The 99,150-nt window shown below is 57.2% G+C and carries 96 protein-coding genes; 53 read left to right on the top strand and 43 right to left on the bottom strand.

Features of this window, described 5'->3' with window-relative positions; translation table 11 throughout:
* Window positions 1-56: 56 nt before the first annotated feature.
* Together ADJ24_RS08105 and rsmD are read right to left on the bottom strand one after the other, a co-directional pair.
* Complete coding sequence (locus ADJ24_RS08105; protein WP_023310013.1) at window positions 57-338, bottom strand: DUF1145 family protein; 282 nt, start codon at window positions 336-338, stop codon at window positions 57-59.
* Window positions 322-924: a 16S rRNA (guanine(966)-N(2))-methyltransferase gene (gene rsmD, locus ADJ24_RS08100; RefSeq protein WP_023310014.1), complete on the bottom strand. Its 603-nt coding sequence runs from the start codon at window positions 922-924 to the stop codon at window positions 322-324. Before rsmD ends, ADJ24_RS08105 begins: the two co-directional genes overlap by 17 nt.
* A gap of 127 nt (window positions 925-1,051) precedes the next feature.
* On the opposite strand from rsmD, the gene ftsY reads away from it, so the two are divergent.
* The 6 genes from ftsY (at window position 1,052) to livJ (ending at window position 8,037) form a co-directional block, all read left to right on the top strand.
* The gene (gene ftsY / locus ADJ24_RS08095; protein ID WP_023310015.1) at window positions 1,052-2,512 is read left to right on the top strand and encodes a signal recognition particle-docking protein FtsY; all 1,461 of its coding nucleotides are present in this window, start codon (window positions 1,052-1,054) and stop codon (window positions 2,510-2,512) included.
* A gap of 2 nt (window positions 2,513-2,514) precedes the next feature.
* A complete protein-coding gene (gene ftsE / locus ADJ24_RS08090) occupies window positions 2,515-3,186 on the top strand; it encodes a cell division ATP-binding protein FtsE (protein ID WP_023310016.1) in 672 nt (223 codons plus the stop codon).
* Window positions 3,173-4,228 carry a permease-like cell division protein FtsX gene (gene ftsX, locus ADJ24_RS08085; RefSeq protein ID WP_023310017.1) on the top strand — a complete coding sequence of 352 codons (1,056 nt, stop codon included), beginning with the start codon at window positions 3,173-3,175 and terminating at the stop codon, window positions 4,226-4,228. Before ftsE ends, ftsX begins: the two co-directional genes overlap by 14 nt.
* A 251-nt stretch (window positions 4,229-4,479) precedes the next feature.
* Complete coding sequence (gene rpoH, locus ADJ24_RS08080) at window positions 4,480-5,337, top strand: RNA polymerase sigma factor RpoH (protein ID WP_023310018.1); 858 nt, start codon at window positions 4,480-4,482, stop codon at window positions 5,335-5,337.
* Window positions 5,338-5,473: 136 nt separating this feature from the next.
* Window positions 5,474-6,739, top strand: coding sequence for a 4-aminobutyrate--2-oxoglutarate transaminase (locus ADJ24_RS08075; protein WP_023310019.1), 1,266 nt, complete (start codon window positions 5,474-5,476; stop codon window positions 6,737-6,739).
* Between the two features lie 197 nt (window positions 6,740-6,936).
* Complete coding sequence (gene livJ / locus ADJ24_RS08070; protein ID WP_072163886.1) at window positions 6,937-8,037, top strand: branched chain amino acid ABC transporter substrate-binding protein LivJ; 1,101 nt, start codon at window positions 6,937-6,939, stop codon at window positions 8,035-8,037.
* A 90-nt stretch (window positions 8,038-8,127) separates the two neighbouring features.
* Here livJ and panM read toward each other — a convergent pair whose 3' ends face one another.
* A complete protein-coding gene (panM, locus tag ADJ24_RS08065; protein WP_023310021.1) occupies window positions 8,128-8,517 on the bottom strand; it encodes an aspartate 1-decarboxylase autocleavage activator PanM in 390 nt (129 codons plus the stop codon).
* Between the two features lie 424 nt (window positions 8,518-8,941).
* Here panM and livK point away from each other — a divergent pair, with 424 nt between their 5' ends.
* The 10 genes from livK (at window position 8,942) to ugpQ (ending at window position 19,011) form a co-directional block, all read left to right on the top strand.
* On the top strand, window positions 8,942-10,051 hold the full coding sequence (gene livK / locus ADJ24_RS08060; RefSeq protein WP_023310022.1) for a high-affinity branched-chain amino acid ABC transporter substrate-binding protein LivK: 1,110 nt from the start codon (window positions 8,942-8,944) through the stop codon (window positions 10,049-10,051).
* A 46-nt stretch (window positions 10,052-10,097) separates the two neighbouring features.
* Complete coding sequence (livH, locus tag ADJ24_RS08055) at window positions 10,098-11,024, top strand: high-affinity branched-chain amino acid ABC transporter permease LivH (protein WP_008500099.1); 927 nt, start codon at window positions 10,098-10,100, stop codon at window positions 11,022-11,024.
* On the top strand, window positions 11,021-12,298 hold the full coding sequence (gene livM / locus ADJ24_RS08050) for a branched chain amino acid ABC transporter permease LivM (RefSeq protein ID WP_023310023.1): 1,278 nt from the start codon (window positions 11,021-11,023) through the stop codon (window positions 12,296-12,298). The genes livH and livM overlap by 4 nt, the downstream gene beginning before the upstream one ends.
* Entirely contained in the window at window positions 12,295-13,062 is a 768-nt protein-coding gene (livG, locus tag ADJ24_RS08045; RefSeq protein ID WP_023310024.1) for a high-affinity branched-chain amino acid ABC transporter ATP-binding protein LivG, read from the top strand. The genes livM and livG overlap by 4 nt, the downstream gene beginning before the upstream one ends.
* A gap of 1 nt (window position 13,063) precedes the next feature.
* The gene (livF, locus tag ADJ24_RS08040; RefSeq protein WP_008500102.1) at window positions 13,064-13,777 is read left to right on the top strand and encodes a high-affinity branched-chain amino acid ABC transporter ATP-binding protein LivF; all 714 of its coding nucleotides are present in this window, start codon (window positions 13,064-13,066) and stop codon (window positions 13,775-13,777) included.
* Window positions 13,778-14,030: 253 nt separating this feature from the next.
* Window positions 14,031-15,347: a sn-glycerol-3-phosphate ABC transporter substrate-binding protein UgpB gene (gene ugpB / locus ADJ24_RS08035; protein ID WP_023310025.1), complete on the top strand. Its 1,317-nt coding sequence runs from the start codon at window positions 14,031-14,033 to the stop codon at window positions 15,345-15,347.
* Between the two features lie 119 nt (window positions 15,348-15,466).
* Complete coding sequence (gene ugpA, locus ADJ24_RS08030) at window positions 15,467-16,354, top strand: sn-glycerol-3-phosphate ABC transporter permease UgpA (protein WP_023310026.1); 888 nt, start codon at window positions 15,467-15,469, stop codon at window positions 16,352-16,354.
* A complete protein-coding gene (ugpE, locus tag ADJ24_RS08025) occupies window positions 16,351-17,196 on the top strand; it encodes a sn-glycerol-3-phosphate ABC transporter permease UgpE (RefSeq protein ID WP_023310027.1) in 846 nt (281 codons plus the stop codon). The genes ugpA and ugpE overlap by 4 nt, the downstream gene beginning before the upstream one ends.
* Before the next feature lies 1 nt (window position 17,197).
* Window positions 17,198-18,268 (top strand): sn-glycerol-3-phosphate import ATP-binding protein UgpC, encoded by a 1,071-nt coding sequence (locus tag ADJ24_RS08020; RefSeq protein ID WP_023310028.1) that lies wholly within the window; start codon window positions 17,198-17,200, stop codon window positions 18,266-18,268.
* Window positions 18,265-19,011: a glycerophosphodiester phosphodiesterase gene (gene ugpQ / locus ADJ24_RS08015; RefSeq protein WP_023310029.1), complete on the top strand. Its 747-nt coding sequence runs from the start codon at window positions 18,265-18,267 to the stop codon at window positions 19,009-19,011. The genes ADJ24_RS08020 and ugpQ overlap by 4 nt, the downstream gene beginning before the upstream one ends.
* Here ugpQ and ADJ24_RS08010 read toward each other — a convergent pair.
* Entirely contained in the window at window positions 18,995-19,372 is a 378-nt protein-coding gene (locus tag ADJ24_RS08010) for a DUF2756 family protein (protein WP_023310030.1), read from the bottom strand. The genes ugpQ and ADJ24_RS08010 overlap by 17 nt on opposite strands.
* Window positions 19,373-19,495: 123 nt before the next feature.
* Between ADJ24_RS08010 and ggt the strand changes: the two genes are divergently transcribed.
* Entirely contained in the window at window positions 19,496-21,241 is a 1,746-nt protein-coding gene (gene ggt / locus ADJ24_RS08005; RefSeq protein WP_023310031.1) for a gamma-glutamyltransferase, read from the top strand.
* A 106-nt stretch (window positions 21,242-21,347) separates the two neighbouring features.
* Here the strand turns inward: ggt and yhhY are convergent, their stop codons facing one another.
* Window positions 21,348-21,836, bottom strand: a complete 489-nt coding sequence (gene yhhY, locus ADJ24_RS08000; protein WP_023310032.1) for an N-acetyltransferase — start codon at window positions 21,834-21,836, stop codon at window positions 21,348-21,350.
* A 256-nt stretch (window positions 21,837-22,092) separates the two neighbouring features.
* On the opposite strand from yhhY, the gene ADJ24_RS07995 reads away from it, so the two are divergent.
* The 5 genes from ADJ24_RS07995 (at window position 22,093) to gntU (ending at window position 27,044) form a co-directional block, all read left to right on the top strand.
* Complete coding sequence (locus ADJ24_RS07995) at window positions 22,093-23,130, top strand: oxidoreductase (RefSeq protein ID WP_023310033.1); 1,038 nt, start codon at window positions 22,093-22,095, stop codon at window positions 23,128-23,130.
* A 123-nt stretch (window positions 23,131-23,253) separates the two neighbouring features.
* Window positions 23,254-23,949: a pirin family protein gene (locus tag ADJ24_RS07990; RefSeq protein WP_048702301.1), complete on the top strand. Its 696-nt coding sequence runs from the start codon at window positions 23,254-23,256 to the stop codon at window positions 23,947-23,949.
* Window positions 23,950-24,050: 101 nt separating this feature from the next.
* On the top strand, window positions 24,051-25,046 hold the full coding sequence (gene gntR / locus ADJ24_RS07985; RefSeq protein ID WP_021242747.1) for a gluconate operon transcriptional repressor GntR: 996 nt from the start codon (window positions 24,051-24,053) through the stop codon (window positions 25,044-25,046).
* Between the two features lie 126 nt (window positions 25,047-25,172).
* Window positions 25,173-25,700: a gluconokinase gene (gntK, locus tag ADJ24_RS07980; RefSeq protein WP_023310035.1), complete on the top strand. Its 528-nt coding sequence runs from the start codon at window positions 25,173-25,175 to the stop codon at window positions 25,698-25,700.
* A gap of 3 nt (window positions 25,701-25,703) precedes the next feature.
* Entirely contained in the window at window positions 25,704-27,044 is a 1,341-nt protein-coding gene (gntU, locus tag ADJ24_RS07975; RefSeq protein ID WP_023310036.1) for a gluconate transporter, read from the top strand.
* 118 nt (window positions 27,045-27,162) lie between these two features.
* On the opposite strand, the gene plsB is transcribed toward gntU, so the two are convergent.
* Complete coding sequence (gene plsB, locus ADJ24_RS07970) at window positions 27,163-29,583, bottom strand: glycerol-3-phosphate 1-O-acyltransferase PlsB (protein ID WP_023310037.1); 2,421 nt, start codon at window positions 29,581-29,583, stop codon at window positions 27,163-27,165.
* Between the two features lie 154 nt (window positions 29,584-29,737).
* Here plsB and ADJ24_RS07965 point away from each other — a divergent pair, with 154 nt between their 5' ends.
* From ADJ24_RS07965 to ADJ24_RS07950, 4 genes are all read left to right on the top strand, one after another.
* The gene (locus tag ADJ24_RS07965) at window positions 29,738-30,106 is read left to right on the top strand and encodes a diacylglycerol kinase (protein ID WP_023310038.1); all 369 of its coding nucleotides are present in this window, start codon (window positions 29,738-29,740) and stop codon (window positions 30,104-30,106) included.
* A gap of 108 nt (window positions 30,107-30,214) precedes the next feature.
* Window positions 30,215-30,823, top strand: coding sequence for a transcriptional repressor LexA (lexA, locus tag ADJ24_RS07960; RefSeq protein ID WP_023310039.1), 609 nt, complete (start codon window positions 30,215-30,217; stop codon window positions 30,821-30,823).
* Window positions 30,824-30,886: 63 nt separating this feature from the next.
* On the top strand, window positions 30,887-32,224 hold the full coding sequence (dinF, locus tag ADJ24_RS07955; RefSeq protein ID WP_023310040.1) for an MATE family efflux transporter DinF: 1,338 nt from the start codon (window positions 30,887-30,889) through the stop codon (window positions 32,222-32,224).
* A 120-nt stretch (window positions 32,225-32,344) separates the two neighbouring features.
* On the top strand, window positions 32,345-32,554 hold the full coding sequence (locus ADJ24_RS07950; protein ID WP_014830284.1) for a CsbD family protein: 210 nt from the start codon (window positions 32,345-32,347) through the stop codon (window positions 32,552-32,554).
* 69 nt (window positions 32,555-32,623) lie between these two features.
* Here ADJ24_RS07950 and zur read toward each other — a convergent pair whose 3' ends face one another.
* Entirely contained in the window at window positions 32,624-33,136 is a 513-nt protein-coding gene (gene zur / locus ADJ24_RS07945; protein ID WP_008503369.1) for a zinc uptake transcriptional repressor Zur, read from the bottom strand.
* 114 nt (window positions 33,137-33,250) lie between these two features.
* Between zur and ADJ24_RS07940 the strand changes: the two genes are divergently transcribed.
* From ADJ24_RS07940 to pspG, 4 genes are all read left to right on the top strand, one after another.
* Window positions 33,251-33,739 (top strand): cupin domain-containing protein, encoded by a 489-nt coding sequence (locus ADJ24_RS07940; RefSeq protein ID WP_023310041.1) that lies wholly within the window; start codon window positions 33,251-33,253, stop codon window positions 33,737-33,739.
* A gap of 172 nt (window positions 33,740-33,911) precedes the next feature.
* Window positions 33,912-35,222: a conjugal transfer protein TraF gene (locus tag ADJ24_RS07935; RefSeq protein ID WP_032668016.1), complete on the top strand. Its 1,311-nt coding sequence runs from the start codon at window positions 33,912-33,914 to the stop codon at window positions 35,220-35,222.
* An 82-nt stretch (window positions 35,223-35,304) separates the two neighbouring features.
* A complete protein-coding gene (gene dusA, locus ADJ24_RS07930; protein WP_023310043.1) occupies window positions 35,305-36,300 on the top strand; it encodes a tRNA dihydrouridine(20/20a) synthase DusA in 996 nt (331 codons plus the stop codon).
* Between the two features lie 136 nt (window positions 36,301-36,436).
* A complete protein-coding gene (gene pspG / locus ADJ24_RS07925; RefSeq protein ID WP_023310044.1) occupies window positions 36,437-36,679 on the top strand; it encodes an envelope stress response protein PspG in 243 nt (80 codons plus the stop codon).
* A gap of 183 nt (window positions 36,680-36,862) precedes the next feature.
* On the opposite strand, the gene ADJ24_RS07920 is transcribed toward pspG, so the two are convergent.
* Window positions 36,863-37,846, bottom strand: a complete 984-nt coding sequence (locus ADJ24_RS07920) for a quinone oxidoreductase (RefSeq protein WP_023310045.1) — start codon at window positions 37,844-37,846, stop codon at window positions 36,863-36,865.
* Window positions 37,847-37,912: 66 nt separating this feature from the next.
* Here ADJ24_RS07920 and dnaB point away from each other — a divergent pair, with 66 nt between their 5' ends.
* From dnaB to ADJ24_RS07880, 8 genes are all read left to right on the top strand, one after another.
* Window positions 37,913-39,325 (top strand): replicative DNA helicase, encoded by a 1,413-nt coding sequence (gene dnaB, locus ADJ24_RS07915; RefSeq protein WP_023310046.1) that lies wholly within the window; start codon window positions 37,913-37,915, stop codon window positions 39,323-39,325.
* A 16-nt stretch (window positions 39,326-39,341) separates the two neighbouring features.
* Complete coding sequence (gene alr, locus ADJ24_RS07910) at window positions 39,342-40,421, top strand: alanine racemase (protein WP_023310047.1); 1,080 nt, start codon at window positions 39,342-39,344, stop codon at window positions 40,419-40,421.
* Window positions 40,422-40,443: 22 nt separating this feature from the next.
* A complete protein-coding gene (pnuC, locus tag ADJ24_RS07905; RefSeq protein WP_023310048.1) occupies window positions 40,444-41,001 on the top strand; it encodes a nicotinamide riboside transporter PnuC in 558 nt (185 codons plus the stop codon).
* Complete coding sequence (locus ADJ24_RS07900; RefSeq protein ID WP_047173675.1) at window positions 40,998-42,008, top strand: AAA family ATPase; 1,011 nt, start codon at window positions 40,998-41,000, stop codon at window positions 42,006-42,008. Before pnuC ends, ADJ24_RS07900 begins: the two co-directional genes overlap by 4 nt.
* A 75-nt stretch (window positions 42,009-42,083) precedes the next feature.
* Window positions 42,084-43,277, top strand: a complete 1,194-nt coding sequence (gene tyrB, locus ADJ24_RS07895) for an aromatic amino acid transaminase (RefSeq protein ID WP_023310050.1) — start codon at window positions 42,084-42,086, stop codon at window positions 43,275-43,277.
* 319 nt (window positions 43,278-43,596) lie between these two features.
* The gene (aphA, locus tag ADJ24_RS07890; RefSeq protein WP_023310051.1) at window positions 43,597-44,310 is read left to right on the top strand and encodes an acid phosphatase AphA; all 714 of its coding nucleotides are present in this window, start codon (window positions 43,597-43,599) and stop codon (window positions 44,308-44,310) included.
* A 113-nt stretch (window positions 44,311-44,423) separates the two neighbouring features.
* On the top strand, window positions 44,424-44,840 hold the full coding sequence (locus ADJ24_RS07885) for a secondary thiamine-phosphate synthase enzyme YjbQ (RefSeq protein ID WP_023310052.1): 417 nt from the start codon (window positions 44,424-44,426) through the stop codon (window positions 44,838-44,840).
* Window positions 44,841-44,842: 2 nt separating this feature from the next.
* A complete protein-coding gene (locus ADJ24_RS07880) occupies window positions 44,843-45,196 on the top strand; it encodes an MmcQ/YjbR family DNA-binding protein (protein WP_023310053.1) in 354 nt (117 codons plus the stop codon).
* A 3-nt stretch (window positions 45,197-45,199) separates the two neighbouring features.
* Here ADJ24_RS07880 and uvrA read toward each other — a convergent pair whose 3' ends face one another.
* Complete coding sequence (gene uvrA / locus ADJ24_RS07875; protein WP_048702300.1) at window positions 45,200-48,022, bottom strand: excinuclease ABC subunit UvrA; 2,823 nt, start codon at window positions 48,020-48,022, stop codon at window positions 45,200-45,202.
* Window positions 48,023-48,272: 250 nt separating this feature from the next.
* On the opposite strand from uvrA, the gene ssb1 reads away from it, so the two are divergent.
* Complete coding sequence (ssb1, locus tag ADJ24_RS07870; RefSeq protein WP_023310055.1) at window positions 48,273-48,803, top strand: single-stranded DNA-binding protein SSB1; 531 nt, start codon at window positions 48,273-48,275, stop codon at window positions 48,801-48,803.
* Window positions 48,804-48,865: 62 nt separating this feature from the next.
* On the opposite strand, the gene ADJ24_RS07865 is transcribed toward ssb1, so the two are convergent.
* On the bottom strand, window positions 48,866-49,147 hold the full coding sequence (locus ADJ24_RS07865) for a YjcB family protein (protein WP_008503385.1): 282 nt from the start codon (window positions 49,145-49,147) through the stop codon (window positions 48,866-48,868).
* A 646-nt stretch (window positions 49,148-49,793) separates the two neighbouring features.
* Between ADJ24_RS07865 and ADJ24_RS07860 the strand changes: the two genes are divergently transcribed.
* Complete coding sequence (locus tag ADJ24_RS07860; RefSeq protein WP_023310056.1) at window positions 49,794-51,359, top strand: EAL domain-containing protein; 1,566 nt, start codon at window positions 49,794-49,796, stop codon at window positions 51,357-51,359.
* A 6-nt stretch (window positions 51,360-51,365) separates the two neighbouring features.
* On the opposite strand, the gene soxS is transcribed toward ADJ24_RS07860, so the two are convergent.
* Complete coding sequence (gene soxS / locus ADJ24_RS07855) at window positions 51,366-51,692, bottom strand: superoxide response transcriptional regulator SoxS (RefSeq protein ID WP_008503387.1); 327 nt, start codon at window positions 51,690-51,692, stop codon at window positions 51,366-51,368.
* A gap of 98 nt (window positions 51,693-51,790) precedes the next feature.
* Here soxS and soxR point away from each other — a divergent pair, with 98 nt between their 5' ends.
* The 4 genes from soxR to ADJ24_RS07835 all read left to right on the top strand — a co-directional run bounded on the left by soxR (window position 51,791) and on the right by ADJ24_RS07835 (window position 56,655).
* Window positions 51,791-52,249, top strand: a complete 459-nt coding sequence (gene soxR / locus ADJ24_RS07850; protein ID WP_023310057.1) for a redox-sensitive transcriptional activator SoxR — start codon at window positions 51,791-51,793, stop codon at window positions 52,247-52,249.
* A 293-nt stretch (window positions 52,250-52,542) separates the two neighbouring features.
* The gene (locus tag ADJ24_RS07845; RefSeq protein ID WP_023310058.1) at window positions 52,543-53,214 is read left to right on the top strand and encodes a glutathione S-transferase family protein; all 672 of its coding nucleotides are present in this window, start codon (window positions 52,543-52,545) and stop codon (window positions 53,212-53,214) included.
* Window positions 53,215-53,508: 294 nt separating this feature from the next.
* Entirely contained in the window at window positions 53,509-54,858 is a 1,350-nt protein-coding gene (ghxP, locus tag ADJ24_RS07840) for a guanine/hypoxanthine transporter GhxP (protein ID WP_023310059.1), read from the top strand.
* A gap of 150 nt (window positions 54,859-55,008) precedes the next feature.
* Window positions 55,009-56,655 (top strand): Na+/H+ antiporter, encoded by a 1,647-nt coding sequence (locus ADJ24_RS07835; protein WP_023310060.1) that lies wholly within the window; start codon window positions 55,009-55,011, stop codon window positions 56,653-56,655.
* Between the two features lie 66 nt (window positions 56,656-56,721).
* On the opposite strand, the gene ADJ24_RS07830 is transcribed toward ADJ24_RS07835, so the two are convergent.
* Window positions 56,722-57,609 carry a LysR family transcriptional regulator gene (locus tag ADJ24_RS07830; protein ID WP_023310061.1) on the bottom strand — a complete coding sequence of 296 codons (888 nt, stop codon included), beginning with the start codon at window positions 57,607-57,609 and terminating at the stop codon, window positions 56,722-56,724.
* A gap of 102 nt (window positions 57,610-57,711) precedes the next feature.
* Here ADJ24_RS07830 and ADJ24_RS07825 point away from each other — a divergent pair, with 102 nt between their 5' ends.
* Both ADJ24_RS07825 and ADJ24_RS07820 read left to right on the top strand, forming a co-directional pair.
* On the top strand, window positions 57,712-58,122 hold the full coding sequence (locus tag ADJ24_RS07825) for a CidA/LrgA family protein (protein ID WP_023310062.1): 411 nt from the start codon (window positions 57,712-57,714) through the stop codon (window positions 58,120-58,122).
* Window positions 58,115-58,804, top strand: coding sequence for an LrgB family protein (locus ADJ24_RS07820; protein ID WP_023310063.1), 690 nt, complete (start codon window positions 58,115-58,117; stop codon window positions 58,802-58,804). The genes ADJ24_RS07825 and ADJ24_RS07820 overlap by 8 nt, the downstream gene beginning before the upstream one ends.
* 33 nt (window positions 58,805-58,837) lie before the next feature.
* Here ADJ24_RS07820 and actP read toward each other — a convergent pair whose 3' ends face one another.
* The 3 genes from actP to acs form a co-directional block, all read right to left on the bottom strand.
* Window positions 58,838-60,487 (bottom strand): cation/acetate symporter ActP, encoded by a 1,650-nt coding sequence (actP, locus tag ADJ24_RS07815; protein WP_023310064.1) that lies wholly within the window; start codon window positions 60,485-60,487, stop codon window positions 58,838-58,840.
* Entirely contained in the window at window positions 60,484-60,798 is a 315-nt protein-coding gene (locus tag ADJ24_RS07810; RefSeq protein ID WP_023310065.1) for a DUF485 domain-containing protein, read from the bottom strand. Before ADJ24_RS07810 ends, actP begins: the two co-directional genes overlap by 4 nt.
* A gap of 135 nt (window positions 60,799-60,933) precedes the next feature.
* On the bottom strand, window positions 60,934-62,892 hold the full coding sequence (gene acs / locus ADJ24_RS07805) for an acetate--CoA ligase (RefSeq protein ID WP_023310066.1): 1,959 nt from the start codon (window positions 62,890-62,892) through the stop codon (window positions 60,934-60,936).
* A gap of 423 nt (window positions 62,893-63,315) precedes the next feature.
* Here acs and gltP point away from each other — a divergent pair, with 423 nt between their 5' ends.
* Window positions 63,316-64,629, top strand: coding sequence for a glutamate/aspartate:proton symporter GltP (gene gltP, locus ADJ24_RS07800; protein ID WP_023310067.1), 1,314 nt, complete (start codon window positions 63,316-63,318; stop codon window positions 64,627-64,629).
* Window positions 64,630-64,709: 80 nt separating this feature from the next.
* On the opposite strand, the gene ADJ24_RS07795 is transcribed toward gltP, so the two are convergent.
* From ADJ24_RS07795 to fdhF, 3 genes are all read right to left on the bottom strand, one after another.
* Entirely contained in the window at window positions 64,710-65,384 is a 675-nt protein-coding gene (locus tag ADJ24_RS07795) for a tetratricopeptide repeat protein (protein ID WP_023310068.1), read from the bottom strand.
* Between the two features lie 121 nt (window positions 65,385-65,505).
* Window positions 65,506-65,658, bottom strand: coding sequence for a Hok/Gef family protein (locus ADJ24_RS07790; protein WP_023310069.1), 153 nt, complete (start codon window positions 65,656-65,658; stop codon window positions 65,506-65,508).
* A 322-nt stretch (window positions 65,659-65,980) separates the two neighbouring features.
* Window positions 65,981-68,128 carry a formate dehydrogenase subunit alpha gene (gene fdhF, locus ADJ24_RS07785; RefSeq protein WP_080262536.1) on the bottom strand — a complete coding sequence of 716 codons (2,148 nt, stop codon included), beginning with the start codon at window positions 68,126-68,128 and terminating at the stop codon, window positions 65,981-65,983.
* 256 nt (window positions 68,129-68,384) lie between these two features.
* Here fdhF and ADJ24_RS07775 point away from each other — a divergent pair, with 256 nt between their 5' ends.
* Window positions 68,385-69,116, top strand: a complete 732-nt coding sequence (locus ADJ24_RS07775) for a response regulator (protein ID WP_023310072.1) — start codon at window positions 68,385-68,387, stop codon at window positions 69,114-69,116.
* Window positions 69,117-69,119: 3 nt separating this feature from the next.
* Here the strand turns inward: ADJ24_RS07775 and lpxO are convergent, their stop codons facing one another.
* The 7 genes from lpxO to ADJ24_RS07740 form a co-directional block, all read right to left on the bottom strand.
* Window positions 69,120-70,028, bottom strand: a complete 909-nt coding sequence (lpxO, locus tag ADJ24_RS07770; RefSeq protein WP_023310073.1) for a lipid A hydroxylase LpxO — start codon at window positions 70,026-70,028, stop codon at window positions 69,120-69,122.
* Window positions 70,029-70,171: 143 nt separating this feature from the next.
* On the bottom strand, window positions 70,172-71,176 hold the full coding sequence (locus ADJ24_RS07765; RefSeq protein ID WP_023310074.1) for a carbohydrate kinase family protein: 1,005 nt from the start codon (window positions 71,174-71,176) through the stop codon (window positions 70,172-70,174).
* Window positions 71,176-72,036 carry a ketose 1,6-bisphosphate aldolase gene (locus tag ADJ24_RS07760; RefSeq protein ID WP_023310075.1) on the bottom strand — a complete coding sequence of 287 codons (861 nt, stop codon included), beginning with the start codon at window positions 72,034-72,036 and terminating at the stop codon, window positions 71,176-71,178. Before ADJ24_RS07760 ends, ADJ24_RS07765 begins: the two co-directional genes overlap by 1 nt.
* A gap of 10 nt (window positions 72,037-72,046) precedes the next feature.
* Window positions 72,047-72,733, bottom strand: coding sequence for a D-lyxose/D-mannose family sugar isomerase (locus ADJ24_RS07755; RefSeq protein ID WP_023310076.1), 687 nt, complete (start codon window positions 72,731-72,733; stop codon window positions 72,047-72,049).
* Window positions 72,734-72,859: 126 nt separating this feature from the next.
* Window positions 72,860-73,801 carry an ABC transporter substrate-binding protein gene (locus tag ADJ24_RS07750; protein WP_021242935.1) on the bottom strand — a complete coding sequence of 314 codons (942 nt, stop codon included), beginning with the start codon at window positions 73,799-73,801 and terminating at the stop codon, window positions 72,860-72,862.
* A 32-nt stretch (window positions 73,802-73,833) separates the two neighbouring features.
* Window positions 73,834-74,829 carry an ABC transporter permease subunit gene (locus tag ADJ24_RS07745; RefSeq protein WP_023310077.1) on the bottom strand — a complete coding sequence of 332 codons (996 nt, stop codon included), beginning with the start codon at window positions 74,827-74,829 and terminating at the stop codon, window positions 73,834-73,836.
* Complete coding sequence (locus tag ADJ24_RS07740) at window positions 74,826-76,346, bottom strand: sugar ABC transporter ATP-binding protein (protein WP_023310078.1); 1,521 nt, start codon at window positions 76,344-76,346, stop codon at window positions 74,826-74,828. Before ADJ24_RS07740 ends, ADJ24_RS07745 begins: the two co-directional genes overlap by 4 nt.
* 181 nt (window positions 76,347-76,527) lie before the next feature.
* Here ADJ24_RS07740 and ADJ24_RS07735 point away from each other — a divergent pair, with 181 nt between their 5' ends.
* Together ADJ24_RS07735 and yjdP are read left to right on the top strand one after the other, a co-directional pair.
* Window positions 76,528-78,810: an ATP-binding protein gene (locus tag ADJ24_RS07735; protein WP_023310079.1), complete on the top strand. Its 2,283-nt coding sequence runs from the start codon at window positions 76,528-76,530 to the stop codon at window positions 78,808-78,810.
* 69 nt (window positions 78,811-78,879) lie between these two features.
* The gene (gene yjdP / locus ADJ24_RS07730) at window positions 78,880-79,203 is read left to right on the top strand and encodes a DDRRRQL repeat protein YjdP (protein ID WP_023310080.1); all 324 of its coding nucleotides are present in this window, start codon (window positions 78,880-78,882) and stop codon (window positions 79,201-79,203) included.
* A gap of 52 nt (window positions 79,204-79,255) precedes the next feature.
* Here the strand turns inward: yjdP and phnP are convergent, their stop codons facing one another.
* The 16 genes from phnP to ADJ24_RS07650 form a co-directional block, all read right to left on the bottom strand.
* Window positions 79,256-80,014: a phosphonate metabolism protein PhnP gene (gene phnP / locus ADJ24_RS07725; RefSeq protein ID WP_023310081.1), complete on the bottom strand. Its 759-nt coding sequence runs from the start codon at window positions 80,012-80,014 to the stop codon at window positions 79,256-79,258.
* Between the two features lie 9 nt (window positions 80,015-80,023).
* Window positions 80,024-80,458 (bottom strand): aminoalkylphosphonate N-acetyltransferase, encoded by a 435-nt coding sequence (gene phnO, locus ADJ24_RS07720; RefSeq protein ID WP_023310082.1) that lies wholly within the window; start codon window positions 80,456-80,458, stop codon window positions 80,024-80,026.
* Window positions 80,451-81,002 carry a ribose 1,5-bisphosphokinase gene (gene phnN / locus ADJ24_RS07715; RefSeq protein ID WP_115504024.1) on the bottom strand — a complete coding sequence of 184 codons (552 nt, stop codon included), beginning with the start codon at window positions 81,000-81,002 and terminating at the stop codon, window positions 80,451-80,453. The genes phnO and phnN overlap by 8 nt, the downstream gene beginning before the upstream one ends.
* On the bottom strand, window positions 80,999-82,135 hold the full coding sequence (gene phnM / locus ADJ24_RS07710; protein WP_023310084.1) for an alpha-D-ribose 1-methylphosphonate 5-triphosphate diphosphatase: 1,137 nt from the start codon (window positions 82,133-82,135) through the stop codon (window positions 80,999-81,001). Before phnM ends, phnN begins: the two co-directional genes overlap by 4 nt.
* Window positions 82,132-82,812, bottom strand: coding sequence for a phosphonate C-P lyase system protein PhnL (gene phnL, locus ADJ24_RS07705; protein WP_023310085.1), 681 nt, complete (start codon window positions 82,810-82,812; stop codon window positions 82,132-82,134). Before phnL ends, phnM begins: the two co-directional genes overlap by 4 nt.
* A 9-nt stretch (window positions 82,813-82,821) precedes the next feature.
* Window positions 82,822-83,577 carry a phosphonate C-P lyase system protein PhnK gene (gene phnK, locus ADJ24_RS07700; RefSeq protein ID WP_023310086.1) on the bottom strand — a complete coding sequence of 252 codons (756 nt, stop codon included), beginning with the start codon at window positions 83,575-83,577 and terminating at the stop codon, window positions 82,822-82,824.
* Window positions 83,574-84,419 carry an alpha-D-ribose 1-methylphosphonate 5-phosphate C-P-lyase PhnJ gene (phnJ, locus tag ADJ24_RS07695; protein ID WP_023310087.1) on the bottom strand — a complete coding sequence of 282 codons (846 nt, stop codon included), beginning with the start codon at window positions 84,417-84,419 and terminating at the stop codon, window positions 83,574-83,576. Before phnJ ends, phnK begins: the two co-directional genes overlap by 4 nt.
* Window positions 84,412-85,476 carry a carbon-phosphorus lyase complex subunit PhnI gene (locus ADJ24_RS07690; RefSeq protein WP_023310088.1) on the bottom strand — a complete coding sequence of 355 codons (1,065 nt, stop codon included), beginning with the start codon at window positions 85,474-85,476 and terminating at the stop codon, window positions 84,412-84,414. Before ADJ24_RS07690 ends, phnJ begins: the two co-directional genes overlap by 8 nt.
* A complete protein-coding gene (gene phnH / locus ADJ24_RS07685) occupies window positions 85,476-86,060 on the bottom strand; it encodes a phosphonate C-P lyase system protein PhnH (protein WP_023310089.1) in 585 nt (194 codons plus the stop codon). The genes ADJ24_RS07690 and phnH overlap by 1 nt, the downstream gene beginning before the upstream one ends.
* A complete protein-coding gene (gene phnG, locus ADJ24_RS07680) occupies window positions 86,057-86,509 on the bottom strand; it encodes a phosphonate C-P lyase system protein PhnG (protein WP_023310090.1) in 453 nt (150 codons plus the stop codon). Before phnG ends, phnH begins: the two co-directional genes overlap by 4 nt.
* Window positions 86,510-87,235, bottom strand: a complete 726-nt coding sequence (phnF, locus tag ADJ24_RS07675; protein ID WP_023310091.1) for a phosphonate metabolism transcriptional regulator PhnF — start codon at window positions 87,233-87,235, stop codon at window positions 86,510-86,512.
* A gap of 20 nt (window positions 87,236-87,255) precedes the next feature.
* A complete protein-coding gene (phnE, locus tag ADJ24_RS07670) occupies window positions 87,256-88,035 on the bottom strand; it encodes a phosphonate ABC transporter, permease protein PhnE (protein WP_023310092.1) in 780 nt (259 codons plus the stop codon).
* Window positions 88,036-88,152: 117 nt separating this feature from the next.
* A complete protein-coding gene (phnD, locus tag ADJ24_RS07665; RefSeq protein WP_023310093.1) occupies window positions 88,153-89,169 on the bottom strand; it encodes a phosphonate ABC transporter substrate-binding protein in 1,017 nt (338 codons plus the stop codon).
* Window positions 89,170-89,193: 24 nt separating this feature from the next.
* Window positions 89,194-89,982 carry a phosphonate ABC transporter ATP-binding protein gene (gene phnC, locus ADJ24_RS07660; protein ID WP_023310094.1) on the bottom strand — a complete coding sequence of 263 codons (789 nt, stop codon included), beginning with the start codon at window positions 89,980-89,982 and terminating at the stop codon, window positions 89,194-89,196.
* Window positions 89,983-90,136: 154 nt separating this feature from the next.
* Window positions 90,137-90,580, bottom strand: coding sequence for a VOC family metalloprotein YjdN (gene yjdN / locus ADJ24_RS07655; RefSeq protein ID WP_023310095.1), 444 nt, complete (start codon window positions 90,578-90,580; stop codon window positions 90,137-90,139).
* A gap of 80 nt (window positions 90,581-90,660) precedes the next feature.
* Entirely contained in the window at window positions 90,661-90,996 is a 336-nt protein-coding gene (locus ADJ24_RS07650) for a zinc ribbon domain-containing protein YjdM (protein WP_023310096.1), read from the bottom strand.
* Between the two features lie 595 nt (window positions 90,997-91,591).
* On the opposite strand from ADJ24_RS07650, the gene crfC reads away from it, so the two are divergent.
* Together crfC and ADJ24_RS07640 are read left to right on the top strand one after the other, a co-directional pair.
* Window positions 91,592-93,937, top strand: coding sequence for a clamp-binding protein CrfC (gene crfC / locus ADJ24_RS07645; RefSeq protein WP_023310097.1), 2,346 nt, complete (start codon window positions 91,592-91,594; stop codon window positions 93,935-93,937).
* Window positions 93,934-94,809 carry a diguanylate cyclase regulator RdcB family protein gene (locus tag ADJ24_RS07640; protein ID WP_023310098.1) on the top strand — a complete coding sequence of 292 codons (876 nt, stop codon included), beginning with the start codon at window positions 93,934-93,936 and terminating at the stop codon, window positions 94,807-94,809. The genes crfC and ADJ24_RS07640 overlap by 4 nt, the downstream gene beginning before the upstream one ends.
* Before the next feature lie 44 nt (window positions 94,810-94,853).
* On the opposite strand, the gene kdgT is transcribed toward ADJ24_RS07640, so the two are convergent.
* Window positions 94,854-95,846 carry a 2-keto-3-deoxygluconate transporter gene (gene kdgT / locus ADJ24_RS07635; protein WP_023310099.1) on the bottom strand — a complete coding sequence of 331 codons (993 nt, stop codon included), beginning with the start codon at window positions 95,844-95,846 and terminating at the stop codon, window positions 94,854-94,856.
* 648 nt (window positions 95,847-96,494) lie between these two features.
* Between kdgT and proP the strand changes: the two genes are divergently transcribed.
* Window positions 96,495-97,997, top strand: a complete 1,503-nt coding sequence (proP, locus tag ADJ24_RS07630) for a glycine betaine/L-proline transporter ProP (RefSeq protein WP_023310100.1) — start codon at window positions 96,495-96,497, stop codon at window positions 97,995-97,997.
* A 33-nt stretch (window positions 97,998-98,030) separates the two neighbouring features.
* On the opposite strand, the gene ADJ24_RS07625 is transcribed toward proP, so the two are convergent.
* Entirely contained in the window at window positions 98,031-98,984 is a 954-nt protein-coding gene (locus ADJ24_RS07625) for a nickel/cobalt transporter (protein ID WP_032668021.1), read from the bottom strand.
* Window positions 98,985-99,150: the final 166 nt, after the last annotated feature.

Genomic DNA, 99,150 nt, shown 5'->3' with positions numbered 1-99,150 from the left:
GTAATCGTTCCCTCTCCCTGTGGGAGAGGGTTAGGGTGAGGGCATCAGGCCGCGCCTTACTTCTTCACCTGCGCCTTAAACTTATTCATCCACACCAGCAGTTCAAACACGCCGAAAATAAACACGCGCAGCTGCTGCCAGCCCGTCATCTGCGGGCCGTCTTTCGGCAGACCGTTTTTCAGCATCACCATCTGCAGGGCGTGCATGAACGACGTGAAAATCAGCGCGACGTTAACGAAAATATTCATCGGGCGCGGGAACGGGTGCACCAGATTTAAAATCAAAAATGCCCAGACGCCCAGCATCAGCAAACGTCCCAGGTTAATCAGTACCGGCATCGGAGCCTCCTTGTGCCTGACGGTGATAAAGACGATAGGCCACCTGACCAGCGACCTTTTCGCGGTGCAGATCCCAGTGGGCGGGAACCGGCGGCAAACCGTTTTCCACTTCGCTTTCAACGTAAATTAGCGCGTCATCCGCCAGCCAGCCGTTTTGCTCCAGCAGGGATAACGTCTCTTCCAGCAGCCCCTTGCGGAACGGCGGATCGACAAACACCACGTTATGCGGCGTGCCTTTCTGCGCAAGAAAACTCAGCGTGTTGGTGTTCACGACTTTGGCGTTGCTCGCCTTTAGCGTCGCCAGATTTTGCTGCAGCGTCTGCGCAACGCCGCGCTCCATCTCCAGCAGCGTGGCGCTGGCGGCATAGCGCGACAGCGCTTCCAGCCCCAGCGCGCCGCTTCCGGCGAAGCAGTCCAGGCAGTGGGCGTCTACCATTGACGGGGCCAGCCAGTTAAACAGCGTCTCGCGCACGCGGTCGGTAGTAGGGCGTAAACCGGGGCTGTCCGGCACCGGTAATTTCCGGCCTCGCCACTGACCGCCGATAATACGAATTTGACCGGCCGGGGCGCGGTTGGGTTTCTTCATCTCAGGAAAGCTCTGTTAACAATTGGCCTGCGATTGCGGGCGGTGATGTCAATTAAGTAAAGTGTTAGACTATTTCATCATTTTTTTAGCTTCCATGTATATAGCGCCGCGAGGAGTGTAGTCGCAGATGGCAAAACAAAAAAAACGTGGCTTCTTTTCCTGGCTGGGCTTCGGTGAAAAAGAGCAAGAAACAGAACAGAAAACCGAAGAGCAACAAGCCGTTGAAGAGCAGTCGCAGCCTGAAACGCCTGTAGAAACCGCCGCGGTAGTCGAAGCGGAAGAAACGGCGCACAGCAAAGAAGAGATTGAATCCTTTGCACAAGAGGTGGTTGAGGTCACTGAACAGGTTCAGGAGAGCGAGAAGCCAGAACCGATTATCGTTGAGGACATTACCGAAGCGCCACAGGCCGTTATCGAACATGAAGAGCTGCCGCTGCCGGAAGAGGCGAAAGCCGAAGAGGTTTCTGCCGAAGAGTGGCAGGCGGAAGCGGAAACCGTTGAAATTGTTGAGGCGGTGGAAGAAGAAGCCGCACTCGAGCCAGAGCTTACCGACGAAGAGCTGGAAGCCCAGGCGCTGGCGGCAGAAGCCGCGGAAGAAGCGGTCATCGTCGTGCCGGTAGAAGAGCAGGCCGAAGAAGAGAGCGTCCAGGAGCAGGAAAAACCGACCAAAGAAGGTTTCTTCGCGCGCCTGAAGCGCAGCCTGCTCAAAACCAAAGAAAACTTAGGTTCCGGATTTATCAGTCTGTTCCGCGGCAAGAAGATCGACGACGATCTCTTTGAAGAGCTGGAAGAACAGCTGCTGATTGCGGACGTCGGCGTGGAAACCACCCGTAAGATCATCGCCAATCTGACCGAAGGGGCGAGCCGCAAACAGCTGCGCGACGCCGAAGCGCTGTACGGCCTGCTGAAAGACGAGATGGGTGAAATTCTCGCAAAAGTTGACGAACCGCTTAATATTGAAGGCAAAACGCCATTTGTTATTCTGATGGTTGGCGTGAACGGCGTGGGCAAAACCACCACCATCGGCAAGCTGGCGCGTCAGTTCGAGCAGCAGGGCAAATCGGTGATGCTGGCGGCGGGCGATACCTTCCGCGCGGCAGCGGTTGAGCAGCTCCAGGTCTGGGGCCAGCGCAACAACATTCCGGTGATTGCCCAGCATACCGGCGCGGATTCCGCGTCCGTGATCTTCGATGCCATCCAGGCGGCGAAGGCGCGCAACGTGGACGTGCTGATTGCCGATACCGCAGGGCGTTTGCAGAACAAATCGCACCTGATGGAAGAGTTGAAGAAAATCGTCCGCGTCATGAAGAAGCTGGACGAAGACGCGCCGCATGAAATTATGCTGACCATTGATGCCAGCACCGGACAGAACGCCATCAGCCAGGCGAAGCTGTTCACTGAAGCGGTAGGACTGACCGGGATCGCGCTGACCAAGCTGGATGGCACCGCGAAAGGCGGGGTGATCTTCTCCGTGGCCGATCAGTTCGGCATTCCTATCCGCTACATCGGTGTGGGCGAGCGTATTGAGGATTTACGTCCGTTTAAAGCGGACGACTTTATTGAGGCATTATTTGCCCGAGAGGACTAACAATGATTCGCTTTGAACACGTCAGCAAGGCCTATCTCGGTGGGAGACAAGCGCTGCAGGGGGTGACATTCCACCTGCAGCCGGGCGAGATGGCATTCCTGACCGGCCATTCCGGCGCGGGGAAAAGTACCCTGCTCAAGCTTATCTGTGGGATCGAGCGGCCAAGCGCCGGGAAAATCTTTTTCGGCGGCCATGAGATCAGCCGCCTGAAAAACCGCGAAGTGCCGTTCCTGCGTCGTCAGATCGGCATGATTTTCCAGGATCACCACCTGCTGATGGATCGCACCGTTTTCGATAACGTGGCCATTCCGCTGATTATTGCCGGCGCCAGCTATGACGATATCCGCCGTCGCGTCTCTGCGGCGCTGGATAAGGTCGGGCTGCTGGACAAAGCGAAGAACTTCCCGATCCAGCTCTCCGGCGGTGAACAGCAGCGCGTGGGCATCGCCCGCGCGGTGGTGAACAAGCCTGCCGTACTGCTGGCGGATGAACCGACCGGTAACCTGGACGATGCTCTGTCAGAAGGGATTTTGCGTCTGTTTGAGGAATTTAACCGCGTAGGAGTCACCGTATTGATGGCGACGCACGACATCGGGCTCATTTCCCGTCGTTCGTACCGCATGCTGACCCTGAGCGACGGGCATTTGCACGGAGGCCACGGTGAACAAGCGTGATGCAATAAACCAGATTCGGCAGTTCGGGAACCGGTTTGACCGTTTCCGTAAGCCGCAGGGCGGTGGTGACGGCAATCGTAATGCGCCGAAGCGCCAGAAGGCCGCGCCAAAACCGGCCTCCCGTAAAACCAACGTGTTCAACGAGCAGGTGCGCTACGCTTTCCACGGCGCGCTGCAGGATCTGAAAAGCAAACCGCTGGCGACGTTCCTGACGGTGATGGTGATCGCCATCTCCCTGACGCTGCCAAGCGTCTGCTATATGGTCTATAAAAACGTCAACCAGGCGGCCTCACAGTATTATCCGTCTCCGCAGATCACGGTCTATATGGATAAAGCGCTCGATGATAACGCCGCCGCGCAGGTGGTTGGGCAAATCCAGGCCGAGCAGGGCGTGGAGAAGGTCAACTATCTCTCACGTGAAGACGCGCTGGGCGAGTTCCGTAACTGGTCTGGCTTTGGCGGCGCGCTGGATATGCTCGAAGAGAACCCGCTGCCCGCCGTTGCGGTGGTGATCCCGAAGCTGGATTTCCAGGGGACCGATTCGCTTAACACCCTGCGCGATCGCATCACGCGCATTAAGGGCATTGATGAAGTGCGCATGGACGACAGCTGGTTTGCGCGTCTCTCTGCCCTGACCGGGCTGGTAGGACGCGTCGCGGCGATGATTGGCGTGCTGATGGTGGCGGCGGTCTTCCTCGTCATCGGTAACAGCGTGCGCCTGAGCATTTTCGCCCGTCGCGATACCATCAACGTGCAGAAACTGATTGGTGCAACGGATGGTTTCATCCTCCGACCGTTCCTTTACGGCGGTGCACTGCTCGGTTTTTCCGGTGCATTTCTTTCACTGATATTGTCAGAAATTTTGGTGATGCGGCTTTCGTCTGCCGTCACTGAAGTGGCGCAGGTTTTCGGAACAAAGTTTGATATCAGTGGCTTAGGCTTCGATGAGTGCCTGTTGCTGCTGCTGGTTTGTTCGATGATTGGGTGGGTGGCAGCCTGGCTGGCAACCGTTCAACATTTACGTCACTTTACTCCCGACTAATAAAAGCGTGATATAATCTTTCCCTGCACCGAGATGCTCGCTCTGCAGGGAAAGCGTCCCTGTTGTCGCTTCCCCTGTTATCATCTCCATGTCACAATTTGTGCGTAATTTATTCACCGTTGCACCTGGAACTTGTGGATAAAATCACTGTCTGATAAAAGAGTGAATGCTAATCTCGTTGCTCAAACGCTTTGGCATGGTTGTTGCCTGACGGGGACGACCAGGACCAGAAGAAACATTGAGAGGAATGAATGACCAAAGAAATGCAAACTTTAGCTTTAGCCCCTGTTGGTAACCTGGAATCTTATATCCGGGCTGCGAACACCTGGCCGATGTTAACGGCCGAGGAAGAAAAGGAGCTTGCTGAAAAGCTGCATTACCAGGGCGATCTGGAAGCAGCGAAAAAGCTGATCCTGTCTCACCTGCGCTTTGTTGTTCACATTGCTCGTAACTATGCGGGCTATGGCCTGCCGCAGGCGGACTTGATTCAGGAAGGTAATATCGGCCTGATGAAGGCTGTGCGTCGCTTTAACCCGGAAGTGGGTGTGCGACTCGTCTCCTTCGCTGTGCACTGGATCAAAGCAGAAATTCATGAATACGTGCTGCGCAACTGGCGTATCGTGAAAGTCGCCACGACAAAAGCGCAACGCAAACTGTTCTTCAACCTGCGTAAAGCCAAGCAGCGTCTGGGCTGGTTCAACCAGGATGAAGTGGAAATGGTGGCGCGCGAGCTGGGCGTAACCAGCAAAGACGTGCGTGAGATGGAATCCCGTATGGCCGCGCAGGACATGACCTTTGATATGTCCTCCGACGACGACGCATCTGACAGCCAGCCGATGGCACCGGTTCTGTATCTGCAGGATAAAACCTCGAACTTTGCTGACGGCATCGAAGAGGATAACTGGGAAGATCAGGCCGCGAACAAGCTGACCCATGCGATGGAAGGCCTCGACGAGCGTAGTCAGGATATTATCCGCGCCCGCTGGCTGGACGAAGACAACAAGTCCACGCTGCAGGAGCTGGCCGACCGCTACGGCGTTTCTGCGGAACGTGTCCGTCAGCTTGAAAAGAACGCCATGAAAAAACTTCGCGCCGCTATCGAAGCGTAATTTCCGCGAAGTACACCGAGAACCCCTGGATGAAAGTCTGGGGGTTTTGTTTTTTTGGCGCCCGCTCTGGCGAATTCCCTCCCCCTGGCAAACACTTACTGATGCGCTAAGCAGGCGACTTTCTCAGGGGGACAGGGTGAAAAATAACGAACTGAACGACCGGCGTTTACAGGCGACGCCGCGCGGCATCGGCGTGATGTGTAACTTCTACGCCGATAAAGCTGAAAACGCCACGGTGTGGGACGTGGAAGGTAACGAGTACATCGACTTCGCCGCCGGGATCGCGGTGCTGAATACCGGCCATCGCCATCCAAAAGTCATTTCCGCTATTGAAAAACAGCTCCACGCGTTTACCCATACGGCGTACCAGATTGTGCCGTACGAAGGCTATGTGGCGCTTGCCGAGCGTATCAACCAGCGCGTGCCCGTTGACGGTCCGGCCAAAACCGCATTCTTCTCCACGGGGGCTGAGGCGGTCGAAAACGCGGTCAAAATTGCCCGGGCGTACACCAAACGTCCCGGCCTTATCACCTTCGGCGGCGCGTTCCACGGCCGCACCTTTATGACCATGGCGCTGACCGGCAAAGTTGCGCCGTACAAGATCGGCTTTGGCCCGTTCCCCGGTTCGGTGTATCACGCGCAATATCCGAATGAACTGCACGGCGTCAACACGGCGGAAGCGTTGAAAAGCCTGGAACGCATCTTTAAAGCGGATATCGCACCCGACCAGGTCGCGGCCATTATTCTCGAACCGGTTCAGGGAGAGGGCGGTTTCAACATTGCGCCAGCTGATTTTATGCAGGCGCTGCGCGCCCTGTGCGACACCCACGGTATTTTGCTGATTGCCGACGAGGTGCAAAGCGGCTTCGCCCGTACCGGCAAGCTGTTCTCGATGGAACACCACTGCGTGAAGCCCGATCTAATCACCATGGCGAAAAGCCTGGCGGGCGGGATGCCGCTTTCGGCGGTTTCTGGCCGTGCGGAGGTGATGGACGCACCCGCGCCTGGCGGGCTGGGCGGTACCTACGCCGGAAACCCGCTGGCGATTGCGGCGGCACATGCCGTGCTCGACGTGATTGATGAAGAGGATCTCTGCACGCGCTCGGCGCATCTTGGCCACCACCTGGTGGAAGTGCTGAATAAGGCGAAGGAACGCTGCCCGTATATCGCTGACATTCGCGCGCAGGGCTCGATGGTGGCGGTGGAGTTTAACGACCCGCAAACGGGGCAGCCTTCGCCGGAATTTACCCGCCAGGTGCAGGATCGCGCGTTGCAGGAAGGGCTGCTGCTGCTGAGCTGCGGCGTCTACGGCAACGTCATTCGTTTCCTGTATCCGCTGACTATTCCTGAAGCGCAATTCCGTAAAGCGCTGGACATTATCTCCGCGTCGCTGACACGTTAAAGCCATATGCCCGGCGAAAATCCCCGCCGGGCTTATCATATATTCATTTCAAATTAGCTATTCCAAAATCATAAAAATCGGGTATGTTTTAGCAGAGTATGCTGAAAAAGCGCGGACAGCACACCTATAACTGACATAAAGCGCTGCACAACAACATCACAACAATCGTAATAACCATAATAATGGGGAATCTCAGGATGAACATGAAGGGTAAAGCGTTACTGGCAGGATGTATCGCGTTGGCATTCAGCACCATGGCACAGGCAGACATCAAGGTGGCTGTGGTTGGCGCAATGTCCGGTCCGGTAGCACAGTACGGCGACCAGGAATTTACCGGCGCTGAACAGGCGGTTGCAGACATTAATGCTAAGGGCGGTATCAAAGGCGAAAAACTGCAGATCGTAAAATATGATGATGCCTGTGACCCGAAACAAGCGGTCGCGGTTGCGAACAAAGTGGTGAACGACGGGATCAAATACGTTATCGGCCACCTGTGTTCTTCCTCTACTCAGCCAGCGTCTGACATCTACGAAGACGAAGGTATTCTGATGATCACCCCAGCGGCGACCGCACCGGAGCTTACCGCGCGCGGCTACAAGCTGACCCTGCGCACCACCGGCCTGGACTCTGACCAGGGCCCAACCGCGGCGAAATACATCGTTGAAAAAGTGAAGCCGAAGCGCATTGCCATCGTTCATGACAAGCAGCAGTACGGTGAAGGTCTGGCGCGTTCAGTGCAGGATAACCTCAAGAAAGCGAATGCCGACGTGGTGTTCTTCGACGGGATCACCGCCGGTGAGAAAGACTTCTCCACCCTGGTGGCGCGTCTGAAGAAAGAGAATATCGACTTCGTTTACTACGGTGGCTACCACCCGGAAATGGGTCAGATCCTGCGCCAGGCGCGCGCTGCGGGCCTGAAAACCCAGTTTATGGGGCCGGAAGGCGTAGCGAACGTTTCCCTGTCTAACATTGCGGGTGAATCAGCCGAAGGCCTGCTGGTAACCAAACCGAAGAACTACGATCAGGTCCCTGCGAACAAACCTATCGTAGATGCCATCAAGGCGAAGAAACAGGATCCAAGCGGCGCGTTCGTCTGGACCACCTACGCGGCGCTGCAGTCGCTGCAGGCGGGCCTGAACCAGTCGGCCGATCCGGCTGAGATTGCCACCTGGCTGAAAGCGAATACCGTCGAGACCGTCATGGGACCACTCTCCTGGGACGCGAAGGGCGACCTGAAGGGCTTCGAGTTCGGCGTGTTTGACTGGCATGCTAACGGCACGGCGACAGACGCAAAATAAAAGCAAAAAGGCAACGTAAGTTGCCTTTTTTAATGTTTTCTCCCTCTCCCCGTGGGAGAGGGCCGGGGTGAGGGCATCAGGCAGCACAAATCAGCCCTGGCGCTTCTCCCAACCGCTCTCCTGCGCCGTAAACCCTAACGCCTGCATAAACGCCGCCATCACGCCGCGGTCTTCCACGCCCACGTCAGCCATCCACCATGAGGTCACGCTCGGGTTTTCGCGGATCACTTCTTCAATTAAATACTGTCCCACACCGCGACGACGGGTGACGTCACGCACGCGCAGCGAGTCCAGCGCCCCTTCTGTACCGCTCAGGGTTACGCGAACCGCAGCCAGCAGGCGTTCGTTAAAACGCGCGGCATAAATGCGGTGGGTCTCATCAACGCGCAGCGACGAAGGGGAATATTCCGGCCAGATCTTGCCCAGGTCGATATGATCCTGGTCGCTAAAGGTCACCAGACGCACGATAGTCAGTTTCATTAGCCACTTGTCCAAATCAGATTGAGTAGGGGCAGTGTACTCAATTTATTCACTCAGCGGCTTCCTCTTTTTATTCTCATTAACCAGGTGATTAGTTTTTTGGCAACGCGATGGGCAGTTTGAAAACACATGGATCGAAAAATAAGCAGAATTTTAACCTGAACGGTAGTGATTTATTCGGCGCTTTGTACCGTTATTTTATGCTGCAAACTGCACTTTTATTTGTTTATCTCTGCCTGATTTCAGAATATTATCTTTGCTTAATCGCCTGAAAAATAGAGATTTTAGTCTGGTTTTTGACAAAAAACTGCGCTAAACCATTAAAGGCACTGGTAAAAATAGCGTTGTTCATTAAAAGTACAGAATGCTTTTTAACCATAATAAAACAAAATATAAACACGACATCACGAATGGGGATTCAGAGATGAAAAGGAACGCGAAGACGTTAATCGCGGGGATGGTCGCACTGTCGATCTCGCATGCCGCTATGGCAGACGACATTAAGGTTGCGGTAGTGGGGGCGATGTCCGGCCCTGTTGCCCAGTGGGGTGACATGGAGTTCAACGGCGCGCGCCAGGCCATCAAAGACATCAACGCCAAGGGCGGCATCAAAGGCGACAAGCTGGTGGGCGTGGAATATGACGATGCCTGCGATCCTAAACAGGCCGTCGCGGTCGCCAACAAAATCGTCAACGACGGTATCCAGTATGTGATCGGCCACCTGTGCTCATCCTCCACGCAGCCTGCGTCTGATATCTACGAAGACGAAGGCATACTGATGATCACCCCAGGCGCAACGAACCCGGAGCTGACCCAGCGCGGCTATCAGCACATCATGCGTACCGCCGGTCTGGACTCCTCGCAGGGCCCCACCGCTGCCAAATACATCCTCGAGACCGTTAAGCCACAGCGCATTGCCATTATTCATGACAAACAGCAGTACGGCGAAGGCCTGGCGCGCTCCGTGCAGGACGGCCTGAAAAAAGGCGGCGCGAACATCGTCTTCTTCGACGGCATTACCGCCGGTGAGAAAGACTTCTCCGCGCTGATTGCCCGCCTGCAAAAAGAGAATATCGACTTCGTTTACTACGGCGGCTATTACCCGGAGATGGGACAGATGCTGCGTCAGGCGCGCGCCACCGGTCTGAAAACCCAGTTTATGGGGCCAGAGGGCGTGGGCAATGCCTCCCTGTCAAATATCGCGGGGGATTCTGCCGAAGGCATGCTGGTGACGATGCCAAAACGCTATGACCAGGATCCGGCCAACAAGGCTATCGTGGATGCGCTCAAGGCGCAGAAGAAAGATCCGAGTGGTCCGTACGTCTGGATCACCTACGCGGCCGTACAGTCTCTGGCCGCCGCGCTGGATCGCTCCGGCAGCAAAGAACCGCTGGATCTGGTTAAAGATTTAAAAGCACACGGGGCGAACACCGTGATTGGGCCGCTGAACTGGGATGAGAAAGGCGATCTGAAGGGATTTGAGTTTGGTGTCTTTAAGTGGCACGCCGACGGTTCATCCTCGGCCGCCAAATAATCATCCCACCGCCCGGCATGACGGGCGGGTATAAAAAGGTTTGCATATGTCCGAGCAGTTTCTCTATTTCCTGCAGCAGATGTTTAACGGCGTTACGCTGGGAAGCACCTACGCGCTGATCGCCATCGGCTATACGATGGTTTACGGCATTATCGGCATGATCAACTTCGCCCACGGCGAGGTGTACATGATCGGTAGCTACGTCTCCTTTATGATTATCGCCGCCCTGATGATGATGGGCATCGACAGCAGCTGGCTGCTGGTCGCCGCCGGGTTTGTCGGCGCGATTGTGATTGCCAGCGCCTACGGCTGGAGCATTGAGCGCGTGGCCTACCGGCCGGTGCGCAGCTCCAAGCGCCTGATTGCGCTGATTTCCGCGATCGGGATGTCGATCTTCCTGCAAAACTACGTCAGCCTGACCGAAGGTTCGCGCGACGTGGCGCTGCCAAGCCTGTTTAACGGCCAGTGGATTGTGGGGGCCAGCGAAAACTTCGCGGCCTCTATCACCACCATGCAGCTGGTTATCTGGGTCGTGACCTTTATTGCGATGCTCGCCCTGACGCTGTTCATCCGCTACTCGCGTATGGGACGCGCCTGCCGCGCCTGCGCGGAAGACCTGAAGATGGCGAGTCTCCTCGGCATCAACACCGACCGCGTGATTGCCCTGACCTTCGTGATTGGCGCCGCGATGGCGGCGGTGGCGGGTGTCCTGCTCGGCCAGTTCTACGGCGTGATCAACCCGTACATCGGCTTCATGGCCGGGATGAAAGCCTTCACCGCGGCGGTTCTGGGCGGTATCGGCAGTATTCCGGGCGCGATGATCGGCGGCCTGATCCTGGGCGTGGCGGAAGCGCTCTCCTCGGCGTACCTGAGCACGGAATATAAAGACGTGGTGTCGTTTGCCCTGCTGATTCTGGTTCTGCTGGTGATGCCTACCGGTATTCTGGGCCGTCCGGAGGTAGAGAAAGTATGAAACCGATGCATTTTGCAATGGCGCTGCTCTCTGCCGCCATGTTCTTCGTGCTGGCCAGCGTCTTTATGGGCGTCCAGCTTGAGCTGAATGGCACCAAACTGGTTGTCGATACCGCAGCTGACATTCGCTGGCAGTGGGTATTTATCGGTACGGCCGTGGTGTTCCTGTTCCAGCTGCTGCGTCCGCTGTTCCAGAAGACGCTGAAAAACGTCTCCGGTCCGAAATTCGTGCTGCCGGCAATCGACGGTTCTACGGTTAAGCAGAAGCTGTTCCTCGTGGCGCTGCTGGTAGCCGCCGTGGCGTGGCCGTTTGTGGTGTCTCGCGGCACCGTGGATATCGCCACTCTGACCATGATCTACGTGATTCTCGGCCTCGGTCTGAACGTGGTCGTGGGGCTCTCGGGCCTGCTGGTGCTGGGCTACGGCGGCTTCTACGCCATCGGCGCCTATACCTTCGCGCTGCTGAACCACTATTACGGCCTCGGCTTCTGGACCTGCCTGCCGCTGGCGGGGCTGGTCTCTGCCGCTGCTGGCTTCCTGCTTGGCTTCCCGGTGCTGCGTCTGCGCGGTGACTACCTGGCGATTGTGACCTTAGGCTTCGGCGAAATCGTCCGTATCCTGCTGCTCAACAACACCGAAGTGACCGGCGGCCCGAACGGCATCAGCCAGATCCCGAAACCGACCTTCTTCGGCCTGGAGTTCAGCCGTACCGCCCGCGAAGGCGGCTGGGACACCTTCAGCAACTTCTTCGGCGTGAAGTATGACCCGTCCGACCGCGTGATTTGGCTCTATCTGGTGGCGCTGCTGCTGGTGGTGATTACCCTGTTCGTGATCAACCGTCTGCTGCGCATGCCGCTGGGCCGCGCGTGGGAAGCGCTGCGTGAAGATGAGATCGCCTGCCGCTCCCTGGGCCTGAACCCGACCCGCATCAAGCTGACCGCGTTCACCATCAGCGCCGCGTTTGCTGGTTTCGCCGGAACGCTGTTTGCCGCGCGTCAGGGCTTCGTCAGCCCGGAATCGTTCACCTTTGCCGAATCCGCCTTTGTGCTGGCAATTGTGGTGCTCGGCGGGATGGGCTCGCAGTTTGCCGTTATCCTCGCGGCCATCCTGCTGGTGGTCTCACGCGAGCTGATGCGCGACTTTAACGAATACAGCATGCTGATGCTGGGTGGTTTGATGGTGCTGATGATGATCTGGCGTCCGCAGGGTCTACTGCCGATGACCCGTCCACAGCTGAAGCTGAAGAACGGGCAAGCGAAAGGAGAGCAGGCATGAGTCAGCCATTATTATCCGTTAACGGCCTGATGATGCGTTTTGGCGGCCTGCTGGCGGTCAACAACGTGAATCTGGATCTGCACAAGAAAGAGATTGTCTCCCTGATTGGTCCGAACGGCGCGGGAAAAACCACGGTATTTAACTGCCTGACCGGCTTCTACAAGCCAACGGGCGGCACTATCATGCTGCGCGATCAGCACCTGGAAGGGCTGCCTGGCCAGCAGATCGCCCGCATGGGCGTGGTGCGTACCTTCCAGCACGTGCGTCTGTTCCGCGAGATGACGGTGATTGAGAACCTGCTGGTGGCACAGCATCAGCAGCTGAAAACCGGGCTGTTCTCCGGCCTGCTGAAAACCCCGGCCTTCCGCCGCGCGCAGGATGAAGCGCTTGACCGCGCCGCCACCTGGCTCGACCGCATTGGCCTGCTGCAGCACGCCAACCGTCAGGCGAGCAACCTGGCCTACGGCGACCAGCGCCGCCTGGAAATCGTGCGCTGCATGGTGACGCAGCCGGAAATCCTGATGCTCGACGAACCGGCGGCAGGGCTCAACCCGAAAGAGACCAAAGAGCTGGACGAGCTGATTGCCGAGCTGCGCGACAGTCACGACACCACCATCCTGCTGATTGAGCACGACATGAAGCTGGTAATGGGCATTTCGGACCGTATCTACGTGGTAAACCAGGGCACGCCGCTGGCAAACGGCACGCCGGAAGAGATCCGCAACAACCCGGACGTGATCCGCGCATACCTTGGTGAGGCATAAGATGGAAAAAGCGATGTTAACGTTCGACAAGGTCAACGCGCACTACGGCAAGATCCAGGCGCTGCACGACGTCAGCCTGCATATCAATCAGGGTGAAATCGTGACCCTGATTGGCGCCAACGGCGCGGGCAAAACCACGCTGCTCGGCACCCTGTGCGGCGACCCGCGCGCCACCAGCGGGCGGATTGTGTTCGATGGTAAAGACATTACCGACTGGCAGACTGCCAGAATCATGCGCGAGGCGGTGGCGATTGTTCCGGAAGGGCGCCGCGTATTCTCGCGTATGACGGTGGAAGAGAACCTGGCGATGGGCGGTTTCTTCGCTCACCGCGATGAATACCAGACCCGCATCAAGTGGGTATACGAACTCTTCCCGCGCCTGTGGGAGCGCCGCATCCAGCGTGCGGGCACCATGTCCGGCGGTGAGCAGCAGATGCTGGCGATTGGCCGCGCGCTGATGAGCCAACCGCGCCTGCTGCTGCTGGACGAACCGTCGCTCGGTCTGGCGCCGATCATCATCCAGCAGATTTTTGACACCATTGAGCAGCTGCGCAAAGAGGGGATGACTATCTTCCTCGTCGAGCAGAACGCCAACCAGGCGCTGAAGCTCGCCGACCGTGGCTACGTGCTGGAGAACGGCCGCGTGGTGCTGGAGGATACCGGCGACGCGCTGCTGGCGAACGAGGCGGTGCGGAGCGCGTATCTGGGCGGATAGGTAAAAGCAAAAAGGCAACGCAAGTTGCCTTTTTTAGTGTTTGCTCCCTCTCCCCGTGGGAGAGGGTCGGGGTGAGGGCACCAGACCGCACCTAACCCCCCCATCCCCCTTCATACAACCATCATCCCCCTGACGCCTGGCTGTCACTTATCTGTAAACAAACAGTTATTTTTCTGTAATTCGAGCATGTCATGTTACCTCGCGAGCATAAAACGCGTGATATCGCGCATCCGGCACAATAAGAGAGATGACAATGACATCGTTACGACACACAGCTTTGGGTCTGGCACTGGGTCTGGCTTTTGCGACGAACGCAATGGCTGTGACCACCATTCCGTTCTGGCATTCCATGGAAGGGGAGTTGGGTAAAGAAGTTGACTCCCTGGCGCAGCGCTTCAACGACACCCATCCGGATTACAAAATTGTGCCGGTGTACAAAGGCAACTACGAGCAGAGCCTGAGCGCGGGCATCGCCGCCTTCCGTACCGGCAACGCGCCGGCCTTGTTACAGGTTTATGAAGTGGGTACCGCCACCATGATGGCCTCCAAAGCCATCAAGCCGGTCTATGAAGTGTTCAAAGAAGCGGGCATCAACTTCGATGAATCCCAGTTCGTGCCGACCGTAGCGGGTTACTACACCGATTCCAAAACCGGCCATCTGCTGTCTCAGCCGTTTAACAGCTCCACGCCGGTGCTGTACTACAACAAAGACGCCTTCAAAAAAGCCGGTTTAGACCCGGAGCAGCCGCCAAAAACCTGGCAGGACCTGGCGGAGTACACCGCGAAGCTGAAAGCGGCGGGGATGAAGTGCGGCTACGCCAGCGGCTGGCAGGGCTGGATCCAGATTGAAAACTTCAGCGCCTGGCACGGCCTGCCGGTGGCGACCAAAAACAACGGCTTCGACGGCACCGATGCGGTACTAGAGTTCAACAAGCCGGAGCAGGTGAAGCACATCGCGCTGCTTGCCGATCTGAACAAGAAGGGCGACTTCAGCTACTTCGGGCGTAAAGACGAATCCACCGAGAAGTTCTACAACGGCGACTGCGCCATTACCACCGCCTCTTCCGGCTCGCTGGCGGATATCCGCCACTACGCCAAATTCAACTACGGCGTGGGCATGATGCCGTACGACGCTGACGTGAAGGGCGCGCCGCAGAACGCCATCATCGGCGGAGCGAGCCTGTGGGTGATGCAGGGTAAAGACAAGGGCACCTACAAAGGGGTGGCCGAGTTCCTCGACTTCCTGGCCAAGCCTGAAAACGCCGCCGAATGGCATCAGAAGACCGGCTACCTGCCGATCACCAAAGCCGCGTACGACCTGACCCGCGAGCAGGGCTTCTACAGCAAGAACCCGGGCGCGGACATCGCGACGCGTCAGATGCTGAACAAGCCGCCGTTGCCGTTCACCAAAGGCCTGCGTCTGGGCAACATGCCGCAGATCCGCACCATCGTGGATGAAGAGCTGGAAAGCGTGTGGACCGGGAAGAAAACGCCACAGCAGGCGCTGGATTCTGCGGTAGAGCGCGGGAATCAGCTGCTGCGCCGCTTTGAGCAGTCGACGAAATCGTAAAAAAATGCCCGGTGACGCGCAGCGTTCCGGGCCTACGGATTAATGCGGCCTGATGCCTCACCCCAACCCTCTCCCCCAGGGAGAGGGAGAAAACAGAAATCGCCAGGAACCAAATCTCAATGTCATCATCCCGTCCGGTGTTCCGTTCCCGCTGGCTTCCGTACCTGTTGGTCGCGCCGCAGCTGGTCATCACCGTTATCTTCTTTATCTGGCCTGCGGGCGAAGCGCTGTGGTACTCGGTACAAAGCGTCGATCCGTTCGGGCTCTCCAGCCAGTTTGTTGGCCTGGACAACTTTACCGCGCTGTTCCATGACAGCTACTACCTGGACTCCTTCTGGACGACGATGAAGTTCAGCGCGCTGGTGACCGTCAGCGGTCTGGTTGCCTCGCTGTTTTTCGCCGCGCTGGTGGACTATGTAGTGCGCGGCAGCCGTATTTATCAAACCCTGATGCTGCTGCCTTACGCCGTGGCTCCCGCCGTCGCCGCCGTGCTGTGGATCTTCCTGTTTAACCCCGGGCGCGGGTTGATTACCCACTTCCTGGCCGAACTGGGCTACGACTGGAACCACGCCCAGAACAGCGGCCAGGCGATGTTTCTGGTGGTGTTCGCCTCGGTGTGGAAGCAGATCAGCTACAACTTCCTGTTCTTCTTTGCCGCGCTGCAGTCCATTCCGCGTTCGCTGGTGGAAGCCGCGGCGATTGACGGCGCAGGACCCATTCGTCGCTTCTTCAGGCTGTCGCTGCCGCTGATCGCCCCGGTGAGTTTCTTCCTGCTGGTGGTTAACCTCGTGTACGCCTTCTTCGACACCTTCCCGGTGATCGACGCGGCGACCGCAGGCGGTCCGGTGCAGGCGACCACGACGCTTATCTATAAGATCTATCGCGAAGGCTTCGCCGGTCTGGATCTCTCCGCCTCCGCCGCGCAGTCGGTTGTGCTGATGTTCCTCGTCATCATCCTCACGGTGGTGCAGTTCCGCTATGTCGAAAGTAAGGTGCGCTACCAATGATTGAGAACCGTCGCGGGCTGACGATTTTCAGCCATACCATGCTGATTTTAGGGATCATCGTTATCCTCTTCCCGCTGTACGTGGCGTTTGTCGCCGCCACGCTGGACACCAAAGCGGTGTTCGACACGCCGATGACGCTGCTCCCCGGCGGGCATCTGTTCGAGAACATGAAGACCATCTGGACCCGGGGCGTGGGCGCCAACAGTGCGCCGTTCTGGCTGATGATGCTCAACAGCTTCATCATGGCGTTTGGCATTACGGTCGGCAAAATTACGGTGTCGATGCTTTCGGCCTTCGCCATCGTCTGGTTCCGCTTTCCGCTGCGTAACCTCTTCTTCTGGATGATCTTCATTACGCTGATGCTGCCGGTAGAAGTGCGTATCTTCCCGACGGTGGAGGTGATCGCCAACCTGAAGATGCTCGACAGCTACGCGGGCTTAACCCTGCCGCTGATGGCCTCGGCGACCGCCACCTTCCTGTTCCGCCAGTTCTTTATGACTCTGCCGGACGAGCTGATTGAAGCGGCGCGCATCGACGGCGCGTCGCCGATGCGCTTCTTCCGCGACATCGTGCTGCCGCTGTCGAAAACCAACCTTGCGGCGCTGTTTGTGATCACCTTTATCTACGGCTGGAACCAGTACCTGTGGCCGCTGCTGATTATTCAGGACGTCAACCTCGGCACCGCCGTGGCGGGCATCAAAGGCATGATCGCCACCGGCGAAGGCACCACCCTCTGGAACCAGGTGATGGCGGCGATGCTGCTCACCCTTATCCCACCCGTAGTCATTGTTTTAGCCATGCAGCGCGCGTTTGTCCGCGGCTTGGTCGATAGCGAGAAATAAGATGGCAGGTTTAAAACTTCAGGCAGTAACCAAAAGCTGGGATGGTAAAACCCAGGTGATTCAGCCGCTGACGCTCGACGTGGCGGACGGGGAATTCATCGTGATGGTCGGCCCGTCCGGCTGCGGCAAATCCACCCTGCTGCGCATGGTGGCGGGGCTGGAGCGCGTAACCTCCGGGGATATCTGGATTGATCGTCAGCGCGTCACCGAAATGGAGCCAAAAGACAGGGGCATCGCGATGGTGTTCCAGAACTACGCCCTCTATCCGCACATGAGCGTGGAAGAGAACATGGCCTGGGGGCTGAAAATCCGCGGCATGGGCAAAGGCCATATCGACGAGCGGGTGAAAGAGGCGGCGCGCATTCTCGAGCTGGACGGCCTGCTGAAGCGCCGCCCGCGCGAGCTCTCCGGCGGCCAGCGCCAGCGCGTGGCAATGGGGCGCGCCATCGTGCGCGATCCGGCGGTATTCCTCTTCGACGAGCCGCTGTCTAACCTCGACGCCAGGCTGCGCGTGCAGATGCGTCTTGAGCTGCAGCAGCTGCACCGTCGTCTGAAAACCACCTCTCTGTACGTCACCCACGATCAGGTTGAAGCCATGACCCTCGCCCAGCGCGTGATGGTGATGAACAAAGGCGTTGCCGAGCAGATTGGTACCCCGGTGGAGGTCTACGAGAAACCGGCCACCCGTTTCGTGGCGAGCTTTATCGGCAGCCCGGCGATGAATCTGCTGGAAGGGCGTATCAGCAATGCGGGCACGCACTTTGAGCTGGAAAGCGGGATGGCATTGCCGATCAACTGGTACTATCGTGGCCACGCCGGGCGTAAGATGACGCTTGGTATCCGCCCGGAACATATTGGTTTAACCTCTCAGGCGGAAGGCGGCGTGCCGCTGGTGATGGACACGCTGGAGATGTTGGGTGCAGATAACCTAGCGCACGGGCGCTGGGGCGAGCAAAAAATGGTGGTGCGGCTGGCACATCAGGAGCGCCCTAAAGCAGGCAGCACGCTGTGGCTACACCTGCCGGAAAATCATCTGCACCTGTTTGACGGTGAAACAGGACAACGAGTATGAGCAACTGGCCTTATCCCCACGTCGTCGCCCACCGTGGCGGCGGTAAGCTGGCGCCGGAAAATACGCTGGCGGCGATTGACGTTGGCGCACGCTACGGTCACACGATGATCGAGTTCGACGCCAAGCTGTCGAAAGACGGCGAGATTTTCCTGCTGCATGACGATAACCTCGAACGCACCAGCAACGGATGGGGCGTGGCTGGCGAGCTGCCGTGGCGCGATCTGCTGAAGGTCGACGCCGGAAGCTGGTACAGCGGCGAATTCAAAGGCGAACCGCTGCCGCTGCTGGCGGAAGTGGCCGATCGCTGTCGCCTGCACGGGATGATGGCCAACATCGAAATCAAACCGACCACCGGCACCGGGCCGCTGACGGGCAAAGTCATTGCCCTGGCCGCGCGCGAGCTGTGGGAAGGGATGACCGCGCCGCTGCTGTCATCATTTGAAATCGATGCGCTGGAGGCCGCACAGGCGGCCGTGCCGGAGCTGCCGCGCGGGCTGCTGCTTGACGAGTGGCGCGAGGACTGGCGCGAGCTGACGACACGCTTAGCGTGCGTTTCTATCCATCTCAACCACAAGCTGCTGGATGAGGCGCGGGTGAAGATGCTGAAGGACGCGGGTCTGCATATTCTGGTCTACACGGTTAACAAACCCCAGCGCGCAGCCGAACTGCTGCGCTGGGGCGTGGACAGCATCTGTACCGATGCAATCGACCTGATCGGCCCGGACTTTAGTTCTGCGGATTAAGCATACTGCCATTCGACTGCGGCGGCAGCATGTGCTGCTGTCCGCTGCCTGACGACGTCATCCCCCCTAACATTCCGCCGTTTTTGTTCGGCAGCGGCTGCTCGCGCACCTGACCCTGCTGTACGCGCTGGGTATTGGCATTCATCTGATTTTGCAGGCTTTGCTGCTGCATCTGGGTCTGCGTTCTCAGTTGCTGATTGAGCATTCCTTTTTGCTGCTGCTGTTGGCTCATCATCTCCGTCTGCATACGCTGCTGGCTCGGGATAACGTAACCCTGCTGGTTCGGGTTATTCATGGTGTTGAGTGGCTGTGCGAGCGCGGCAAACGGGATCAGCGCCGCAAGAATCATCAAGCGTTTCATTGTCATTTCCTCCTTTTGAGGTCTCTCTTAAGTTTACCCCGATTTCACCATGACGATGATTTTTTAGGAGTTGTGAACCAGGCTTAAGCGGGGAATATGGATCCCTTCACCTGGAGAACAATAATGATGAAACCAACGTTTTTGCGCTGGGTCGCCATTGCCGCGCTGATGGCAGGCGGTACATTTAGCGTGGCGGCCAACCCGCCCGCGGCGCCTCCGGTCTCTTACGGCGTGGAGGAAGATGTCTTTCATCCCGTGAGGGCAACCCACGGGATGGTGGCGTCAGTGGATGCACTGGCGACCCGCGTGGGCGTCGACATTCTCAGGCAGGGCGGTAACGCGGTGGATGCAGCGGTCGCCGTCGGCTATGCGCTGGCGGTGACGCATCCGCAGGCGGGGAACCTGGGCGGCGGCGGCTTTATGATGCTGCGCACCAAAGACGGCAAAACCACCGCCATCGACTTCCGCGAAATGGCCCCTTCTCAGGCGTCCCGCGATATGTTCCTCGACGATCAGGGTAACCCTGACAGCAAAAAATCCCTGACTTCGCACCTCGCCACCGGCACGCCGGGTACCGTCGCGGGCTTCTCGCTGGCGCTGGAAAAATACGGCACGATGCCGCTGAACAAGGTGGTGCAGCCTGCCATCAAGCTGGCGCGCGACGGCTTTGTGGTAAACGATGCGCTGGCGGACGATCTCAAGACCTACGGCAGCGAAGTCATTCCGAATCACGAAAATAGCAAGGCCATCTTCTGGAAAGACGGTGAGCCGCTGAAGAAGGGCGACAGGCTGGTGCAGAAGAACCTCGCCAAAAGCCTGGAGCTGATTGCGGAGCACGGCCCGGACGCCTTCTACAAAGGGGCGATTGCCGACCAGATTGCCGAAGAGATGCAGAAGAACGGCGGGCTCATCACCAAAGCGGATCTGGCGGAATACAAGGCGGTGGAGCGCGAGCCGATTAGCGGCACCTATCGCGGATACGAGGTCTTCTCCATGCCGCCGCCGTCCTCCGGTGGGATCCACATCGTGCAGATCCTCAATATTCTCGAAAACTTCGATATGCACAAGTTCGGCTTCGGCAGCGCGGACGCCATGCAGGTGATGGCGGAAGCGGAAAAACGCGCCTACGCCGACCGGTCGGAATATCTCGGCGATCCGGATTTCGTGAAGGTGCCTTGGCAGGCGCTGACCAACAAGGCGTATGCCAAATCCATTGCCGATCAGATCGACATCAACAAGGCCAAGCCGTCGAGCGAGATCCGCCCCGGCAAGCTGGCACCGTATGAAAGCAACCAGACCACCCACTTCTCGGTGGTGGATAAAGACGGTAACGCGGTGGCGGTGACCTATACGCTCAATACCACCTTCGGCACCGGGATTGTGGCGGGCAACAGCGGCATTCTGCTGAACAACGAGATGGATGACTTCTCTGCCAAACCGGGCGTGCCGAACGTCTACGGGCTGGTGGGCGGCGATGCGAATGCGGTAGGGCCGAAGAAACGTCCGCTATCGTCCATGTCGCCCACCATTGTCGTGAAAGACGGGAAAACCTGGCTGGTAACCGGCAGCCCTGGCGGCAGCCGTATTATCACCACCGTGCTGCAGATGGTGGTGAACAGCATCGACTTTGGGATGAACGTCGCCGAAGCGACCAACGCACCGCGTTTCCATCACCAGTGGCTGCCGGACGAGCTGCGCGTGGAGAAGGGCTTTAGCCCGGACACCATCAAGCTGCTTGAACAGCGCGGGCAGAAGGTGGCGGTGAAGGAGGCGATGGGCAGCACCCAGAGCATTATGGTCGGGCCGGACGGGGCGCTGTTTGGCGCGTCGGATCCGCGGTCGGTGGATGATTTGTCGGCGGGGTATTAACGATTCCCTTCACCCTAACCCTCTCCCCGCAGGGGAGAGGGGATTGCACGGTGCGGTCTTTTCTCCCTCGCCCCTGTGGGGAGAGGGCCGGGGTGAGGGGAGTGTGTCACTTCATTCTCGCCATATAATACGCATCCACATACTCACCGTTGCGCAGGGCAAATTTCCTGCCGGTCCCTTCGATTTCAAAACCAAAATTTTTATAGAGCGCAACAGCCGCTGGGTTATCGGCAAAGACCGTTAACTCGATACGTTCGATGCGCAGCCAGTTGTCGCACAGATTAACCATTTCGCTCATGAGCCTGCGGCCAACGCCGCGACCCTGCATATCCGCAGCCACGCTGATGCCGAATGTGGCAACGTGGCCGCGACGCGGGTTTTCCATTACGTCCAGCGCCATATGTCCAATAACGCGCTGGTCCAGACAGGCAACAAGATGGCGCCGGCTTGGTTTTGTCGCAACGCGTTCGTGCCACATTTCCATTGAGGGATGAGGGAGCTGTAGCGTGTCGTGATACACATCAGGATGCGACATGATGTCGCGCAAAGCTTCTGCATCGCTGGGTTCGATGTGGCGTATCACTATCTCACTCATTCCTTATTCCTCAGTCATTTAAACGTCCCTTCCAACATCAATGACTTTAAAACTTGAGTCAACCGCTATTTTTTGCAAAAAGTATTGGACAAGTGCGAATGAGAATGATTATTATTGCTCTGCATTCAGGAAGACCGCTACGGGAACCTGAAAGCACGACATTGCTCACATTGCTTCCAGTATTACTTTAGCCAGCTTTTAGCTGGCTTTTTTTTTGTTATGGTTAGACTCAGTAACCTTCCAAAAGGACTGAGCCATGACACTACATTGCGCATTTATTGGATTTGGTAAAAGTACGACCCGCTACCACCTGCCGTATGTTCTCAACCGTAAAGACTGCTGGCACGTGACCCATATCTACCGCCGCCGCGCGAAGCCGGAAGAGCAATCCCCGCAGTATTCTCATGTCCATTTCACCAGCGATCTTGATGAAGTTCTTAACGACCCGCAGGTCAAACTGGTTGTCGTCTGCACCCACGCCGACAGCCATTTTGACTACGCGAAACGCGCGCTGGAAGCGGGCAAAAACGTGCTGGTAGAAAAACCGTTCACCCCGACCATCGCCGAAGCAAAACAGCTGTTCGCGCTGGCGAAAAGTAAAGGCCTGACCGTTACGCCGTATCAGAACCGTCGCTTTGACAGCTGCTTCCTGACGGCAAAAAAGGCGATTGAAAGCGGCAAGCTGGGCGGCATTGTGGAAATCGAAAGCCACTTCGATTACTACCGTCCGGTGGCGGAGACCCAACCCGGCCTGCCGCAGGACGGCTCGTTCTATGGTCTGGGCGTGCATACGATGGACCAGATCATCTCCCTGTTTGGCCGACCGGACCACGTGGCGTATGACATCCGCAGCCTGCGTAATAAAGCCAACCCGGACGACACCTTTGAAGCGCAGCTGTTCTACGGCGACCTGAAAGCCATCGTCAAAACCAGTCATCTGGTGAAAATCGACTATCCGAAATTTATCGTTCACGGAACCCGAGGCTCGTTCATCAAGTACGGCATCGACCAGCAGGAGACCAGCCTGAAGGCCAACATCATGCCGGGTGAGCCGGGCTTTGCGGCGGATGATTCCGTGGGCATTCTGGAATACGTAAACGATGAGGGCGTGACGGTCAGGGAAGAGATGAAACCGGAAATTGGCGACTATGGCCGCGTCTACGATGCGCTGTATGAAACTCTCACAACCGGCGCGCCGAATTACGTCAAGGAATCTGACGTTCTGACCAACCTGGAAATCCTCGAGCGGGCCTTCGAGCAGGCTTCTCCTGCCACGGTAACCCTCGCGAAATAAGCAAAAACGGCTCCTCTGCGCTTATTCATAATTTTTGAACAGAGGAGTCAATTTTCACCCTCTATGATCCCAGGCGGTTTGCGTCCACACTTACTCCATCGAAACGAACTGAGGGTGAAAACAATGATCTACTTACGCAAAGCAAACGAACGTGGTCACGCGAATCATGGCTGGCTGGACTCATGGCATTCATTCTCGTTTGCCGACTACTACGACCCGAACTTCATGGGCTTCTCCGCACTGCGCGTGATTAACGACGACGTGATTGATGCAGGCCAGGGCTTCGGTACCCACCCGCACAAAGACATGGAAATCCTGACCTATGTGCTGGAAGGGGCGGTTGAGCACCAGGACAGCATGGGCAACGAAGAGCAGGTTCCGGCGGGCGAGTTCCAGATTATGAGCGCGGGCACCGGGGTGCGTCACTCCGAGTACAACCCGAGCAAAACGGAAAAACTGCACCTGTATCAAATCTGGATCATTCCAGAAGAGACCGGCATCACGCCGCGCTACGAGCAGCGCCGCTTCGACGCGAAACAGGGCAAACAGCTGGTGCTGTCCCCGGATGCGCGTGAAGGTTCTCTGAAGGTTCATCAGGATATGGAGCTGTACCGCTGGGCGCTGGCGAAAGACGAACAGTCTGTGCACCAGATTGCCGCCAACCGCCGCGTCTGGATCCAGGTGGTGAAAGGTGAAGTGTCCATCAACGGCACCAAAGCGACAACCGCCGATGGCCTGGCCGTCTGGGATGAGCAGGCGCTCTCCGTGCATGCCGACAGCGAAAGTGAAATTCTGCTGTTTGACCTGCCGCCGGTGTAATAAATCATAAATAAATGCCCATCCTTCCCTTTGACAGGGGAAGGATGGGCTTTGTCCGTGATAAACTGAGCAAATCTTTCACTTCAAGATTTCTCAGGACGATGAAAAAGAAACGCCCCGTACTTCAGGATGTCGCCGATCGCGTCGGTGTGACCAAAATGACGGTCAGCCGTTTTTTACGTAACCCGGAGCAGGTTTCCGTGGCGTTACGTGGCAAGATTGCCGCTGCCCTTGATGAACTGGGTTATATCCCCAACCGCGCGCCCGATATTCTCTCCAATGCGACCAGCCGTGCGGTGGGCGTTCTGCTTCCTTCCCTGACCAACCAGGTTTTCGCCGAAGTTTTGCGCGGCATTGAAAGCGTCACCGATGCTTTTGGCTATCAGACCATGCTCGCCCACTACGGGTACAAGCCGGAGCTGGAAGAAGAACGTCTTGAATCGATGCTTTCCTGGAACATCGACGGCCTGATTTTAACGGAACGTACCCACACTGCCCGCACGCTCAAAATGATCGAAGTGGCCGGTATCCCGGTGGTGGAGCTGATGGACAGCCAGTCGCCGTGCCTCGATATCGCCGTGGGGTTCGATAACTTCGAAGCGGCGCGCCAGATGACGGCGGCCATCATCGCCCGTGGGCATCGTCATATCGCCTATCTGGGTGCGCGTCTTGATGAACGTACTATCATCAAACAGAAGGGATACGAGCAGGCGATGCTCGACGCGAACTTAACCCCCTACAGCGTGATGGTGGAGCAGTCCTCTTCCTATACGTCGGGTATTGAACTGATGCGTCAGGCACGACGCGAGTATCCGCAACTGGACGGTATTTTCTGCACCAACGATGACCTTGCGGTCGGCGCGGCGTTTGAGTGTCAGCGTCTGGGGCTCAAGATCCCTGATGATATGGCAATTGCCGGTTTCCACGGCCACGACATCGGCCAGGTGATGGAGCCGCGTCTGGCGAGCGTCCTGACCCCGCGTGAACGTATGGGCCGCATTGGCGCAGAACGCCTGCTGGCGCGCATTCGTGGCGAGACGGTTACCCCAAAAATGTTAGATTTAGGTTTCACCTTGTCACCGGGTGGATCTATTTGAACTGACAAATTTGAAGTAGCTCACACTTATTCACTTCGCGCACGTTTGGATATTGCTTCTCTTTTGCCCCGGCAGGACAATGTTACCGATAACTGTTACCCGTAACAATTGACTGAGGGACACCCTTTGAGCACGACTAATCACGATCACCACGTCTACGTCCTGATGGGCGTTTCCGGTAGCGGGAAATCAGCCGTAGCCAGCGAAGTGGCGCATCAACTCCAGGCTGCGTTTCTTGATGGCGACTTCCTCCATCCGCGCAGCAACATCATAAAAATGGCCTCCGGCGAGCCGCTGAACGACGACGACCGCAAACCGTGGTTGCAGGCGCTGAATGACGCCGCGTTCGCTATGCAGCGTACCAACAAAGTCTCCCTGATTGTTTGCTCCGCGCTGAAAAAAACCTACCGCGACCTGCTGCGCGACGGCAACCCGAACCTCTCTTTCATCTACCTGAAAGGGGATTTCGAGGTGATTGAAAACCGCCTGAAGGCGCGTAAAGGTCACTTCTTCAAAACCCAGATGCTGGTGACGCAGTTCGAAGCGCTGCAGGAGCCGGGTGAAGACGAGAAAGACGTCTTAGTGGTTGATATCGATCAGTCACTGGAGGGTGTTGTTGCTAGCACCATCGAGGTCATTAATAAAAGGCAGTAAGTTTTGAGTACATTAACGCTAGTTTTGACAGCAGTGGGTTCCGTGTTGCTGCTGCTGTTTTTAGTGATGAAGGCGCGTATGCACGCTTTTGTCGCTTTGATGGTGGTTTCTATAGGTGCAGGTCTCTTTTCCGGTATGCCGCTCGACAAGATCGCCGCGACGATGGAAAAAGGGATGGGAGGCACGCTGGGCTTCCTGGCGATTGTGGTCGCCCTTGGCGCGATGTTTGGCAAGATTTTGCACGAGACGGGCGCGGTCGACCAGATTGCCGTCAAGATGCTGAAATCCTTCGGCCACAGCCGCGCGCACTACGCGATTGGTCTGGCGGGCCTGATTTGCGCGCTGCCGCTGTTCTTCGAAGTGGCCGTTGTGCTGCTGATAAGCGTCGCGTTCTCCATGGCGCGCCATACCGGCACTAACCTCGTGAAGCTGGTTATTCCGCTGTTTGCGGGCGTGGCGGCGGCCGCAGCGTTTCTGCTGCCTGGGCCTGCGCCGATGCTGCTGGCGTCCCAGATGCACGCCGACTTTGGCTGGATGATCCTGATCGGCCTGTGCGCGGCAATCCCGGGGATGATTATCGCCGGCCCGCTGTGGGGCAACTTCATCAGCCGTTACGTTGAACTGCACATTCCGGATGACGTCACCGAGCCGCACCTGGGCGAGGGCAAAATGCCGTCCTTCGGCTTCAGCCTGTCGCTGATCCTGCTCCCGCTGGTTCTCGTGGGTCTGAAAACCATCGCCGCGCGCTTTGTGCCGGTGGGTTCCAGCGCCTATGAATGGTTCGAGTTCATCGGTCACCCGTTCACGGCGATCCTGGTGGCCTGTCTGGTGGCGATTTACGGCCTGGCGATGCGTCAGGGAATGCCGAAAGACCGGGTGATGGAGATCTGCGGTGCCGCGCTGCAGCCGGCGGGTATTATCCTGCTGGTGATCGGCGCCGGCGGCGTGTTCAAGCAGGTGTTGGTGGATTCTGGCGTGGGTCCGGCTCTGGGCGAAGCGCTGACCGGGATGGGCCTGCCGATTGCGGTAACCTGCTTTGTGCTGGCCGCGGCGGTGCGTATCATTCAGGGTTCCGCAACCGTGGCGTGCTTAACCGCCGTGGGTCTGGTTATGCCGGTGATTGAACAGCTGAACTACTCGGGTGCGCAGATGGCGGCGCTGTCTATCTGTATCGCGGGCGGTTCGATTGTGGTCTCTCACGTTAACGACGCGGGCTTCTGGCTGTTCGGGAAATTTACCGGCGCTACCGAAGCGCAAACCCTGAAAACCTGGACGCTGATGGAAACCATCCTCGGCACGACGGGTGCGATTGTCGGGATGATTGCTTTCACATTGCTGAGCTGAACGCGGTGATTTAACAAGGCTCAAAAATAAGGCCCGGTAGCGTTAACGCCTACCGGGCCTTTATATTATGCAGGATGCCAGGCCGGGTCAGGTGAAACCACCACCCGGCTTTTTCACATCACTCGCCCTGCGTCGCGCTCTCAATCGTCAAACGCACATCCGAGGTGATCAGTTCTGCCAGCATCTGATACACCTTCAGCGTCTCTTCCGGCTCGGCATCGCCCGTATCGCTGATGTAGCCTTCGTCGCGCAGCGTCAGAACCAGGGTGCTGAAGACTGCTTTATCGAAGAATTCAGGGGCGTTAATGCCGTGCAGCACGGACAGGCGCTGGGCCAGCGTCCGGCTCTCTTTCTCCAGCGTACCGCGGTTGATAGACGGGTTCGCACTCAGCAGCCAGAACGTAATGGCGTAGCGCTGCAGCGTTTCGCGCGCGCCGGCCGCCAGCAGTTGCAGGGTACGGGAACGCGACGGATTGATGTGGAGTTCGTCGTTTGAAACGGCGATCAGCCCCTGACGACGCAGCTCTTCCGTCAGTTTGTCCAGTTCGCCCGCCAGCTCATCCTTACTCCAGCGCAGGAACAGTTCCGCTTTCAGCATCGGATAGAGCGTCTCAACGTGACGCAATAGCTCCTGACGCGAAATACTGCGGTGCTGGGTGATGATAGCCGCCATGAGCGACGGCAGCATCAGCATATGGGTGATGTTGTTGCGGTAGTAGGTCATCAGCACTGCCTGCTCGCGCGGCAGAATGATGATGTCACCGATCGTGTCCTTTTCGACTTCAAACTTGTTCATCTGCAACGCGTGATCGATAAGCTCACTGGCGGTAGCAGAAGGCACGGTTGAATCAACGGAATACGGCACGTTGCGCATCATGTCCAGATAGCAATCCAGCTGCTCTGTGAGCTGTTCGCGGGTCAGCGAGCGCTGACGCGAGGCCAGAAGCGCCGTACAGCACAGGTTCATGGCGTTAGCCGCACCGGCGTTGTTAATGCGCACCATCAGCTCGGACGCGATGCCGTTAACCGTTGGCGTCAGCCAGGCTGGACGAATCGCTTCGATTGGATCGATGGATTCACGCCACTCGGGAACGTGATGGTTCAGATACGTCATCAGCGGCATCGGCTCGCCGAAGTTCACGTAGCCCTGACCGAGATTACGTAGCTTGCTCAAGCCGCGCAGCATCTGCGGCAGGCTCTCTTTCTCTTTGGTCGCACCGCGCAGCTCTTTCGCGTACGTGCCCACTTCCATTACGTGCTCATAGCCAATGTAGATTGGCACCAGCGTGATTGGACGGGTTCCTCCGCGCAGCATCGCCTGAATAGTCATCGACAGCGTGCCGGTCTTCGGATCGAGCAGACGTCCGGTACGGGAACGACCGCCCTCCACGAAGTACTCAACGGAATAGCCGCGGCTGAACAGCTCGCCCAGATATTCGCGGAACACGGTGGAGTAGAGCTTGTTGCCCTTGAAGGTGCGACGGATAAAGAACGCGCCCAGGCGGCGGAAAATCGGACCTGCTGGCCAGAAATTCAGGTTGATACCGGCAGCAATATGCGGCGGTACCAGCCCCTGGTGATAGAGCACGTAGGAAAGGAGCAGGTAGTCCATGTGGCTGCGGTGGCAGGGAACATAGACAATCTCATGGCCATCATGCGCCAGCTGGCGTACGCGCTCGGCGTTATGAACGTTGATGCCCTGATACAGGCGGTTCCAGGTAAAGCCGAGAATACGATCGGACAGGCGAATCATCTCGTAAGAGAAGTTCGCTGCAATCTCTTCCATCAGCGCAATGGCGTTCTGCTGGGCTTTCTCATGCGATATTTTCTTGCTGCGCGCTTCGTCTTCAACGGCGCGAGCAATCGCTTTGGAGGCCAGCAGCTTGTTGAACAGATCCTGACGCGCCGGGAGACGCGGCCCTACGGCAGCCAGGCGCTGACGAGCGAAGTGCATACGCGCCACGCGCGCCAGTTTTTGCGCGATGATCTTGTCGGTACCGTGCTCGTCCGCCATTCGACGCAGCGAAACGGAAGGGGAGAAACGCACAAAGCTGTCGCGTCCCAGCCAGGAGACCGCGAAGAACTTCTGGATGCCGTTAAGCATGCGCAGCGGCGGATTCTCTTCACCTTTTTCACGGCCTGGACGACGACCAAACATCACCGATACTGGCACCATCTGCACATCCAGATCGGGGTTGCTGCGGTGCAGGTCGAGATAGTCGTGGAACAGCTTGATGGACTCTTCTTTTGGCGTGTAGTAGGTAAACACGCGCGGTCCACCGTGAATGAACACGTAGCGCGGCAGCAGCGTACCGTCAACTTCAAGCGGTTCAAGCGGGTCCGGTAAGTCATGCGCCAGACACTGGGCGCGAAGCGTCAGTAAGTCTGCCTTCGAGTTATAAGGCAAAACGTACATAATAGGACGCGACGTATCGAGCCCCAATTCCAGCGCGGGTTCTGCTGGGATAGACTTGCTTTTTACCAGGATGCTTAATGGTAAATTAAGTAATTTGTAGTAAATTCGTGGCCAGCCGGACATAAACGATGTAAAGCCTCTGGTTAATAATGCAATTGCGGCGCAAGGATAACAGAAAGCGCGCAAAATTTCTGTTGTTACCCGTCATACTTCAGGCTGTAGCGAAACGCGCTACAGTTCCTGTTACTGACGCTTTTTTTCATAAAAGGTTCTTTTAATGGCCAATAATACCACTGGGTTAACGCGTATCATCAAAGCCGCCGGCTATTCATGGAAAGGTTTCCGTGCCGCGTGGATCAACGAAGCTGCCTTTCGCCAGGAGGGCGTCGCCGCTATCATCGCGGTGATCGTCGCCTGTTTCCTTGATATTGATGCTATTACCCGCGTACTTCTAATCGGTTCCGTGCTTCTGGTGATGATAGTGGAAATTCTTAATAGCGCTATTGAGGCCGTTGTTGATCGCATTGGTTCAGATTTCCACGAGCTTTCTGGCCGCGCAAAAGACATGGGCTCTGCTGCCGTGCTGCTGGCGATTATCACTGCCGTTATCACCTGGGTCACGCTGCTTTGGTCACATTTCCGATGAGCCTCGAGGAATAATTAAGTCCCTGGTTTTTTGTGCAGTTTTTGGTTCCAAAATCGCCTTTGACTGTATATACTCACAGCATAACTGTATATACACCCAGGGGGCGGAATGAAAGCGTTAACGACCAGGCAGCAAGAGGTGTTTGATCTCATCCGGGATCATATCGGCCAGACGGGTATGCCACCCACGCGTGCGGAAATCGCGCAGCGTCTGGGCTTCCGTTCTCCGAATGCTGCTGAAGAACACCTGAAAGCGCTGGCGCGTAAAGGCGTGATTGAGATTGTTTCAGGCGCGTCACGCGGTATCCGCCTGCTGGTGGAAGAAGAGACGGGCATTCCGCTGATAGGCCGTGTTGCTGCCGGTGAGCCTTTACTGGCACAGCAGCATATTGAAGGCCACTACCAGGTCGATCCTGGCATGTTCAAACCGAGCGCTGATTTCCTGCTGCGCGTCAGCGGTATGTCGATGAAAGACATCGGTATTCTTGACGGCGATCTGCTTGCAGTGCACAAAACGCAGGATGTGCGTAACGGCCAGGTGGTTGTCGCGCGCATAGATGATGAAGTCACCGTCAAGCGTTTGAAAAAACAGGGGAACACCGTTCAGCTACTGCCTGAAAACAACGAGTTCTCCCCGATTGTGGTCGATCTCCGCGAACACAACTTCTCTATCGAAGGACTGGCGGTTGGGGTCATTCGCAACGGCGAATGGCTGTAACCTCTTCCTGACAGGCTATGGCGCCGCTGTAGCCTGCTTCATTCTCGACTCCCGGTATTTTTCATGTCACTGCTGACGGCATCCGATAAGGCATTGTGGCGTCTTGCTCTGCCGATGATTTTCTCCAATATTACCGTTCCCTTGCTGGGTCTGGTCGATACTGCCGTTATTGGCCACCTTGATTCGCCTGTTTATCTTGGCGGCGTGGCGATTGGCGCGACGGCAACCAGCTTCCTGTTTATGCTGCTGCTCTTTTTGCGCATGAGCACCACCGGGCTCACGGCCCAGGCTTATGGTGCAAAAGATCCGCTGCGTCTGGCGCGCGCGCTGGTCCAGCCGCTGATCCTTGCGCTCGGTGCAGGGGCGTTAATCGTTTTATTTCGTACGCCCCTGATCGACCTTGCGCTCCATGTTGTCGGCGGCAGCGAGGCGGTACTGGCGCAGGCGCGACGTTTCCTTGAAATCCGCTGGCTCAGCGCGCCCGCCTCGCTGGCAAACCTGGTTCTGCTGGGGTGGCTCCTGGGCGTTCAGTACGCCCGTGCACCAGTGATTTTGCTGGTGGTAGGCAACCTTCTCAACATTGTGCTGGATGTCTGGCTGGTAATGGGCCTGCATATGAACGTGCGGGGCGCGGCGCTGGCGACGGCGATTGCCGAGTACGGAACCTTTATTATGGGTCTGTGGATGGTCTGGCGCGTGCTGGCGATGCGCGGCATCTCCCTGGCGCTGCTCAAAACCGCATGGCGCGGCAATATCCGTAGGCTGCTGGCGCTTAATCGTGACATCATGCTGCGCTCGCTGCTGCTTCAGCTCTGCTTCGGCGCGCTGACGGTTTTCGGGGCGCGACTGGGGCCAGAAATCGTTGCGGTCAACGCGGTATTGATGACGCTACTGACCTTTACCGCCTACGCGCTGGACGGTTTTGCCTATGCGGTAGAAGCGTATTCCGGGCAGGCTTACGGCGCGCGCGAAAGCGGGCAGCTGCGGGACGTCTGGCGGGCAGCCTGCCGCCAGTCTGGGCTGGTGGCGCTGGCGTTCGGCCTGGTTTATGCCTGCCTTGGTGAGCAAATCGTCGCGTTGCTTACGTCTATCCCTGCGCTGCGCGAGCTGGCGAGTCACTATCTCATCTGGCAAGTTATCTTACCGGTGGTCGGCGTCTGGTGTTATCTGCTGGACGGCATGTTTATTGGTGCGACGCGCGGAGCGGAAATGCGTAACAGCATGGCGGTCGCGGCGGCCGGGTTTGGCCTGACGCTGCTGACGCTTCCCTGGCTGGGTAATCACGGTTTGTGGCTGGCCCTGGCCGTTTTCCTCTCGCTGCGAGGGATATCGCTGGCTTTTATCTGGCACCGCCACTGGCAAAACGATACCTGGTTCCCTTCACGTCACAATATATCGTGACGGTTAAAGATTCCGAATATGAAATCAACTGCCGAATCCTTAACTACAATAATTATCACGTCCAGCAGAAAAGAACGTAACGGACGTTACGACCCGACGCTTAACTAAGAGGACACGATGATGAATAAAGACGAAATCGGCGGCAACTGGAAGCAGTTCAAAGGTAAAGCGAAAGAACAGTGGGGTAAGCTGACTGATGACGATATGACCGTCATTGAAGGTAAACGCGATCAGCTTGTCGGTAAAATTCAGGAACGTTACGGCTACGCGAAAGACCAGGCGGAAAAAGAAGTGGGCGACTGGGAAAAACGCAACGACTACCGCTGGTGACCGGGCTTTACCCGCAAGTACAAGGAAGTACACCCTGAGGGCGGCCATGAGCCGCCTTTTCTTTTGCCGTTAACGCGGTTTTTTCTTCACAAGAATAGAGTGGTCGTGCTGACACGCGTCCTGATGACGACAGGCTTCCACTTCCACGCAGGCAGAGCACAGTCCGTGCGCTTCAATCACGTTATGACGCAGGGCAAAACCCATTTTCGCTGCCAGCGTATGCATAATATCTTCCACGCCTTCCGCAGCCTCTTCTTTCACCACGCCGCATCGGTCACAGATAAACATCGCCGATGTGTGGGTAGGCTGATCGAACAGATGGCACAACACATAGCTGTTTGTGGACTCAACTTTATGCACGAATCCTTGTTCCAGCAGGAAATCCAGCGCGCGATACACCGTCGGTGGCTTCGCCTGCGGTTCGCTTTCGCGGAGCAGGTCGAGCAGATCGTAGGCGCTGATAGCACCCTGCTGCAGGCTCATCAGACGTAAGACTTCAAGGCGCTGCGGAGTCAGGCGCACATTGCGTTGCGCACACAGCTTTTCGGCCTGCGCTAACAGCTCTTTTGTGGACTTATCCATTTAGCACCCCGGATGTTATAGGACGGAAACCCCCACTTTATCATGTTCTGGTAAAAACGCCGAGATCCGCCAGTCTGTGCTATACCTGACCCATTACAAACCGGGAAATAAACAATGAAAAAACCTGACTGTATTCGGCACTGGCGCGACGTTGAAGGCGCGGATGATTCGACCTACCCAGATAGCGATGAGCGTTTTTCTATCGGCGCCCCGTTGGCTCGCAAGCTTGGGCTCGGGCGCATTGGTATCCATCATGAGCGTTTACCGCCCGGGCGCAGGACGTCCTATCCGCATGCGGAAAGCGATGAAGAAGAGTTCGTTTATGTGCTCGAAGGTCATCCAGAAGCATGGATTAATGGCTATTTATGGAAACTTGAACCGGGCGACAGCGTGGGGTTTCCTGCCGGAACGGGTATTTGCCATACCTTTATCAACAACACGGACGAAGAGGTGCGGTTACTGGTCGTTGGCGAGGCGAATAAGAAGCACAACCGCATCTACTATCCGCTCAACCCCGTTTATGCCGCTACCCGTGAGGATCGCTGGGTAGACCACCCGCCCCAGTTTTTTGGACCGCATGATGGAAAACCTGGGAAAAAATAATTTCCTCTTCTATAAATATTGAGGGCCGTCACAAAATACAACAGGCCGTAAGGAAGTTTTACTTAGGGATAGAAATAGCGGGTCTTTTACTACTTATTCACAGCAATAGTTCGTTCCTGTTTGGGTGATAACAGACAGGGGTTATTTCATAACAGACTATAACGGGCATACTGTGAAAAAAAATTTTAAATTTTCGGTGGTTAGTATCGCTGTTTCCTTGTTTATGGCAAATCAGGCGGGAGCAGCCAATACCTGGACAGAATCACGGAGTGACGCAATGGGTGGCACTGGCGTTGCATCCGGGAGCTATGGTAGCGGGGCGTTAATCAACCCCGCGTTGCTGGCAAAGGCAAAACCGGACGATGATGTGACGGTCATTTTGCCGTCCGTTGGCGTACAGGTGACGGATGAGGACAATCTGCAGGACGAGATTGATACCATCAACGACAAAATTAATCACTATAAGGATGTGGTTGATAACCTTACGCCAATTCAGGTCATCACCAATCCGTTAGGTTCCATCAACCAGTTCCAGGGCGCGGCCAAAGATCTGGCCGATGAGCTGGACTATCTCAAGGGCAAAACCGCACGCGCGACGGCAGGCGCAGGGCTTGCCGTGAGTATTCCTAACGATGTGCTTTCCGTGGCCTTTATGGCGAAAGGGTACGCCCATGGCCGGGTGAGTTCGTCTATCGATCAGCAGGATATTGATTATCTGCGCGGTATTCAACGAAGCAATCTGGTGGCTGCCGGTGTTGCCCTGGACGCTGCGCTGAACGGCACGGATCAGATCACTAAAAACCTCAACTCAACGGCGTCCGGCCGGGCGGCGATTGTGTCCGACTATGGTGTTGCCGTAGCCCGTCAGTTTGACCTTGGCGGCGTCCCGGTTTCCGTAGGGGTTACGCCAAAACTGCAAAAAACCTGGGTCTATAACTACACCACGTCAATCTACGATTATGACAGTAACAAGTGGAACGACAGCCGCTACCGCACGGACGATACGGGCTTCAACGTCGATGCCGGTATTGCGGCTGATTTCGGCGAACACTGGACCGTTGGCGTGAGCGGCCAAAACCTGATGTCGCGCGATATCGACACCAAAGATATACGTATCCGCAACGGCCGGACGGGAGAAGTGGTGAGCTATAAAGACACCTACCAGATCCGTCCGCTAGTGACCGCCGGTGCCGCCTGGCACAACGACCTGGTGACGCTGACCGCCGATGGCGATCTGACGGAAACCAAAGGCTTCAAGAGCGAAGATACGTCGCAGTACGTGGGGGTCGGTGCCGAGGTTACGCCGCTCAGCTGGCTGGCGGTGCGTGCGGGTTATCGCGCGGACGTGAAGGGTAACGACAGCAATGTCTTTACCGGCGGTGTCGGTTTCGCGCCGTTCAGTACCGTTCATGTTGACCTGATGGGTCTGTACGGCGAGGACGAAACCTGGGGCGCCGGGGCTCAGCTGAGCATGACGTTCTAAAGTCCACCGGAGGCGCTGCGCCTCCGGCTTTTCTTTGTGCTATAGTAGCGCCCCTTTTCCACCAGATGCTTAAAACTTCGCCATGTCGTCAGAATTACAGACCGCTTTCCTTGCACACCGTTTCTCCATTGCGCCGATGCTCGACTGGACGGACAGACACTGCCGCTATTTCCTGCGCCAGCTCTCCCGCCATACGCTGCTGTACACCGAAATGGTGACCACGGGCGCAATCATTCACGGGAAGGGCGACTATCTGGCCTATAGCGAAGAAGAGCATCCGGTTGCCCTGCAGCTGGGCGGCAGCGATCCGGCCGCGCTGGCGCAGTGCGCGAAGCTGGCGGAAGAACGCGGCTACGACGAGATCAACCTGAACGTTGGCTGCCCGTCCGACCGCGTGCAGAACGGCATGTTTGGCGCCTGTCTGATGGGGAATGCACAGCTGGTAGCGGACTGTATCAAGGCGATGCGCGATGTGGTCTCCATTCCGGTCACGGTCAAAACCCGTATCGGCATTGACGATCAGGACAGCTACGAATTCCTGTGCGACTTCATCAACACGGTATCCGGGAAAGGCGAGTGCGAGATGTTCATCATTCACGCGCGAAAAGCCTGGCTCTCCGGCCTCAGCCCGAAAGAGAACCGTGAGATCCCGCCGCTGGACTATCCGCGCGTGTATCAACTGAAGCGTGACTTCCCGCACCTGACGATGTCCATCAACGGTGGCATCAAGTCGCTGGAAGAGGCCAAAGCGCATCTGGGGCATATGGATGGCGTGATGGTCGGCCGCGAGGCGTATCAGAACCCGGGCATTCTGGCGACGGTCGATCGCGAAATCTTTGGTATCGAAGGCGCGGACACCGATCCGGTTGCGGTCGTGCGTGCGATGTACCCTTACATTGAGCGCGAGTTGAGCAATGGTACCTATCTCGGCCATATCACCCGCCATATGCTTGGTCTGTTCCAGGGGATTCCGGGCGCGCGTCAGTGGCGCCGCTACCTGAGCGAGAATGCGCATAAAGCCGGTGCCGATATTGAGGTGCTGGAACATGCGCTGCGACTGGTGGCGGACAAGCGATAACTTTCGCTAAAAGTTCGTCAAATTCACCACGCCCTGCGAACGTTCGCGGGGCGTTTTGCTTTAATAACAACAGCTTAATACTGGCATGATTCTTGTAGTGCTGACTGCATTACTCGGGAACTCGTGGGAGAGCACCATGCTGGAACTACTTTTTGTGATTGGCTTTTTTGTCATGCTGTTAGCGACAGGCGTTTCGCTGCTCGGCATTCTGGCGGCTATCGTGGTGGCGACGGTGGTCATGTTTATTGGCGGCCTGTTTGCGCTGACGATCAAACTGTTGCCGTGGCTACTGCTGGCCATTGCGGTCGTGTGGGTGATTCGGGCGATTAAAGCGCCAAAAGTGCCCAGTTATCAGCGCAATAACCGCTTCCGTTACTAAGGTATTGAGGGGTTCGTCACATACTTGTAACTTTTCCGGCGGCATGGCTTAGAACAGAATAGGATTTAGTTATCGAATCTGTCACTATGACTGCCGTTAAAGAATTCATCGAGCTGTACCCTACATACAGCCGAACTAAAAAAAGAAAGGGCTTCCCACGGGAAGCCCAATTTCTTTTGGGACTCAGGGAATCAACAAGCTCGACCCCTGCGTCGCCCGGCTCTCCAGCACCTCATGCGCGCGCCGCGCATCGGTTAGCGCGTATTTCTGCGCATCAGCCACATCCACTTTAATGACCCCGCTGGCGATCAGCGAGAACAGCTCGTTGCTGGCTTCCTCTAGTTCTTCCCGGTTGGTGATGTATCCTTGCAGGGAAGGGCGAGTCACATACAGCGAACCTTTCTGATTCAGAATACCGAGGTTAACGCCGGTTACCGCGCCTGACGCATTGCCGAAGCTGACCATCAGACCACGGCGCTGCAGACAGTCCAGCGACGCTTCCCACGTGTCTTTCCCCACCGAGTCATACACCACGCGCACTTTTTTGCCGCTGGTGATCTCCTTCAGCCGCTCAACAATGCTCTCTTCACGGTAGTTAATCACCTGCCAGGCGCCCGCCTGCAGCGCGCGCTGCGCTTTTTGTGCATTTCCGACGGTGCCGATCAGCTTCGCGCCCAGTGCCTTTGCCCACTGACAGGCGATGAGCCCGACGCCACCCGCTGCGGCATGGAACAGGAACTGCTCGTCGGGTTTAATTTCATAGGTTTTGCGCAGCAGGTAGTAAACCGTCAGGCCTTTCAGGAACGAGGCCGCCGCCTGCTCAAAGGAGATGGCGTTAGGCAGCAGGGCGGCTTTATCCGCCGGAACGTTGTGGACGGAGCTGTAAGCGCCCAGCGCAGACTGCGCGTATACCACGCGATCGCCCTCTTTAATATGCTTAACCGCGCTGCCCACTTTAACGACGACACCGGCCGCCTCGGTGCCCAGGCCGCTCGGCATTGACGGCGGCGGGTAGAGACCGCCGCGAATATAGGTGTCGATGTAGTTAATGCCGATGGCTTTGTTTTCAACCTGCACTTCGTTTTCGCCAGGCGCGGCAGGTGTGAACTCCACCACTTTCAGTACGTCTGGCCCACCGTGTTTCTGGAATTCAATGCGCGTTGCCATGCTCCCTCCGTAAGAAAAATATGGTAATCTTTCGACCCACTCTTTATCTCGGTAACTCCATTCACTATGGCAGGAAACAAACCCTTCAACAAACAGACTGAACCTCGCGAGCGTGATTTCCAGGTCGCAGGGTTAAAGGTCCCGCCGCACTCGATTGAAGCGGAACAGTCGGTGTTGGGCGGTTTAATGCTGGATAACGAGCGCTGGGACGACGTCGCCGAGCGCGTCGTGGCGGAAGATTTCTACACCCGCCCGCACCGCCACATCTTTACTGAAATGGCGCGCCTGCAGGAATCGGGCAGCCCGATCGACCTGATCACGCTCGCGGAATCGCTGGAGCGTCTTGGTCAGCTCGACAGCTGCGGCGGGTTTGCCTATCTGGCGGAACTGTCAAAAAACACGCCTAGTGCGGCGAACATCAGCGCTTACGCCGATATCGTGCGCGAACGTGCCGTCGTCCGCGAGATGATCTCGGTGGCGAATGAGATCGCCGAGGCCGGTTTTGATCCGCAGGGGCGCACCAGCGAAGACCTGCTCGACCTGGCTGAATCCCGCGTCTTTAAAATCGCCGAAAGCCGCGCCAATAAAGACGAAGGCCCAAAAAACATCGCCGATGTCCTCGACGCCACCGTTGCCCGTATCGAACAACTGTTCCAGCAGCCGCACGACGGTGTGACCGGGGTAAACACCGGCTATGACGATTTGAACAAGAAAACCGCCGGCCTGCAGCCGTCGGATTTGATTATCGTCGCCGCGCGTCCGTCGATGGGTAAAACTACCTTTGCGATGAACCTCGTCGAAAACGCGGCGATGTTGCAGGATAAGCCGGTGCTGATCTTCAGCCTTGAGATGCCCTCCGAGCAGATTATGATGCGTTCTCTGGCGTCGCTGTCGCGCGTAGATCAGACCCGCATTCGTACCGGCCAGCTCGATGATGAAGACTGGGCGCGCATCTCCGGCACCATGGGCATTCTGCTGGAAAAACGTAACATCTATATCGATGACTCGTCCGGCCTGACGCCGACGGAAGTGCGCTCCCGCGCGCGCCGTATCGCCCGTGAACACGGTGGCATCGGCCTCATCATGATCGACTACCTTCAGCTGATGCGCGTCCCGTCGCTTTCCGACAACCGTACGCTTGAAATTGCGGAGATTTCCCGCTCGCTCAAGGCGTTAGCCAAAGAGCTGCACGTACCGGTAGTCGCGCTGTCGCAGCTGAACCGCTCTCTGGAACAACGTGCCGACAAGCGCCCGGTCAACTCTGACCTGCGTGAGTCCGGCTCCATCGAGCAGGATGCCGACTTAATTATGTTTATCTACCGTGATGAGGTTTATCACGAGAACAGTGACCTGAAAGGGATCGCCGAAATTATTATTGGTAAACAACGTAACGGCCCAATCGGGACGGTGCGTCTGACCTTTAACGGACAGTGGTCGCGTTTCGACAACTATGCCGGTCCTCAATATGATGATGAGTAATTTCTAAGGAATTCAAATGCAAGCGGCAACTGTTGTTATTAACCGCCGCGCTCTGCGACACAACCTGCAACGTCTGCGTGAACTGGCGCCTGCCAGCAAGCTCGTTGCAGTCGTGAAAGCGAACGCTTACGGACACGGTCTTCTTGAGACCGCGCGAACGCTCCCCGATGCCGACGCCTTTGGCGTCGCCCGTCTTGAAGAAGCCCTCCGCCTGCGCGCGGGCGGCATTACTCAACCCATACTGCTCCTCGAAGGCTTTTTCGAAGCCAGCGATCTGCCGACCATTGCTGACCAGCATCTGCACACGGCGGTACATAACGAAGAACAGCTAACCGCACTCGAAACCGCCGAACTGAGCGAGCCGGTGAACGTCTGGATGAAGCTCGACACGGGCATGCACCGTCTTGGCGTGCGTCCGGAAAGCGCGGAAGCGTTTTATCAGCGTTTATGCCGGTGCAAAAACGTGCGTCAGCCGGTGAATATCGTCAGCCACTTCGCCCGTGCCGATGAGCCCGAGTGCGGTGCGACCGAGCGGCAGCTGGATATCTTTAATACCTTCTGCGAAGGCAAGCCGGGGATGCGCTCGATTGCGGCATCCGGCGGGATTCTGCTGTGGCCGCAGTCGCATTTCGACTGGGCGCGACCGGGCATTATTCTCTACGGCGTGTCGCCGCTGGAGAACAAACCCTGGGGGCCGGACTTTGGCTTCCAGCCGGTCATGTCGCTGGTCTCTAACCTGATTGCCGTGCGTGACCATAAAGCGGGCGAGCCGGTCGGCTACGGCGGTACCTGGACCAGCGAGCGTGATACCCGTCTCGGCGTGGTGGCGATGGGTTATGGTGACGGCTATCCGCGCGCCGCGCCTTCGGGCACGCCGGTTCTGGTCAACGGTCGCGAGGTGAAGATTGTTGGCCGCGTGGCGATGGACATGATTTGTGTCGATCTGGGGCCTGAAGCCCAGGATAAGCCCGGCGACGATGTCGTGATGTGGGGCGAGGGGCTGCCCGTCGAACGCATTGCTGAAATTACGAAAGTGAGTGCTTACGAACTTATCACACGCCTGACGTCAAGGGTGGCGATGAAGTACATCGACTAACATTTCATTCCAGGGAAGGATAATGTCCCCTTTAGAAATCGCGGCTTGTCTGGCCTATGCGCTCTCCGTCTGGCTGGCTGCCAGAAATAACATCCATACGTGGTGGATTGGCATCATAGGCTGCGGACTTTACGCGTGGGTCTTTTATTCAGTACAGCTTTATGCTGACGTTACGCTTCAATTCTTCTTCATTGTTACGAGCATAACCGGCTGGTTGCACTGGCTTAAAGGCAACCATGGAGAGGTATTGCCTGTTCGTCGTACCAAACCGGGGCATTTCTTGATGCTCCTGGCCTGTGCCGTGAGCGTGGCGGCGGTGTATGGACTGATATTGCATCTCTATACGAATGCCTGGGCTCCCTGGCTGGATTCCATCATTTTGACATTCAGCGTTCTTGCTCAGTTTATGCTGATGGGACGACGTCTGGAAAACTGGTACGTCTGGATTGCCGTTAACACGCTGGCGGTACCGCTGTATGCGATGAGGGACCTGCATCTGACCGCCGGGTTATATTTGCTATTTTGGTTTAATGCATGGCATGGACTGTATCAGTGGCGTAAGGAGATCCGCGCGCAATGAAGCGTTATGCCAGCGGCCTGGTTGTGGGCAAATTTGCACCTTTGCATTCAGGGCATGAAGCGCTTATCAATGCGGCTCTTGAGCAGTGCGAGACGGTCTTTATCATTAGCTATTCGGTGCCGGAAATACGCGGTTACGAACCTGAAAAGCGGCTTAACTGGTTAACAACGCGCTTCCCGCAATGTCGCCACCTCGTGCTTTCGCCGCAAGTGTTGGCTTCATATGGCCTTGCGCCACCTCCACCGAATGACGCTGATGACGATCTTCACCGGCATTATGTTGCAACGCTATGTGAGGACATTTTGCATAGTCAGCCAGAGGCGGTATTTACTGCCGAAGACTATGGAGACGGGTTTGCTAGTGTGTTGAGCCAACGTTTCGGACGACCGGTTGCGCACGTTCGTCTCCAGCGTCCACTGGGACCTGATGCCCCTTCGGGAACGCGCATACGTTCTGATGTTCATCGTTATCGTAAGATGATGTCCCCAGAGGTGTACCGAAGCTTTGTTTTTCGTATCTGCTTATTAGGTGGAGAATCGACGGGAAAAAGCACGCTAGCAAAGGCACTGGCGCAGACGCTAAACGTTCCGTACGTTGCAGAGTATGGTCGTGAACACTGGGAAGCAATGAATGGTGTACTTGAACTGGAGGATTTGCTGCATATTGCCCGCGAGCAAGTGCGCCGGGAAGCATTAGCCTGCACGGCGCCTTATCTGGTCTGTGATACGTCACCTTTAACGACCCTGTTTTACACACTCGATCAGTTTGGCAGCGCGCCGCAGGCGTTAAAGGAGTTAGCTGAACGAGACTATGCACTGGTCGTACTTTGCGGAGATGAATTTCCGTTTGTACAGGATGGCACCCGGCAGGGCGAGGCGTTTCGCCACAGACAGCAGGTATGGTATGAAGCAGAGCTATCGGCACGAAATATTCCTTTTCTGCGCGTGCAGGGCTCACTGCCTGAGCGAATCGATCAAATTTGCCGATATATCCAGGGGCTGGCCTGATATCGCTCTCGACCTTCTCCTACTTCCGGTTTATTGTTGAAATCCCTGCCTCATCGAATTCCGGAGAACCATCGCGTGTTTCAGAAAGTTGACGCCTATGCCGGCGACCCTATCCTCTCCTTAATGGAGCGTTTCAAAGAAGATCCTCGCAGCGACAAAGTAAACCTCAGCATCGGTCTGTATTACAACGAGGATGGCATCATTCCTCAATTAAAAGCCGTTGCCGAAGCCGAAGCGCGTCTGAATGCTGTTCCACACGGTGCTTCTCTTTATCTGCCGATGGAAGGGTTAAACGCCTACCGCAACACCATCGCTCCGCTGTTATTCGGTGCCGATCACGCGGTGCTCGCGCAAAAACGCGTGGCGACCATCCAGACGCTGGGCGGCTCGGGTGCGCTGAAAGTGGGTGCAGACTTCCTGAAAAAATACTTCCCGGATTCAGGCGTGTGGGTCAGTGACCCGACGTGGGAAAACCACGTTGCGATCTTCGAGGGCGCAGGTTTCAGCGTGGCGACCTATCCGTGGTTCGACAGCGAAACGAACGGCGTGCGCGTCGAAGCACTGCTGGAAAAACTGAACACCCTGCCGGCGCGCAGCATTGTGCTGCTGCATCCATGCTGCCATAACCCGACCGGGGCGGATCTCACCAACGCCCAGTGGGATGCGGTGATTGAGGTACTGAAGGCCCGCGACCTGATTCCGTTCCTCGACATTGCCTACCAGGGCTTTGGCGCGGGCATGGAAGAAGATGCTTACGCCATCCGCGCCGTGGCCAGCGCAGGTCTGCCAGCGCTGGTAAGTAACTCCTTCTCTAAAATCTTCTCCCTGTACGGTGAACGCGTTGGCGGTCTGTCCGTGGTCTGTGAAGACGCCGAAGCGGCGGGTCGCGTGCTCGGCCAGCTGAAGGCGACGGTGCGCCGTATTTACTCCAGCCCGCCAAACTTTGGTGCGCAGGTGGTGGCGACGGTTCTCGGCGACGAACAGCTGAAAGCGTCCTGGCTTGCCGAAGTGGAAGCGATGCGTAAGCGCATCCTGTCCATGCGTCAGGAGCTGGTTAACGTGCTGAAAGAGGCCGTGCCGGGAAATAACTTCGACTATCTGCTCAAGCAGCGCGGGATGTTCAGCTATACCGGACTGAGCGCGGCGCAGGTCGATCGCCTGCGCGAAGAGTTCGGCGTTTACCTGATCGCCAGCGGCCGTATGTGCGTGGCGGGACTGAATGCCAGCAACGTTCATCGCGTGGCGCAGGCGTTTGCTGCTGTGATGTAAGTACTTACTATTCGCTTCCCCCTCTTCCTGTAGGAGAGGGGCGGGGTGAGGGCATCTGGCCGCACAAAACCTTGCCCGGTGGCGCTTCGCTTACCGGGCCTGCGGGCTGGGTGTTCTCCCTCTCCCTATGGGAGAGGGCTGGGGTGAGGGCATCTGGCCGCACAAAAACCTTGCCCGGCGCTTTGTGATCGTCTTCTTTTTATTCATCTTCATAAGCAAAAACTCCTTCCCTTCACCTCCCGCTGGGGTTATGGTCGGATAGTTTTTTGACCATCTACTCAAATTAAAACGATAACAAACTGAATATTCAGGGGAAAATATGCGCAAGATCACACTGGCGCTCAGCGCCGCCTGCTTATTGTTCTCGCTTAATAGCGCTGTCGTCGCGCGAGCTTCTGCCCCGACGCCGCTTTACACCGGCACCACCGCCGCCATTCTCGCCGAGCAGGCACCCATTCACTGGGTTTCCGTGGCCCAAATCGAAAACAGCCTGATCGGCCGCCCGCCAATGGCCGTGGGTTTTGACATTGACGATACAGTGCTGTTCTCAAGCCCCGGCTTCTCGCGCGGGAAGAAAACGTATTCACCCGACAGCGAAGCGTATCTGAAGAACCCGGAATTCTGGGAAAAAATGAATAACGGCTGGGACGAATTCAGCATCCCGAAAGAGGTTGCCCGTGCGCTTATTGCTATGCACGTGAAGCGCGGTGACAGCATCTACTTTGTCACCGGCCGCAGTCAGACCAAAACCGAAACCGTCTCTAAAACGCTGCAGGATGATTTCCAGATCCCGGCAACCAGCATGAATCCGGTCATTTTTGCCGGTGACAAAGAAGGGCAAAACACCAAAACCCAGTGGATGGAAAAGAAAAATATCAAAGTATTCTACGGCGATTCGGATAACGACATCACCGCCGCGCATGACGTGGGAGCCAGAGGGATCAGGGTGTTGCGCGCCTCTAACTCGACCTATCGACCGCTTCCGATGGCCGGAAAGTTTGGCGAAGAGGTGATCGTCAATTCGGAGTATTAAGTACATGGCAGCGGGTTTGACTCTTTTTTAATCAAATCTCGCTGCTGCGGGTTTTACCTTTCGTCTTCTTGCTGCACACTTAGAAAGATTCATCTTTCATCACGGAGCAGCACATGTGGTATCAACAGACCCTGACCTTAAGCGCTAAACCACGCGGATTTCACCTGGTGACGGATGAAGTCATCGGGCAACTCCGCGACCTGTCGCGGGTGAAAACGGGTTTGCTGCATCTGCTGCTTCAGCACACGTCCGCCTCTCTCACGCTTAATGAAAATTGCGATCCCACCGTCCGGTCCGACATGGAGCACCATTTTCTGAAGAGCGTCCCGGACAACGCGCCTTACGAGCATGACTATGAGGGGGCGGACGATATGCCTTCGCATATTAAATCCTCCCTGCTGGGCGTATCGTTGATGCTGCCGGTTCACAACGGGCGGTTGCTGTTGGGAACGTGGCAGGGGATCTGGCTGGGAGAGCATCGCATTCACGGTGGTTCGCGTAAAATTATCGCCACGCTACAAGGGGAATAAAGATGACAATTTCGGAGATACTTCAGTACTGCATGAGCAAGCCCGGCGCGGAGCAGAGCGTTCATAGCGACTGGAAAGCCACGCAGATTAAAGTGGGAGATGTCCTGTTTGCGATGGTGAAAGAGGTGGAAGGCCGTCCGGCGGCGTCGCTGAAAACCAGCCCTGAACTGGCGGATTTGCTACGTCAACAGCATGATGACGTGAGGCCGAGCAAGCACCTCAATAAGGCGCACTGGAGCACCGTCTATCTGGATGGATCGATTCCAGGCTCACAGATCTACTACCTGGTGGATGCGTCCTATCAGCAGGCGGTTGAGCTGCTGCCGGAAACCACCCGACAGCAACTCTCCGTGTGACAATTACAGCAACGGTTTAAGGAAGCGCGCGGTGTGCGAGGCTTCGCACTCTGCAACGGTCTCTGGCGTACCGGAGACGAGAATTTCACCGCCGCCGCTGCCGCCTTCCGGGCCGAGATCGACAATCCAGTCCGCGGTTTTAATCACGTCCAGGTTATGTTCGATGACCACGATAGTGTTGCCCTGATCGCGCAGCTGATGCAGAACCTCGAGCAGCTGCTGGATGTCGGCAAAGTGCAGGCCGCTGGTCGGCTCGTCCAGAATATAGAGCGTCTGACCGGTGCCGCGTTTTGACAGCTCACGCGCCAGCTTCACGCGCTGCGCTTCACCGCCGGACAGCGTGGTTGCCGACTGCCCCAGACGAATGTAGGTCAGGCCTACGTCCATCAGCGTCTGCAGCTTACGCGCCAGCGCAGGGACGGCGTCAAAGAACTCGCGCGCCTCTTCGATGGTCATGTCCAGCACTTCGTGGATGGTCTTGCCTTTGTACTTAATCTCCAGCGTTTCGCGGTTATAGCGTTTGCCTTTGCACTGATCGCACGGCACGTAGATATCCGGCAGGAAGTGCATCTCAACCTTGATCACGCCGTCGCCCTGGCACGCTTCGCAGCGGCCACCGCGCACGTTAAAGCTGAAGCGTCCTGGCGTATAGCCGCGTGAACGCGCTTCCGGCACACCGGCAAACAGTTCACGTACGGGCGTGAAGACGCCGGTATAGGTTGCCGGGTTAGAGCGCGGGGTACGGCCAATCGGGCTCTGGTCAATGTCGATAACTTTATCGAAATGCTCCAGACCCTGGATATCGCGGTACGGTGCAGGCTCGGCCAGCGTCGCGCCGTTCAGCGCCGTCTGCGCAATCGGGAACAGCGTATCGTTGATCAGCGTCGATTTACCGGAACCGGACACGCCGGTGATACAGGTAAACAGGCCAACCGGCAGCGTCAGGGTGACGTCTTTCAGGTTGTTGCCGCGCGCGCCGGTCAGCTTAAGCACTTTTTCCGGATCTGCCGCTACGCGCTGTTTCGGCACTTCAATCTTGCGCTTGCCGCTCATGAACTGGCCGGTCAGCGATTCGGGTACCGCCATAATGTCCTTCAGCGTCCCTTCCGCGACTACCTGACCGCCGTGCACGCCAGCGCCTGGGCCAATGTCGATGACGTGGTCAGCCGCGCGGATCGCATCTTCATCGTGCTCGACCACAATTACCGTGTTGCCGAGGTTGCGCAGGTGAACCAGCGTCCCGAGCAGGCGCTCGTTGTCGCGCTGGTGCAGGCCGATGGACGGCTCATCCAGCACGTACATCACGCCGACTAAGCCCGCGCCAATCTGGCTGGCCAGACGGATACGCTGGGCTTCACCGCCGGAGAGCGTTTCTGCCGAGCGGGAAAGCGTCAGGTAGTTCAGGCCGACGTTCACCAGGAACTTCAGGCGATCGCCGATCTCTTTCAGCACTTTTTCGGCAATTTTCGCGCGCTGGCCGGAGAGCTTCAGGTTGTTGAAGAAGTCCATCGCATGGCCGATGCTCATGTCTGAGATGGTCGGCAGCGCGGTGTTTTCCACAAACACGTGGCGCGCTTCGCGACGCAGACGCGTGCCCTCACAGGTGGCGCAGGAGCGGTTGCTGATGAACTTTGCCAGATCCTCGCGCACCGCGCTGGATTCGGTCTCTTTGTAGCGGCGCTCCATGTTGTGCAGCACCCCTTCGAACGGGTGGCGACGCACGGAGGTATCGCCGCGATCGTTCATATACTTGAACTCGATGTTCTCTTTGCCGGAACCGAACAGGATCACTTTGTGCACGTTCGGGGTCAGGCTCGCCCACGGGGCTTCGACGTCGAACTTATAGTGCTCTGCCAGCGATTTCAGCATCTGGAAGTAGTAGAAGTTCCGCTTGTCCCAGCCGCGAATGGCGCCGCCCGCCAGCGACAGTTCCGGGTTCTGAATCACGCGGTCCGGGTCGAAATACTGCTGGACGCCCAGGCCGTCACAGGTCGGGCATGCGCCCGCCGGGTTGTTGAATGAGAACAGACGCGGTTCCAGCTCGCGCATGCTGTAGCCGCAAATCGGGCAGGCGAAGTTGGCGGAGAAGAGCAGCTCTTCCACTTTTGGGTCGTCCATGTCGGAGACCACGGCCGTGCCGCCAGAGAGTTCCAGCGCCGTTTCAAAGGATTCCGCCAGGCGCGTGGCGAGATCGTCGCGCACCTTAAAGCGGTCAATCACCACCTCGATGGTGTGCTTCTTCTGCAGCTCCAGCTTTGGCGGATCGGACAGGTCGCACACCTCGCCGTCGATACGGGCGCGGATATAGCCCTGGCTTGCCAGGTTTTCCAGCGTTTTGGTGTGTTCGCCTTTTCGCTCTTTAATGATCGGCGCCAGCAGCATCAGGCGTTTGCCTTCCGGCTGCGACAGCACGTTATCCACCATCTGGCTGACGGTCTGGGCCGCCAGCGGGACGTCGTGGTCCGGGCAGCGCGGCTCGCCCACGCGGGCATACAGCAGACGCAGGTAGTCATGAATTTCGGTAATGGTACCGACCGTTGAACGCGGGTTATGCGAGGTGGACTTCTGCTCAATAGAGATAGCAGGGGACAACCCTTCAATGTGGTCGACATCCGGTTTTTCCATCAGCGACAGGAACTGACGCGCGTACGCAGAGAGCGATTCAACGTAACGACGCTGTCCTTCGGCATACAAAGTGTCGAAAGCCAGTGAGGATTTGCCAGACCCCGAAAGTCCGGTCACGACAATGAGTTTGTCGCGAGGGATTATGAGGTTGATATTCTTGAGATTGTGGGTGCGGGCGCCCCGAACTTCGATCTTATCCATTCACCTTTCCCGGTTGGAACACGGATTGCCTGATTTGTTTGAAGGACAAACGGCTGTCAGAAACGGCTAATTATGACACAATTTGACCTGTTTGAATATACAGTATTGGAATGCATTTTCTGATTGGCTGTGTAACAATGTGGAGTTGCGAGAGAACTCTGGAACGTGCTACGCAACTATCAAAGTGCAGCATGGAAATGGTACACTCGCGCGTTTACACTATTAAGAAACGTATTCAGGAGACACGAACATGGCCAGCAGAGGCGTAAACAAGGTGATTCTCGTCGGTAATCTGGGCCAGGACCCGGAAGTACGCTACATGCCGAGTGGTGGCGCAGTTGCCAACATTACGCTGGCTACTTCCGAATCCTGGCGTGATAAAGCGACCGGTGAGATGAAAGAGCAGACCGAATGGCACCGTGTAGTGCTGTTTGGCAAACTGGCAGAAGTGGCCGGTGAGTATCTGCGTAAAGGTTCTCAGGTCTATATCGAAGGCCAGCTGCGTACCCGCAAATGGACCGATCAGTCCGGCGCTGAGAAGTACACCACGGAAGTCGTGGTCAACGTGGGCGGCACCATGCAGATGCTGGGTGGCCGTCAGGGCGGTGGCGCACCGGCAGGTGGTGGTCAGAGCCAGCAGCAGGGCGGTTGGGGTCAGCCTCAGCAGCCGCAGGGCGGCAACCAGTTCAGCGGCGGCGCGCAGTCTCGTCCGCAGCAGCAGTCTGCTCCGGCGCCGTCTAACGAACCGCCAATGGATTTCGACGACGACATTCCGTTCTGATTTCCGCGTGCTGAAAACAAAAAACCCAGACTATCGTCTGGGTTTTTTTATTCCGTCAGGGATCAGGTAATCACCATCGGCCAGTCTGGCGGCGTGTGGCTCATCGCCTCAACCATCACCACTTTAATATTTTCCCAGACGGCGGCGATATCCAGCAGGGTGATGCCAAGCAGACCCGTTGCAAACCAGCAGGCTGCACCCAGCCCCAGCAGGGTGCTGATGACAGCAAGACCCGCATAGTCAGATTTACGAAACTGAATATTCAGCGTGCTGGCTAAAAACATCAGTACCGCACTCAACAAAGGCCAGCGCAGGAGAACCATGCTGGTAGTAATGGTTGCCATAAAACCCATCCTCTACAAAACAGACGAACTGAATGAAACGGTGTTTCTCGTTACAAAATATGTGTGAACTATATCACATTTGTTGATTTATTCGCCAGTATCTGAGCGATCAAAAAAGAGGATTTTATTCTTCAGAAAAGGCGATTGCGCGGGTTGGTTCGGCCTTCGGCGCACGAGGAGGTGGGCACACAGCGTGCCGGAAACGCACATCGGGCAGGTGGTGATACCGCAAATTCGGTTTTTATAAGAGGGACGTTATTCTCACCCAATCCTGAAAATATTGTGGTGAAGGCTGACTATTTATAAATCAACGAACACAATGCCTCCGAGCAAATAGTATAAAACGTCCCGATGAAGTTGTACTTTTTTCATGCTGTCAGACGTTTGGCTTAATCAACGATCGTCTGTTGTGTTATCTTCCCGTCAGCCCTAACGGGCTGGATAATTATTTTCCTTAATTGAAACGGAACGAATACTTACAGTTTAACTTACGGGAAAATATTATCGGCATAACGAAATTTAAGATTTTTAATACTAAAAGTCAGTTGCTAACTTCGCATGATTCATGCAACGTAATCACCTGTTTAACAAAGCATCCGGCCTTCATTACTACAGGCGTACAACATGCAGGGATATAGGGCGGGAAATGAATCGTAGCGCGCGGCGCAAAATGCTCAGGGTGGTAGGGATCATCATGGTAGTTATGCTGCCGGTGATGCTTGCGCTATGGTTTGCCCAGCTACGAGCCGTTTCTGAAACAAGCGCCCAGCTACGCACATTTGCTGAACTGGCTTTAGACAAAACAGAGCTGGTTATTCAACAGGTTGAGCTGGCCAGGGACGAGGCGGTAAAATATCAGGGCGAGCTTTGCACGCCGGGACACCGTCAATATATGCTGAACGTTGTTCGTGGCCGCCTGTTTGTCGCCGATTTAATTTACGCTGAAGGTCAGAATTTTCTTTGTTCGACCGTTTTTACACCGGATCACCCCTACGCCATTCCTGACGCTAATTACACGCGTAAACCTGACGTCGCTATCTATTATTATCGCGACACCCCATTTTATACTGGCTATAAAATGACATATATGCAGCGCGGAAATTATGTGGTTGTCGTCAACCCGCTTTCATACAGCGAAGTCATGTCCGCGGATCATTCTCTCTCCTGGGGTGTGTACGACACGGTAACCAATGCTTTCTTTTCCGTCAGCCAGAAAGCCAATGTTTCTTTATTAAATTCGATGATTCGGGATAAGGAATCGGTATTTCAAAAAGATAACCGCTTTTATACGATCGTAACATCTCCCAAAAGACCGATTGCGGCCATTGTCTCGACATCAAATAAACGCTTTTATGAAACGCTTTATCACCAGGCGACGTTGACGCTGCCGCTGGGCATGATCTGCAGCATTATTATTTTGCTGGTATGGTCCCGTACCCATCGTGAGCTTAATTCGCCGGGGCGCTTACTGCACCGCGCGCTGAACAAACGACAGCTTTGCGTCCACTATCAGCCGATTATTGATATTAAGAATAACCAGTGTGTGGGCGCGGAGGCGCTGTTACGCTGGCCTGGCTTTAACGGGCAGGTGATGAGCCCGGCTGAGTTTATCCCGCTGGCGGAAAGTGAGGGAATGAGCGAGCGGATTACGGACTATGTCGTTGAGGAGGTGTTCAACGATCTGGGTCATTTCCTGGCCGAGCATCCGCATCTCTATATTTCGATTAACCTGTCGGCCACGGACTTCCACTCCTCGCGGCTGATCGCCATGATTTCCGACAAGGCCCGCCACTACGCCGTCCGTGCGCAGCAAATCAAAATAGAAGTGACGGAGCGCGGTTTTATCGATGTGCCAAAAACCACGCCGGTGATTCAGGCTTTCCGTCAGGCGGGTTACGAAGTCGCGATCGATGATTTCGGTACCGGCTACTCGAACCTGCACAACCTCTACTCGCTGAACGTGGATATTCTGAAAATCGATAAATCGTTTATCGATACCCTAACGACCAACAGTACCAGCCACCTGATCGCCGAGCATATTATCGAGATGGCGCAAAGCCTGCGGCTGAAAACCATTGCGGAAGGGGTAGAGACGGCAGAGCAGGTGAGCTGGCTGTTGAAGCGCGGCGTCCAGTTTTGTCAGGGATGGCACTTCGCAAAAGCGATGCCGCCCCAGGAATTTATGACCTGGCAGCAGCAGCCTTTGCACTGAGGGTGATTAATTTAACTGGTGGCGATAGTCGCTCGGCGTGCGGTCAAACTCGCGGCGAAACACGCGGGAAAAGGTTTGTTGCGACACATAGCCAAGGTCCATCGCGATATCAAAAATGGGCCGCTGCGTGGAGCGTAGCGCCTGCGCCGCCAGCAGCAGTCTGCGCTGGCGAATGTACTCACCCAGCGTCTGATGCATGACCGTGCGGAACATTCTCTGTAAATACCATTTCGAATAGCCCGACTTTTTAGCGACCACATCAATGTTCAACGGTTGGTCGATATGGTCATCAATCCATTCAATAAGCGTCTGAATAATCTGCTGATGCGACATAAGGTTGCCCCTCTGTAGATACAACTATCTCGGTTAATTCGTCGTTTTCTCTGCGGGCGAGTATAATTCCTCAAGTTAACTTGAGGTAAAGAGGTTTTATGGAAAAGAGATTGCCGCGAATTAAAGCGCTTTTAACCCCCGGTGAAGTGGCGAAGCGAAGCGGCGTTGCGGTATCGGCGCTCCACTTCTATGAAAGCAAAGGGTTAATTAAAAGCATCCGCAACGGCGGCAACCAGCGCCGCTATACCCGCGACGTGCTCCGCTACGTGGCGATTATCAAAATTGCGCAACGAATCGGAATCCCCCTGGCCACCATCGGCGAGGCGTTTGGCGTGCTGCCTGAAGGGCATACGCTGAGCCCGAAAGAGTGGAAAGAGCTGTCTTCCCAGTGGCGTGAAGAGCTGGACCGGCGTATTCATACGCTGGTCGTCCTGCGTGATGAGCTGGACGGTTGTATCGGCTGCGGCTGCCTGTCGCGTAGCGATTGTCCGTTGCGTAACCCTGGCGACAGGCTGGGTGAGCAGGGGACGGGGGCGCGGCTGCTGGAAGAGGATTGAGTTTGTGCGGCCGGCAAAAAGCATAATAAAGAACTAAAGCGCCACATAAGGGCGCTTTAGTTTTTCCCGGTCTTTGTCTTTCACTCTATCCCGCTGGTTCACGGGAGGGTTTCCCCCGACATCAGCACCCCTCAGTGTCGAGCTGGTTGGGGAGGTTCCGGATTGTGCTGACACTTTAATTCTATGCAAGACCCGTTTTTTCGCCAGCCTCACCGACCGTTTTTTAGACGAATTTTTTTCGCGGTGTTGTTCAATTTTCTATAGTTAAAAAGTATGAATAACAGGAGAAAGCCATGCTCACGGTACACCACCTTAACCAGTCGCGCTCGCACCGCGCGATCTGGGCGCTGGAAGAACTCGGCCTGCCTTATGAGATCGTCCACTACCAGCGCGAAAAGAACATGCTGGCGCCGGAGGCTCTTAAAAAGGTGCATCCGTTGGGCAAATCGCCGGTCATCGAAGATAACGGACTGATTCTTGCGGAGTCTGGCGCAATTCTGGAATATCTGCAGGAAACGTACGATGCCGAGTCTCGGCTTAAGCCTTTGGATCCCGCGCATAAGGTGCAATACCGCTTCTGGCTGCATTACGCCGAAGGATCGCTGATGCCGCTGCTGTTAATGAAGCTGGTCTTCAACAGCCTCGGCAAGCCGCCGGTGCCGTTTGGTATCAGAACCCTGGGCAAAGCGCTGGGGCAGGGGGTGCAGAAAGCGTATCTCAACCGTCAGCTGGAGACCCATGCGCGCTTTATTGAGTCACATCTTGCCGAAAACAGCTGGTTTGCCGGGGATTCGCTCAGCATGGCCGATATCCAGATGAGCTTCCCGATCTTTGCCCTGCTGGCGCGCGGCGGTATCGCTAATCTGCCGCATATTCAGGCATGGAAGGCAAAAGTTGAGAACACCCCTGGCTGGCAAAGAACCCTGGAACAAGGTGGACCGTTATCTATTCCCGGTGAGGACTGAAATGTAAACAAATTGCGCATAGACGATAACGTTTGCGCATCCTCTGTTTATTTCTTCAGCGTCATAAGTGAATTTTAGCGAAAAACGAGAAAGTTCAGTTGAAAAGGGCGGGGATTACGCTAGATAATCGTTTGCCTTAATTTGACCACCCGTTTGTAAGCGCGGAGCTAAACGTTTGCTTTTTTTGTGACGCCCTTTCGTCACAAACGCAACACAAGGATTTGACGTTCAGCTGGCAGTGGCGTCTCCACCTCGCTTACGGACTTCCTAAAAAACTCTCAGGGGATGTTTTCTATGTCTACGCCATCTGCGCGTACTGGCGGTTCACTTGACGCCATGTTTAAAATTTCGGCCCGCGGCAGCACCGTGCGCCAGGAAATTGTTGCCGGTTTGACAACGTTTCTGGCGATGGTTTATTCCGTCATCGTTGTGCCGGGCATGCTGGGCAAAGCAGGCTTCCCGCCAGCGGCCGTCTTTGTGGCGACCTGCCTCGTGGCCGGCGTGGGCTCCATCGTGATGGGCCTGTGGGCGAACCTGCCGTTGGCGATTGGTTGCGCCATCTCTCTGACCGCGTTTACCGCGTTCAGCCTGGTGCTGGGTCAGCACATCAGCGTACCGGTTGCGCTGGGTGCCGTGTTCCTGATGGGTGTGCTGTTTACCGTGATTTCGGCGACCGGCATCCGTAGCTGGATTTTGCGCAACCTGCCGCAGGGCGTGGCGCACGGTACCGGCATCGGTATCGGCCTGTTCCTGTTGCTGATCGCCGCCAACGGCGTCGGTCTGGTCATCAAGAACCCGCTGGACGGTCTGCCGGTGGCGCTGGGCCACTTCGCCAGCTTCCCGGTGATTATGTCGCTGATCGGCCTGGCGGTGATTATCGGTCTGGAAAAACTGAAAGTCCCGGGCGGCATTCTGCTGACCATTATCGGTGTATCCATCGTCGGCCTGATTTTCGATCCAACCGTACACTTCTCCGGTATCTTCGCCATGCCGTCGCTGAGCGATGACAAAGGCAACTCCCTGATTGGCAGCCTGGATATCGTTGGCGCGCTGAACCCGGTGATCCTGCCAAGCGTGCTGGCGCTGGTCATGACCGCCGTGTTTGACGCGACCGGTACCATTCGTGCGGTGGCCGGTCAGGCGAACCTGCTGGATAAAGACGGTCAGATTATTGACGGCGGCAAAGCGCTGACCACTGACTCCCTGAGCAGCGTCTTCTCTGGTCTGGTGGGCGCGGCGCCTGCGGCGGTGTACATCGAGTCCGCAGCGGGTACGGCGGCAGGCGGTAAAACCGGCCTGACGGCGATCACCGTCGGCGTGCTGTTCATGCTGATCCTGTTCCTCTCTCCGCTCTCCTATCTGGTTCCGGCGTATGCGACCGCGCCAGCGCTGATGTACGTTGGCCTGCTGATGCTGAGCAACGTGGCGAAAATCGACTTTGCGGATTTCGTGGACGCCATGTCTGGCCTGATCACCGCGGTCTTCATCGTCCTGACCTGTAACATCGTGACCGGCATTATGATTGGCTTCGCGTCGCTGGTGATTGGTCGTCTGGTTTCCGGTGAATGGCGCAAGCTGAACGTTGGCACCGTGATTATCGCCGTTGCGCTGGTGGCGTTCTACGCGGGCGGCTGGGCAATCTAAGTTGTCCATTGATGCGAAAACGGGTGGCTCAGGCCGCCCGTTTTTATTTTCAGGACTCATCCTGTTGCCTTTTGCGTTACTCTGGGGAAGATAGAATAAAAGGCACGACGCCTTCCGGAGTAAATAAGCAACACAGCAAACAGGGAACGCATGGAAATCTTCTTCACAATACTCATCATGACCCTTGTGGTCTCGCTATCCGGGGTGGTTACACGCGTACTGCCCTTTCAGGTCCCCCTGCCATTAATGCAAATTGCCATCGGCGCGCTGCTGGCGTGGCCGACGTTTGGCCTGCACGTGGAATTTGACCCCGAACTGTTCCTCGTGCTGTTTATCCCGCCGCTGCTGTTTGCCGATGGCTGGAAAACGCCCACGCGCGAATTCCTTGAGCACGGGCGCGAGATCTTCGGCCTGGCGCTGGCGCTGGTGGTGGTCACCGTCGTCGGGATTGGTTTTCTGATCTACTGGGCGGTACCGGGTATTCCATTAATACCGGCTTTTGCGCTGGCCGCCGTGCTGTCGCCAACCGATGCCGTGGCGCTGTCCGGCATTGTGGGTGAAGGCCGTATTCCGAAGAAAATCATGGGGATTTTACAGGGTGAGGCGCTGATGAACGACGCCTCCGGCCTGGTTGCCCTGAAGTTTGCCGTGGCCGTTGCGATGGGCACGATGGTCTTTACCGTCGGCGGCGCGACGCTGGAATTCTTCAAGGTGGCGATTGGCGGTATTCTCGCAGGCTTCGTGGTGAGCTGGCTGTACGGCCGCTCATTGCGCTTCCTCAGCCGCTGGGGCGGCGATGAGCCCGCAACGCAGATCGTACTGCTGTTCCTGCTGCCGTTTGCCTCTTATCTGATTGCCGAACATATCGGCGTGTCGGGCATTCTGGCAGCGGTTGCGGCGGGGATGACCATTACCCGTTCCGGCGTAATGCGCCGCGCGCCGCTGGCCATGCGCCTGCGTGCCAACAGCACCTGGGCCATGCTGGAATTTGTCTTTAACGGCATGGTGTTCCTGCTGTTGGGCCTGCAGCTGCCGGGCATTATGGAATCCTCGCTGGTGGCGGCCGAAGCCGATCCGAACGTTGAGGTCTGGATGCTGTTTACCGACATCGTGCTGATCTACATGGCGCTGATGCTGGTGCGTTTCGGCTGGCTGTGGACGATGAAAAACTTCAGCGTACGTTTCCTGAAGAAAAAGCCGATGGAGTTTGGTTCGTGGACAACGCGTGAACTGCTGATCGCCTCTTTTGCGGGCGTACGCGGGGCGATCACCCTTGCCGGTGTACTCTCCATTCCGCTGCTGCTGCCCACGGGCGATGTCTTCCCGGCGCGCTACGAGCTGGTCTTCCTGGCGGCGGGCGTGATTCTGTTCTCCCTGTTTGTCGGCGTGATTATGCTGCCGATTTTACTCCAGCATATTGATGCCGGTGATTCGACCCAGCAGCATAAAGAGGAGCGTATTGCCCGGGCAGCCACCGCCGAAGTGGCAATTGTCGCGATTCAGAAGATGGAAGAGCGTCTGGCCGCGGATGCGGAAGAGAACATCGACAATCAGCTGCTGACGGAGGTCAGTTCCCGCGTGATTGGTAACCTGCGCCGCCGCGCGGACGGGCGTAACGATGTGGAAAGCTCGCTGCAGGAGGAAAACCTGGAGCGCCGGTTCCGCCTGGCGGCGCTGCGCTCAGAGCGCGCCGAGCTGTACCATCTGCGCGCCACGCGGCAGATCAGCAACGAAACGCTGCAAAAGCTGCTGCACGATCTGGACCTGCTGGAAGCGCTGTTGATAGAGAATCAGTAGCGCTGTTTTTGCCCCTCACCCTAGCCCTCTCCCCACAGGGGAGAGGGAACCGATCGAGCCCAGGGGTTAGGGTGAGGGCACCCAAAACCCCTCACAACACTGCAGCCACGCCTGCGCGCTCTGCGATAAATACACCCCTTCACGCCAGATCATCCCCAGCTGCCAGTGCAGGTCGCTCTCCAGCGGGATCCAGCGCAGCGTGTTTTTATCCAGACGCTCGCAAATCGGCTGCGGCAGAATGGCAATCCCCACGCCGGCCTGCACCATCGCCGCCAGGAAATCCCACTGTCCGCTGCGCACCGCTATGCGCGGCTTGACGTTATGCTGGTTAAACAGCGTCATCAGCTGGCGGCTGAGAGCGAAGTCTTCGTTGTAGATCAGCAGAGGGTGCTCGCCGAGCAGTTCAGGTCTCACCGAGTCTAACTTCAGCCAGTCGCCGGAGCGGGGAACCAGCACGCACAGCGGGTGGCTAAAGAGCGGAAGCGTCGCCAGACCGCTCTCTTCCTCAACGGGAAGGGCGGTCATTGCCACGTCGAGCTCGCCGTTGGTGACGGCCTGCTGGACGGTTAACCCACCAAACTCCGAAATCTTCAGCTCAACGCCGGGATAACGCTGGCGAAACAGGCTAATCGGCCCGGCCATCATCATCCCCACCATTGGCGGAATGCCGAGGCGAAGGACACCTTTCTTCAGATGATTGATATCGCCCAGCTCTGCTTCCAGCTGGCGAAACTCCGCCAGAATCGCCAGCCCGCGTTCGAACACCACGCGTCCGGTGTCGGTCAGCAGCAGCTTGCGCCCGTCGCGGATCAGCAGGGTACAGTTCAGTTCATCTTCGAGGTTTTTCAGCATCTTGCTGATGGTGGGCTGGGTAACAAACAACTTCTCCGCTGCGCGGGTAAAACTTTGCTGACGAACCACTTCGACAAAATAGCGCAGCGTTCTTATGTCCATGATTATTCCTCGAAACTATACCTTTGATGATTTTAATTCATTTCAGTCCATACCGTGCGCTCTCTATACTGGCGCCTCGTCTCATTTTTGAGGAAAACACCCATGGCCGTGGCGTTAAGCCGTGTTACGCCTGCCGTTGTGCAACGACTCCAGGTCCCGGTGCAGGTAATGCTCTACGCGGGACTGTTTGTTTTCGCGGAATATCTTGTCGGCTGGCTGCATCTGCCGCTGCCCGCCAATCTTGTCGGGATGCTGCTGATGCTGACGCTTATTCTGTGCCGCGTGATCCCCCTTAACTGGGTGCGCGCCGGGGCGCGCTGGCTGCTGGCGGAGATGCTGCTGTTCTTTGTTCCGGCGGTGGTGGCGGTGGTGAACTATGCGCAGCTGCTGATGGTGGACGGCTGGCGAATCTTTGCGGTTATCGCGCTGAGTACGCTGATGGTGCTGGGGGCGACCGCCTGGGTGGTGGATAAAGTGTATCGCTTTGAAATCAGCAGGCATAAACATGACTAACTTTCAGATCAGCGTCTTGTGCCTGATTGCGACGCTGGCGATCTACTTCGCCAACAAGCGGCTCTATCGCCGCTTTCATGCCCTGCCGCTGATGCCGCTGGTCTTCACGCCGATCCTGCTGGTGCTGATGCTGGTCTTCGGCCACATCTCCTGGCAGAACTACATTGGCGAATCCCACTGGCTGCTGTGGCTGCTCGGCCCGGCGACCATCGCTTTTGCCGTCCCCGTTTACGACAACCTCGCCATTATCAAACGCCACTGGATGTCGCTCAGCGCGGGTGTAATCACCGCCACGGTGGTGGCGGTGTGTAGCTCCGTCTGGCTGGCGCGGCTGTTTACGCTGCCCGATGAAATTCAGCGCAGCCTGGCGGTGCGTTCGGTAACCACGCCGTTTGCGCTGGCGGCCGCTAAACCGCTCGGCGGGCAGCCGGATTTGGTGGCGCTGTTTGTTGTCGTGACGGGTGTGTTCGGTATGGCGGTCGGCGATATGTTGTTCCTGCGCTTGTCGATCCGTGAAGGGATGGCGAAAGGCGCGGGGTTTGGCGCGGCGTCGCACGGGGCGGGCACGGCACGTTCGTATGAGCTGGGCCAGCAGGAGGGCGTTGTCGCAAGCCTGGTGATGATGCTCTCAGGCGTAGTGATGGTGCTGATTGCGCCGCTGGTGGCGTGGGTGATGTTCTAAGCTCCCCGGCCAGAACGACCGGGGAGGAAAGGCTTAGTGCGCGCGGCCCTGCTCGACGCCCAGGCCGGTTTGCGAGCGGATAAACTGGGCGCGGAATTTCTCACGCTCCAGGTTACCCTCCGGCGAATTGTCGGTGGCCGAGAAGAACCAGATGCCGATAAACGCCACGGCGATCGAGAACAGCGCCGGGTATTCATACGGGAAGATAGCGCTTGCGTGACCGAGGATCTGCACCCAGATGGTCGGGCCCAGAATCATCAGGATCACCGCCGTCAGCAGCCCCAGCCAGCCGCCAATCATCGCGCCGCGCGTGGTCAGCTTCGACCAGTACATGGAGAGCAGGATGATCGGGAAGTTGCAGCTTGCCGCAATCGAGAAGGCCAGCCCCACCATAAAGGCGATGTTCTGCTTCTCAAACAGAATGCCTAACAGAATCGCCACGACGCCCAGCACCAGCACGGTGATTTTCGAGACCTTCAGCTCGTCGCGCTCGCTCGCGCCTTTGCGGAAGACGTTGGCGTAGAGGTCATGCGATACCGCAGACGCGCCTGCCAGCGTCAGCCCTGCAACCACCGCAAGAATGGTGGCGAAGGCCACGGCGGAGATAAAGCCGAGGAACAGGTTACCGCCCACCGCGTCCGCCAGGTGCACCGCCGCCATGTTGTTACCGCCAATCAGCGCGCCCGCCGCGTCTTTAAACGCCGGGTTCGCCCCCACCAGCATGATCGCGCCAAAGCCGATGATAAAGGTGAGGATATAGAAGTAACCCATGAAACCGGTGGCGTAAAAGACGCTCTTACGCGCTTCACGCGCATCGCTCACGGTGAAGAAACGCATCAGGATATGCGGCAGGCCCGCAGTACCGAACATCAGGCCGAGACCGAGCGAGAGCGCGGATATCGGGTCTTTCACCAGCCCGCCCGGGCTCATGATCGCTTCCCCTTTCGGGTGGACCGCCATCGCTTCGGTGAACAGGTTATTGAAGCTGAACCCGACATGCTTCATCACCATAAAGGCCATAAAGCTGGCGCCGAACAGCAGCAATACCGCTTTGATGATCTGCACCCAGGTGGTTGCCAGCATGCCGCCGAACAGGACGTACATCACCATCAGCACGCCAACCAGCACCACCGCGACGTGGTAGTTCAGGCCGAACAGCAGTTCGATCAATTTACCCGCGCCCACCATCTGCGCAATCAGGTACAGCGCCACCACCACCAGCGAACCGCAGGCGGAGAGGGTGCGAATCGGCCCCTGCTTCAGGCGATAGGATGCCACGTCAGCGAAGGTGTAGCGTCCCAGGTTGCGCAAGCGTTCGGCAATCAGGAACAGGATGATCGGCCAGCCAACGAGAAAGCCGAGAGAGTAGATCAGGCCGTCATAGCCGGAGGTGTACACCAGCGCGGAGATCCCGAGGAACGAGGCGGCGGACATAAAGTCACCCGCGATTGCCAGCCCGTTCTGGAAGCCGGTAATGTTGCCGCCAGCGGTGTAGTAATCGTTACGGGAGCGCACGCGTTTCGATGCCCAGTAGGTGATGTACAGCGTCAGCACCACAAAAATCAGGAACATCACAATCGCCTGCCAGTTGGTTGGCTGGCGCTGTACCTCGCCGGTAATCGCATCCGCCGCGTGGGCGGCAAAGGGAAGCGTGGCGGCGAGCGCCGTCAGAATTCTCTTCATGATGCTTTTACCTCTTGCAGTACCGCTTTATTAAGGCGATCGAATTCACCGTTCGCGCGCCAGACGTAGACGCCGGTCAGCAAAAATGAAATCACAATCACGCCAATGCCAATCGGAATACCGCGCGTCACGCTGGTCCCCTCGTGCAGCGGGGTGCCCAGCCAGTGCGGGGCAAAGGCGATCAGCAGAATAAAGCCGACGTAGATAACCAGCATGATGATGGAAAGGATGAAGGCAAACCGTTGCCGCTTATCGACGAGCTCCCTGTAGTGCGCACTATTCTCTATCTGCTGACAAATATCGTTATTCATCACAGAGTCTCCAAAGGTAAGGTAGGTTTGTTTTTAGTCCCCTCTCCCCTTTGGGGAGAGGGTTAGGGTGAGGGGAGGAAGGTGCGGTCTGATGCCCTCACCCCAGCCCTCTCCCACAGGGAGAGGGAGAAAACACTAGGAAGGCATCGCGATGGCCTGCTTCTCTTCGAGCAGTTTTTCCACCACGCCAGGATCCGCGAGCGTTGAGGTATCGCCGAGGTTGCTGGTGTCTCCAGCCGCGATTTTGCGCAAGATACGACGCATAATTTTGCCGGAACGGGTTTTCGGCAGCGAGTCGGTCCAGTGCAGCACGTCCGGCGTCGCCAGCGGGCCAATCTCTTTACGCACCCAGTTGCGCACCTCAGCGTAGAGCTCAGGCGACGGTTCTTCACCGTGGTTCAGGGTGACATAGGCGTAAATCGCCTGGCCTTTGATGTTGTGCGGAATGCCCACAACCGCCGCTTCGGCAATCTTCGGATGCGACACCAGCGCCGATTCAATCTCAGCGGTGCCCAGACGGTGGCCGGAGACGTTCAGCACGTCGTCCACGCGGCCGGTTATCCAGTAATAGCCATCTTCGTCACGACGCGCGCCGTCGCCGCTGAAGTACATGTTTTTAAAGGTCGAGAAGTAGGTCTGCTCGAAGCGATCGTGATCGCCGAACAGGGTACGCGCCTGACCAGGCCAGGAGTCAGTGATCACCAGGTTGCCTTCGGTGGCGCCTTCCAGCGGGTTGCCTTCGTTATCCACCAGCGCAGGCTGCACGCCGAAGAACGGACGGGTTGCGGAACCGGCCTTCAGCTGCGTGGCGCCCGGCATCGGGGTGATCATGAAGCCGCCGGTTTCGGTCTGCCACCAGGTGTCCATCACCGGGCATTTCTCGTTGCCGATTTTCTTCCAGTACCACTCCCAGGCTTCCGGGTTGATTGGCTCACCCACGGAACCGAGGATGCGCAATGAAGAGCGGTCAGTGCCTTCGATGGCTTTATCGCCTTCAGCCATTAATGCGCGGATCGCCGTTGGCGCGGTGTAGAGAATGTTGACCTGGTGTTTGTCGACCACCTGACACATACGCGCCGGGGTCGGCCAGTTTGGTACGCCCTCAAACATCAGCGTTGTTGCGCCACAGGCCAGCGGGCCGTACAGCAGGTAGCTGTGTCCGGTAACCCAGCCCACGTCGGCGGTACACCAGTAGATGTCGCCCGGATGGTAGTCGAAGACGTATTTGAAGGTGGTGGCCGCATAGACCAGATAGCCGCCGGTGGTGTGCAGCACGCCTTTCGGCTTACCGGTGGAGCCGGAGGTGTAAAGAATGAACAGCGGATCTTCTGCGTTCATCTCTTCCGGTTGATGCTGGTCGCTCGCGTTCTCGATCAGGTCGCTCCACCACAGGTCGCGCCCCTCGTTCCAGTCGATTTTGCCGCCGGTACGCTTAAGGACGATGACGTTACTGACCGTTTTGACGTTCGGGTTTTTCAGCGCTTCGTCGACGTTTTTCTTCAGTGGGATACCGCGCCCGGCGCGCACGCCTTCATCGGCGGTGATCACCAGTTTTGAACTGGAATCGACAATACGGCCCGCAACCGCCTCTGGCGAGAACCCGCCGAAAATCACCGAGTGGATCGCACCGATACGCGCGCAGGCCAGCATGGCCACCGCCGCTTCCGGCACCATCGGCATATAGATAGCGACCACATCGCCTTTTTTAATGCCCTTTTCCAGCAGGACGTTGGCGAAGCGGCACACGTCGCGGTGCAGCTCTTTGTACGTAATATGTTTGCTTTGCGAGGCGTCATCGCCTTCCCAGATGATGGCCGTCTCATTCCCGCGCTCGGCGAGGTGACGATCGAGGCAGTTAGCCGCCAGGTTCAGGGTGCCATCTTCATACCATTTAATGGAGACATTGCCGGGCGCAAAGGAGGTGTTCTTCACCTTCTGATAAGGTTTGATCCAGTCAAGGATATGGCCCTGCTCACCCCAGAAGGTGTCCGGGGCGGTGATAGACTGCTGATATTTCTCGTGGTACTGCTCCGGGGTGATCAGGCAACGGTCCGCAATATTTGCGGGAATGTCGTGTTTATGTATTTGGCTCATGGCTTTTTTTCTCCTTGTAAGATGTTAATAATATGTCGCAAAAACGTTAATTGTAGGGGCTTTACAAGCTTTGTTTATTATTTGGGCTACAGATCACGCATTGTTTGAAGAGTATGAAAAATGAGCGAATGAAACTTTGAAGGAAAATAATTGATGCTGACGATTATTCACATTTATGTTTAAAAAAGCGTTTTTATAACAAAAGGTTATTTATCAGAATTAGAACAAACTCCCGTCATCGTCGCTTTTGTGAGTGAAACGCGTCGTTCTTTAAGGCTTGCGCAACAGGTCGCGCAAATGATACTCATACGCCGCGTTAAAAAATCCCATAAACCAACGCAACACAATTCATACCCTTTCAGTATGTCTCCCTGTTCATGCAGTTTGAATGAATAAGGCGCTTCATTGAGGAAGTCAGTTTCTATGAAAAACGTTAAAGTCAGCCTTGCCTGGCAGATCTTAATCGCCCTTGTGCTGGGCATCTTGCTGGGCAGTTACCTCCACTATCATAGCGACAGCCGCGAATGGCTGATTGCGAACCTGCTCTCTCCGGCAGGGGATATCTTTATTCATCTGATCAAGATGATTGTGGTACCGATTGTGATCTCGACGCTGGTGGTCGGTATTGCGGGCGTCGGCGATGCGAAGCAGTTAGGCCGTATTGGTGCGAAAACCATTATCTATTTCGAAGTGATCACTACGGTTGCGATTATCCTCGGTATCACGCTGGCGAACGTGTTCCAGCCGGGTTCCGGGATCGATATGTCGCAGCTGGCCACGGTGGATATTTCGAAATACCAAAGTACGACCGCTGACGTGCAGAGCCATGCGCATGGCCTGATGGGCACTATCCTGTCGCTGGTGCCGACCAACATCGTGGCGTCGATGGCGAAGGGCGAGATGCTGCCCATCATCTTCTTCTCGGTGCTGTTTGGTCTGGGGCTCTCTTCTCTGCCGGCGACGCACCGTGAGCCGCTGGTGACCGTGTTCCGCTCTATCTCCGAAACCATGTTTAAAGTGACCCACATGGTGATGCGTTACGCGCCGGTAGGGGTGTTTGCGCTTATCGCCGTCACCGTGGCGAATTTCGGTTTTGCCTCTCTCTGGCCGCTGGCGAAGCTGGTGCTCCTGGTGCATTTTGCCATCCTGTTCTTTGCGCTGGTGGTGCTGGGAATTGTGGCGCGTCTGTGTGGGCTGAGCATCTGGATCCTGATTCGTATCCTGAAAGATGAGCTGATTCTGGCCTACTCCACGGCAAGCTCTGAGAGCGTGCTGCCGCGCATCATTGAGAAGATGGAAGCCTACGGCGCGCCTGCCTCTATTACCAGCTTCGTGGTACCGACCGGCTACTCCTTTAACCTGGACGGTTCGACGCTGTACCAGAGCATCGCCGCTATCTTTATTGCGCAGCTGTACGGCATTGACCTGTCGCTGTGGCAGGAGATCGTACTGGTGCTGACGCTGATGGTGACGTCCAAAGGTATTGCAGGCGTTCCGGGCGTCTCCTTCGTGGTGCTGCTTGCAACGCTTGGCAGCGTCGGTATTCCGCTGGAAGGTCTGGCGTTTATCGCCGGTGTCGACCGTATCCTCGACATGGCGCGTACCGCGCTGAACGTGGTGGGGAATGCCCTGGCGGTGCTGGTTATCGCCAAGTGGGAACACAAATTCGATCGTAAAAAAGCGCTGGCGTATGAACGCGAGGTGCTGGGTCGTTTTGATAAGACGGCCGACCAGTAACATCCTAAGCCCGGTGGCGCTGCGCTTACCGGGCCTACGGATTTTGTAGGCCGGGTAAGGCGAAGCCGCCACCCGGCACTTTACTCTCCGCTCAGCGCATCAAACTCTTCGCATCCGGTATCAAACCCTTCAGTGCAGCTCAGGTTCAACCAGTACAGCGCTTTCTGTTTATTGGGCGTGATAAAGCCTTTCTCACCCTGCCTGAACAACATCCCTGCCCAGTACTCGGAGTAGCCCGTGCGTGAAAGTGCCGAGCTCCGCTTGAACCACGAGGCGGCCTGCACGTCGTCCTGGGCCACTTCAACGCCGTTGGCATAAATCAGCCCCAGCAGCATTTGCGCATCTACCGCAGAGTCGTTGTCGATATCTTCGGCCGCCGTTTGCAGCAGTTTGATGGCCTGAGGATAGTCAGTTTTACCTGCCTGAGTGTTGACCAGCACGCGCGCCAGCATGATCGCGCCGCGTTTGCTGCCTGCGATGGTTGCCTGCTGCGCCAGTGCCTTAGCTTGCGCATAATTTCCCTGGGTAAAGAGGATTTGCGAGAGCAGCCCCATGGCGTCGACGTCGCCACCTTTAGCGGCTTTCTCGGCCCACAGCGCGGCCTGCTTGCTGTCACCGGAGCTAAAGTATGTATCGGCCAAATAATACTGGGCACGGGCGTCACCCGCTTCAGCCTGTTCTTTGTACTGGCTGCCAATCTCGTCGGCACGGACAAGCGATGTAAAAAGTAACAACAACAGAAAAATATGTTTCATGGGTTCTTATCATCGGGGTACACGCCGCGCAGTATAATCGCGGCGACAGAAGAAAAAAATGGGTGCATTAAGACCTCAGCATCCTGCAAGCCGGGCGGAACAGTGGTTCCGCCCGTAGAGGTTAGCCTGCGTTACAGGCTAATTTAGCCGCCACCTCCTGCTGTTCACCCTTTATTGAAAACTCGCATAACTTACCTCGAGTAATAAAGGTAAAGATCACTATCGTCAGGCAAATAATAAAGACGATGCCTAACGCAGTTTTTAATGGCGTCATGCCTTTTACTCCTTGTCAAAAAAAGAATAAGAGGCTACTCTCAACTTGTTCGGAGTTGAGGGAGTAGCCTCGGGTAAATGAAAATTTCCCGGGGCTTTCTACTTTCTGTCCCTCAACAATGCTCAAGACAGAAAGTCTTAAGCACCCGCCGCACATCTTATCCCGCTGAATTAAAATGCAAAGATGTAATTCTTTTTCGCGAAAATTACATTATTTCTGCGAGCCGCTTTCCAGACTAATAATTGATATATTTGATGAGTTAATCGGAAATAAAAAGGGAGTGAATATCTCACCCCCTTTATTCACTGATGAATTAACGGCTTCAACCCATTGCGCTTTCGCGCAGTCGGGCTTTCAGCTTGTTATATTCGTCGATGACATACTGTTCCGCTGCGTGCTGATCCGCAATCGGCTCTACGCGTACGGCGCAGTATTTATACTCCGGCGTTTTGGTTATCGGGCTTAAGTTCTCCGTGACCAGCTCGTTACAGGCGCCAATCCACCACTGGTAGGTCATATAGACCGCCCCTTTGTTCGGACGATCGCTGACCTGCGCACGGGTAATGATCCGGCCTTTGCGCGAGTTCACCCACACCAGCGCTTCGTCCTCAATGCCGAGGCGCGCTGCGTCGGCGGTGTTGATTTGCGCGTAGCCCGGTTCGTCCGCCAGTGCCGCCAGCGCGGCGCAGTTACCGGTCATTGAACGGCAGGAATAGTGGCCCACTTCACGCACGGTGGAGAGCACCATCGGATACTCGTCGGTGAGTTTATCGATCGGCGCGACCCAGTCGCAGGTGAAGAACTGCGCCAGCCCGTTCGGGGTGTCGAACTTCTCTTTAAAGAGGTATGACGTCCCCTGGTCGGCTTCGGACTCATCCCGGCACGGCCACTGGATGTATCCCAGCTCACCCATTTTTTCATAGGTTGCACCGTAGAAGTCCGGACACAGATTGCGCAATTCGTCCCAGATCTCCTGAGTGTTGTTGTAGTGCATCGGGTAGCCCATGCGGGTGGCGATTTCGCTGATAATCTGCCAGTCCGTTTTCAGATCCCACTTCGGCTCGACCGCCTTAAAGAAGCGCTGGAAGCCGCGGTCCGCCGCCGTGTAGACGCCTTCATGCTCGCCCCAGGAGGTCGACGGTAAAATCACATCCGCCGCCGCCGCGGTTTTGGTCATGAAGATATCCTGGACAATCACCAGCTCCAGATCCTCAAACCCTTTGCGCACAGCAGACAGCTCGGCGTCGGTCTGGAGCGGATCTTCACCCATGATGTAGGCCGCTCGCACCTCTCCGTGCGCCGCGCGGTGCGGCAGCTCGCTGATGCGATACCCGGTGTGTTCCGGCAGGCTTTCCACGCCCCAGGCCTTCGCGAATTTCTCGCGGTTTTCCGGGAACTTCACGTACTGGTAGCCCGGATAGGTATCCGGCAGCGCGCCCATATCGCAGGCACCCTGAACGTTATTCTGACCACGCACCGGGTTAACGCCGACGTGCGCTTTACCCAGATTGCCGGTCAGCATCGCGAGGCTGGTCAGGGAACGCACGGTTTCCACGCCCTGGTAGAACTGGGTCACGCCCATGCCCCACAGAATGGCGGCGGTTTTCGCCCCGGCATACATCCTGGCCGCCTGACGAATCTCCTGCGCGCTGACGCCGGTGATCGCTTCGACGAATTCAGGCGTATAGCCTTCGACTATTTTCTTATACTCTTCAAAGCCTTCCGTACGGGTGGCGACAAACGCCTGGTCGTACAGGTTCTCCTCAATAATGACGTGCCCCATTGCGTTCAACAGCGCGATGTTCGAGCCGTTTTTCAACGCGATGTGCATGTCCGCAATGCGCGCGGTTTCAATTTTGCGCGGATCGCAGACGATGATTTTCGCCCCGTTCTGCTTAGCGCGAATAACGTGGTTCGCGACGATAGGATGAGAATCCGCCGGGTTATAACCAAAGATGAAGACGAGATCGGTATTATCTATCTCGTTGATGGCATTACTCATTGCGCCGTTACCGACCGACTGGTGCAGACCTGCAACCGATGGGCCGTGTCAGACGCGAGCGCAGCAGTCGACGTTATTGGTTCCAATAACGGCGCGCGCGAATTTTTGCATCACATAGTTGGTTTCATTCCCCGTCCCGCGTGAAGAGCCGGTGGTCTGAATCGCATCCGGGCCATACTTGGCCTTGATGGCGCTCAGACGCGTGGCGACGTAATCCAGCGCCTCGCTCCAGGAGACGGCTTCCAGCTTGCCGCCGCGCTCGCGGCGGATCATAGGGGTTTTCAGGCGCGGGGTGAGGATTTGGGTATCGTTAATAAAATCCCAGCCGTAGTAACCTTTCAGGCATAGCGTGCCCTGGTTGGTTTTCCCCTGTGCGGCCTCCGCCCGGACGATTTTGCCGTTATCGACCACCAGGTGGATCTTGCAACCTGAGGCACAATAAGGGCAAACCGTGACGACTTTTTTCATCAGTCTGCTCCAGTTAATCGAATCATTCGCACCCACTATGCAGCTTCTATGCCATGTTTTTTGTATGGGTATACCCTGACTTTACGGTCCCTTCGCGGTGAAAACCCTGACAAAAAGCAGCCAATCGTCAAAATTGACGTGTCGACAGGGCAGCGGATGTGACATGGGTTGAATTTCCGTCACTGAAAAAACCATTTGACTGGAGCCGACGGCAGAATGGTTCAGACTTAACATAATCCCCTGACGGAAGCATACGATGAAACCGGCGATCCTGGTGGTTGATGACGATACGGCAGTCTGCGAACTGCTTCAGGACGTGCTGAGCGAGCACGTCTTTAGCGTGCTTGCCTGCCATAACGGCCAGGATGCACTGCGGCAGGTACAGCAGGATCCGAATATTGCGCTGGTGCTGCTGGATATGATGCTGCCGGATATCAACGGCTTACAGGTTTTGCTGCAGTTGCAAAAGCAGCGCCCGGCGCTACCGGTGATCATGTTAACCGGGCTGGGCAGTGAGTCAGACGTGGTGGTGGGGCTGGAGATGGGGGCCGACGATTATATTGGCAAACCGTTCAATCCGCGCGTGGTGGTCGCCCGCGTGAAAGCGGTGCTGCGCCGTACGGGCGTGCTGGCGGCAGAAGCCCCCGCAGCGCCGGTCGCGGGCATTGCTTTTAACGGGTGGACGCTCGATACCACCCGCTGTGAGCTGAGCGATCCGCAGCGTAACCCTGTCCCCTTAACCCAGGGCGAGTACGGCCTGCTGCTGGCGCTCACGCAAAATGCCCGTCGGGTGCTGAGCCGTGACCGGCTGCTTGAGCTGACCCACAGCGAAAGCGCCGACGTGTTCGATCGCACGATTGACGTGCTGATCATGCGCCTGCGCCGGAAAATAGAGGCTAACCCGCATCAGCCTGCGCTCATCAAAACGATCCGCGGGCTGGGTTACGTGTTTGCTACCGATGTGAGCCGGCCCGAGCAGGCGGCATAAGGCTTACGTTATCGCCGGAACAATGATGGCGGCAAAAATTGCGACGATGCACAGATACTTGAGGGCGTAATAGGCTTTACGGTTCCTTTTTTTCAGACGCTGTCCTCGTTCGCGGGCCGCATGAACGTATTTAAAAATGCGGTTAATGCCGCCGGTGCTGTCATTCTCGTCATTCGGTGAGCTGGCTGCGGACATCAGTGTGGTTCCCACCCAATGGTTAACCGCCTGCGCCCAGCGCCATTTCATCGGACGTTCAATATCACAGAAAAGAATAATGCGCGTTTGATCCGATTTATTCTCTGCCCAGTGGACGTAGGTCTCATCAAAAATAACGGCTTCACCATCCCGCCAGCTGTGGCGCTGCCCGTCGACTTCAATAAAGCAGCGGTCGTCATTCGGTGTGAATAAGCCCAGATGGTAACGAACCGAGCCCGCATACGGATCCCGGTGCTTGCCAAGCTTTGCACCCGCCGGCAGCTCGGCAAACATGGCCGCCTTCACCGAGGGGATTTCACTCACCAGCCGGGTCGTCACCGGGCATAAAGACTGCGCAGAGGGGTGGGCATCGGCATACCATTTCAGATAAAAACGTTTCCAGCCGCGTTTAAAAAAAGTGTTAAAGCCAGCGTCGTTATTATTTTGCGCCGCCTTAATATGATGCTGTAAACGCAGGGCCTCTTCGCGAATAACCAGCCAGTTTTCCGTCAGCTTATTTAATTCCGGGAAGCGTTCTGTTTCAAAGAATGGCTGCCTGGCGGGCAGGGAAGAAAACGCCGTCATAAACATATTGATGGGCGCCATGAACGTCGAATGGTCAAAGAGCTGACGAGAAAGCGTCTGTTTTTCTTTGCCGCGTGAATGCGCATAAATAACGCTGATAATGAAAATACCGATGATGATGGCTGCGAACATTTTTCCCTTGTCCTCTTTCTATCTCATTTCGGAAAAGCGTGCGGGCAGAGTGCTGCCCACGCCGAATATGCCAGATGGAGAGAGTGTAGTTCGGGGATATAAAATTCATAGAACTGTAATGAAAAATCGCAATTTTTGTTAAATTAAGTGCTCTCGCGAATAAACGCCTGCAGCTCGGCCAGCGTTTTCGCGCCGTCAATTGCGTTGGCGGCCAGCAGGCTTGCGCGCGCGCAGGCGTGCGCCAGATAAATGCTCTCCGTGAGCGGGAGCGATTCGTGGCAGCCGTATAAAAACCCCGCGCAAAACGCATCGCCCGCGCCGACGCTGCCGACAATGTCTTTCTGCTCCAGTAGCCATGATGGGATCCAGCGGCCTTGCTCACCCGGCGCTTCACCCCATGCGCCTTCCGGACAGTGGATCACCACCCGCTGACGCACGCCTGCCGCCAGCAGCTGCGTCGCGGCATCGGCGATATGGGCGATATTCAGCGCATCGTCGCCGTCGCGCATCTCAAGCCCGCTAAACTCCCCGGCTTCCAGCTCGTTAATCACCAGATAATCCAGATGGCGCAGGGCAGGGAGCACCAGCGGCTGATAGCGCGGGTCGCCCTTGCGGGACACCAGATCGAGCGACGTTTCATACCCCTGGTCGCGCATCTGCGCCAGCAGGCGCGCGCTGCGGGTGCCAAACTCGTCATCGGGCATATCCAGGCTGTCGAGCAGCAGCAGGTAGCCGAGATGGAAGATCTTCATCGATCCGTCTAAGCGATCGAAGGCGGGAAGATCCAGCAGGCGGTTGGCGCCCGGCGAGTGGAAGAAGGTGCGCTGTCCGCTGGGATCGGTCATGACCTGCGACATGGAGGTCGGGGCAAAGGTGGTGCGCTGCACGCGCTGGCGGTTGACGTGGTACTGGTCGAGCATCGCCAGAATGTAGTCCCCGTCGGCATCTTCACCAATCAGCCCCACTGCCTGCAGCGGCAGGCCAACGTGCATTTTCGCCAGCGTCAGCAGCACGTTGAGCGGCGCGCCGCCGGTTGAGCGTTCGCTGTGGGTAATTTCCGCCAGCCAGCCGCGCTCCGGCCACTGCACGATCTGGTGGACGTGATCCACCAGCATGTTGCCTGCGGCGATGATGCCTTTGCGTTCCATTATGCCTGCCCCGCGCTGCCGAAGATGCGCATCTGTTCGGCGACCGTATCGGTAATCGCCTCTTCTATCCCCAGCAGCAGCTCGGCAAACTCATCGTACAGCGGCTGGCGGTTCGCCATGCGCTGCTCCACGGCGGCGAGTGCGGCCTGCGACATGCCGGTGTAGAAGTTGATTTTATGAATGCCGAGCTCGATGGCGCGGCGGAAGTCGGCATCGCTAATCCCGGAGCCGCCGTGTAAAACCAGCGGCAGCCCCGTCTGCTGGCGAATGGCGTCCAGGCGTGGGAAATCGAGTTTCGGCTCGCCCTTGTATTTGCCGTGCGCGTTGCCGATGGCAACCGCCAGCGCGTCAATGCCGGTTGAATCTACAAATTCGCGCGCCAGCTGCGGGTCGGTAAAGAACGCTTCATCCGCATGCCCGTACAGCGCGCCGCCTTCATCGCCACCGACCGCGCCCAGCTCCGCTTCCACCGACACGCCGACCGCGTGGCACATCTTCACCACCTCCCGCGTCTGGCGAATGTTCTCCTCATAGCTTAGCGTAGAGCCGTCAAACATCACCGAGCTGAACCCTAAGCGCAGGGCGCGCACCACCGCCTCGAAATGCAGGCCGTGGTCGAGATTGAGCACCACGGGAATATCGTGACGGGCGGCCTCGAACTTCACCGCTTCGACAAGCGAATCCAGAGAAACGTACTTAAAATGCACTTCGGCGATGTTGATGATAAACGGCGAGCGTTCCTGCTTCGCGGCGGCGAACAGCGCGCGCAGGAAGTGGGAGTCGAGCACGTTAAACGCGCCCAGCGCGTAGCGATGCGCCCTGGCGTGCTCCAGACCGTCGGCAAGAGAGATCAATGGCATCATTTACTCCTTATATCCGAAACAGGTTGTACTCGTTGCACAGCACCAGCAGCGCCGGTTCGTCTTCTTCGATGTTGTTATAGCGGGCAACGGGCTGCAAAAAGTGGTTGTCGTGCTCGTCGTCGTTTACCGATGACACCTCCCCAACCAGCACGTCGCCGAAGCCGCGTTCGCCCCAGAAGCTGTGGTACAGACCGGGTGTCAGACAGATGCTTTCCCCTGGCATGAGGCGCAGCTGGCTGCCGGGCGCGTGGGTCTGACGACAGCCGTCGACGGTGACCGTCACGTCGGTGTTTTCCGTCTCTTCATGCGCCCCGGCATTCCATAACTCAATAATCAGATTCCCGCCGCCCCGGTTGATGATGTCTTCCCGCTTGCGCCAGTGAAAATGCATTGGCGTCACCTGGCCGTCACGCACGTGCATAATTTTTTCGGCATAGCACTTTTCATAAGGCACGCCGTTGGGCGAGCCGTTGCGCAGGGTAAACAGCGTCAGGCCCTCAGCGGCAAAGCTGTTGCCGCCGAACGCCGTCACGTCCCAGCCGAGCTTGAGGTCGAACACTTCCTGCCAGGCGGCCTGGTCAAGCTGCTGCCATTTTGTGGGCGGGAAGCTGGCAAACGGCGGGAGATGCACGTCGTGCATGGAAAAGAACTGTCGCGTGTGGCCGAGAATTTCATTGATGTCGGAGCGTTTCATGGGGACTCCTGGCTTTTTTTGCAAAACCTTAGCACTCACCCGGCCCTCTCCCTTGAGGGAGAGGGGGAGTAAGTTCCCTCTCCCTGTGGGAGAGGGTTAGGGTGAGGGCATCAGGCCGCACCGAGGTTACTTAACCGTCCAGCCCTTATAGGTACCGACGTTCTTTTTATCGATCATCGTCACCGGGATCAGCACCGGCGCTTTCGGCGCAGGTTTGCCCTGTAGAATGTCATAGCCGATCTCTACCGCTTTTGCCGCCATCACCTGCGGATCCTGCGCCGGGGTTGCGACAAACAGCGAGTTTTCGCGCTTCAGCGCTTCCTCACCGTCCGGGGAACCATCCACGCCGACGATAAAGAACTCGTTGCGCTGAGCCTGCTTCGCGGCCAGATCGGCACCGATCGCCGTCGGATCGTTAATTGCAAACACGCCGTCGATCTTCGGATTGGCCGCCAGCAGGGAGGTCATGACCTCCAGGCCGCCTTCACGACTGCCCTTGGCGTTTTGGTTATCCGAAAGCACCTTGATATCCGGATGTTTTTTGAATTCCGTCTGACAGCCTTCCACGCGGTTTTGCACCGCAGAGACCGGCGGTCCGTTGATGATCACCACGTTGCCTTTGCCTTTCAGGCGATCGGTAATGTACTTACAGGCCATTTCGCCCGCCTGGGTGTTATCGGAGGTGATGGTCGCATCCGCCCCTTCCGCCGCCACGTCAACCGCAACGACCACGATCCCGGCGTCTTTCGCGCGCTTCACCGCCGGGCCGATCCCTTTGGAGTCCGCAGCGTTGAGGATGATCATGTCCACCTTCGCGGCGATGAAGTTATCGATCTGCGCCACCTGCTGGCCCAGATCGTAACCGCTGGAGACCAGCGTCACCTTGACGTTATCGCCAGCCAGCTTGCGCGCTTCCAGCTCGGCACCTTTGGTGATCTGCACGAAGAACGGGTTGGCCAGGTCGCCCACCGTCACGCCGATGGACTTCAGGTCTTTTGCCTGCGCAAACGGCGTTGCGGCAAGCAGCGCGCCAGCACAGAGCGCGGTCACTAACGGTTTCAAACGCATATATTTTTCCTCGAAGCTGTAGGGTTTTGTTGTTATGCACTTTGATGGTGTCGGGTACGGTATTTGTCGATCAGCACCGCTATGATGATCACCGCCCCTTTGATCACCAGCTGCCAGAAGTAGGAGACGCCCATCAGCGTCATGCCGTTATTGAGTGTGGCGATGATCAGCGCGCCGACCAGCGTGCCGGTGATCGTGCCGATCCCGCCGACGAAGCTGGTGCCGCCGAGGATCACCGCCGCAATCGCATCCAGCTCGTAGCCCGTACCGAGGTTGCCGTTGGCGCTGTAGAGGCGCGAGGCGCTCATCACGCCGCCAAGCCCGGAGAGCAGGCCGCTCATGCCGTACACGAACAGCAGCACCAGCCAGACCTTAATGCCGGTCAGTCGCGCCGCCTGCATGTTGCCGCCCACCGCGTAGATATGTACACCGAGCGTGGTGCGGCGCAGGATGAACCAGCACACCGCAATCACCGCAAGGGCAATGACAACCAGCCACGGGATCGGGCCGAGGTAGTTATTGCCGATCCACTCGAAGCTGATGTTGGAGTTAATGACCGTCGTGCCGTCCGCCAGCAGATAGGCCGCGCCGCGCAGCGCCGTATAGGTGCCGAGCGTCACGATAAAGGGCGGCAGCCCGGCAAAGGCCACCAGCGCGCCGTTGAACAGTCCCAGCACCATGCCGAGCATCAGCGCGGCCGGAATGGAGAGCATGGCAAATTCAGGGATAAGCGAGACCACCATCGCCGCTACCGCCGTGGTGCCCAGAATCGAGCCCACGGAGAGGTCAATCCCGCCGGTTAGGATGATGAAGGTCATTCCCGCCGCCAGCACGATGTTGATCGACGCCTGACGGGTAATGTTGAGCAGGTTGCTCTCGGTGAAGAAGTTCGGGGCGATAAAGCCAAATACCGCCACAATCAGGATAAGAATCGGCAGGATGCCGACCGTTTGCATCAGATCGCTCATCAGCATTTTTTTGGCGGAGGCGGATTTCGCCACCTGCTGAGGATGGGTTGGAGTTGTCATGATTGCACCGCCTGATGATGAGTGTCGTTCACGCCGGTTGCCAGCGTCATAATGTTTTCCTGAGAGATGTCGCGCCCGTGAAGCTCGCCCGCAATGCTGCCTTCCCGCATCACGTACACCCGGTCGCTCATGCCCACCACTTCCGGCAGCTCGCTGGAGATCATCAGGATCGCCACGCCTTTGCGCGCCATCTGGTTCATGATGCGGTAGATCTCACTTTTCGCCCCGACGTCCACGCCGCGCGTGGGTTCGTCCAGGATCAGAATGCGCGGGCCGATGGCCACCCAGCGGGAGATCAGCAGCTTTTGCTGATTGCCGCCTGACAGCCCGCCCGCGCGCACCTGCGAATGGGGCACGCGGATGTTGAGCAATGCAATGGCGTCATCGGAAATCGACTGGGCTTTTTTGCGGTTTAACATACCGAAGGTCGCGTCGCGCTCCAGCGTCGCCATGGTGATGTTCTCCTGCGCCGCCAGCTCCAGAAACAGCCCCTGCTCCTTGCGGTTTTCGGTGAGAAAACCGATGCCGTTTTCGATGGCCGCACGCGGGGAGTGGATCACCACCGGCTCGCCGTCGACCTCAATCATGCCGCCGGTGGCTTTACGCACGCCGAAAATCAGCTGCGCCAGCTCGGATCGTCCGGCCCCGACCAGGCCCGCCAGCCCAACGATTTCACCGGAACGCACCTGCAGGCTGCACGGCTGTACTTTTTTACCGTCGGTGAGGTGGTGGACGTTGAGACGCGGGCTGCCGAGGGGAATATCACGCTCCTTGTTGAACAGGTCGCTTAACGGGCGGCCCACCATCATGCGCACCAGCTCGGAGGCGTTTAGCTTGTCGCGCGTCAGGCTGCCGACGTACTGCCCGTCGCGCAGAACGCTGACGCGGTCAGAAAGTTCATACACTTCCGCCATGCGGTGGCTGATATAGATGATCGCCATCCCTTCATCGCGCAGGCGCAAAATCAGTTCAAACAGGCGGTGGGTTTCCCGCGAGGAGAGGGCGGCGGTGGGTTCATCCATCACCAGAATGCGGCTGTTGCGGTGCAGCGCACGGGCAATTTCCACCTGCTGCTGCTCGGCAATGGTCAGCTTCATCACCAGGTCGGTAGCATTGAACTGTGCGCCGAGGCGCTCAATCACCGCCTGCGCCTGGGCGGCCATCTCTTTGCGCTGCACCATCCCGCCGCGCGACAGCTCGCTGCCAAGAAAGATATTTTCGGCAACGGTCAGGTTGGGCGCGAGCTGCATCTCCTGATAAATCAGGGTAATGCCTGCGGCCAGCGCATCTTTCGGCCCTTTAATGTGAAACGGCTGACCGTCGATCAGGATCTCGCCGCTGGTGGCGGTATAGGCTCCCGCGAGGATTTTCATCAGCGTGCTTTTTCCCGCGCCGTTTTCGCCCATCAGCGCGTGGATCTCTCCGGGAAAGACCGTCAAATCCACACCCTTGAGCGCGTGGAAACTGCCAAACGTTTTGGCAATGCTGCGCATCTCTAATACCGGGGTTCTGCTCATGGCGGATCTCCTGCGAATGCCGATATCTGCACTTCATCACAGGTGCGTAAATGCAAAATGTCAGAAGCTGTTCATATTTGTCATAGTTATGAATAGCTAATCGCCATCACATTTTCCTTTTCCCTCTCCCGGTGGGAGAGGGCCAGGGTGAGGGCACCAAACCACTCAGGAGCCCAAACCCATGCCATCACGCCGTCCGCCCTTTTTCGCCAGCGCCCGAGGCCGACTGCTGATTTTTAATCTGCTGGTGGTCGCCGTGACGCTGATGGTGAGCGGCGTGGCGGTGCTCGGCTTTCGTCACGCCAGTCAAATCCAGGAGCAGGTTCAGCAGCAAACGCTGGATGACATGACCGGCAGCATGAACCTGGCCCGCGATACCGCCAACGTGGCGACGGCGGCGGTGCGGCTTTCACAGGTCGTCGGGGCGCTGGAGTACAAAGGCGAAGCCGAGCGCCTTAAGCAGACGCAAATGGCGCTGCGCCGCTCGCTGGAACAGCTTGCGGATGCGCCGCTGGCGCAGCAGGAGCCGGCGCTGGTGGCGCGCATTATTCAACGAAGCAATGAGCTACAGCAGAGCGTGACGGAGATGCTTGAGCGCGGACAGCGCCGCCATCTGGAGCGTAACGCGCTGCTGAGCTCGCTGTATCAAAGCCAAAGCTACCTGCGTCATCTGCAGGACATCAACCGCCGTTACGACAGCAACGTGCCGGATGCGCAGCAGCTGATGGAGATGGACCGGCTGATCGCCGCCGCCATCGACACTCCTTCGCCGCGCGCGACCGTTCAGCAGCTGGACGCCGTGGCCGCAGCGCTGCCCCGGAGTGCCGTACAGCCGGTCGTGAAGGAGGTTCTGCCAGATTTTAACGCCGAGTTAGGCAGGCTCGCCCCGCTCTCGAAGCAGCTGGAAGAGAGCGATCTGGCGATAAGCTGGTATATGTTCCACATCAAGGCGCTGGTGGCGATCCTCAACAGCGATATTAATCAGTACGTCGGGCAGGTGGCGCAGGCCTCCCGGCTTCGCACGGCCCAGAGCCATCACGAGCTGCAGTCCATTAGCGTGTTTATCAGCATCTTCGCCGTGCTGGCGCTGATCATCACCGGGTGTGCCTGCTGGTATATCTACCGCAATCTGGCCTCTAACCTGACGGCGATTTCCCGGGCGATGTCGCGCCTTGCTCACGGCGAGCAGGACGTGTCCGTTCCCGCCCTCCAGCGGCGCGATGAGCTGGGCGAGCTGGCGCGCGCGTTTAACGTTTTTGCCCGCAATACCGCCTCGCTTGAGCACACCACGCGCCTGCTGAAAGAGAAAACCACGCAGATGGAGATCGACCGCGTTGAGCGTCAGGGGCTGGAAGAGGCGCTGCTGCACAGCCAGAAGATGAAGGCGGTCGGACAGCTGACCGGCGGGCTGGCGCATGATTTTAACAATCTGCTGGCAGTGATCATCGGTAGCCTTGAGCTCACCGACCCCGAATCGAAAGACGCGCCGCGCATTACCCGGGCGCTGAAGGCGGCCGAGCGTGGTGCCTTACTGACGCAGCGCCTGCTGGCATTTTCCCGCAAGCAGTCCCTGACGCCGCATGCGGTAGAGATGCTGCCGCTGCTGGAGAACCTCAGGGAACTGATGCGCCACTCCCTGCCTGCCACCCTGAGCCTGGAGATTGAAGCGCAAACCCCGGCATGGCCCGCGTGGATTGACGTTAGCCAGCTGGAAAACGCCATCATCAACCTGGTGATGAACGCGCGCGATGCGATGGAAGGGCAAAGCGGGGTGATTAAAATCCGGACCTGGAATCAGCGCGTCACCCGCAGCGACGGGCGCAGGCAGGATATGGTGGCGCTGGAGGTGATTGACCGCGGCAGCGGCATGTCGCAGGAGGTGAAATCCCGGGTCTTTGAACCGTTCTTCACCACCAAGCAGACCGGAAGCGGAAGCGGGTTAGGCCTGTCGATGGTCTACGGCTTTGTCCGCCAGTCCGGCGGGCGCGTGGAGATTGAAAGCGCGCCGGGGCAGGGAACGACCGTCCGGCTTCACCTCCCGCGCTCCGTGCTGCCTGCCGCGGAGGACGATGAAGCGCTGTCAGCCACCGCCTCCGTCGATAGCGAGCGGCTGGTCCTGGTGCTGGAAGATGAGGCCGATGTTCGGCAAACCCTGTGCGAGCAACTGCATCAGCTCGGCTACCTGACGCTGGAAGCGGACAACGGCGAGCAGGCGCTGAATATGCTGGAGGCTTCACCGGATATTGGCATGTTTATCAGCGACCTGATGCTGCCCGGCAGCCTCAGCGGCGCCGAGGTGATTAGCCATGTGCGCAGCCATTACCCGCAGCTTCCGGTGCTGCTGATCAGCGGCCAGGATTTACGGCCCGCGCATAACCCTCAGCTGCCGGACGTCCAGCTACTGCGCAAGCCGTTTACGCGGGTGCAGCTGGCGCAGGCGCTGCGCAAGGTTATGGTAATTTGAGATTCCTCCGCTACCTCAGTGCTCCGCCGTTCATTATCGTAAGGCCAGTTCACCTGCGAGTCTGGCCTTATGAAACGTTACTTAACTGCTCTGTTATTCGGTCTGCTGTCACTCACCAGCCAGCTGGCTCATGCCGATATTGTTGATGATGCTATTGGCAACATTCAGCAGGCGATCAACGATGCCTATAACCCCAGCAGCAGCCGCAGCAATGACGACGACGATCGTTATGACCGCAGTCGTCAAATCGACAGCCGACAGTACGACGATCGTCGTCGGCAGCTTGAAGACAGACGCCGCCGTTTAGATGAACGTCAGCGTCAGCTGGATGACGATCGCCGTCGGTTAGAAGAGGATGAGCGCAGGTTAGAAGACGATTACGATCGAGGCTAAGTGCCGCCTGTTGCCCTCACCCCAACCCTCTCCCACGGGAGAGGGAGAAAACCTAATCCAGCACCAGCACCATCCCGTCATAGCCCGCTTCTATGCCCTGCGGCAGCGGGTTATCCATCATCCACACGTCAAACTGATGGCTAATGTGCGTCAGGATCACCTGCGGGCAGCCAATTATCTCGTTTAACGCAATCACGGTATTTAAGTCGCAATGGTTTCGCGGCGTTTCCTCGCGCGGTTCATGGCTGCAGTCGATAATCATCGCCTGCGGCTGGTTGTTGAGCAGGAACTTCACCGTTTTTTCCGGCAATCCGGCGGTATCGGAAAGCCAGGCCACGCGGCTGTGGGCCGATTCCAGCAAATACCCGAAGGTCAGTTTCGAATGGTTGAGCGGCAGCGGCGTGACCCGCAGACCCTGAAGCTCAAACATCACAAACGGTTCGACCCTGTGGCTGAAATCCAGAATGCCGGGGTGTTTAAACAGATCGTCGCATCCGGCGTCGTCCGGCGGACCGTAAACCGGGATCGTCGCCCCCACGCCCCAGCGCAGGGGGAACAGCCCCTGAACGTGATCCATATGGTAATGGGTGAGCAAAAACTGCTGGAAGCTGCCCGCCGGCCAGTCGTCCATCAGGTGCGGAATACCGGCATCCAGCAGGGTGACGGCATCGTTGAATTTCACCACCGCGCTGCACGGGCGACGGCGATAGTTGTCCTGCAGGCGCGCCCGGCGGCAGGCCGCGCAGTCGCAGCCAAAGACCGGCACCAGCTGGGCGCCACCCGTTCCCGTCAACGTGATGGTCAGACTCATAGCGCACCTCTACAGCGGTTTGGTGAATCGGAAATGGCTCTGCGTGTATCCTTCACGAACGTAAAAACGGTGCGCGTCGGTGCGCTTCACGCTGGTGGAAAGTTCGGTCAGCTCCGCGCCGGCCTGTCGCGCCACCTCTTCCGCCCAGGCCAGCAGCTGACTTCCGACCTTTAACCCACGCGCCTGCGGCATTACGACCAGCTCCTGGATCTCGCCGATCCAGCGCGCGTGGTGCAGGTGAAACTGCATGTGCAGACCGATCATGCCGATGACCTGTCCCTCTCTCTCCGCAAGCTGGTAGCGCATGTTGCGATCCTGCAGATTGGCAAGAAACCCGGCGTGGAACGCCTGATGATCGAACTCTGCCTGCTTCAGTTCGCAGATCAGGGCATAGACAATCTGCGCATCGTCGGCGGTGGCGGGGCGAAGCTGACAGTCAGGCATGCTGTTTCTCCTTCTGACGGATAAGCGATAAAAAGGTATCGACTGACTGTAGCAAACTTCCGTCGTTATTGAGGATGTGGCAGTCCGACGGGGCATAGCGGGCCGCACGCTCAAGCCGCAGATCGATCTCACGGGCTGATTCACGCCCCCGGTTCTGCAACCGGCTGCGCAGGACGTCCGGCGAAACCTGCAGACAGACCGGCAGCAGGGCCGCCTCATAGCGGGCGCGCGCTTGTGGCAGATGCGCACGCGAGCCGTTAACCAGCACGTCAAAACCCGCGTGCAGCCAGAGGTCGATTTCGATGCCCACGCCATAGTAAAAGCCGTTGGCGTGCCAGCTCAGCGCCAGCAGGTTTTGCCCGGCGCGGGTAAAAAACTCCTGCTCGCTCAGGGCGATATGGTTTTCACTCCCGGCATTGGCCGCGCGGGTAATATAGCGGTGCGCGACCAGCAGCTGCGGATGTTCCCGCTGCCGTAAGGCGGACAGCAGACTGTCCTTACCGGAGCCGGAGGGCCCCATTAACCAGATGAGCCTTCCCATCAGAACACCCTTTTTCCCTGACGCCAGACGTGGTCGATGTGAACGTGCTCGCCCTTGCGGTGGGCGAGTACCAGATCCGCGCGTTTACCCTCGGCGATTTCCCCGCGATCCTGAAGATTAAGCGCCGAGGCCGGGTTTTTCGTCACCAGTCGAATCGCCTGCGGCAGCGTAAAGGTGTTGTTCTCGTCGTCGGCAACCCGGAATGCCGCATCCAGCAGACTGGCGGGGTAGTAGTCGGATGAAAGGATATCCAGCAGACCAAGGGAGGCAAGCCTGCTTGCCGCGACGTTGCCGGAGTGCGATCCGCCGCGCACGATGTTAGGCGCGCCCATCAGCACGTTCATGCCGTACCTGCGGGAGGCTTCCGCTGCTTCAAACGTGGTGGGAAATTCGGCGATCACGCTGCCAAGCTGGTGGGATTCGCGCACGTGATCGTGCGTGGCGTCGTCATGGCTGGCCAGCGCGATATTGCGGTCCCGACACATCGCGGCAATCCTGAGACGGTTAGGCTGTGACCACCGTGCCGCCAGCGCCAGCTGCTCTTCTTCATAACGGGCCATCTCCGCATCGCTGAGAGAATATTTGCCCTGATAGTATTCGCGATACTTTTCAATGTTGGCGAACTGGCGCTGCCCCGGCGAGTGGTCCATCAGGGAGACCAGCGAGACCGGCTCGCGTCCGACCAGCTTTTCAAACAGCGGCAGAGTAGTGTGGTGCGGCAGTTCGCAGCGCAGGTGCAGACGGTGCTCGGCACGGTTGAGGCCGCGTTTTTGCGTCTCCTCCACGGCGTTGATCATCTTCTCGAGATTCTCCAGGCGATCGCCGCCGTCGCGCACGTCGCCAATCGCCACCGCGTCCAGCACGGTGGTAATGCCGCTGGCTACCATCAGCGCGTCGTGGCTGCTCATCGCCGAATGGGCGGGCCAGTCGACCTTCGGGCGCGGGGTGAAGAATTTGTCCAGATTATCGGTATGAAGCTCAATCAGCCCCGGCAGCAGCCAGCCGCCTTCACCGTCCATCGCTTCAGGAGTACGGCTCTGGGTTTCGGCAAAGGCGCGAATAACGCCTTCATGAACTTCAACCGAGCCATTAACGACTTCATTTTCCAGCACCAGCCTGACGTTATTGATAATCATGCGTTTGTCCCCATCGGGTGCAATCTGTCCGCCACGCGGCTGCGTACGGTTTCGTCGTGGAAGATCCCGACGATCGCCGCGCCGCGAGCTTTGGCCTGTTCGATCAGCTCCACCACGGCGGCGCTGTTTTTACCGTCGAGCGAGGCGGTAGGTTCATCCAGAAGTAAAATCGGGTAGTCGACGATAAATCCGCGGGCGATATTGACGCGCTGCTGCTCGCCGCCGGAAAAGGTCGACGGGGCGAGATGCCACAGGCGCTCCGGCACGTTGAGGCGCGTCAGTAGGCTGGCGGCTTTGGCGGCGCAGGCTTCTCGCGGCACGCCCAGATCCAGCAGGGGCTGCATCACCACGTCCAGGGCGGAGATCCGCGGGATCACCCGCAGAAACTGGCTCACCCAGCCGATCGTCGTGCGGCGCACTTCCAGCACTTTACGCGCGGGGGCCTGCACCAGATCGACCCACTCATCGTTGTGGCGAATGCGGATGTGGCCTTCATCCGGCAGATAGTTGGCATACAGGGAGCGCAGCAGGGTGGATTTTCCGCTACCGGAATGGCCGTGCAGCACCACGCATTCGCCGCTGCTGACCTCTAACGAGGCATTTTGCAGCACCGGCAGACGCACGCCGTTTTGCTGGTGGAGCACAAAGGTCTTACTTACGTTTTCTACGCGGATCATGTTGGCCTCTTAATTCTGCAATACGGACGACACCAGCAGCTGGGTGTACGGATGGTGCGGATCGTCGAGCACCCGGTCGGTTAACCCACTTTCCACCACCTGGCCCTGCTTCATCACCAGCAGACGGTTCGCCAGCAGGCGCGCAACGCCCAGATCGTGGGTGACAATCACCACTGCAAGGTTCAGCTCCACCACCAGGCCGCGCAGCAGATCGAGCAGGCGGGCCTGCACCGAGACGTCCAGCCCGCCGGTGGGTTCATCCATAAACACCAGCTTCGGATGGGTGACCAGGTTGCGCGCAATCTGCAGGCGCTGCTGCATCCCGCCGGAGAAGGTTGTCGGCAGGTCGTCGATGCGCGAGGCGGGGATTTCCACCTCTTCCAGCCAGTGCTGGGCGGTGGCGCGGATATTGCCGTAGTGACGCGCGCCGGTGGCCATCAGGCGTTCACCGATGTTGCCCCCGGCGGAGACCTGACGGCGCAGGCCGTCCATCGGGTGCTGATGCACCACGCCCCACTCGGTGCGCAGCAGGCGGCGGCGTCCGGCCTCGCTCATGCCGTACAGCGAGGCGCCCTCATACAAAATGTCGCCGTTCTGCGGCGTCAGGCGCGCGGAGATGGACTTCAGCAGGGTGGTTTTGCCGGAGCCGGACTCGCCGACGATCCCCAGCACTTCGCCCGGCCACAGCTCGAACGACACGTCGCTAAAGCCTTTGCCCGGCGCATACAGGTGAGTCAGGTTATTAACCGAAAGCAGCGGTTTCATTGGCCGTTCGCCTCGCTCTGTTGGCGGCAGTAATCGGTGTCGGAGCAGACAAACATCCGTTTGCCCGTATCGTCCAGCACCACTTCGTCCAGATAGCTGTGTTTGGATCCGCAGATGGCGCACGGCTCGTCCCACTCCTGCACCGTAAACGGGTGATCGTCGAAATCGAGACTTTCCACGCGGGTGTAAGGCGGAACGGCGTAGATGCGTTTTTCGCGCCCGGCGCCGAAAAGCTGCAGGGCCGGCATCATGTCCATCTTCGGGTTATCGAATTTTGGGATTGGCGACGGGTCCATCACGTAGCGCCCGTTCACCTTCACCGGGTAGGCGTAGGTGGTGGCGATATGGCCGAAGCGGGCGATATCCTCATACAGCTTCACCTGCATGACGCCGTACTCTTCCAGCGCGTGCATGGTGCGGGTTTCCGTTTCGCGCGGCTCGATAAAGCGCAGCGGCTCCGGGATCGGCACCTGGAAAATCAAAATCTGATCTTCTGTGAGCGGGGTTTCCGGGATGCGGTGTCGGGTCTGGATCAGCGTGGCGTCTTCGGTTTTTTCGGTGGTATTGACGCCGGTGACGCGCTGGAAGAAGCTGCGGATCGACACGGCGTTGGTGGTGTCGTCCGCGCCCTGGTCGATGACCTTCAGCACGTCCGCCTCGCCGATCACGCTGGCGGTAATCTGGATGCCGCCCGTGCCCCAGCCGTAGGGCATCGGCATTTCGCGGCCGCCGAACGGCACCTGATAGCCCGGAATGGCCACCGCTTTTAAGATGGCGCGGCGGATCATGCGTTTGGTTTGCTCATCCAGATAGGCAAAGTTGTAGCCGCTTAAGTTAGCCATTTTTGCGCTCCCGTTGCAGGCGTTTCAGCAGTTCTAGTTCGGCCTGGAAATCGACGTAGTGCGGCAGCTTGAGGTGCGAGACAAAACCGGCGGCCTCAACGTTATCCGCGTGGGCCAGCACGAACTCTTCGTCCTGCGCCGGGCCTGCAACGTGCTCGCCGTAGTCCGGCGCCTGGAGTGCGCGGTCGACCAGCGCCATGGCCATGGCCTTGCGCTCGCCGAGGCCGAATACCAGCCCGTAGCCGCGGGTAAAGTGCGGGTCTTCGTCTTCCGGGGCGACGAAACCGTTGACCATTTCACATTCGGTCATCAGCAGTTCGCCGATGTTCACCGCAAAACCCAGCTCTTCCGGTACGATCTCGACGTCGATGTAGCCGCTGCGAATTTCGGCTGCAAACGGGTGGTTGCGCCCGTAGCCGCGCTGGGTGGAGTAGGCCAGCGCCAGCAGATAGCCTTCGTCGCCGCGCATCAGCTGCTGCAGGCGGGACGAGCGCGAGCACGGGTAAACCGGCGGCGTGCGGGTGATGTCATCCGGCTGCGCGCCAGAATCTTCTTCCGCCTTCGCCAGGCCCTGTTTTGCCAGCAGGCTGAAGACGTGCGGAGACGGTTCCTGTTCGGCGTCGGAGGTGCTGAGCGTCGGCGCTTCGCCGTTCGCCAGCAGGGTAAAATCCAGCAGGCGGTGGGTGTAGTCGTACGTGGGGCCAAGCAGCTGGCCGCCGGGAACGTCTTTATAAACGGCAGAAATGCGGCGTTCCAGGCGCATCTCCGCCGTGTTCACCGGCTCGCTTACCGCCAGTCTGGCAAGCGTGGTGCGGTAGGCGCGCAGCAGGAAGATGGCTTCCACGTTGTCGCCGCTGGCCTGCTTCAGGGCCAGCGCCGCCAGCTCGCGGTCGGCGATGCCGCCCTCGGTCATCACGCGGTCGACGGCGAGGTTTAGCTGCTGTTCAATCTGGGCGACGCTCAGCTCGGGAAGCCGTTCATCGCCCCGTCGTCTGTGCGCCTGTAGCGCATGGGCGGCGGCGATGGCCTTCTCGCCCCCTTTGACGGCAACGTACATCAGCACACCTCCACGTGGGTGGTCCGCGGGATTGCCAGCAGGCGCTCGCCGCAGGTCAGGATCAGGTCAATGCCCAGCGGGAACGGGTGCGGGCGCTCGGTCAGCTCGTGAATGATGCACTCCGGCAGCTGCGGCGCGACCATGCGCTCGTCGGCGATGCCTGCCCCCGTGAGGCGCAGCATGCGGCCGCCGCTCAGGCTGGAGACCTGCAAAATCAGGGTGGCGCTGGTCTCCGGGGCGACGGCGCTGCCTTCGCTCAGGGCGTTCAATTGCTCATGGCTGATTTGTTCATCGGCCACGGCAAAAACCGCCTGCTGGGGCTGATCGACCAGCGGAGCGCTGGTGTGAAAACGCAGGTTCTGGATGGCGATATCGTTCGACAGCGCGCCCGAAAGCCACACCGGGGTGTCGTTGTCGGCAAGCGTCAGCAGCACGCTGGTGGTCGCCAGATTCAGCGGCAGCCAGCCCTGGGAGAGCTGGTGCAGCGAGACGATCGCGCCCGGCTCGCTCATCGCCTTCAGCAGGCGACGAAAACTGTGTTGGGCATCCTGGACGGCCAGGGTAAAAGCAGGTTGAAGCGTCATGCGTTGTCTCCGCGAACGAGCGTAAAGAAGTCGACCCGGCTGGTATTCACTTCGGCCTGACGCGCGGCAAGACGTGCGGCGCGGTCGGCTTCCAGCGGGGTAATAAGGGTTTCCATTAGCGTCTGGAAATACGGCTGTTCCTGTAAAAGCGCGTCGATCACCGCGCAGCGCTCGGCGTGGGCTTTATCACGCCCCAGCACGTAGCTGTAGCCCAGCGTGCCGCTGTTCAGGCGGATTGCCGCGCGGGTGAGGGTGGCGTCTCCGGCGAAAAAGCGCTCGCCGGTGCCGCCCATGCGCGCCTGGATCTGAACAAGGCCGATCTCCGGGGCGCGAAGGGTGTCGTAGTCTGGCGTCAGGCTGAGCGCGTTCATGCGGGCAGCCAGCGCAGCAGGCTGGCTGTGGGCCAGCACGCGCATCCAGCGCTGTCGGGTGGCGATGTCGAAGTGCATTCAGTGCTCCATGGTGAATTCGATCATGTCGGCGCGGGTCAGGCTGACGGAGTATTCCGTCGCGTTGATCTCGCCGTCACGGTGGTTGAGGGTGCGTACGCAGAGCAGCGGGGCCATATTGGGGATTTCGAGCACCTTGCTCTCTTTCGCCTGCGCGCGACGGGCGCTGATGCGCGTCTGGGTGCGCTTGAGCGCAATACCTGTCGCATCCTGAAGAAAGTCATGCAGCGAGCCGCTGGAGAAATGCTGGAGCACGGGCCAGAGGGCGAGGTCCGCAAAGTAGTGGTCTATCTGGCATACCGCCACGCCGTTAACGCGACGCAGGGTACGCAGGTGAATGACGTCGTCGCCCTCCTGAATACCCAGCGCGTCCGCCACGTGGCTGGAGGCCGGACGCAATACCGAGAGCAGCTTTTCGCTGGTCGGGTGGCTGCCCTGATCCAGCAGGTTCTGGCTAAAGCGCGCCTGGGCGTTCAGCGGGTAGTCGAACGGGCGCATCAGCACCAGCACGCCCACGCCCTGACGGCGCTGAACCCAGCCGCGCTCGACCAGCTGGTCAATGGCGCGACGCAGGGTGTGGCGGTTCACTTCATAGCGGTCGGCAAGCTGCTGCTCGGCGGGCAGGTAGTCCCCGCAGCGGTAGTGCGTGCGCAGCTCCACTTCGAGCTTTGCGGCAATCTCTTGCCAGCGGGTTGGGTAACTGGTCGGATGTCTGGATAAGTGCATAGAAAACAAAGCCTCGCTTCTCAGATGAAGTGCTTACGCAAACGTTGAGAGAGGAAATCCAGCAGGCTGACGGTGACGATGATGAGCACCATCAGGGCGCAGGTTTGCTGGAACTGAAAACCGCGAATCGCTTCCCACAGGGTGACGCCAATCCCGCCTGCGCCCACCATACCGACCACCGTCGCGGAGCGGACGTTAGACTCAAAGCGGTACAGGGAGTAGGAGATCAGGAGCGGCATAACCTGCGGCAGGACGCCGTAAAGGATCTCTTCGATTTTATTGGCACCCGTGGCGCGGATGCCTTCCACCGGGCCGGGCTCAATGGCTTCGACCGCTTCAGAAAGCAGCTTGGAGAGCACGCCGGTGGTGTGGATGAACAGTGCCATCACGCCGGCGAACGGACCCAGGCCGACGGCGACCACGAACAGCATCGCAAAGACCATTTCATTGATGGCGCGACAGGCGTCCATCAGGCGACGCATCGGCTGGTATATCCACCACGGCACGATGTTTTCGGCGCTCATCAGGCCAAAGGGAATAGAGAGAACGACGGCAAGGGCGGTGCCCCAGACGGCGATTTGCAGGGTGACCGCCATTTCGCTGAGATAGTCCTGCCACTGGCTGAAGTCCGGCGGGAAGAAGTCGGCGGCGAAGGTCGCCATGTTGCCCGCGTCCTTGAAGAGCAGCAGCGGATCCATTTCCGCGCCCTTCCAGGAGATAACCAGCACCGCCAGCAGGATGGCCCAGCTTATGAGCGAGAACCAGCTGCGCTTCGGCGGCGGGAGGGTGATGGTTTGCATGTTGGCTCCTTTGGGTTTAGTCCCCTCTCCCTTGAGGGAGAGGGTTAGGGTGAGGGGGAAATGTGCGCGCTGATGCCCTCACCCCGGCCCTCTCCCACGGGGAGAGGGAGAAAGGCACTACTGCACCGCTTTATTCACGCTCGTCATCGCACCGAGCGCGGCGGTCAGGCGATCGAGGTCTTCCAGCTGTGCCTCAATTGCGGCCACTTTGCTGGTCTTCTCCTCGTCCTTCAGCCCTTTGTTGTCCTTCACGCCCTGCATCTCTTTAAACAGCGCCAGCTGGCGAATCGGGACCAGCTGCAGGTCGCTTGACGGGCGGAACGGTGCCCAGCCCAGGCGCGCCAGGACCGCTTTCTCTTCCGGCGTTTTGCCATAGGTCATAAAGAAGTCGTACACCTTATCCTTGGTGCTTTCGGACAGGTTTTTACGCCAGACGATCGGGTCGCCCGGGATCAGCGGCGATTTCCAGATAACCTTGATCTCTTTCAGCTTGTCCGGCGCGGAAGTTTTCAGCTTGTCGAGGTTCTCGGTGTTGTTGGTAGCAACGTCCACCTGCTTGTTGGCCACGGCCAGAGCGTTGGTTTCGTGGCTGGCGTTCACCGTGCGTTTGAAGTCGCTGGCGGAGGCGTTGTTTTTGGCGAAGACGTAGTAGCCGGGGACAAGGTAGCCGGAGGTGGAGTTCGGGTCGCCGTTGCCGAAGGTCAGCTCTTTGCGTTTGGCGAGCATGTCGTTGAGGTTGTTGATCGGGCTGTCTTTATTCACGATCAGCACGCTCCAGTAGCCCGGGGATCCATCTGCCGCGACGGTCTGGGCAAAGACCTGGCCGTTCGCACGGTCCACCGCTTCCATGGCGGAGAGGTTGCCGTACCAGGCGATGTCCACTTTATTAAAGCGCATCCCCTGGATGATGCCCGCGTAGTCCGGGGCGAAGAAGGCGTTCACTTTGATTCCCAGCCTGGTTTCCATATCTTTCAGGAACGGTTCCCACTGAGGCTTCAGATTCTGCTGTGATTCCGTCGAAATAATGCCGAAGTTCAGCGCTTTTTCCTGCTCTTGTGCATACGCCGGGCTTAACAGGGTGCTGAGGCTGAACATGCTGGTAAAGGCCAGCGCGGCAACGGCTTTGTAGCTCATGTACTTTCCTCGGATCGGGTTTAATTAAGCAGCCTGCGCGTTCTCTTCGACGCGGTTAATGCTGCGGTAGAGATGGTCAAAACGTTCGTTATCAAACTGATGGCTCGCGCCATCAAAGAACACATGTCCCTGACGCAGGGCGACAATGCGTTCGCAGTAGCGCAGGGCGTAATCCACCTGATGCAGCGTGACCACCACGGTGATGCCGTCGTTCTGGTTAATGTCGCGCAGGGTTTCCATCACGATGCGGGCGGACTCCGGGTCCAGCGAGGCAATGGGTTCGTCTGCGAGAATGATTTGCGCTTTTTGCATCAGGGCGCGGGCAATGGCGACGCGCTGCTGTTGTCCACCGGACAGGGTGGAGACGCGCTGATGGGCGAAATGCGCCATGCCGACGCGGGTCAGCGCCTGTAAGGCTTCCTGCTTCTGCGAAGGGGAGAACCAGCGTAGACAGGTGCGCCAGAACGGGGTGCTGCCGAGCGTGCCAATCAGCACGTTCTCCAGCACCGTCAGGCGGTTCACCAGATTGAACTGCTGGAAGATGTAGCCCGTCCGGGCGCGGCTCTTGCGGATATCGCTGGCGAGACGCCCCGCGCGCTGCACGGTATTGCCCAGCAGCTCGACGTGGCTTTCCGGCGTTTTATCGCAGGTGATAAGACCGCTTAAATGACGCAGAAGGGTGGATTTACCGGAACCGGATGGCCCCAGCAGCGCCACCATTTCGCCCTGCTGGACGGTCAGATCAACGGCATGAAGAGCCTTATTATGATTGAAGGTCTTGCTCAGTTTCTCGACGCGGATGACGGTTTGCATGTGCTGGGCCTCACGATAAATGTGGCCTTATGCTGGCGCATCAATGTGACATTTGGGTTAAGTCTGGGTTGCGGGAGTTTGATGACAATCACCGTAGGCCCGGTCAGCGCAGCGCCACCGGGCGCTGTTGCCTGCTGCACTGCGCTTATCCGGCCTAAGGCGTTTGTTGCTGCTTAACAACGTTAATCATCCACGGCACGCCGTATTTATCGGTGACTTTACCGAAACCGTGTGTCCAGAAGGTTTCCTGCCAGGCCATTTCGATATTCCCGCCCGCGGCGAGGTTGTCGAACCAGCGCTTGCCTTCATTAACGTCCTGAGTATCGAGTACCAGCGTGAAGCCCGCGTACTGCGCGTTGCTGCCCGGCGGCATCCCGTCGCTCATCATGATATCGCTGCCCGCAATGCGGACGTTGGAGTGAGCGATAGCCGAATCCGGAAATTGCATACCGGACGGACAGCCTTCTTCGCTGTTATCGCTTTTTGGCATTTCGCCGAAGGTGATTTTATAGAGAAGCTCTGCGCCGACGGCTTGCTGGTAGAAAGAAGTGGCTTCTGCACAGTTGCCGGCGAACGAGATGTAGGGACTTAACGGCATAATCTTTACCTCACGTAAGAAAAGCTCGTTAAGTGTAGTTCCCGCAAGCCCGGTAAGCGAAGCGCCACCGGGCGGGTAAATCAGTTCTTTTTCACGAACTCTGATTTCAGCTTCATCGGACCGAAGCCGTCAATTTTGCAGTCGATATTATGATCGCCTTCAACCAGACGGATATTCTTCACTTTGGTGCCGATCTTCAGCATGGAAGAACTGCCCTTCACTTTCAGATCTTTAATCACGGTTACGCTGTCGCCGTCCGCCAGCAGATTGCCGTTCGCATCTTTTACGACAAGTGCATCAGCATCGTGTGATGGTTCGGCATCGTTCCATTCGTGAGCGCATTCCGGGCAGATGAACATGCCATTATCTTCATAGGTGTATTCAGAATTGCATTTTGGGCAGTGTGGGAGTGACATATCGGTATCCTCAAAAAGTGTAAACGCGCTGGAAAGTGCCAGCTAAATGACGGCAGCGTGCCGAAAAAGGCGGCAAGTATAGCGCAAATCCACACGTTTGTCGGTGACATTGTGAATTAAAAAAATGCAAAAAGCGTATCGGGAGTGACACTTCCTGTCAGTCAGTTAAGCGATGCTTACCTCATTAACACGGTGGGAAGAAATGACGCTAAATATATCGAATATTTTATTGCAGCAAATTGCTACGCTCCTTCATTTCGGATAAGGTGAAGCGACACATTGTTATTTATCTCCTGACTTCGCTGCCATCCATATCTTTTGGCAGGGGCGTATTACCTCTCTTTTTAGGTGGGTAAATAATGATGATATATCCTGAAGTTTCTTAAAATTGGGCTACGCTTTTTTCCTTTGGCCTTCAGGCCAGGAGGGGAGCTATACACGCCATGCAAGGATAGCGAATTATTTCTGATTATCATCAATCAGTTATATTTCGGCGAACATGTTTTCCACACGTGATCATATAAGCCTGAACAACATAATTAATACCAGTGGCTTAATAAAAGTAATAAATTTGCGTTAAGGAAAGGCTTTTATCATGCACACACAGACCATTTTTGAATTAAGCCAGGAAGCTGAGCGTTTGTTACAGCTCGCCCTGCAAAACCTTGATACGTTGAAATCAATGCCGACTGCGATGCTGGAGAGCACCGCGGCTGCTATTACGGGTGAAAAGAACAACGTTTTACCTTTGCATTTTAGCGCGCGCGGTGTCGAAGCGCAGCAGGCGATGCTGAATAATGAATTACGAAAAATAACCCGGCTGGAAATGGTCCTGGCTATTGTGGGCACCATGAAAGCGGGAAAATCGACCACCATTAATGCGATTGTAGGGACCGAAGTGTTGCCGAACCGCAATCGTCCGATGACGGCGCTCCCGACCCTGATTCGCCACACGCCGGGCCAGAAGGAGCCGGTGCTGCATTTCTCACATGCCTCGCCCATTGATGAATTGATCCAACTGCTTCAGAAAAAGCTATGCGATTACGATCGCGGAAAGCTGGCTCAGCATCTGGAAATTGATAAAGACATGAATACCCTGCTGGAGCGCATTGAAAAAGGAGAGGCTTTTGAGAAGCATCACCTGGGCGCGCAGCCGATATTTCATTGTCTGAAAAGCCTCAACGACCTGGTGAGGCTTTCCCAGGCGTTAGGGGTGGAGTTTCCCTTCTCTGAATATGCCGCCATCGAACACATTCCGGTGATTGAAGTGGAGTTCGTGCATCTTGCGGGTCTGGATGCTCACCTCGGACAGCTGACGCTGCTCGATACGCCCGGGCCGAATGAGGCCGGACAGCCGCATCTGCAAAAAATGCTCAGCGAGCAGTTGTCCCGCGCGTCGGCGGTGCTGGCCGTGATGGATTATACCCAGCTTAAATCCATCTCTGATGAAGAAGTCCGCCAGGCCATTTCTGCGGCGGGAAAATCCGTGCCGCTGTATGCCCTGGTCAATAAATTCGATCAGAAAGATCGCAATAGCGACGATGAAGAGCAGATCCGGGCGATGATCTCCGGCACCTTAATGAAAGGCAATATTTCGCCTGGCCAGATTTACCCCGTTTCGTCCATGTGGGCCTATCTGGCAAACCGCGCTCGCTACGAGATGAGTACCCACGGACAACTGCCGGATCATCAGGAGCAACCCTGGGTGCAGGATTTTGCCGAAGCGGCGCTTGGGCGGCGCTGGCGTACGGCGGACCTGGACGATATCGACCATATTCGTCATTCTGCCGATTTGCTCTGGGAAGATTCGCTTTTCGAACAACCGATACGCAAGCTGATCTACGCCGCCTATGCCAATGCCTCGCTTTACGCGCTGCGTTCGGCCTCGCACAAGCTGCTCAACTACGCACAAAATGCCCGGGAGTACCTCGACTTCCGCTATCAGGGGCTGACGGTTGCCTTTGAGGCGCTGGAACTGAATATCGCACGTCTGGAAGAGGATATGGCGCTTCTCAAGACGCGTCAGAGCGTGGTGAGCGATGAGGTGAAACATGAAGTTGAGGAGGCGCTGAACGCTACCGCGGACTTTATGGGAGCGCAAAAAACCGCGCTTAACCAGGCGATTGGCGAGGTGTTCAGCGCTCAGTATATTCTTGATTTGGCTGGCATCGATCGGCAGAACCCTCACGGTGACGAGCCGAAGCAGCTGGTTCTGGACGATGAAGGGAAGGCGCAGATCGCGCTAAGTAAAATCCGCTCCTCCTGCGAACGGGTGATGCTGGATGCACAGTCGAAAATCTGCCGGGAGCTGGCGTTACGCTTCGACCAGCTTGAATCTACGCTGGCGCGTTCCCTGAACGAAGCCATGCGCCCCATCGAAACGCGTATTAAAGAGCATCTGAGCCATGCGGGTTTTCGGGCGCGAATCAGTTTCCCGGCGTTTCAGGCTCACCAGCTCAACTTCAACACGCGGGCGCTGTTTAACGATGCGATAGCGCAGGATGACAGCCTGGCAGGTCCGCCATCAGGCGGGAGCAGCATGCGAGAAACGGTCTCTCGCTGGCTCAATAATCCGGGCTGGGGCTGGGATGAGTATGTGGAAACGCGCACGCGCTATGTTATCGATATTGCGCAGCTACATGACAAATTTAAGCAACATATTGAGCTGTTTTGTGAACAAATACGTAAAGCTTTGTCCGCGCAGGTCGATGTCTCTGTTACGGCAGGAATGGCGACGTTCTTTGCAGAATTTTCGCTGTGCCTGACCGGGTTACAGGAAAGCTTGCGTGATAGCCTCGCAGTACGTCAACAGAATGAGCATTCAACCCGAGCGCTCTGCCAGCTGTTGAAGCAAAGTATTACGACTGCGACGTGGATACAGGAAGATACCCGACTGTTACGCGATGATATTCAAACTCTATTCGCGGCAGAGCAACCATGACAACACCACTACTGGACGGTCCCGGGCGAACGCTGGAGTGTATTAATCCAAAATTTATGGTCGATCTGGTGCAGGGAGTGGACGCGGCGCGTCATTCTCACCTGGGACCACAACAGCTTCAGTTTCGTGAGCGTTTGACTCAGGAAATCATGACGCATACCCGGCTACGCCCCTGGGCGATGGCGGGTATGCTCAATGAAAATGCAGCGCTGCGCCTGGGGCTGGCGGAAAAACTGGCCGGCATGCTTGACCCGGGCCATCTCGCGCTGACGCTGATGGCAGAGAAACTGATTGCTTTGCGCCAGCAGACTCACCCGCGCGCCCAGCAGCCCCCGGGGCTGATGCAGCAGTACGCTGAACTCGCCTCTCATTTTACCCAACGCGCCGCATATAAAGAGAAGGCGCTAACCCAGCGCGGGCTGACGGTGCAGGCGGGTGAGCACAGCGAGCAGATTTTTACCCGCTGGCGGGCCGGGCATTATGATGGCTGGTCGCTGGCCGGGCGCTGTTTTATCGTGCTGGAAGAGCTGCGCTGGGGGGCATTTGGTGACGCATGCCGCCTCGCGAATGAAGATGTGGCGGCAATGCTTAAGGATAACCTGCGCAGCATGGCGGCTAACTATCTGGCACAGGGCATCAATGCGTCCCCCACGACCCGCCATTTCTATCACCAGTGGCTGACAACGCCGGCCTCTCCGGGTTTAATCGATCATAAAGACATGCTGGGCTGGCTGGGGGACTGGTGTCAGGCGGATCAACATCCGGTGAGCTGGTCAGTGACGCAAAACTGGCAGACCGTCGCGCTGGGTATGCCGAGGCTTTGTTCGGCAAAACGGCTGGTGGACGGGATGGTGGAAGAGATTTTTGGGTAAATCCCTCACCCTCTCCCCGTTGGGAGAGGGAATGGTGCGGTGTGTTAATGATTCATTTCTATCGGCTTCGGTTCAGGCAGGGTCTCTTGCATATTCCCGTAGCGTTTCGCATACAGCGCCGTGATGATGGGGACCAGAATCGCGGTGACAATTACGCTCGCGGCAACCAGTGCCGTCGCTGAAGCGGCGACCGGTTCGAAGGCCGGGTTAATTTGGGCGATAATCACCGGGTTTGCAACAGCAGCCCCCGCGGCTGAAGAGGCGGCGACGCCGGCCGTGCCGTTTCCTCCTCCGATTACGCGGTCGGCAATAATCAGCGGAATACCGGTGATGACGATCACGGCGACACCCAGCACAATGCCCAGCAGGCCGGTATCGAGAATGACCTTCAGGTTGATGGTGTTCCCCAGTGCGAAACCGAAGAACGGGATCAGCACCGGCGTGGCTTTGCTGAAGAAATCACGCAGATCGCGGTCGAGATTGCCAAGGGCGAAACCGACCAGGAAGGGCAGGATTGCGCCGACAAAGTGGTGCGGTTCAAACGAGGCCAGGCCAGCAGACCCCAGGATCAGCATCGTCATCAATGGGCCGGACTCCAGAGACATCAACACAAATGCGCCGGACTCTTCTTTCGTTCCGTACTGGTTCATCAGGCTGGCGTACAATCCGCCGTTGGTCATATCCATTGCCGAGACAATCGCCAGGACCGATAAACCCGCAAAGAACCCGGTCTGAATTCCATTCTCCGGAATGAACATCGCGCATATCATTGCCACCGCCCAGGCTACCGCTATTTTGGTTATCACCAGCGTTCCGGATTTCCGTAATACTGTCCCCGTTGCCCGCAAATTAATGGATGCGCCGATACAAAAAAACCAGACGGCAAGAATGGGAACCGTGCCTGTTATCATGCCTTTTGTGAAACCACCGAAATAGGCTCCGGTATCGGGAGCAAGAGTATTCAGGATGGCGCCCAGCACCAGCGGAACCAGCATCATGCCGCCGGGTATACGTTCTATCGTGGCTTTAATCTTCATAGACAAACCTCACATCGGATCCCGCAGGACGGGTGATAGGTGTTAGAAATTAGTCAATAAATTCAACATATTGCTCGTATTGCTTGCGATGTTTTTTCGAAAGCCCTGCAACAAAATTAAATGCGTGCTCTCAATTAACCTTTTTCTGAAACACATAAAACGCTGAATTCGGATTTATGATGCGATCATTGGAATACCGATTCAATGAAAATAAAACATTGTTTTAGTTATATCCATCACATATTCAATGTAAAACCTGAGGTCGGTTCCTGTTGATGAAAATTTACGTAAACCTGATGTGAATTAACGTGGTTTGTTTTTCCGTTAAGAAAGAAATAATGACGCGCGGGAAGATGTCCTTTAGGTGGGGTAAGGAAGTACTTATTTGCACTCCTTGACAAAAATTGGACTGAGTTGACGAGACGCGAAAATATGTGTGAAGTTGATCACAAATATAAACGCTGGTAGGGTAAAAAGGTCATTAACTGCCCAGGCAGGCGTCAACAGGTTCGGTTGTATCGACGTAAAACGTCAATGTAAGTAAACCTGCTACGCTTGAATAAGGCGATTCGCATGGAGCGGATCCCATGGTTCACAGAACGCTAACTGGACTGTGAAACAGACAGGGCCGAGTCAACGAGGATAGCTATGCTGAGAAGGAAAAAGATTAAACCCATCACGCTTCGCGACGTCACCATTATTGATGACGCAAAGCTGCGTAAAGCGATTACCGCAGCCTCGCTCGGTAATGCGATGGAATGGTTCGATTTTGGTGTCTACGGCTTTGTGGCCTATGCGTTAGGTAAAGTGTTTTTCCCCGGGGCCGATCCCAGCCTGCAGATGATCGCCGCACTGGGTACGTTCTCCGTTCCCTTCCTGATTCGCCCGCTGGGCGGTCTGTTCTTCGGTATGCTCGGCGATAAATATGGTCGTCAGAAGATCCTGGCCATCACCATCGTCATTATGTCGATCAGTACATTCTGTATCGGCCTTATACCGTCTTACGCCACCATCGGCATTTGGGCACCCATTCTCCTGCTGATTTGTAAGATGGCCCAGGGCTTCTCCGTAGGCGGTGAATATACCGGTGCCTCGATCTTCGTTGCCGAGTATTCCCCGGACCGTAAGCGCGGTTTTATGGGAAGCTGGCTGGACTTCGGCTCGATTGCCGGGTTTGTCCTGGGGGCGGGCGTCGTGGTGTTGATTTCAACCGTGGTGGGTGAAGATAACTTCCTCGACTGGGGCTGGCGTATTCCGTTCTTCCTGGCGTTGCCGCTGGGGATTATTGGCCTCTACCTGCGTCATGCGCTGGAAGAGACGCCTGCCTTCCAGCAGCACGTCGATAAACTTGAGCAGGGTGACCGCGAAGGGCTGCAGGATGGTCCGAAGGTGTCGTTCAAAGAGATTGCCACTAAGCACTGGCGCAGCCTGCTGACCTGTATTGGTCTGGTGATTTCGACCAACGTGACCTACTACATGCTCTTGACCTACATGCCGAGCTATCTGTCGCATAACCTGCACTACTCGGAAGATCACGGTGTGCTGATTATTATCGCCATCATGGTGGGTATGCTGTTTGTGCAGCCGATTATGGGTCTGTTGAGTGACCGTTTTGGTCGTCGACCGTTCATTATTCTGGGAAGCGTTGCGCTGTTTGCTCTGGCAATTCCGGCATTCATTCTGATTAACAGTGATGTGCTGGGGCTGATTTTTGCCGGTCTGCTGATGCTGGCGGTGATCCTTAACTGCTTTATCGGGGTGATGGCCTCAACGTTGCCCGCGATGTTCCCGACGCATATTCGCTACAGCGCGCTGGCCGCGGCCTTTAACATCTCGGTGCTGATTGCCGGTCTGACCCCGACGCTTGCCGCCTCGCTGGTCGAGAGCACGCAGAACCTGATAATGCCGGCTTATTACCTGATGGTGATTGCGGTGATTGGTTTGATTACCGGTCTTACCATGAAGGAGACGGCGAATCGCCCTCTGAAAGGCGCAACGCCTGCGGCGTCTGACATCCAGGAAGCGAAAGAGATCCTGCGCGAGCACTACGATAACGTAGAGCAGAAGATTGAGGATATTGACGCAGAGATTGAAGAGCTGCAGAAAAAACGCTCCCGACTGGTGGACCAGCATCCACGCATCAACGAGTAATAAAGAAACCCGCCAACGGCGGGTTTTCTTTTATTAGCATCCGGCAGCGATGTAGTCGCCATTGGCGCTGACGGGGATCACCGTCAGGAACAGCACCGTCGCAAACAGGATCAGGACTATCCCTCCGGCTATTTTGACTGCTGGCACCAGCCATCTTAATGAGGCGCTTTCTCCGAACCAGGTCACCGTGCGCTCGCGGGCGTAACGTACAGCCAGGGAAAGCCCCACAATAGAAAGTGCGGTGCCCAAAGACATGGTCATGACCGCGGCCACTCCCCAGGTGACAATGCCCAGCGCATTCGAAAACATCAGAATCATGATCGCCCCGCTGCACGGGCGTGCGCCAATTGCCAGAATCACGCCCAGACGGGTTTTCCAGTCGCCCTGCGTCAGGTCTGTACCTACGCCGTGATGGCCGCAGCCACAGTGTTCATCGTGCTGATGAAGAGGCTTGATGGCGGAGATAGACATCCTGCGCGGGCGCAGGCTCTTCAGCGCCTGATAAATGACAAAAGCACCGAATGCACCAATAAGCACTGCGCTTATCTTCTCCACGTACCAGCGGCTGGTACTGATATCTCCGGAGGCGAGGTTAAACCCCACCGCCAGAATAAAGACAAACAGAATGGCGCTGACGCCCTGCATCAGGCTACCCAGGAAGGGGACGACCCGGGCGGCCAGCTCGCTTTCCTTATTGGTGGTCAGATAGGTCGTCACGATGAACTTTCCGTGTCCGGGTCCGATGGCGTGAAGGACACCATAAAGGAAAGCCCCTGTTAACAGCCATAATCCGCCGCTGTACTGGTGGTTATTAAGCTGCAGCAGATACATCACCAGATAGCGGTGCAGCGTAATTTGCGTGGCGAGGCACCACTGGATAAAGGCGTTCCAGTGCGCATGCAGGGTAAAACCGGCAAAGAGGAGTGCCAGCAGCATCACCCCTGCTGTAGGGAGATGCCAGTCGCGGGCGAGGCGTTGTGTGGTCATGAGGGTGGGCCTGCACTGAGGAGAATATTTGCCGCTAGTATAGTTGATCTTCTCGCTCAATTCGTGGGATCGCATCGTGATCCGCTCATGATTGTGGATAACTTTGTGCATAAAAGGGTATAAGGCGGGGTTTTGCTGTGGAATGCAGCAGTCAGTCATTTTTCTG

The sequence above is a fragment of the Enterobacter sp. 940_PEND genome (genome assembly GCF_001059415.1).
Classification (GTDB): domain Bacteria; phylum Pseudomonadota; class Gammaproteobacteria; order Enterobacterales; family Enterobacteriaceae; genus Enterobacter; species Enterobacter cloacae_M.
Note: the sequence above shows the minus strand (reverse complement) of the source record. Positions and strands in the feature narration are given on the sequence as shown.

What these genes read in the sequence shown, in the direction of transcription:
- ADJ24_RS08105 (WP_023310013.1), bottom strand. Translation starts at nt 338, where the DNA reads ATGCCGGTACTGATTAACCTGGGACGTTTGCTGATGCTGGGCGTCTGG.
- rsmD (WP_023310014.1), bottom strand. Translation starts at nt 924, where the DNA reads ATGAAGAAACCCAACCGCGCCCCGGCCGGTCAAATTCGTATTATCGGC.
- ftsY (WP_023310015.1), top strand. Translation starts at nt 1,052, where the DNA reads ATGGCAAAACAAAAAAAACGTGGCTTCTTTTCCTGGCTGGGCTTCGGT.
- ftsE (WP_023310016.1), top strand. Translation starts at nt 2,515, where the DNA reads ATGATTCGCTTTGAACACGTCAGCAAGGCCTATCTCGGTGGGAGACAA.
- rpoH (WP_023310018.1), top strand. Translation starts at nt 4,480, where the DNA reads ATGACCAAAGAAATGCAAACTTTAGCTTTAGCCCCTGTTGGTAACCTG.
- livJ (WP_072163886.1), top strand. Translation starts at nt 6,937, where the DNA reads ATGAACATGAAGGGTAAAGCGTTACTGGCAGGATGTATCGCGTTGGCA.
- panM (WP_023310021.1), bottom strand. Translation starts at nt 8,517, where the DNA reads ATGAAACTGACTATCGTGCGTCTGGTGACCTTTAGCGACCAGGATCAT.
- livK (WP_023310022.1), top strand. Translation starts at nt 8,942, where the DNA reads ATGAAAAGGAACGCGAAGACGTTAATCGCGGGGATGGTCGCACTGTCG.
- livH (WP_008500099.1), top strand. Translation starts at nt 10,098, where the DNA reads ATGTCCGAGCAGTTTCTCTATTTCCTGCAGCAGATGTTTAACGGCGTT.
- livM (WP_023310023.1), top strand. Translation starts at nt 11,021, where the DNA reads ATGAAACCGATGCATTTTGCAATGGCGCTGCTCTCTGCCGCCATGTTC.
- livG (WP_023310024.1), top strand. Translation starts at nt 12,295, where the DNA reads ATGAGTCAGCCATTATTATCCGTTAACGGCCTGATGATGCGTTTTGGC.
- livF (WP_008500102.1), top strand. Translation starts at nt 13,064, where the DNA reads ATGGAAAAAGCGATGTTAACGTTCGACAAGGTCAACGCGCACTACGGC.
- ugpB (WP_023310025.1), top strand. Translation starts at nt 14,031, where the DNA reads ATGACATCGTTACGACACACAGCTTTGGGTCTGGCACTGGGTCTGGCT.
- ugpA (WP_023310026.1), top strand. Translation starts at nt 15,467, where the DNA reads ATGTCATCATCCCGTCCGGTGTTCCGTTCCCGCTGGCTTCCGTACCTG.
- ugpE (WP_023310027.1), top strand. Translation starts at nt 16,351, where the DNA reads ATGATTGAGAACCGTCGCGGGCTGACGATTTTCAGCCATACCATGCTG.
- ADJ24_RS08020 (WP_023310028.1), top strand. Translation starts at nt 17,198, where the DNA reads ATGGCAGGTTTAAAACTTCAGGCAGTAACCAAAAGCTGGGATGGTAAA.
- ugpQ (WP_023310029.1), top strand. Translation starts at nt 18,265, where the DNA reads ATGAGCAACTGGCCTTATCCCCACGTCGTCGCCCACCGTGGCGGCGGT.
- ADJ24_RS08010 (WP_023310030.1), bottom strand. Translation starts at nt 19,372, where the DNA reads ATGAAACGCTTGATGATTCTTGCGGCGCTGATCCCGTTTGCCGCGCTC.
- ggt (WP_023310031.1), top strand. Translation starts at nt 19,496, where the DNA reads ATGATGAAACCAACGTTTTTGCGCTGGGTCGCCATTGCCGCGCTGATG.
- yhhY (WP_023310032.1), bottom strand. Translation starts at nt 21,836, where the DNA reads ATGAGTGAGATAGTGATACGCCACATCGAACCCAGCGATGCAGAAGCT.
- ADJ24_RS07995 (WP_023310033.1), top strand. Translation starts at nt 22,093, where the DNA reads ATGACACTACATTGCGCATTTATTGGATTTGGTAAAAGTACGACCCGC.
- ADJ24_RS07990 (WP_048702301.1), top strand. Translation starts at nt 23,254, where the DNA reads ATGATCTACTTACGCAAAGCAAACGAACGTGGTCACGCGAATCATGGC.
- gntR (WP_021242747.1), top strand. Translation starts at nt 24,051, where the DNA reads ATGAAAAAGAAACGCCCCGTACTTCAGGATGTCGCCGATCGCGTCGGT.
- plsB (WP_023310037.1), bottom strand. Translation starts at nt 29,583, where the DNA reads ATGTCCGGCTGGCCACGAATTTACTACAAATTACTTAATTTACCATTA.
- ADJ24_RS07965 (WP_023310038.1), top strand. Translation starts at nt 29,738, where the DNA reads ATGGCCAATAATACCACTGGGTTAACGCGTATCATCAAAGCCGCCGGC.
- lexA (WP_023310039.1), top strand. Translation starts at nt 30,215, where the DNA reads ATGAAAGCGTTAACGACCAGGCAGCAAGAGGTGTTTGATCTCATCCGG.
- dinF (WP_023310040.1), top strand. Translation starts at nt 30,887, where the DNA reads ATGTCACTGCTGACGGCATCCGATAAGGCATTGTGGCGTCTTGCTCTG.
- ADJ24_RS07950 (WP_014830284.1), top strand. Translation starts at nt 32,345, where the DNA reads ATGAATAAAGACGAAATCGGCGGCAACTGGAAGCAGTTCAAAGGTAAA.
- zur (WP_008503369.1), bottom strand. Translation starts at nt 33,136, where the DNA reads ATGGATAAGTCCACAAAAGAGCTGTTAGCGCAGGCCGAAAAGCTGTGT.
- ADJ24_RS07940 (WP_023310041.1), top strand. Translation starts at nt 33,251, where the DNA reads ATGAAAAAACCTGACTGTATTCGGCACTGGCGCGACGTTGAAGGCGCG.
- dusA (WP_023310043.1), top strand. Translation starts at nt 35,305, where the DNA reads ATGTCGTCAGAATTACAGACCGCTTTCCTTGCACACCGTTTCTCCATT.
- pspG (WP_023310044.1), top strand. Translation starts at nt 36,437, where the DNA reads ATGCTGGAACTACTTTTTGTGATTGGCTTTTTTGTCATGCTGTTAGCG.
- ADJ24_RS07920 (WP_023310045.1), bottom strand. Translation starts at nt 37,846, where the DNA reads ATGGCAACGCGCATTGAATTCCAGAAACACGGTGGGCCAGACGTACTG.
- dnaB (WP_023310046.1), top strand. Translation starts at nt 37,913, where the DNA reads ATGGCAGGAAACAAACCCTTCAACAAACAGACTGAACCTCGCGAGCGT.
- alr (WP_023310047.1), top strand. Translation starts at nt 39,342, where the DNA reads ATGCAAGCGGCAACTGTTGTTATTAACCGCCGCGCTCTGCGACACAAC.
- pnuC (WP_023310048.1), top strand. Translation starts at nt 40,444, where the DNA reads ATGTCCCCTTTAGAAATCGCGGCTTGTCTGGCCTATGCGCTCTCCGTC.
- ADJ24_RS07900 (WP_047173675.1), top strand. Translation starts at nt 40,998, where the DNA reads ATGAAGCGTTATGCCAGCGGCCTGGTTGTGGGCAAATTTGCACCTTTG.
- aphA (WP_023310051.1), top strand. Translation starts at nt 43,597, where the DNA reads ATGCGCAAGATCACACTGGCGCTCAGCGCCGCCTGCTTATTGTTCTCG.
- ADJ24_RS07885 (WP_023310052.1), top strand. Translation starts at nt 44,424, where the DNA reads ATGTGGTATCAACAGACCCTGACCTTAAGCGCTAAACCACGCGGATTT.
- ADJ24_RS07880 (WP_023310053.1), top strand. Translation starts at nt 44,843, where the DNA reads ATGACAATTTCGGAGATACTTCAGTACTGCATGAGCAAGCCCGGCGCG.
- uvrA (WP_048702300.1), bottom strand. Translation starts at nt 48,022, where the DNA reads ATGGATAAGATCGAAGTTCGGGGCGCCCGCACCCACAATCTCAAGAAT.
- ssb1 (WP_023310055.1), top strand. Translation starts at nt 48,273, where the DNA reads ATGGCCAGCAGAGGCGTAAACAAGGTGATTCTCGTCGGTAATCTGGGC.
- ADJ24_RS07865 (WP_008503385.1), bottom strand. Translation starts at nt 49,147, where the DNA reads ATGGCAACCATTACTACCAGCATGGTTCTCCTGCGCTGGCCTTTGTTG.
- ADJ24_RS07860 (WP_023310056.1), top strand. Translation starts at nt 49,794, where the DNA reads ATGAATCGTAGCGCGCGGCGCAAAATGCTCAGGGTGGTAGGGATCATC.
- soxS (WP_008503387.1), bottom strand. Translation starts at nt 51,692, where the DNA reads ATGTCGCATCAGCAGATTATTCAGACGCTTATTGAATGGATTGATGAC.
- soxR (WP_023310057.1), top strand. Translation starts at nt 51,791, where the DNA reads ATGGAAAAGAGATTGCCGCGAATTAAAGCGCTTTTAACCCCCGGTGAA.
- ADJ24_RS07845 (WP_023310058.1), top strand. Translation starts at nt 52,543, where the DNA reads ATGCTCACGGTACACCACCTTAACCAGTCGCGCTCGCACCGCGCGATC.
- ghxP (WP_023310059.1), top strand. Translation starts at nt 53,509, where the DNA reads ATGTCTACGCCATCTGCGCGTACTGGCGGTTCACTTGACGCCATGTTT.
- ADJ24_RS07835 (WP_023310060.1), top strand. Translation starts at nt 55,009, where the DNA reads ATGGAAATCTTCTTCACAATACTCATCATGACCCTTGTGGTCTCGCTA.
- ADJ24_RS07830 (WP_023310061.1), bottom strand. Translation starts at nt 57,609, where the DNA reads ATGGACATAAGAACGCTGCGCTATTTTGTCGAAGTGGTTCGTCAGCAA.
- ADJ24_RS07825 (WP_023310062.1), top strand. Translation starts at nt 57,712, where the DNA reads ATGGCCGTGGCGTTAAGCCGTGTTACGCCTGCCGTTGTGCAACGACTC.
- ADJ24_RS07820 (WP_023310063.1), top strand. Translation starts at nt 58,115, where the DNA reads ATGACTAACTTTCAGATCAGCGTCTTGTGCCTGATTGCGACGCTGGCG.
- actP (WP_023310064.1), bottom strand. Translation starts at nt 60,487, where the DNA reads ATGAAGAGAATTCTGACGGCGCTCGCCGCCACGCTTCCCTTTGCCGCC.
- ADJ24_RS07810 (WP_023310065.1), bottom strand. Translation starts at nt 60,798, where the DNA reads ATGAATAACGATATTTGTCAGCAGATAGAGAATAGTGCGCACTACAGG.
- acs (WP_023310066.1), bottom strand. Translation starts at nt 62,892, where the DNA reads ATGAGCCAAATACATAAACACGACATTCCCGCAAATATTGCGGACCGT.
- gltP (WP_023310067.1), top strand. Translation starts at nt 63,316, where the DNA reads ATGAAAAACGTTAAAGTCAGCCTTGCCTGGCAGATCTTAATCGCCCTT.
- ADJ24_RS07795 (WP_023310068.1), bottom strand. Translation starts at nt 65,384, where the DNA reads ATGAAACATATTTTTCTGTTGTTGTTACTTTTTACATCGCTTGTCCGT.
- ADJ24_RS07790 (WP_023310069.1), bottom strand. Translation starts at nt 65,658, where the DNA reads ATGACGCCATTAAAAACTGCGTTAGGCATCGTCTTTATTATTTGCCTG.
- ADJ24_RS07775 (WP_023310072.1), top strand. Translation starts at nt 68,385, where the DNA reads ATGAAACCGGCGATCCTGGTGGTTGATGACGATACGGCAGTCTGCGAA.
- lpxO (WP_023310073.1), bottom strand. Translation starts at nt 70,028, where the DNA reads ATGTTCGCAGCCATCATCATCGGTATTTTCATTATCAGCGTTATTTAT.
- ADJ24_RS07765 (WP_023310074.1), bottom strand. Translation starts at nt 71,176, where the DNA reads ATGGAACGCAAAGGCATCATCGCCGCAGGCAACATGCTGGTGGATCAC.
- ADJ24_RS07760 (WP_023310075.1), bottom strand. Translation starts at nt 72,036, where the DNA reads ATGCCATTGATCTCTCTTGCCGACGGTCTGGAGCACGCCAGGGCGCAT.
- ADJ24_RS07755 (WP_023310076.1), bottom strand. Translation starts at nt 72,733, where the DNA reads ATGAAACGCTCCGACATCAATGAAATTCTCGGCCACACGCGACAGTTC.
- ADJ24_RS07750 (WP_021242935.1), bottom strand. Translation starts at nt 73,801, where the DNA reads ATGCGTTTGAAACCGTTAGTGACCGCGCTCTGTGCTGGCGCGCTGCTT.
- ADJ24_RS07745 (WP_023310077.1), bottom strand. Translation starts at nt 74,829, where the DNA reads ATGACAACTCCAACCCATCCTCAGCAGGTGGCGAAATCCGCCTCCGCC.
- ADJ24_RS07740 (WP_023310078.1), bottom strand. Translation starts at nt 76,346, where the DNA reads ATGAGCAGAACCCCGGTATTAGAGATGCGCAGCATTGCCAAAACGTTT.
- ADJ24_RS07735 (WP_023310079.1), top strand. Translation starts at nt 76,528, where the DNA reads ATGCCATCACGCCGTCCGCCCTTTTTCGCCAGCGCCCGAGGCCGACTG.
- yjdP (WP_023310080.1), top strand. Translation starts at nt 78,880, where the DNA reads ATGAAACGTTACTTAACTGCTCTGTTATTCGGTCTGCTGTCACTCACC.
- phnP (WP_023310081.1), bottom strand. Translation starts at nt 80,014, where the DNA reads ATGAGTCTGACCATCACGTTGACGGGAACGGGTGGCGCCCAGCTGGTG.
- phnO (WP_023310082.1), bottom strand. Translation starts at nt 80,458, where the DNA reads ATGCCTGACTGTCAGCTTCGCCCCGCCACCGCCGACGATGCGCAGATT.
- phnM (WP_023310084.1), bottom strand. Translation starts at nt 82,135, where the DNA reads ATGATTATCAATAACGTCAGGCTGGTGCTGGAAAATGAAGTCGTTAAT.
- phnL (WP_023310085.1), bottom strand. Translation starts at nt 82,812, where the DNA reads ATGATCCGCGTAGAAAACGTAAGTAAGACCTTTGTGCTCCACCAGCAA.
- phnK (WP_023310086.1), bottom strand. Translation starts at nt 83,577, where the DNA reads ATGAAACCGCTGCTTTCGGTTAATAACCTGACTCACCTGTATGCGCCG.
- phnJ (WP_023310087.1), bottom strand. Translation starts at nt 84,419, where the DNA reads ATGGCTAACTTAAGCGGCTACAACTTTGCCTATCTGGATGAGCAAACC.
- ADJ24_RS07690 (WP_023310088.1), bottom strand. Translation starts at nt 85,476, where the DNA reads ATGTACGTTGCCGTCAAAGGGGGCGAGAAGGCCATCGCCGCCGCCCAT.
- phnH (WP_023310089.1), bottom strand. Translation starts at nt 86,060, where the DNA reads ATGACGCTTCAACCTGCTTTTACCCTGGCCGTCCAGGATGCCCAACAC.
- phnG (WP_023310090.1), bottom strand. Translation starts at nt 86,509, where the DNA reads ATGCACTTCGACATCGCCACCCGACAGCGCTGGATGCGCGTGCTGGCC.
- phnF (WP_023310091.1), bottom strand. Translation starts at nt 87,235, where the DNA reads ATGCACTTATCCAGACATCCGACCAGTTACCCAACCCGCTGGCAAGAG.
- phnE (WP_023310092.1), bottom strand. Translation starts at nt 88,035, where the DNA reads ATGCAAACCATCACCCTCCCGCCGCCGAAGCGCAGCTGGTTCTCGCTC.
- phnD (WP_023310093.1), bottom strand. Translation starts at nt 89,169, where the DNA reads ATGAGCTACAAAGCCGTTGCCGCGCTGGCCTTTACCAGCATGTTCAGC.
- phnC (WP_023310094.1), bottom strand. Translation starts at nt 89,982, where the DNA reads ATGCAAACCGTCATCCGCGTCGAGAAACTGAGCAAGACCTTCAATCAT.
- yjdN (WP_023310095.1), bottom strand. Translation starts at nt 90,580, where the DNA reads ATGCCGTTAAGTCCCTACATCTCGTTCGCCGGCAACTGTGCAGAAGCC.
- ADJ24_RS07650 (WP_023310096.1), bottom strand. Translation starts at nt 90,996, where the DNA reads ATGTCACTCCCACACTGCCCAAAATGCAATTCTGAATACACCTATGAA.
- crfC (WP_023310097.1), top strand. Translation starts at nt 91,592, where the DNA reads ATGCACACACAGACCATTTTTGAATTAAGCCAGGAAGCTGAGCGTTTG.
- ADJ24_RS07640 (WP_023310098.1), top strand. Translation starts at nt 93,934, where the DNA reads ATGACAACACCACTACTGGACGGTCCCGGGCGAACGCTGGAGTGTATT.
- kdgT (WP_023310099.1), bottom strand. Translation starts at nt 95,846, where the DNA reads ATGAAGATTAAAGCCACGATAGAACGTATACCCGGCGGCATGATGCTG.
- proP (WP_023310100.1), top strand. Translation starts at nt 96,495, where the DNA reads ATGCTGAGAAGGAAAAAGATTAAACCCATCACGCTTCGCGACGTCACC.
- ADJ24_RS07625 (WP_032668021.1), bottom strand. Translation starts at nt 98,984, where the DNA reads ATGACCACACAACGCCTCGCCCGCGACTGGCATCTCCCTACAGCAGGG.